88 protein-coding genes, 1 tRNA gene, 1 pseudogene and 1 riboswitch (1 of these 91 running past the window's edge) are annotated in these 115343 nt (G+C 65.1%); of the genes and pseudogenes, 38 read left to right on the top strand and 52 right to left on the bottom strand.

Features of this window, described 5'->3' with window-relative positions; genetic code table 11:
• The 4 genes from JKF87_RS07785 to JKF87_RS07770 all read right to left on the bottom strand — a co-directional run.
• Positions 1–154, bottom strand: the 5' portion of a protein-coding gene (locus JKF87_RS07785) for a segregation and condensation protein A (RefSeq protein WP_201099113.1). The gene continues 665 nt to the left of window position 1, outside the view; 154 of the gene's 819 nt are visible here — the first part of the coding sequence; the start codon lies at positions 152–154; its stop codon lies beyond the left edge, outside the window.
• Between the two features lie 6 nt (positions 155–160).
• Positions 161–1210: a beta-N-acetylhexosaminidase gene (gene nagZ, locus JKF87_RS07780; RefSeq protein WP_201099111.1), complete on the bottom strand. Its 1050-nt coding sequence runs from the start codon at positions 1208–1210 to the stop codon at positions 161–163.
• The gene (locus JKF87_RS07775; RefSeq protein ID WP_201099109.1) at positions 1207–2013 is read right to left on the bottom strand and encodes an SPOR domain-containing protein; all 807 of its coding nucleotides are present in this window, start codon (positions 2011–2013) and stop codon (positions 1207–1209) included. The genes nagZ and JKF87_RS07775 overlap by 4 nt, the downstream gene beginning before the upstream one ends.
• An 81-nt stretch (positions 2014–2094) precedes the next feature.
• A complete protein-coding gene (locus tag JKF87_RS07770; protein WP_201099100.1) occupies positions 2095–3285 on the bottom strand; it encodes a deoxyguanosinetriphosphate triphosphohydrolase in 1191 nt (396 codons plus the stop codon).
• Positions 3286–3347: 62 nt separating this feature from the next.
• On the opposite strand from JKF87_RS07770, the gene erpA reads away from it, so the two are divergent.
• The 4 genes from erpA (at position 3348) to JKF87_RS07750 (ending at position 5922) form a co-directional block, all read left to right on the top strand.
• A complete protein-coding gene (gene erpA / locus JKF87_RS07765) occupies positions 3348–3734 on the top strand; it encodes an iron-sulfur cluster insertion protein ErpA (RefSeq protein ID WP_201099098.1) in 387 nt (128 codons plus the stop codon).
• Positions 3735–3967: 233 nt separating this feature from the next.
• Positions 3968–4273, top strand: coding sequence for a metalloregulator ArsR/SmtB family transcription factor (locus JKF87_RS07760; protein ID WP_201099096.1), 306 nt, complete (start codon positions 3968–3970; stop codon positions 4271–4273).
• Positions 4270–4965: an SdpI family protein gene (locus JKF87_RS07755; protein WP_201099094.1), complete on the top strand. Its 696-nt coding sequence runs from the start codon at positions 4270–4272 to the stop codon at positions 4963–4965. The genes JKF87_RS07760 and JKF87_RS07755 overlap by 4 nt, the downstream gene beginning before the upstream one ends.
• A gap of 24 nt (positions 4966–4989) precedes the next feature.
• Positions 4990–5922 (top strand): alpha/beta hydrolase, encoded by a 933-nt coding sequence (locus tag JKF87_RS07750; RefSeq protein ID WP_201099092.1) that lies wholly within the window; start codon positions 4990–4992, stop codon positions 5920–5922.
• Here the strand turns inward: JKF87_RS07750 and JKF87_RS07745 are convergent.
• Complete coding sequence (locus JKF87_RS07745) at positions 5919–7085, bottom strand: MFS transporter (protein WP_201099090.1); 1167 nt, start codon at positions 7083–7085, stop codon at positions 5919–5921. The two genes, JKF87_RS07750 and JKF87_RS07745, sit on opposite strands and share 4 nt — an antisense overlap.
• Before the next feature lie 96 nt (positions 7086–7181).
• Between JKF87_RS07745 and JKF87_RS07740 the strand changes: the two genes are divergently transcribed.
• A complete protein-coding gene (locus JKF87_RS07740; RefSeq protein ID WP_236261208.1) occupies positions 7182–7955 on the top strand; it encodes an AraC family transcriptional regulator in 774 nt (257 codons plus the stop codon).
• On the opposite strand, the gene map is transcribed toward JKF87_RS07740, so the two are convergent.
• The 4 genes from map to JKF87_RS07720 form a co-directional block, all read right to left on the bottom strand.
• Positions 7952–8725: a type I methionyl aminopeptidase gene (gene map / locus JKF87_RS07735; protein ID WP_201099088.1), complete on the bottom strand. Its 774-nt coding sequence runs from the start codon at positions 8723–8725 to the stop codon at positions 7952–7954. The two genes, JKF87_RS07740 and map, sit on opposite strands and share 4 nt — an antisense overlap.
• Positions 8722–8934, bottom strand: a complete 213-nt coding sequence (locus JKF87_RS07730) for a ParD-like family protein (RefSeq protein ID WP_201099086.1) — start codon at positions 8932–8934, stop codon at positions 8722–8724. Before JKF87_RS07730 ends, map begins: the two co-directional genes overlap by 4 nt.
• Positions 8935–9007: 73 nt before the next feature.
• Positions 9008–10327 carry a hypothetical protein gene (locus JKF87_RS07725; RefSeq protein WP_201099084.1) on the bottom strand — a complete coding sequence of 440 codons (1320 nt, stop codon included), beginning with the start codon at positions 10325–10327 and terminating at the stop codon, positions 9008–9010.
• 140 nt (positions 10328–10467) lie between these two features.
• On the bottom strand, positions 10468–11343 hold the full coding sequence (locus JKF87_RS07720; protein WP_201099082.1) for a pepsin/retropepsin-like aspartic protease family protein: 876 nt from the start codon (positions 11341–11343) through the stop codon (positions 10468–10470).
• A 54-nt stretch (positions 11344–11397) separates the two neighbouring features.
• On the opposite strand from JKF87_RS07720, the gene JKF87_RS07715 reads away from it, so the two are divergent.
• Positions 11398–11919 carry a PadR family transcriptional regulator gene (locus JKF87_RS07715; RefSeq protein ID WP_201099080.1) on the top strand — a complete coding sequence of 174 codons (522 nt, stop codon included), beginning with the start codon at positions 11398–11400 and terminating at the stop codon, positions 11917–11919.
• 3 nt (positions 11920–11922) lie between these two features.
• On the opposite strand, the gene JKF87_RS07710 is transcribed toward JKF87_RS07715, so the two are convergent.
• From JKF87_RS07710 to JKF87_RS07700, 3 genes are all read right to left on the bottom strand, one after another.
• Positions 11923–12651, bottom strand: coding sequence for a prephenate dehydrogenase (locus JKF87_RS07710; RefSeq protein WP_307417705.1), 729 nt, complete (start codon positions 12649–12651; stop codon positions 11923–11925).
• A 151-nt stretch (positions 12652–12802) separates the two neighbouring features.
• Positions 12803–14134 (bottom strand): dihydroorotase, encoded by a 1332-nt coding sequence (locus tag JKF87_RS07705; protein ID WP_201099076.1) that lies wholly within the window; start codon positions 14132–14134, stop codon positions 12803–12805.
• 121 nt (positions 14135–14255) lie between these two features.
• A complete protein-coding gene (locus JKF87_RS07700; protein ID WP_201099075.1) occupies positions 14256–15218 on the bottom strand; it encodes a glycosyltransferase family 9 protein in 963 nt (320 codons plus the stop codon).
• Between the two features lie 85 nt (positions 15219–15303).
• Between JKF87_RS07700 and JKF87_RS07695 the strand changes: the two genes are divergently transcribed.
• Positions 15304–15522 carry a hypothetical protein gene (locus JKF87_RS07695; protein WP_201099073.1) on the top strand — a complete coding sequence of 73 codons (219 nt, stop codon included), beginning with the start codon at positions 15304–15306 and terminating at the stop codon, positions 15520–15522.
• A complete protein-coding gene (locus tag JKF87_RS07690) occupies positions 15519–16067 on the top strand; it encodes a hypothetical protein (protein WP_201099072.1) in 549 nt (182 codons plus the stop codon). The genes JKF87_RS07695 and JKF87_RS07690 overlap by 4 nt, the downstream gene beginning before the upstream one ends.
• Here the strand turns inward: JKF87_RS07690 and JKF87_RS07685 are convergent.
• A complete protein-coding gene (locus JKF87_RS07685) occupies positions 16064–16981 on the bottom strand; it encodes a DUF4189 domain-containing protein (RefSeq protein WP_201099070.1) in 918 nt (305 codons plus the stop codon). The genes JKF87_RS07690 and JKF87_RS07685 overlap by 4 nt on opposite strands.
• 204 nt (positions 16982–17185) lie before the next feature.
• Between JKF87_RS07685 and ygfZ the strand changes: the two genes are divergently transcribed.
• From ygfZ to JKF87_RS07665, 4 genes are all read left to right on the top strand, one after another.
• Positions 17186–17986 (top strand): CAF17-like 4Fe-4S cluster assembly/insertion protein YgfZ, encoded by an 801-nt coding sequence (ygfZ, locus tag JKF87_RS07680; RefSeq protein WP_201099068.1) that lies wholly within the window; start codon positions 17186–17188, stop codon positions 17984–17986.
• A gap of 10 nt (positions 17987–17996) precedes the next feature.
• Positions 17997–18755 (top strand): 3-oxoacyl-ACP reductase, encoded by a 759-nt coding sequence (locus tag JKF87_RS07675; RefSeq protein ID WP_201099066.1) that lies wholly within the window; start codon positions 17997–17999, stop codon positions 18753–18755.
• 182 nt (positions 18756–18937) lie between these two features.
• Positions 18938–19549, top strand: coding sequence for a DNA-3-methyladenine glycosylase I (locus JKF87_RS07670; RefSeq protein ID WP_201099064.1), 612 nt, complete (start codon positions 18938–18940; stop codon positions 19547–19549).
• Complete coding sequence (locus JKF87_RS07665) at positions 19530–20171, top strand: ribonuclease HII (RefSeq protein ID WP_201099062.1); 642 nt, start codon at positions 19530–19532, stop codon at positions 20169–20171. The genes JKF87_RS07670 and JKF87_RS07665 overlap by 20 nt, the downstream gene beginning before the upstream one ends.
• A gap of 5 nt (positions 20172–20176) precedes the next feature.
• Here JKF87_RS07665 and JKF87_RS07660 read toward each other — a convergent pair whose 3' ends face one another.
• The 12 genes from JKF87_RS07660 to JKF87_RS07605 all read right to left on the bottom strand — a co-directional run bounded on the left by JKF87_RS07660 (position 20177) and on the right by JKF87_RS07605 (position 34079).
• Positions 20177–20377, bottom strand: a complete 201-nt coding sequence (locus JKF87_RS07660; RefSeq protein WP_201099061.1) for a hypothetical protein — start codon at positions 20375–20377, stop codon at positions 20177–20179.
• A gap of 153 nt (positions 20378–20530) precedes the next feature.
• Complete coding sequence (locus JKF87_RS07655; protein WP_236261207.1) at positions 20531–21592, bottom strand: DNA adenine methylase; 1062 nt, start codon at positions 21590–21592, stop codon at positions 20531–20533.
• Positions 21593–21642: 50 nt separating this feature from the next.
• Positions 21643–23085 (bottom strand): pyruvate kinase, encoded by a 1443-nt coding sequence (pyk, locus tag JKF87_RS07650; RefSeq protein ID WP_201099059.1) that lies wholly within the window; start codon positions 23083–23085, stop codon positions 21643–21645.
• 137 nt (positions 23086–23222) lie between these two features.
• Positions 23223–24926 carry an alkaline phosphatase family protein gene (locus JKF87_RS07645; protein WP_201099057.1) on the bottom strand — a complete coding sequence of 568 codons (1704 nt, stop codon included), beginning with the start codon at positions 24924–24926 and terminating at the stop codon, positions 23223–23225.
• Between the two features lie 83 nt (positions 24927–25009).
• Complete coding sequence (locus tag JKF87_RS07640) at positions 25010–25957, bottom strand: DUF808 domain-containing protein (protein ID WP_201099055.1); 948 nt, start codon at positions 25955–25957, stop codon at positions 25010–25012.
• A gap of 81 nt (positions 25958–26038) precedes the next feature.
• Positions 26039–26398: a monovalent cation/H(+) antiporter subunit G gene (gene mnhG, locus JKF87_RS07635; RefSeq protein ID WP_201099053.1), complete on the bottom strand. Its 360-nt coding sequence runs from the start codon at positions 26396–26398 to the stop codon at positions 26039–26041.
• The gene (locus tag JKF87_RS07630) at positions 26395–26676 is read right to left on the bottom strand and encodes a K+/H+ antiporter subunit F (RefSeq protein ID WP_201099051.1); all 282 of its coding nucleotides are present in this window, start codon (positions 26674–26676) and stop codon (positions 26395–26397) included. Before JKF87_RS07630 ends, mnhG begins: the two co-directional genes overlap by 4 nt.
• Entirely contained in the window at positions 26673–27161 is a 489-nt protein-coding gene (locus JKF87_RS07625; protein ID WP_201099049.1) for a Na+/H+ antiporter subunit E, read from the bottom strand. Before JKF87_RS07625 ends, JKF87_RS07630 begins: the two co-directional genes overlap by 4 nt.
• Positions 27158–28750 carry a monovalent cation/H+ antiporter subunit D gene (locus JKF87_RS07620; RefSeq protein ID WP_201099047.1) on the bottom strand — a complete coding sequence of 531 codons (1593 nt, stop codon included), beginning with the start codon at positions 28748–28750 and terminating at the stop codon, positions 27158–27160. Before JKF87_RS07620 ends, JKF87_RS07625 begins: the two co-directional genes overlap by 4 nt.
• Complete coding sequence (locus JKF87_RS07615) at positions 28747–29091, bottom strand: Na+/H+ antiporter subunit C (protein WP_219353469.1); 345 nt, start codon at positions 29089–29091, stop codon at positions 28747–28749. The genes JKF87_RS07620 and JKF87_RS07615 overlap by 4 nt, the downstream gene beginning before the upstream one ends.
• Positions 29088–32000, bottom strand: coding sequence for a monovalent cation/H+ antiporter subunit A (locus tag JKF87_RS07610; RefSeq protein WP_201099045.1), 2913 nt, complete (start codon positions 31998–32000; stop codon positions 29088–29090). Before JKF87_RS07610 ends, JKF87_RS07615 begins: the two co-directional genes overlap by 4 nt.
• 219 nt (positions 32001–32219) lie before the next feature.
• Positions 32220–34079, bottom strand: a complete 1860-nt coding sequence (locus JKF87_RS07605; RefSeq protein ID WP_201099043.1) for a hypothetical protein — start codon at positions 34077–34079, stop codon at positions 32220–32222.
• A gap of 431 nt (positions 34080–34510) precedes the next feature.
• Here JKF87_RS07605 and JKF87_RS07600 point away from each other — a divergent pair, with 431 nt between their 5' ends.
• The 6 genes from JKF87_RS07600 to JKF87_RS07575 all read left to right on the top strand — a co-directional run bounded on the left by JKF87_RS07600 (position 34511) and on the right by JKF87_RS07575 (position 43238).
• A complete protein-coding gene (locus tag JKF87_RS07600) occupies positions 34511–37402 on the top strand; it encodes a TonB-dependent receptor (protein ID WP_201099041.1) in 2892 nt (963 codons plus the stop codon).
• Positions 37403–37456: 54 nt separating this feature from the next.
• Positions 37457–38722, top strand: coding sequence for an alginate lyase family protein (locus tag JKF87_RS07595; RefSeq protein ID WP_201099039.1), 1266 nt, complete (start codon positions 37457–37459; stop codon positions 38720–38722).
• A gap of 93 nt (positions 38723–38815) precedes the next feature.
• Positions 38816–39337: an RNA polymerase sigma factor gene (locus JKF87_RS07590; RefSeq protein ID WP_201099037.1), complete on the top strand. Its 522-nt coding sequence runs from the start codon at positions 38816–38818 to the stop codon at positions 39335–39337.
• A 37-nt stretch (positions 39338–39374) separates the two neighbouring features.
• On the top strand, positions 39375–40316 hold the full coding sequence (locus JKF87_RS07585) for a FecR family protein (RefSeq protein WP_201099036.1): 942 nt from the start codon (positions 39375–39377) through the stop codon (positions 40314–40316).
• Positions 40313–42625, top strand: a complete 2313-nt coding sequence (locus JKF87_RS07580; protein WP_201099034.1) for a TonB-dependent receptor domain-containing protein — start codon at positions 40313–40315, stop codon at positions 42623–42625. Before JKF87_RS07585 ends, JKF87_RS07580 begins: the two co-directional genes overlap by 4 nt.
• 82 nt (positions 42626–42707) lie before the next feature.
• Positions 42708–43238, top strand: a complete 531-nt coding sequence (locus JKF87_RS07575) for an Ada metal-binding domain-containing protein (protein ID WP_201099032.1) — start codon at positions 42708–42710, stop codon at positions 43236–43238.
• Here the strand turns inward: JKF87_RS07575 and JKF87_RS07570 are convergent.
• From JKF87_RS07570 to JKF87_RS07540, 7 genes are all read right to left on the bottom strand, one after another.
• Positions 43167–44216: an isopenicillin N synthase family dioxygenase gene (locus JKF87_RS07570; protein WP_201099030.1), complete on the bottom strand. Its 1050-nt coding sequence runs from the start codon at positions 44214–44216 to the stop codon at positions 43167–43169. The two genes, JKF87_RS07575 and JKF87_RS07570, sit on opposite strands and share 72 nt — an antisense overlap.
• Positions 44217–44331: 115 nt before the next feature.
• Positions 44332–44994 carry an epoxyqueuosine reductase QueH gene (locus JKF87_RS07565; RefSeq protein WP_201099028.1) on the bottom strand — a complete coding sequence of 221 codons (663 nt, stop codon included), beginning with the start codon at positions 44992–44994 and terminating at the stop codon, positions 44332–44334.
• 151 nt (positions 44995–45145) lie between these two features.
• Positions 45146–48118 carry a TonB-dependent receptor gene (locus tag JKF87_RS07560; protein ID WP_236261206.1) on the bottom strand — a complete coding sequence of 991 codons (2973 nt, stop codon included), beginning with the start codon at positions 48116–48118 and terminating at the stop codon, positions 45146–45148.
• Between the two features lie 84 nt (positions 48119–48202).
• On the bottom strand, positions 48203–49195 hold the full coding sequence (locus JKF87_RS07555) for a FecR family protein (RefSeq protein WP_201099026.1): 993 nt from the start codon (positions 49193–49195) through the stop codon (positions 48203–48205).
• Positions 49196–49282: 87 nt separating this feature from the next.
• Positions 49283–49888, bottom strand: coding sequence for an RNA polymerase sigma factor (locus JKF87_RS07550; protein WP_201099024.1), 606 nt, complete (start codon positions 49886–49888; stop codon positions 49283–49285).
• A 16-nt stretch (positions 49889–49904) separates the two neighbouring features.
• A complete protein-coding gene (locus JKF87_RS07545) occupies positions 49905–52652 on the bottom strand; it encodes a TonB-dependent receptor (RefSeq protein ID WP_201099022.1) in 2748 nt (915 codons plus the stop codon).
• A gap of 86 nt (positions 52653–52738) precedes the next feature.
• Entirely contained in the window at positions 52739–54565 is a 1827-nt protein-coding gene (locus JKF87_RS07540; RefSeq protein WP_201099020.1) for a Ca2+-dependent phosphoinositide-specific phospholipase C, read from the bottom strand.
• Between the two features lie 159 nt (positions 54566–54724).
• Between JKF87_RS07540 and JKF87_RS07535 the strand changes: the two genes are divergently transcribed.
• From JKF87_RS07535 to JKF87_RS07510, 6 genes and pseudogenes are all read left to right on the top strand, one after another.
• A complete protein-coding gene (locus tag JKF87_RS07535; protein ID WP_201099012.1) occupies positions 54725–55975 on the top strand; it encodes a TetR family transcriptional regulator in 1251 nt (416 codons plus the stop codon).
• Positions 55976–56280: 305 nt separating this feature from the next.
• On the top strand, positions 56281–58527 hold the full coding sequence (locus tag JKF87_RS07530) for a TonB-dependent receptor (RefSeq protein WP_201099010.1): 2247 nt from the start codon (positions 56281–56283) through the stop codon (positions 58525–58527).
• An 80-nt stretch (positions 58528–58607) separates the two neighbouring features.
• On the top strand, positions 58608–59918 hold the full coding sequence (locus JKF87_RS07525) for a metallophosphoesterase family protein (RefSeq protein ID WP_236261205.1): 1311 nt from the start codon (positions 58608–58610) through the stop codon (positions 59916–59918).
• Positions 59919–59927: 9 nt separating this feature from the next.
• Positions 59928–61517 carry an alkaline phosphatase D family protein gene (locus tag JKF87_RS07520; RefSeq protein WP_201099008.1) on the top strand — a complete coding sequence of 530 codons (1590 nt, stop codon included), beginning with the start codon at positions 59928–59930 and terminating at the stop codon, positions 61515–61517.
• Positions 61518–61543: 26 nt separating this feature from the next.
• Positions 61544–62320 carry an acid phosphatase gene (locus JKF87_RS07515; RefSeq protein WP_201099006.1) on the top strand — a complete coding sequence of 259 codons (777 nt, stop codon included), beginning with the start codon at positions 61544–61546 and terminating at the stop codon, positions 62318–62320.
• A gap of 87 nt (positions 62321–62407) precedes the next feature.
• Positions 62408–62682: pseudogene (locus JKF87_RS07510) on the top strand (transposase); the annotation flags it as partial.
• A gap of 71 nt (positions 62683–62753) precedes the next feature.
• Here JKF87_RS07510 and JKF87_RS07505 read toward each other — a convergent pair.
• From JKF87_RS07505 to JKF87_RS07495, 3 genes are all read right to left on the bottom strand, one after another.
• The gene (locus JKF87_RS07505) at positions 62754–64916 is read right to left on the bottom strand and encodes a TonB-dependent receptor (RefSeq protein WP_201099004.1); all 2163 of its coding nucleotides are present in this window, start codon (positions 64914–64916) and stop codon (positions 62754–62756) included.
• A 193-nt stretch (positions 64917–65109) separates the two neighbouring features.
• The gene (locus tag JKF87_RS07500) at positions 65110–65607 is read right to left on the bottom strand and encodes a hypothetical protein (RefSeq protein WP_201099002.1); all 498 of its coding nucleotides are present in this window, start codon (positions 65605–65607) and stop codon (positions 65110–65112) included.
• 83 nt (positions 65608–65690) lie between these two features.
• Positions 65691–68651, bottom strand: coding sequence for a TonB-dependent receptor (locus tag JKF87_RS07495; protein ID WP_201099000.1), 2961 nt, complete (start codon positions 68649–68651; stop codon positions 65691–65693).
• 225 nt (positions 68652–68876) lie between these two features.
• Between JKF87_RS07495 and JKF87_RS07490 the strand changes: the two genes are divergently transcribed.
• Positions 68877–70553, top strand: a complete 1677-nt coding sequence (locus tag JKF87_RS07490) for an FAD-binding dehydrogenase (RefSeq protein ID WP_201098998.1) — start codon at positions 68877–68879, stop codon at positions 70551–70553.
• A 21-nt stretch (positions 70554–70574) separates the two neighbouring features.
• Positions 70575–71444, top strand: coding sequence for a bile acid:sodium symporter family protein (locus JKF87_RS07485; protein ID WP_201098996.1), 870 nt, complete (start codon positions 70575–70577; stop codon positions 71442–71444).
• Between the two features lie 6 nt (positions 71445–71450).
• Here JKF87_RS07485 and JKF87_RS07480 read toward each other — a convergent pair whose 3' ends face one another.
• The 7 genes from JKF87_RS07480 to JKF87_RS07450 form a co-directional block, all read right to left on the bottom strand.
• Positions 71451–73178 carry an AMP-binding protein gene (locus tag JKF87_RS07480; RefSeq protein ID WP_201098994.1) on the bottom strand — a complete coding sequence of 576 codons (1728 nt, stop codon included), beginning with the start codon at positions 73176–73178 and terminating at the stop codon, positions 71451–71453.
• On the bottom strand, positions 73175–74461 hold the full coding sequence (locus tag JKF87_RS07475; protein ID WP_201098992.1) for an acetyl-CoA C-acetyltransferase: 1287 nt from the start codon (positions 74459–74461) through the stop codon (positions 73175–73177). Before JKF87_RS07475 ends, JKF87_RS07480 begins: the two co-directional genes overlap by 4 nt.
• Positions 74458–75366 (bottom strand): MaoC family dehydratase, encoded by a 909-nt coding sequence (locus JKF87_RS07470; protein WP_201098990.1) that lies wholly within the window; start codon positions 75364–75366, stop codon positions 74458–74460. The genes JKF87_RS07475 and JKF87_RS07470 overlap by 4 nt, the downstream gene beginning before the upstream one ends.
• Positions 75363–76691, bottom strand: a complete 1329-nt coding sequence (locus JKF87_RS07465) for a 3-oxoacyl-ACP reductase (protein WP_201098988.1) — start codon at positions 76689–76691, stop codon at positions 75363–75365. Before JKF87_RS07465 ends, JKF87_RS07470 begins: the two co-directional genes overlap by 4 nt.
• Positions 76691–79183, bottom strand: a complete 2493-nt coding sequence (locus tag JKF87_RS07460) for an acyl-CoA dehydrogenase (RefSeq protein ID WP_201098986.1) — start codon at positions 79181–79183, stop codon at positions 76691–76693. The genes JKF87_RS07465 and JKF87_RS07460 overlap by 1 nt, the downstream gene beginning before the upstream one ends.
• Positions 79184–79258: 75 nt before the next feature.
• A complete protein-coding gene (locus JKF87_RS07455) occupies positions 79259–79696 on the bottom strand; it encodes a DUF2147 domain-containing protein (RefSeq protein ID WP_201098983.1) in 438 nt (145 codons plus the stop codon).
• Positions 79696–80367: a Coq4 family protein gene (locus tag JKF87_RS07450; protein WP_307417722.1), complete on the bottom strand. Its 672-nt coding sequence runs from the start codon at positions 80365–80367 to the stop codon at positions 79696–79698. The genes JKF87_RS07455 and JKF87_RS07450 overlap by 1 nt, the downstream gene beginning before the upstream one ends.
• Positions 80368–80557: 190 nt before the next feature.
• On the opposite strand from JKF87_RS07450, the gene JKF87_RS07445 reads away from it, so the two are divergent.
• The 5 genes from JKF87_RS07445 to JKF87_RS07425 all read left to right on the top strand — a co-directional run bounded on the left by JKF87_RS07445 (position 80558) and on the right by JKF87_RS07425 (position 88584).
• Positions 80558–81172, top strand: coding sequence for a TetR/AcrR family transcriptional regulator (locus JKF87_RS07445; RefSeq protein WP_201098979.1), 615 nt, complete (start codon positions 80558–80560; stop codon positions 81170–81172).
• Positions 81173–81632: 460 nt separating this feature from the next.
• A complete protein-coding gene (locus tag JKF87_RS07440) occupies positions 81633–82181 on the top strand; it encodes a TetR/AcrR family transcriptional regulator (protein ID WP_201098977.1) in 549 nt (182 codons plus the stop codon).
• 133 nt (positions 82182–82314) lie between these two features.
• The gene (locus JKF87_RS07435) at positions 82315–84594 is read left to right on the top strand and encodes a TonB-dependent receptor (protein ID WP_201098975.1); all 2280 of its coding nucleotides are present in this window, start codon (positions 82315–82317) and stop codon (positions 84592–84594) included.
• 103 nt (positions 84595–84697) lie between these two features.
• Positions 84698–87250 carry an alpha-L-rhamnosidase-related protein gene (locus JKF87_RS18580; protein ID WP_201098973.1) on the top strand — a complete coding sequence of 851 codons (2553 nt, stop codon included), beginning with the start codon at positions 84698–84700 and terminating at the stop codon, positions 87248–87250.
• Entirely contained in the window at positions 87247–88584 is a 1338-nt protein-coding gene (locus JKF87_RS07425; protein WP_201098972.1) for an MFS transporter, read from the top strand. Before JKF87_RS18580 ends, JKF87_RS07425 begins: the two co-directional genes overlap by 4 nt.
• Positions 88585–88766: 182 nt before the next feature.
• On the opposite strand, the gene JKF87_RS07420 is transcribed toward JKF87_RS07425, so the two are convergent.
• From JKF87_RS07420 to JKF87_RS07405, 4 genes are all read right to left on the bottom strand, one after another.
• Positions 88767–89792, bottom strand: a complete 1026-nt coding sequence (locus JKF87_RS07420; protein ID WP_201098970.1) for an amidohydrolase family protein — start codon at positions 89790–89792, stop codon at positions 88767–88769.
• Between the two features lie 59 nt (positions 89793–89851).
• On the bottom strand, positions 89852–91807 hold the full coding sequence (locus JKF87_RS07415) for a S9 family peptidase (RefSeq protein ID WP_201098968.1): 1956 nt from the start codon (positions 91805–91807) through the stop codon (positions 89852–89854).
• Positions 91808–91895: 88 nt separating this feature from the next.
• Positions 91896–94607, bottom strand: coding sequence for a TonB-dependent receptor domain-containing protein (locus tag JKF87_RS07410; protein WP_236261204.1), 2712 nt, complete (start codon positions 94605–94607; stop codon positions 91896–91898).
• Positions 94608–94786: 179 nt separating this feature from the next.
• Positions 94787–94876: riboswitch (glycine riboswitch) on the bottom strand.
• Between the two features lie 207 nt (positions 94877–95083).
• A complete protein-coding gene (locus tag JKF87_RS07405) occupies positions 95084–96175 on the bottom strand; it encodes an ABC transporter substrate-binding protein (RefSeq protein ID WP_201098964.1) in 1092 nt (363 codons plus the stop codon).
• Positions 96176–96234: 59 nt separating this feature from the next.
• Between JKF87_RS07405 and JKF87_RS07400 the strand changes: the two genes are divergently transcribed.
• Together JKF87_RS07400 and JKF87_RS07395 are read left to right on the top strand one after the other, a co-directional pair.
• Complete coding sequence (locus JKF87_RS07400; RefSeq protein ID WP_201098962.1) at positions 96235–96897, top strand: response regulator; 663 nt, start codon at positions 96235–96237, stop codon at positions 96895–96897.
• Entirely contained in the window at positions 96894–98306 is a 1413-nt protein-coding gene (locus JKF87_RS07395; RefSeq protein WP_201098960.1) for a sensor histidine kinase, read from the top strand. Before JKF87_RS07400 ends, JKF87_RS07395 begins: the two co-directional genes overlap by 4 nt.
• Positions 98307–98366: 60 nt before the next feature.
• Here the strand turns inward: JKF87_RS07395 and JKF87_RS07390 are convergent, their stop codons facing one another.
• The 3 genes from JKF87_RS07390 to JKF87_RS07380 form a co-directional block, all read right to left on the bottom strand.
• On the bottom strand, positions 98367–99758 hold the full coding sequence (locus JKF87_RS07390) for an MFS transporter (protein WP_201098959.1): 1392 nt from the start codon (positions 99756–99758) through the stop codon (positions 98367–98369).
• Positions 99755–101674, bottom strand: coding sequence for a glycoside hydrolase family 5 protein (locus JKF87_RS07385; protein ID WP_201098956.1), 1920 nt, complete (start codon positions 101672–101674; stop codon positions 99755–99757). The genes JKF87_RS07390 and JKF87_RS07385 overlap by 4 nt, the downstream gene beginning before the upstream one ends.
• Before the next feature lie 159 nt (positions 101675–101833).
• Complete coding sequence (locus JKF87_RS07380) at positions 101834–102490, bottom strand: TetR/AcrR family transcriptional regulator (RefSeq protein WP_201098954.1); 657 nt, start codon at positions 102488–102490, stop codon at positions 101834–101836.
• A gap of 337 nt (positions 102491–102827) precedes the next feature.
• On the opposite strand from JKF87_RS07380, the gene JKF87_RS07375 reads away from it, so the two are divergent.
• Positions 102828–105008, top strand: coding sequence for a TonB-dependent receptor (locus JKF87_RS07375; RefSeq protein WP_201098952.1), 2181 nt, complete (start codon positions 102828–102830; stop codon positions 105006–105008).
• A gap of 188 nt (positions 105009–105196) precedes the next feature.
• On the opposite strand, the gene JKF87_RS07370 is transcribed toward JKF87_RS07375, so the two are convergent.
• Positions 105197–106996, bottom strand: a complete 1800-nt coding sequence (locus tag JKF87_RS07370; RefSeq protein ID WP_201098942.1) for a metallophosphoesterase — start codon at positions 106994–106996, stop codon at positions 105197–105199.
• Positions 106997–107148: 152 nt separating this feature from the next.
• On the opposite strand from JKF87_RS07370, the gene JKF87_RS07365 reads away from it, so the two are divergent.
• The 3 genes from JKF87_RS07365 (at position 107149) to JKF87_RS07355 (ending at position 111618) form a co-directional block, all read left to right on the top strand.
• Complete coding sequence (locus JKF87_RS07365) at positions 107149–107679, top strand: phosphonate degradation HD-domain oxygenase (RefSeq protein ID WP_201098940.1); 531 nt, start codon at positions 107149–107151, stop codon at positions 107677–107679.
• 202 nt (positions 107680–107881) lie between these two features.
• Positions 107882–110713 carry a TonB-dependent receptor gene (locus JKF87_RS07360; RefSeq protein WP_201098938.1) on the top strand — a complete coding sequence of 944 codons (2832 nt, stop codon included), beginning with the start codon at positions 107882–107884 and terminating at the stop codon, positions 110711–110713.
• Positions 110714–110850: 137 nt separating this feature from the next.
• Positions 110851–111618, top strand: a complete 768-nt coding sequence (locus tag JKF87_RS07355; protein WP_201098936.1) for a UTRA domain-containing protein — start codon at positions 110851–110853, stop codon at positions 111616–111618.
• Between the two features lie 10 nt (positions 111619–111628).
• Here JKF87_RS07355 and JKF87_RS07350 read toward each other — a convergent pair whose 3' ends face one another.
• The gene (locus JKF87_RS07350; protein ID WP_307417730.1) at positions 111629–112957 is read right to left on the bottom strand and encodes a DUF5690 family protein; all 1329 of its coding nucleotides are present in this window, start codon (positions 112955–112957) and stop codon (positions 111629–111631) included.
• A gap of 364 nt (positions 112958–113321) precedes the next feature.
• Between JKF87_RS07350 and JKF87_RS07345 the strand changes: the two genes are divergently transcribed.
• Complete coding sequence (locus tag JKF87_RS07345) at positions 113322–114983, top strand: alkaline phosphatase family protein (protein ID WP_236261201.1); 1662 nt, start codon at positions 113322–113324, stop codon at positions 114981–114983.
• 266 nt (positions 114984–115249) lie between these two features.
• Here JKF87_RS07345 and JKF87_RS07340 read toward each other — a convergent pair.
• Positions 115250–115326: transfer RNA gene (locus tag JKF87_RS07340), tRNA-Met, on the bottom strand.
• Positions 115327–115343: the final 17 nt, after the last annotated feature.

Genomic DNA, 115343 nt, shown 5'->3' with positions numbered 1-115343 from the left:
TCGACAGTTTCAGCAGATCGACCTTCTGCGTCCGCGCCAGGGCCAGAAGAACGTGCAGCGGCCCTTCATAGCCGTCCAGATCGACGACGAAGGCCTCGCGGTCCTCGACCTCCTCCGCGTTGAAATCCAGATTGGGCTGGAAGGACTCGGTCATGCGGGACTAGGCCTGCGCCTCCCCCACATCCGGCCCCTTCTTCGCCTCCAGCCTGCCGCCCAGCGACTGGAAGAAGCGCGCCTGCGCCGCCGGGGCGTCCAGCGGTTCGGGCGTGCGGACGATGCGGGCAAGCGCCGCCTCGGCGCGAGCCTTGGCCCTGCCCTTCAGCTTGCCGACCGCATCAGCGACCTCCTGCATCTCCGACAGGACGCCATTGCAGTGCAAGACTACGTCGCAGCCAGCAATCAATGATTGATTCGCCCGTTCACCCAGCGATCCTTTCAACGCCTGCATCGACAGGTCGTCGGTCAGGATCAGACCCGAAAAGCCCAGATGCTCACGCATCAGGCGCACGGCTTTTTTCGACTGGGTGGCGGGACGTTTTTTGTCAACGGCGGTGAAGACGATGTGCGCCGTCATGGCCAGGGGCATATCGGACAGCGACTTGAACGGGGCGAAGTCCCAGGCGTTCAAGGTCTCGAAATCGACCTGGACGGTGGGCAGATCCTTGTGGCTGTCGGCAAAGGCGCGGCCATGGCCCGGCATGTGCTTGATGCAGGGCAGCACTCCGCCCGCCAGCAGGCCTTCCGCCGCCGCCCGTCCCAGCAGGGCCACGGTCTGCGGGTCCTGGCCATAGGCGCGGTCGCCGACGATGTCGTGAGATCCCGGAACCGGCACGTCCAGCACCGGCGCCAGATCGACGTTGATCCCGACCTCGCGCAAGTCATGGGCGATCAACCGCGCGCCCAGACGCACCAGATCGCGCGCGTCCTGCGGGTCGTTGGTTGACTTAAGATAGGCGTCGCCGGGCGGGTATTTGGGCCAGTGCGGCGGCCCCATCCGCTGGACCCGTCCGCCCTCCTGGTCGATCAGGATTGGCGCATCCGGGTCGCCGATCGCGGCGCGCAGTTCATCCGTCAGCGCCCGCACCTGTTCCGGCGTGTCGATGTTGCGCCGGAACAGGATGAAGCCCCACGGCCGCGCCTTGGCGAAGAAGGCGCGTTCGTCCTCCGTCAGCCGATGACCGGCGCAGCCGTAGATCGCTGCCGATGTCACCGAACGATGCAGTCCCGACCGGCGGCCTTCAGCGCATTGCAGAAGGCGACCGCGCGTTCACGCGACAGGCCCGAGAAGGTGGTGCGGTACAGGGTCGAACCGTTGGACGAGGTCACCTCCGTCACGCGTTTCTGGGCGCCCGACGCGTACTGGCCGAAGCGACCGGCGACGGCGGCGTATTCGCGGTCCGCGATCTCGGTCGAGGAGAAGGCGCCGATCTGGACGCCGGACGACCCGGTCGCAGCCGCAGGCGCGGGTGTCGGAGCGGGCGCAGGCGTCGGTGCGGGCGCCGCCTTGGGCGCAGGGGCGGCGACGGGCGCGGGGGCCGGACGCGGAGCCGGTGCGGCGGGCGCAGGAGCGGCTGGCGTCAGGCCCTGGCCGGTCGGGGCGACGGGCGGCGGCGCGGCGGGACGCGGCGCGGGCGCCTCAGGCGGCGGGGTGAAGGTGACGGGCGCGTCGGTCGATTCCGTCTCGTCACGATAGACGCGGATGCCGGCGGCAGGGTCGATGGGCTGGGCGTCGATGGGCGCGGGCGTCTTCAGTTCGCCGACGGGCTGGCCGACAGCCGGCGGCGCGTCGTTGGAGGCGCGCATGCCCGACCGATAGAAGAAGATCACGGCGACGATCAGCAGCAGCAGAACCGCCGCGCTGACGATCAGGGTCACCGGCGGCGCCTTGCCCCCGCCCGAGCCGACGTTGCGGCCGCTGCGCGGATCATAGGAGTTGCGGCGGAACGGCAGGTCGTCGTCCGTCGGCGGCGTATAGGCGCCCCGGCCCGGTTTGTTGTCGTCGTCAAAAGACATGGTCGTGCTCCGCCGTATGTCCGGCGGTGCGAATCACACACGCCAGCCCTTAATCATAATCCCCCGCACGGCTCTTTCGAATCACAGATCAAGCGCAAGGTCGAGGCTGAACAATTTCTGGTGGACTTCTATCGCATAGCGGTCGGTCATCCCGGCGATATAGTCGCACACCGCACGCGCCCGCTGGGTCCGGTCGTCGGTCAGCGCGGGCACGCCCCATTCCGGCGGCATCACCTCCGGCTCGGCCATGAACAGCTCGAACAGTTGCGACAGGACGCGGCGCGCCTGGCTGCGGGTGCGGTTGACGCGGTAGTGGCGGTACATCCGCTCGAACAGGAACTTGCGCAGCACCGCCAGATCGCCGTGCATGGAGCGTGAGAAGTCCACCATGGTCCGGCGCGCCGTGCGCACATCCTCGGTCGAGGTGATGCGGTCCTCTTCCAGACGCCGCGCGGTTTCGGCCAGCACGTCCTCGACCATGACGCCGATCATGCGCCGAACGGCCTCGATCCGCAGCATCCGCTCGTCGATGCCGGGCCAGTCGCGCCGCACCGAGGCCAGCATCGGACCGATGATCGGGATCTGGTCCAGATCGGCCAGGGTGATCAGGCCCGCCTGCACCCCGTCGTCCACATCATGGTTGTTATAGGCGATGTCGTCGGCGATGGCTGCGCACTGAGCCTCCAAGGAGGCGAAGGTGCCCAGGCGCAGATCCCAGTTCGCCTCACCGTCCGTGCGGTAGGGCCGCACCACCGACCAGGCCGGTTCGTCCAGCCGGTGCGACACCGGACCATTGTGTTTGATGACGCCCTCGACCGTCTCCCAGCTGAGGTTCAGGCCGTCGAACTGCGGATAGCGGTTCTCAAGCTCCGTGATGACGCGGAAGCTCTGGACATTGTGGTCGAAACCGCCGTGGCCGGCCATCTGCACCACCAGTTCATCCTCGCCCGCGTGGGCGAAGGGCGGGTGGCCCAGGTCATGGGCCAGGGCGATGGTTTCGGCCAGATCGTCGTCCAGCCGCAGGGCGTGGGCCAGCGACCGGGCGATCTGGGCCACTTCCAGCGAATGGGTCAGGCGGGTGCGATAGTGATCACCCTCATGCGCGACAAAGACCTGGGTCTTCTCCTTCAGGCGCCGGAAAGCCGTCGCATGGATGATGCGGTCGCGGTCGCGGGCGAAGGGTGTTCGGGTGCGGCTGGGCGGCTCGAAGAAGCGGCGGCCCAGGGTCTGATCGGGGCGTTCTGAGTAGGTCGCGCGGTCTGAATGGCTCAACGGATCAACTTTGAAGCAGGCGGGCCTTTGCGAACGCCCGCACGCGCCTCATATAGACACCTGTGAGCACCGTCCAATCCACAGAACCATCCACACCCGCCTTCTCCGTCGCCACGCGCGCACCGGAGGGCATCACCCTGGCCGCCAGCGCCGCCAAGCGCCTGGCCAAGCTGGGCGCCGCCGAGGGCAAGACCCTGCTGCTGCGCGTCGCCGTCGATGGCGGGGGCTGTTCAGGCTTCCAGTACCGGTTCGAGCTGATCGAGACGGCCGAGGAGGACGACCTGCATATTCAGGCCGACGGCCAGACCGCCGTCATCGATCCGGTGTCCGTGCCCTTCCTGAAGAATTCCCAGATCGCCTATGTCGATGAACTGGCGGGCGCCCAGTTCGTGGTCAATAATCCGAACGCCTCGTCAAGCTGCGGCTGCGGCGTCAGCTTCGCGATCTGATCTGAACGAACGGGCCTGACCCGATCGCCCTTCGTCGTCATTCCGGGGCGTCCTCAGGACGAACCCGGAACCCAGAGAAGCATTTCCGACGTCAGATGCGGTCAGCGGCGCATATGTATCCCTGGGTTCCGGGTTCCGGGTTCCTCGCTCTGCTCAGCCCCGGAATGACGATGAAGGGTTGACCGCCGACTTGCGCCTTGCAATTAGGAATATTCCTAATTAGGGATACTCCTATGAACACCCTGTTCAAGGCCCTGTCCCATCCTGTGCGACGCCGCATCGTCGCCATGCTGCGCAGCGGGCCGTTGGCGTCCGGCGACATCGCCGCCGCCTTCGACATGAGCTGGCCCACCATCACCGGCCATCTCAACGCCCTGAAGGAAGCCGGTCTGGTCAGCCCCGAACGCGACGGCCAGACCATCCGCTACCGGCTGGAGATCTCGGCCGTCGAAGAGGCCATGGCCTTTCTGATGGACATCGCCGGCACGGGAAAGCCCTCCCCCATCCCAACGACCAAGACTGAAGGGAGCCGCGGATGAAGGACCGTCTGTCGCTGCTGGACTATCTGACTGTCGCGGTCTTCACGCTGCAAGGCGCCTTCGCCCTGCATGTCGGATTGAACGGCCCGACAACGCCGATCCCGGTGCATTTCGGCCCGGATCTTCGGCCGGATCGCTGGTCAGACCGCACCGAACTGGCCCTGACGCTGGGCGGCATAGCCCTGCTGGGACTGATCCTGTGCGTCGGACTGGGTCTTGGCGCCATGCGGGCCGAGGCGACAGACGATCAGTCGCAGAGGCGGTCGTTGAGGATCGGACAAGGCATCGGCCTGTTCACCCTGACCATAGTCGGCGTTCTCGTCGCCTGGGCCAGCCTGGAGCAAACAAGCCTGGGGCAGACAGGTCTGGAGGCGCGCGGCGGCATGCTGATGGGCGGTTTGTCGCTGGTCTTCGTGGGTGTCGGCGCATTTGTCGGACGGACGTCGCCCAATCCCTTCGTCGGCGTCCGCACGCCCTGGGCGTTCAAAAGCCGCCTGGCGTGGGATCGGTCCAATCGTCTGGCGGGAAGACTGTTCTTCCTGATCGGCCTGTGCGGTCTGATCGCCGCCCCTATCGCACCTCAGCCGCTCGGCGTCATCGCCCTGACTGTCAGCGTCATCGCCATCAGCCTGATCGCCGTCTTCGAAAGCTGGCGCGTCTGGCGTACCGATCCCGACCGCCAGCCCTTCTGATCCCTTTGCGAACGGAGAACGACCATGTTGAGCCTGATCCTCGCCGCCGCCCTGACCAGCGCGCCCGTCTCCACCGAAATCACCCTGCCCGCCCAGCCTGCGCCCCTGCACGGCACGCTCTTGGCGCCTGAGAACGCCAACGCGGTTGCGGTCATCCTGCCTGGGTCCGGTCCCACCGACCGGGATGGAAACAGCCCGATGGGCGTCCGGGGCGCGACCTACCGTCTGCTAGCCGAGGGGCTGGCGGAACAAGGCATCGCCACCGTCCGCATCGACAAGCGCGGCATCGCCCAGAGCGCGGCGGCGGGCGGCGAAGAGGCGGCCCTGCGCTTCACCGACTATTCCACCGACGCCCGCGCCTGGGCCGCAGAGGCCGCATCGCGCGCGGGCCAGTCCTGCGCCTGGCTGATCGGCCATAGCGAAGGGGCGCTGGTCGCGCTGAAGGCTGTCGAGGGCGGGGATGACAAGGTGTGCGGCCTGATCCTGCTGTCCGGCGCGGGCCGCCCAGCGGGCGTGGTGCTGCGCGAGCAGTTGGAGAGCGGCCTGCCGGAACCGCTGAAGACCCAGGCCTTCGCCGCTCTGAGCGAACTGGAGGCCGGGCGCACCGTCGCAGACACCCCGCCGGCCTTGGCCGCCCTGTTCCGTCCGTCGGTCCAGCCCTATCTGATCTCCTGGCTGCCGCTGGACCCCGCCGCCCTGATCGCCGCCTATGACGGGCCGGTCTTCATCGGCCAGGGGACCAACGACATTCAGGTCACCACCACCGACGCCAACGCCCTGGCCGCCGCCGATCCGAAGGCGACGCTGAAACTGTGGGACGGGGTCAACCACCTGCTGAAGATCGCCCCCGCCGACCGCGCCGCGAACATGGCCACCTACGCCAACCCCGACCTGCCCCTTGCGCCCGGGGTGGTCGAGGACGTGGCGGGCTTCATCAAGGCGCATCCGCGCCGCTAAACATGGCGCGCCCGGCCCGCGCCCAGCCCCAGCATCATGATCGCCACGCACAGGACGCCACAGGCGACGAAGGACGCCAGCCAGCTGTGCGTCACATCATGCAGGGCCCCGACCGCCACCGGGCCGGTCGCCGACATCAGATAGCCGACCGCCTGAACCATGCCGGACAGACGGGCCGTCTGGTGGGCGTTGCGCGCCCGGAGCGCGATGAAGGTCAGGGCCAGGATGAAGGCGCCGCCTATGCCTGCGCCGAACAGGGCGATCCACACCACCGCCAGGGTCGGCGCCAGATACAGGCCCAGAATGGCGGCCAGACCCATCACGCCCAGACCGGCGGCGATGACGCGCTGATCCTTCATCCGCCCGATCAGCGGCGGCAGCAGCAGTCCCGGCAGAGCGGTGGCCAGTTGCAGCACCCCATGCAGCGAGCCTGCGGCGATCGGCGAATAGCCCTGGTTGACCAGGATCGACGGCAGCCAGGCGGCGACGGCGTAATAGGTGAAGGAGGTGCAGCCGAAGAAGAGGGTGATCTGCCACGCCAGACCTGAACGCCAGATGCTGCCGGAATGCAGGGGCTCGGCGGTTCCGGCGGCGGGGGCGGAGTGGCGGCGCAGTTGCGGCAGCCAGGCGATGGCGCTGACCACCGGCAGGATGATGAAGACGCCCAGCGCGACCCGCCAGTCGTAGGCCGCCGCCAGAGGCGCGACCACCGCTGAGGCGACCGCCGAGCCGACGCCCATGGTGATGGCGTAAACCGCCGTCAGCCGCGCGATCTGGTTGGGAAAGTCCCGCTTCAGCAGGCTGGGCACCAGGGTGTTGCCGATGGCGATGCCCGCCCCCAGCACGGCGGTGCCGAAATAAAGGCTCCACAACGGCCCGATGGAGCGCACGCCAATGCCGACCATCATCACGATCAGGGCCAGGAACAGCACCCGTTCCAGCCCATATTCCTTGGCCAGCAGGGCCGCAAACGGCGACACCACGCAGAAGGTCAGCAGCGGCAGGGTGATCAGCAGGCCCGCCTGCCCGGCCCCGATGTGGAACGCCTGCTGGATCACCTCCAGCACCGGCCCGACCGCCGTGAACGGACCTCTCAAATTGGTGGCGAAAAGAAGAACGCCCAAAATGATCCAGGCGGGATGGAGGCGGTGACGCTGAGGCATGGCGGGGTCCAATCTGTGCGCCCTCCAGATAGCAATGGCGGCGGTTGCCGGATTTGGCTATTCAGTCAGATAATTTCTGAAATCGGCCAATCGCACTTGCCCCATCCGTTCGACCCCGACGAAACCAACCTGCCGGTGACGGCCATGCACCTGGAGGCGACGGCGCATGACCGCGAGGCGCCGATGCATGTCCATCGCAAGGGTCAGCTGGTCGTCACCCTGCGGGGCGGCGTGATCTGCCGCACCGAGGCGGGCCTGTGGATGGTGCCGGCGGGCAGCGGGGTCTGGGTGCCCGGCCATATCCGCCACAGCAATGAAATCACCGCCAATGGCCGCGTGGCCCTGTTGTTCATCGCCCCCCAGGTCGGGGGTCTGCCCGATCACTGCGCCAGCCTGACGCTGACGCCCCTGGTGGTGGAGCTGGTGCGGCATCTGGCCGAACGGCCCGCCGCGCCCTATCAGCCCGGCGACCACCTGCATCGCATGGTTCAGGTGCTTCTGGAGGAGTTGCGCGGCATGGCGGTCAGCGCCCTGCACCTGCCGATCCCCGACGATCCGGCCCTGCGCCACATCGCCAACGCCCTGATCCAGAACCCGCACGACCGCGCGCCAGTGGCCGAATGGGCGCGGCGGGTGGCGATGAGCGAACGGTCCCTGTCGCGTCTGGTGGCGCGCAAGACGGCCATGAGCTTTGGCCGCTGGCGTCAGCAGCTGCAGATCATCATCGCCCTGCAACGCCTGTCCGAAGGCGCCTCGGTCCAGACCGTCGCCTATGACCTGGGCTATGAGTCCGTCAGCGCCTTCATCACCATGTTCAAATCCGCGCTGGGCAAGCCCCCTGCCCGGTATGTGGCTGACGCAGCGCTCTAGGCCCGCCCGGCCTTGGCTTCGTCCGGCCGCAGGGTCAGGACGCGCACGCCGTCGCGGGTGACGGCGACGGTATGTTCGAACTGGGCGGACAGTTTTCCGTCTTCGGTCACCACGGTCCAGCCGTCGTCCTCCGTGTCGACCTTGCGCGTGCCCTGGTTCAGCATCGGCTCGATAGTGAAGACCATGCCTTCACGCAGAGTCATGCCGGTTCCCGCCTTGCCGAAATGCAGCACCTGAGGATCTTCGTGCATCTCGCGCCCGATGCCGTGGCCGCAGTAGTCGCGCACGACCGAATACCCGGCCTGTTTGGCGTGGCGTTCGATGGCCGCGCCGATGTCGCCCAGCCGCGCGCCGGGCCGCACGGTGCGGATGCCCTTCCACATGGCCTCATAGGTGGTGCGGACCAGACGCCGCGCCGCCGGGCCGACATTGCCGATCAGATAGGTCTTGCTGGAATCGGCGATGAAGCCGTCCTTCTCCAGGGTGATGTCCAGATTGACGATGTCGCCGTCCTTCAGCACCTCGTCCGCTGACGGCACGCCGTGGCAGACGACGTGGTTGCGCGAACTGTTCAGCACGAAGCCATAGCCGTACTGGCCCTTGGACGCGGGGCGCGACTCCAGCTCATCGACGATATAGGCCTCGACCAGATCATTGATCTGGAGCGTGGTCATCCCCTCCAGCGTCAGCCCGTCCAGATGGGTGAAGACCGAGGCCAGAAGCCGCCCCGACTCGGCCATCAGGGCCAGTTCTTCCGTCGTCTTGATCATGCCGCCGCGACCGGCGTGCTGGCGACGTCCACGCCCGCCGCCTTCAGTTCCCGCGCCACCAGCTCTTGGAACGTCAGTCCCGGATTGGTCTCGCACAACATGCCGATCCTGATCCAGAAAGCCGCCTGGGCGTTGATCGAGCGGTACGACGCCTTGCTGGCCCGCCGCAGCTGCTCGTGCAGCTCATCCTCGATATTGACGATCCCCACCGGGCGCTCCTGAATATATACGTTTCGTATGCGTCGTATATATTCCAACCCCAAGGTATTTCAACCCGACGACTCAGGGATTGGAGAGGGGACGTCGAATGATCGTCCAGTCTCCATCGCGACGACCCGGCGCCAGTTGCCAGTCTGGCTTAAGCGTCAGGGTCCAACCCTCCCCTTTCAAGCCGCTCTCGGTTGGGGCGACATCGACATAGCCGACCGAAAGCCGGGACCAGTCCGCCGACAACAGCCCATCTCGCTCAACCTCCAACACACCCCAGTCCGCCGCCACGCGGATCAGGCCATAGACAGAGCCCTCGGGCGGGAATGGCGTCACCCGGTTCGGGTCGAAGCTGAAGTTCGCGCCGGATGCGGGCGTGGCCAGCACGGGGCCATCCACCAGTTTTGCGCGCAAGGCGGCGATACGCACCGCCTGTGCCTGGGCACGCTCTGCCTCTTCGGTGCGGACGGTTGATCCGTCATAGCGCGCCGCACTTAACTCAAAAGCCGCATCATCAAAGGTGACAGACAATGCAAGCGCCTGGGACAGCAATTCCGGCAGGCCTGCATGTCGATCCCAAGTCTGCCGCCAGTCGGGCGCGACGCCGTCCAGCAGGACGCCGTAAGCCGGCCCTGAATAATAGGCGAAGGTGCGGGCGTATTCGCGCACAGCATCGCCTCGGCGCAGATGCTCGGCCAGATGCTGGCTCATGACGTCATCGCGCGACAGCCGCCGCCCGGTGTATTCAGCCAGCCCCTCATGCCGCTCCATAATGTTCTCGGCATCCTGCGCCTCGGGGAACTGCGCCTGACGCCACGCCCGGAATGTCAGGGCGTCCCGGACCGCCAGACGCCGGGCCTGCGCATCTGTCGCCGTCAACGCAGCGGACAGGGCCCGTAGCTCCAGCCGGAAGGACAGACGCCCCGCCTCCGTCGCCAATTGGGGTTGGTCGGCATTGCTCGCCGCCAGACCGATCTGGTCCTGGATGCGGTGCCAAGCCTCGTGCATCAACAGGACGGAAAGGGCCGTCTCATCGTCAGGCAAGGGCGCCATCAACATGGTCCAGGCGCGACCATTCCAACGCACAGCGGTGTTGGCAATGGGCACATTGTCCGGCAGCAGCCCCTCGAACACCGCGCCTGTTCGCTCCAACGGCGTCTCCAGACCATCCACATTGGCCATCACTCTGCGGGTCGCAGGATCGGCGATCAGTATCGGCCCGCACAAACTGACACCCCAGGTCCGCCCCTCGTCAGCTTCGCACAGAAGCCGGGCGCGCTCGAACACCGTATTGGCCGACGCCGCATCCAGTCGAGACTGCGCCGATGCCGCCCCCGAAGACGCCAATACAACCGCCAGCGCCAAGCCAAGACGTGAGCCGATATTCCGCACCATGAACACTCCCTCAAACACCGCACCGGCTGCGCGCGAACACGCGTTAAGCCAAGCTTGAGTTTGAGGGAGCGAATATGACCACACCGGGGCCTGAAAAGCGCAACAGGCTGAAGTCGCGGATCCTTACTCGGACTGCGCAATCATGCCGCAGGCGGTGCGATCACCCAGGTGCGGCGCTCCACCGGGTCGAACATCAGTTTCAGCTGGCGTAGGACCGGCATGCCGATGTTGGGGCGGCCGCCTTCGATGAAGCGGATCTTTGGGCGATGGAAAACGACGCCTGCAACGGTTATGTCTTCGCCCAGGCGCGCCTCATAGACATCCTGAACCCCGGCGGCGGAGGTGGCGTAGCCGATGACGGCCAGTTCGCCCTCCAGCGGCAGACCCTTGGCCAGGCTGAGCGGCAACAGGAAATCGCTGGTGTTGCCGGTGTCCAGAATGGCCGGGATCGCCCTGCCCTCCAGCTCTATGTTCAGCGACGGCAGGGCCGCGCCGCCTTCGCCCAGATAGGGAACGGCTTCGCCCGCCTGGGGCGCGTTTTCTGGCGTGAACAGGGTCAGGCGGCTCTTGCCCAGATCCATCACCACATACTGGCCGGGAAAGCTGTTGGGGCCGATGATGGCGACTTCATTGGCGTGGTTGAAGGCCATGGCCGTGGCCCGTGCATTCTGGATCGCCACCCCGCCCAGGCTGGCCTTGGTGATGAAGGTCTCGAACCCCGGCACGGGCCGCCCGGTGCTGCCATCGACCGAGCGCGACGCCCCCTTGTTCTCCAGCCCCAGCCTGGCGGCGATATCCATGTCGATGATGTTGCCGTTGGTGCCCGTGTCGAACACGGCGGGCATGGGCGGGTGGTCGGCGATGGTCAGCATGACCAGCACCCGGTCATTGGATTGAAACAGAGTGATGGTTTCTGGCGCAGGCGCCTGCGCCCGCACCGGATGGGTCAGGGACGCTGCGAGAGGCGCCGACAGGACGGCGGCCGCTAGGGCCAGTTTCAGAAATGAGCTACGCATGACAATCCTTCATCGAATTGGTACGATTAGTACTAATTCAGCCAAGAGCGTCAAATGACAAATCCTCCATCTGGCGTGACCGAGCTTGAAGGCGCCGTGCTGTCGGAGATTCACCACCGCCACAACCGAACGGCTTTCAAGGTGCGCCGCGCCTTCCAGACCTCCCCCTCCATCGAATGGAGCGGCAGCGCAGGTTCGGTCTATCCGGCGATCAAGCGCCTGACCGAGGCAGGACTGATCGTCAGCACGCCGATCACGACCGGCCATAAGGGCAGCCACCTGACGCTGAGTTCAGAGGGCGTTGCGGCGCTGGAGGCATGGATATGCGACCCCGTGCGGGCGACCAGCGTGGGGGTCGATCCGTTCCGCCTGCGCGCCAGTCTGTGGGCCACGCTGGATCCCGCCGTGCGCGCCGACGCCCTGCGCCGCCTCAAACAGACGGTGGGCGCGGACCTGCAACGGCTGAACGAGGCCATCGACGACATGGACCCCATCGAACAGGGCCGCAGCCAGTGGTCGATCCAGTTGCAGACAATGCGTCTGCGCTGGCTGAACGATCAAGACGAGGAGATTTAGGCTCTACAGCTCGTCCACGTCGTGCCGCGCCTGATCGGCCAGGGCGAAAAAGCGGTCGCGGACTTCGGCGGCGAAGGGGTTGTCGCGTTCGATGGCGCGGAAGACGGCGGGGCTGTCATGGCGGACCATATCCACGGCCTGCATCAGCCGCTCGAAACTGGCCGTCGTCATCCGCGTCGGCAGCGGCTCCATGTTCAAGAGGACGCGCGCGATCAGGTGGGTCAGGCCCTGGACCACGGCGGCCTCGCGGTCATGGTCTTCCGGGGTGACCTGAAACACCTTCAGCTTCAGCGCATGGCGGCAGAAGGCGGCGACGCGGCGGGCGTCCTTGGCGCCGCGCACTTCGCTGACCGCGATCCGAAGCCCCGCCACCCCGTCCTTGCCGCTCTGAGGGCCGAACAGGGGGTGGGTGCCGACGATCCGCACGCCTTCCGGCAGAGCCGCCTGCATGGCCAGTGCAGGCTTCACCTTCACCGAACCGACGTCGATCACCAGGGCGTCCGGCGCCAGATGCGGACGGATGGCGGACAGGGTGTCCTCCAAAGCCTCGACCGGCACGGCCAGAACCACCACCGGACAGGCGGCGGCGGTCGCCAGATCGGTCAGGACCGCATGGGCGTCGCCCTCTGACACCGCGGGATCATAGGCCGCGACCTCGAACCACGCCGACAGATGCCGCGCCGTCAGACGCCCGAAGGCCCCATAGCCGATGAGGCCGAGCTTTTCACTCACCTCCGTCACCCTCGGGCTTGTCCCGAGGGCCCATCTGTACGCGCCCGGATCAGATGACGATGATGCGCCGCCGCCTCCGCGTCGAGGGTCGCGGCGCCTCCGCCATGGGCCCTCGGGACAAGCCCGAGGGTGACGGGTTGTATGCGAACCTTCACAGGGTCTCCTGGAACCGCACGGGCTGACCGTGGGCTTTGCCGATCAGTTCGCCGTCCTGCATCACCACGCGGCCACGCACGATGGTCGCCATCGGCCAGCCGGTCGCCTCGAAGCCGTCGAACGGGGTCCAGCCGCAGCGCGAAGCCTGCTGGTCATGGGTGATGGTCTTCTGCGCCTTCAGGTCGACGATGGTCAGATCGGCGTCATAGCTGACGGCCATCCGCCCCTTGTTCGCCGTGCCGAACACCCGCTGGGCGCCCGCCGAGGTCAGGTCGATGAACCGTTCCAGCGACAAGCGGCCGTTGGCGACGTGGGTCAGCATCAGCGGCACCAGGGTCTGCACCCCCGGCATCCCGGACGGCGAGGCCGGATAAGGCTTTGATTTTTCTTCCCTGGTGTGCGGCGCGTGGTCCGAGCCCAGCACGTCGGCGACACCCTGCTGCATCCCCCACAGCCACAGAGCGTCCACATGATCCTGCGACCGGATCGGCGGGTTCATCTGGGCATAGGCGCCCAGCCTTTGATAGGCCTCGGGCGCGGCCAGGGTCAGGTGCTGGGGCGTGATCTCGACGGTGGCGACGTCCTTGTGGAAGCGCAGGAAGTCCATCTCGTCCTTGGTCGTGACGTGCAGGACGTGGATGCGCGCGCCCGTCTCCTTGGCCAGGCCGACCAGACGGCGGGTCGAGCGGATGGCGCTTTCAGCGTCGCGGACCTCGGGGTGGCTGGTCCAGTCGCCGGTGCGGGCCAGGCCGCGACGCTCGACCAGACGGTATTCGTCCTCGGAATGGAAGGTGGCGCGGCGGCTCACATTGGACAGAACCTTGCGCACCCCCTCGTCGTCGGCGATCAGCAGGTCGCCGGTCGAGGCGCCCATGAAGACCTTGACCCCGCAACAGCCGGGCAGCCGCTCCAGTTCGCCCAGATAGTCGGCGTTCTCATGCGTGCCGCCGACGTAGAAGGCGTGGTCCGTCCACATCCGGTTGTTCGCCCGCACCAGTTTGTCGGCCATGGTGTCGGGGTCGGTGGTGTTGGGGTTGGTGTTCGGCATTTCGAACACGGCGACCACCCCGCCCAGGGCCGCCGCGCGGCTGCCGGTCTCCAGGTCTTCTTTCCACTCCAGCCCCGGCTCGCGGAAATGGACCTGGGTGTCGATGACGCCGGGCAGGACCGTCAGGCCCGCGGCGTCGAACACCTCGCCCGCCGAGGCCTGGGACAGGTCGCCGATGAAGGCGATCTTGCCGTCGATCACGCCGACATCGGCCAGACCGCGTCCGGCATGATTGGCCACCTCGCCGCCACGGACGATCAGGTCATAGGTCTGGGTCATCATATTCACCGTCACCCTCGGGCTTGTCCCGAGGGCCCATTGCAGCCGTCGCACGGGCCGAAAGCACAAATCTGCTTATGCGGAACGATAGGCCCTCGGGACAAGCCCGAGGGTGACGAAACTAGGAGGCCTTCAGCAGCTTCACCGCCGCCTTCAGCGCCCGCTCCCACGGCAGGTCCATCATGTGTTGGATCGCCTGGTTCAGGCGCGGGTCCAGCGCCTTGAACTCCTGGAAGCTGCGCGGGCCGCGGACCGACGCGCCCTGCCAGGGGCCACGGACGGTTTCGTCCGAGGGACCGAACACCGCCACCGTCGGCACGCCCGAAGCCACGGCCAGATGGGTCCAGATCGAGTCGGCGCCGACGTACAGCACCGCCTGCGACAGGGCCGCCGCCGTCTGCAGACGCGTCAGCTTGCCCTGAAGTTCGATCACCCGCGCGCGCGGCACGGCGTAGCGGATGGTGTGGGCGGATTCGCGGTCGAACTCTTCGCCCACCAGCATCAGCCGACCGCCCGCCAGAGGCCCGTCATCGGCCAGAAGCTTGGTCGCCACCTTGGCGTAGCGTTCGGCGGGCCAGCGCTTGCCCATCCATTCGACGCCGGGTCCGATAGCCAGGATCGGTCCGTCGCCGCCCGTGGTCGGGAACAGGGCCCGCGCCTCGGCCAGCGTCTGTTCCGAGGTGAATATTTTCGGCGCCGGGGCCTCGTGCGGCTCCAGCTTCAACACGGCGGCGGCGGCGACGACGGCGTGGACGCCGGGTTCATCCTTGCCCCGCACGGCCCGCTTCTGGCGCCGCAGCTTGCCCGACAGGGCCGAGCCGCGCATGTCCACGACCAGCCCCCATTTGGTCGCCCGCACCTGGTTCCACAGGGCGATCCAGTCGAAATGCCCCTCGCGCTCGAGCACGATCAGCTTGGCCAGGCGCGGCGTGTCGGCGAACAGGGGCGCAGACGCCGCCGATCCGACGATGGTGAAGCTGGCATTGGGCAGGCTGTCGACCAGATGCGCGAGCACGCCCGAAGACAGCACAGCGTCTTCGGCGTCCGCCTCGACGATATAGAGGATGGGGAAACGCCCGATCATTCGTTGATTGTTACAGGGATTCTGCCCCGGCTTCATCGGCAAACGACTGTTTCCACAGGCTGGGCCTATGGTTTAGAGCCTGTCCATGACCAAAACGACCGATCCCGCCGCCTCCGCCGCCCTAGAACGCTTCAAGGCGCAGCGGGTCACGGCCATCTATCGGCTGGACCTGATCGCCAAGGGCGCGACCATTTCCTACGAAGACGGCACGCCGGTGGACATGGCGTCGGAGAAGAAGCGGCTGGAAGCCGTGGTCGCCGACATGGACCGCCGCATCGCCCAGATCGAACGCGCTTTAGGGTGAGCCTGCCCCTGCTGCCGGATCGGGACTGCGGCGGATGCGTCGAATGCTGCCGCGTCATTCCGCTGAACCTGCCTGAGTTGGCCAAGCCCACCGGCGAACTGTGCGCCTATTGCGTGGACGGGGCGGGGTGTTCGGTTCATGCGATCCGACCCCAGACCTGCCGCGTCTGGTTCTGCCTGTGGCGGGTGGTCGAACTGTCCGACGACTGGCGCCCCGACCGCAGCGGCGTCATCGTGCGTCCTGACGGCGTCGAGGACGGGATCATCACCCTGTATGTCGTACGCCCGACCGAGTTCCTGGGCGTCGAAGACTTCTTCGTCACCGTCGCCGGATGGATCGCCGAAGGAATCGATGTCGCCCTGTCCATCCCCGGCCCGATCGGAACCTATCCCGCCCGTGCGGTGGTGACCGACTGGCTGAGGCCAGCGGTGGAGGCAGGCGATCACCCCGCCTTCGTCGACCGCGTCCTGCGTTCGCTGGACAAGCTGACGGAACATGACTTCCAGCCCGACGGGGTGACCGCGCGGTATGCGGTCGCCTCTTAGCGCGCCCTCCACGTGCTGAAGTCATGAACGAACTGGCCGCGGACGCGGCTGTTGAAGACAGCCTGAATGCTGCATGAGGCGGTGCGGTCGTTCTGGCGGCACAGGCGTTCAGCAGCCAGATGGGCGCGGCGCTCATTGGTTTCGACTGTGGCGAAATCCCGTTCTCCATCCAGGGTCGCGGCCTGGATGAAGCCGCCGCCGGTCTGGGCCGTGACGACGCATTTGTGCTTGGGGTTGGCCGCGCTGCAGGCGGCCAGGGCCAGGTTCGAGGCCTCTTCGCCTGTGCGATAGCCGCTGGCGACATAGAGTTTGCGGTCATAACCATTGGTCCCGTCCACCCAGGCGGCCGCCGCATGGGCCACACGCGCCTCCGGTCCCGGCCAGTAGCGGTCGATGCGCGAGTTCACGGTCCGTACGACCTCGCATGGCAGGGGCTGTTTGGACGAACACTCATCCAGAACCCGCTGACGCTGACGCCCGCCCTCACCCAGCCAGGCGACGTAGAAGGCGCCGTTGCGGTCGCGGATCACCGCCATGGAGGAATTGTTCCATTCGCCCGCAGACGCACACCCGCCCCCCATGGCGCGGTTGCACGCCTCCAGCGCCACATCCACCGACTCCCCCGGCCCCAGATAGTTGCCGTCGATCCAGATGTCCGAGGCGTCCGGGTGCCAGGCGATGGAGGCGTAGCTGTCATTGGAACGCGTGGGCCCGGCGTCGCCGCCGCTGGAATCGCGCATGCACAGGGGCATGGCGGCCACGCCCGGCCCGGCCTGGGTCATGCCCACCATCCGCTCGCCCGGCGCGCCGGAACAGGGCGACTGCGCCTGGGCCGATCCCGACGGCCACAGCACCCCAAGCGCCAGCGCCCCGGCCAGTCCCAGCATCGACCTGATGACGACAGACAACCTCATGACCCACTCCCGACCGAAAGCATGACAAGGCCCGCGCTTGCCGGGCCAATATTAGACAACGCTAAATAACTCAGGACGGCTGAGGGCGACAAGATGCCGCAGGTTGAAATCGACGCCACGTCCGTCCGCGCCGGGCGCCATGCGGCCCGGCTATTTTCACAGCAACGCCTTCTGAAGGCGGATCGCGCGTCCTATCTTGGGCCCATGCCTGTCGCCCTTCTGTCCAGCCGCGCCCTAATCGCCGTCACCGGCCCTGACGCCCGTCCTTTCCTGCACAATCTGCTGACGCAGGATGTCGAGACGATTGCACCCGGAGAGCTGCGTTTCGGCGCCCTGCTGTCGCCGCCGGGGCGGCTGCTGTTCGACCTTTTCATCCTTGGGACCGAGGACGGGCTTCTGCTGGACGTCGCCGCAGACCGGCGCGACGCCCTGATTCAGCGCCTGTCGATGTACAGGCTGCGCGCCAAGGTCGAGATCGCCGCCGACGACCGGCCCGTCCATGCAGGCTGGCCCGTGCCCGAGGAGGGCTTCATCGACGACCCGCGCACCCCGGCGTTGGGCGGCCGCCTGTATGGCGAGGCGGCGGCGGATGCGAACGAGGACGACTACAACCGCCACCGGCTGGCGGTCGGCGTGCCCGACCCGACCAATGACGCGCCGCAGGACAAGACCTATCCGATCGAGGCGGACTTCGACCTGCTGAACGGCATCGACTTCAGGAAGGGCTGTTTCATCGGCCAGGAGACGACCTCGCGCATGAAGCGGCGGGGCACGATCAAGAACCGGATGATGCCCCTGAGCTTTGACGGCGCGCCCTTTGAGTTCGGGGCAGAGGTGCTGAACGGCGAACTGCGCGCGGGTCAGGTGCTGAGCGGGCAGGACGGCGTGGTCATGGCCCTGCTGCGCGTGGACCGGCTGGACGGTGATCTGACCGTCGATGGGCGGCCTGTGCGCTTGCATCGTCCCGCCTGGATGGGCGAGGAAGCCCCCTCCTCCAACGCGTGAGTCTGAACCCATGAAGATCGCCGACCAGATCGTCATCGTCACCGGCGGGGCGCGCGGCGTCGGCGCCGCATCCGTGCGGACCTTCGCCCGTGAAGGGGCCCGCGTGGTGATCAACTGGCGCAACAGCGGCGATGCGGCGAACGCCCTGGCCGCCGAGATCGGCGAACGCGCCATCGCCATTCAGGCCGACGTGGCCGACCGGGCCTCGGTCGACGCCCTGGTCGCCCAGACGCAGGCCCATTTCGGCGGCGCGATCACAACCGTGGTCAACAACGCCCTGGACTACAGCTTCAACGGCGACGCCCGCGCCCAGATGACCGACATCAGCTGGGATGATCTGGCCGCCCAGTTCTCGACCGTCGTGCGCGGCGCCCTGAACGTCATTCAGGCCACGGCGCCCGGCATGGCGGCAGGCCGGTTCGGGCGCGTCGTCAACATCGGGACGAATCTGTTCCAGAACCCGGTCGTGCCCTACCACGACTACACCGCCGCCAAGGCCGCCCTGCTGTCCCTGACCCGCACGGCGGCGGGCGATCTGGGGCCCGACGGGATCACGGTCAACATGGTCTCCGGCGGCCTTCTGCGCACCACCGACGCCAGCGCCGCCACGCCAGATGCCGTCTTCGACCTGATCGCCGGCATGACCCCGCTGCGCTCGGTCACGACGCCAGAGGAGTTCGCCGATGCGGTGCTGTTCTTCGCCTCGCCCTGGAGCCGCGCGGTGACGGGCCAGAACCTGGTGGTCGACGGCGGGTTGGTTCGGGACTGAGTTTCTACCCTTCTCCCTTTGGGAGAAGGTGGCCCGCAGGGCCGGATGAGGGCCGCCCTCAACCAACGGCCCCTCACCCTTTCACGCCAGACCGATCACTGCGCTCTCGGGCGTTCAAACCCTCTCCCGACGGAAGAGGGTTTGAGCTTCCTACGCCCTGAACAAACTGGCAACATCATCCCATGACCGATTCAAACGCCGAGGGCCGTTGCGGGTGGTGCGGGACCACGGACCCGCTCTACATCGCCTATCACGACACCGAATGGGGCGTGCCGGAGCGTGATGCGCGCGCCCTGTGGGAGAAGCTGATCCTGGACGGATTTCAGGCGGGTCTGGCCTGGATCACCATCCTGAGGAAACGCGAGGGCATCCGCGACGCCTTCGACAATTTCGATCCCGAGATCGTCGCCCGCTATGGAGAGGACGACATCCAGCGCCTGCTGGGCGACGCCCGCATCATCCGCTCACGCGCCAAGATCAACGCCGCCATCCGGGGCGCGCAGATCTGGCTGGAGATGCGCGACAACGGCGAGGACTTCTCTGAATGGCTGTGGTCCTTCGTCGGCGGCGAGCCGATCCAGACCAACTGGAGCGATTTCCGAGAGGCGCCGGTCAAGACCGCACAGTCCGAAGCCATGGCCAAGGCGCTGAAGAAGCGCGGCTTCAACTTCTGCGGCCCGGTGATCGTCTATGCCTTCATGCAGGCCGTCGGCATGGTCAACGATCACCAGAACACCTGCTTCCGTCATGCTCAGGTTCGTGCGATGGCGGGGCATGGCCAAGACCTCCGCTAATCCCAAGACCTTCCCGACGCTGCATCTGGAAACCGTGCTGATCCAGCGGGTCAACGGTCACGTCTGCGGGGTGGATGAGGCCGGGCGCGGGCCGTGGGCCGGGCCGGTGTCGGCGGCGGCGGTGATCCTGAACCCCGACGACCTGCCGCCCGGGATTGATGACTCCAAGGCCCTGACCGAGAAACGCCGCGCGGTGCTGGAGACTGAGATCAAGGCCCGCGCCATCGCCTGGGGCGTGGGTTTCGCCTCGGTGGAGGAGATCGACGACCTGAACATCCTGCACGCCACAGGCCTGGCCATGTGCCGCGCCATCGAGGCCCTGTCGGTGCAGCCGGTGGCGGCCCTGGTGGACGGCAACTACCGCTTCAAACTGCCGTGCGAAATCCAGACGGTGGTCAAGGGCGACAGCCTGTCGCTATCCATCGCGGCGGCCTCGATCCTGGCCAAGACGGCGCGGGATCGGCTGATGATCGAACTGGACGCCGAACACCCCGGCTACGGCTTCGCCAGCCACAAGGGGTATAATGCGCCGTCGCATACGGAGGGTCTGCGCACGCTGGGCCCCTGCCCCGCCCACCGCCGCAGCTGGGCGCCGATCAGGGCCCTGCTGGCGGACGCCTGAGGCGCCTAGAACTCCAGATAGAGACCACCGACCAGCACGCTCAACAGGGCCGCAATCGCCGCCCCGGCCAAAAGCAGCATCCAGGTCGGCGGCGGACGCAGCGCAGGCTCGGCCTCCTCCTCCACCGCAACCGTCGGCTCGGCGTCGCGTGGGATGAAGTGCCGGGTGTTATGGGTGTAGCAGCGCGCCGTCTTCGTCTTTTCCACCCGAGCCCAGGATTTGGATTCCGTCGTCAAGGATCGACCGTCGTCCTTTTCGCGATGGCGTAATCGGGGCGATGAGAGGGGCGGTTCCATAGGCGGAAAACGGCAAGCCCTGATTCGGGTTCCGCTACGGCAAGGTGAAAAACCGCTTTTAATTCAGGCCGCGACCGGCAGAGCTACCGGCCGGTCAGTCACCACGAACAGGTACTCGACATTTCGCAGGCGCCCAATTCGGCCCACCTTCTCGCCTTTGGGGTTATGGATGCCGATGCGCGCGCCGACGTAGCGCGGGTGGGCGATCTCGACGACCTGGACATGACCGCGTGAGGCCAGCATGGCCTCCAGGTCCGCGCGGCTCAGATAGCCTTCGTCGTTGAAACTGACGATCAGATTCGGCGTCCTGATCCGCTCAATCACCGACTGCAGCGCCGGGCCGATGCCGGGGCGGCTGTTGAAGGCGCTCTTTCGCGTCTTCACGTCGATGCGCTTGTTGGCCACGCCATAGGTTTCGGGCTTGTCCCACAGGACCAGACTTTCCCAGCAGTGATAGTTGGCCAGGTAGGAGTGCTGGTTATAAGGCGGGTCCAGATAGACGAGGTCCGCATCGACCTGCGCAGCCATTTCCAGCGCGTCGCCATGGGTGGCGCGGCAGGGTCCATCGACGGCGGGAACGATGTCGGGCGTGCGCAGCTCCAGCGTCTTCAGCGCACGCGGCGCCCACTGTTTCATATAGGCCATCTGGACGCCTGCCGTGGAATCCACCCGGTCGGCGGCCTCCATCAGACTGACCAGGATGATGGCCTTCAGTTCCGGCTCTAGGTCCAGCACCTCGATCCGCTGGCGGATGGCGTCGATCCGGGCGCCGTTGTCGGGGTGGAAGAAGCGGGCGTCGTGGCAGAAGGCCTGGGTGAACCAGCCCGCCTGCGGCTGCACCGTGCGCAGTTCCGCCAGCACCGCCTCGACCCGCTCGATCCAGACCTCGCGGTCGGCCTGCACATAGGCAGTGGCCAGCATGTGAGCATAGGCGTTGTAGTCGTTGGACCAGACGCGAAAGCCCTGCTTCTTCAACGCATGACCGACCCGCGCGGTGCCGGAAAACAGATCGCAGACCAGTCCGCCCTGCGGCAGGACGCTGGATACGGCGCCGGTCACGTGCCCCAGCAGGGCGCGCTTGGAGCCGATGTATTTGATCATGCGCGAACCCGAGTCATTCCGCATCTTAGCCCTCTCCCGTCGCAAGAGGGAGAGGGCTGAAGCGGCGTGACGGTTTACTTCTTGCGGGCGCCCGACTTGGCGGCCGGGGCATGGGCCAGACGCAGCAGGTTGGCCGCGCCCGGCGCGCCGAACGGCGTCCCGGCCAGGATCAGAATGCGTTGGCCCGGCTCGGCCAGGCCGTATTTGATGGCGCTGTTGACCGCATCGTCGGTGACGTTCTCCAGCGAGTCCGGCTGGTCGCCCAGCCGCGTCTCCAGACCCCAGACCAGGGCCAGACGGCGCGCCGTGTTCGCATTAGGCGTCAGCACCAGAATCGGCTTCAGCGGACGTTCGCGCGCCATGCGTCGCGCCGTGCCGCCCAGGGTGGTGAACACCACCAGACATCCGGTCGACGGGGCGCTGGCGGCCATGGCGGCCGCCCCGACCAGGGCGTCCACGTCCTGCTCATCCATGCCGGCGTGTTCGGCGCCCATCAGGCTGGGCCAGTTCGGGTCGCGCTCGACCCGCTCGATGATGCGGCTCATGATCCCGACGGATTCCAGCGGATAGTCGCCGGACGCGGTTTCCGCCGACAGCATCAGGGCGTCCGCGCCCTCGTACACGGCGTTGGCTACGTCGGTGGCTTCGGCGCGGGTCGGGGCCGGGGCGCTGGTCATGGATTCCAGCATCTGAGTGGCCACGATCACCGGGACGCCGCGATTGCGGGCGGCGCGAACGATCTGTTTCTGCGCTACCGGCACGTCCTCGGGGTCCAGTTCGACGCCCAGATCGCCGCGCGCGACCATGACGCCGTCGCAGTAGTCGAGGATGGCCTCCAGATCCGCCAGGGCCGCCGGCTTCTCGATCTTGGCCAGGCAGGCGGCCTGACCGTTCACGATCCGCTTCAGTTCGGCCATGTCCTCGGGCTTTTGCACGAAGCTGAGGGCCACCCAGTCGACGCCGAGGCGCAATGCAAAGGCCAGGTCTTCGCGGTCCTTGGGGGTCAGGGCCGACACCGGAATGACGGCTTCCGGCACGGCCACGCCCTTGCGGTCTGACAGTTTGGAGCCGCTTTCGACCGTCACATCGGCCCATTCGTCGGTGCGTTCGCCGACGCGCAGACGCACGCGGCCGTCGTCCAGCAGCAGCAGCATGCCCTTGCGCAGGGCCTTGAAGATTTCGGGGTGCGGCATCTGCACCCGCGTCTCGTCGCCCGGCTCGGGGTTCAGGTCGAACCGCATCTGATGGCCCGGCTTGACCGAGATCTCGACGTCCTTGAACCGGCCCAGGCGCAGTTTCGGCCCCTGCAGGTCAGCCAGGATGCCCAGCGGACGCTGCAACGCCATTTCGGCGCCGCGCACCGCCTTGAAGGCGGCGGCGTGGTCTTCGTGCGAGCCGTGGCTGAAGTTCAGGCGAAACACGTCCACCCCGGCCTGGGCCAGGGCTTTGACGGTGCCGGGCGCACGGCTTGCGGGCCCCAGTGTCGCGACGATGCGGGCGCGGCGGGCTCTGTTCATGGACGTTTCCTGTCAGCTCTCAAGTGTCACCCTTGCGGACGACATGGGCGATTTGCCCCCTTGTGCCTTTGAAACTTCCTTAGCGTAAGGCCGCCACCCCGCCGGGAAACACGAGTTTATGACCCCGAAACAGGAGTTTATCTGGCGGGCGTCAATTCCGTCGCTGGACAGTCCGAAACGGCGAAGCCGTTCAGGTCCATGCAGCGGCCTTCGACCTTGGGCGCGGGCACGCCCATGACATGGGCCAGGGTCGGGGCGATGTCGATGGTGCGGATCGGCAGGAACCGCTCCTCGCCGTGCGCGCCGGGCCACCAGAAGATGATCGGCACGCGGCGGTCGTACTCCCACGGGGTGCCGTGACCGGCCAGGGTGCCGCCGACCCGTCCCCCCAAATTGGCGGCCTGGGCGAAGGCGATCAGGATGTCAGGCGAACGCTCCGGCAGGGTCGACAGGCGCATCCGTTCGCGCACCGTCATCATCTCGGGCTGGCGGCTGTCGGGCAGCGGGTCGGTCAACAGGCGGTCGCGTGTTTCAACAAAGGCCACGTCCGGCACGGCCCGCAGCAGCTCCACGGCGGCCTCGGCCACCTGAGTGCGCAGCGGATCGGCCAGAGAGCGGCGCTCCTTGTCCGCCACCATCAGGCCGCTGCCGCCCATCTGCAGGGGATTGGCGTCCAGATTGAAGCGTTGGCGCAGGGTGGCGTTGATCGCGGCGATCGGCGCCAGGTCGACGCGGTGCGCCTCGGGATAGCCGTTCTGGTGCAGACGCTCGACAAAGTCCGAACCGCCATGGTCCGCCGTCAGCACCACCAGAGCCCCGCCCGGAACCTGAGACAGCTTGTCCAGGAAAGCGCCCAGAGCGGTGTCCAGACGATACATCTGCTCGCACATCTCCGGCCCCTGGGTGCCGTACATATGGCCGATGCGGTCGGTGCCGGACAGGCTGACCCCCAGCATGTCGGTAGTCGCGCCTTGGCCCAGTCGCTGGGTCTCCAGCAGGTATTCGGCGGCCTTCAGCGTCTGTTCGTCCAGCAGCGGCGAGGTGTCGAACTTCAGACCCGCGGGCGGCAGCACCGAATGGAAGGTCTGGCCGCGAATGGTCCAGTCGCCGGACCGAGCGCGGCACTCATCGCGCTGATAGTCCCAGGTCACCGGGTTTGCTTCCATCCAGGCCTTGAAGCCGGTGTTGAAGGCGGCGACGGGCGCCAGTTTGGCCTGCGCCGTCTGGCCCGGCTCGACAAAGGTGGTCAGTCCGAAGCCGTCGGTGAACCAGAAGGCCTGCCCCTGATGACCGGCCAGATTGATCGCGCCGCGATCCTTGCCTGACACGGCCATGACCTTGCTGTTGGGGCTGATGGCCTTCAGCCAGTCGCCGACAGTGGTGGCGCGCAGTTGGTCCGGGCCGACGGGGCCGTTGTCGGTATCGTCACGACCATGCGCCAGATGGTTCTGCGGCGCGGCCAGACAGTAGATCTCCTTGCCCGTCCTGGTGTCGATCCAGTCGTTGGCCGGAATGCCCGTTTCGGTCGGATGCATGCCCGTCAGGACGGTGGAGTGGCCCGGGCAGGTCTCGGTCAGGCCGTGGGTCTGATAGCCGTTGGTGGACACCAGCCCCTGATCGGCCATGCGGCGCAGGCCGCCCGTGTATTGGCTGCGGTACTGGTTGAACAGATTGGCGCTGAACTGATCGACGACGATGGTCACGATCAGCTTGGGCGGGGCAAGAGCCGCCGCCGAAACCTGGGGCGCTGCCTGCGGCGCGGGCGCTGTCTGGGCATTGGCCGCGCCCCCGAAGGCTACAGCGGCCAGAACCGCAAGGGCGGCGATACGCGGCAAGGACATCAGCAACTCCGACAAGGACCAGCGGGCTTTAGCGGGTCGGGATTGCAGTCGCGTGACAGCCCCCTCCCCCGTGACGATCCGTCCTAGTGCGATTCCTTGGGGCGCAAACGCCCAAGCTGACGGACAAGAAGCACGATGACCCCGCCCACGATCAGGCCGATGATCGCCGAACCCAGGGCGGTCACCAGCCAGCTGACGACGCCATGCAGGGGCCCGAATACCTGGCCGACGACATGTGCGATGTGTTCCAGCGGCTCTGCCGGCCAGTGCAGACCCAGCGTATGCGTGCCGTGCACCAGAATGCCGCCGCCGACCCACAGCATGGCCGCCGTGCCGATGCCGGACAGGGCGTCCAACACCACGGGCATGCCCTTGACCAGCCCGCGTCCGAACGCCCGCATTCCGCCGCCGCCTGCACGCTTGGCCAGGTGCAGGCCGATATCGTCCATCTTCACGATCAGGCCGACCACGCCATAGACGGCGACGGTCATCAGCACCCCGACAACCACCAGCACCGCCGCCTGGGTCAGGATCGGCTGGTGCGCCACATCGGCCAGGGAAATGGCCATGATCTCGGCGGACAGGATCAGGTCGGTCCGCACCGCCCCCGCCACGGTCGTCTTTTCGATCAGGGCGGCGTCGCCCTGGACCACCGCCGCCTCGGCATGGCCGCCATGGCCGAACGCCTCCAGCAGTTTCTCCGCACCTTCGAAACACAGATAGGTCCCGCCGCACATCAGGATCGGCGTGATGGCCCAGGGCGCGAACGCCGTCAGCAGCAGGGCGATCGGCAGGATGATGATCAGCTTGTTGCGGAACGACCCCATCGCGATCTTGGCGATGATCGGCAGTTCCCGGCTGGGCGCCAGACCGGTGACATAGCGGGGCGTCACCGCCGCATCATCGACCACCACGCCCGCCGCCTTGGTCGAGGCCTTGCCGGCCGCCGCCCCGACATCGTCGATCGACGCCGCCGCCAGTTTGGCGATGCCCGCCACGTCATCGAGCAAGGCGATCAATCCGGAGGGCATAGGGCGTCCTGATGAAAAAGAGGTCGTTTCCGACCTAGGCTGACCGACGGCGGCTGTCGATCATCTTTCATCGCAACGCTTTCAGGATTGCGCCGACTTCTCCTTGGTCGCCGGAACCTTCTTCTTGCCCTCGGTGCGGTCGCGGAAGATGGCGGCGCGGGCCAGAAGGGTCAGGGTCACCGGCGTCGTCACGGTCAGGAACAGCCCGATCAGGATCTCGCGCGGCATGAAGCGCCCGTCGATGATCGTGAAGAAGACGGTCGAGGCGATCAGCACCAGAACCATGCCCAGGGTCGCGCCCAGCGTCGGGGCGTGCACCCGCTCATAAAAGGTCCTGAAGGTCGTCAGGCCCACAGCGCCCAGCAGCGACAGCCCCGCCCCCAGGATCGCCAGCGTCACGATCAGAATGGCCGCCCACAGCGGCAGGTCTGCGCCCGTCATTCGATCACCTCGCCGCGCATCAGGAACTTCGCCAGGGCCACGGTCGCCGCAAAACCCAGCATGCCGATGATCAGGGCCGCCTCGAAATAGAGCGGGCTGCCGGTGCGGATGCCGAACACGACGATCAGCAGCATGGCGTTCAGATAAAGCGCGTCCATGCCCAGGATGCGGTCCTGCGCGCGTGGCCCGCGCGCGATCCGCCACGCCGTCAGTCCCATGGCCGCGACCAGCATCAACTGGGCCAGCCCCAGACCCCAGGCGAGCACCAGCGCGCTCATTCGAAAATCTCCATCAGGCGGCGCTCGTACCGGGTCTTGATCAGTTCGATCCATTCATCTTCGTCAACCAGATCAAGCACATGCAGCAGCAGTTGGCCGGTCGCCGCCTCATATTCGACCCACAGGGTGCCGGGCGTGCTGGTGATGATGATGGCCAGGACCGCCAGACCATGCCGGTCGCGCATCTGCAGCGGAATATGGATGAAGCCCGCCTTACGCTCATGGCGGCGACGGCCCAGGATCACCCACGCCACCTCCCAGTTCGAGCGGATAACATCGACGGCCACCACTGCGGCAAGCTGCAGGACAGCCTTGGGCGAGCGGATCCGCACCCGGTCCACGCTCAGCACCCGCATCACCTGCGGGGCCAGGACCGCCGCCAGGGCGGCCAGGGCCAGGGATGGCGGCGCCACCGAAGCGCTCATCAACAGCGAGGCCGCAAACAGACCCAGCGACAGGATGGGATGGGGGAACACGGCCCTCATTGTCCGTCTCCCAACACGGCCTGCACATAGGCCTGCGGCTGGGCCAGCCATTCCGCCGTATGCTGGGTGTAGAGCAGGCCCGAACCACCGAACACGGCCAGCAGGACGCAGGCGCCCAGAAGCCCGGTGATGGCGGTGAACTCGGCCGCGCCCACGACCGGCGGCGGCGCATCTTCTTCACGCACCCAGATGGCGCCCACGCCAAGCCGCGTCAGACCAATCATTGCGCCCAGGCTGGACAGGGACAGGAAGGCGATCACCACCCACGAGGCGGTCCCGCCCGCCCCGATCAGGGCGTCGATCATGGCCAGCTTGCCAATGAAGCCGGCCAGAGGCGGCAGGCCCGCCACCATCAGGGTGCAGATCAGGAACAGACCGCCCAGCGCCGCCACGGCGCCGGGGATGACCAGACCGGGCTCGTTGCGCTCCTCGTCATGGAAGGGGTCGCGGTATTCGTCATCGAACACCGCCCGCAGTTGCAGGCCATCCTCCTCCCTGCCCCGCTGCAGCACCTCGCCGAGCAGGAACAGCGCCCCGCAGGCCAGGGTCGAGCCGACCAGATAGAAGATGGCCCCGCCCAGCGCCTCGGTCCCGCCCAGGCCCACGATGGTCAGAACCGTGCCGGACGACACCATGACGCCGAAGCCCGCGCCCTTTGACAGGTCGTGCGAGCCGATCAGACCCGCCGTGCCGAAGGCGACCGTGGCCAGTCCCCCGACCATGATCCAGGTCTGGCCGAAGCCGTGCGACAGGCCCGCCCCCTCGCCGAACAGCAGCAGGCTGAGGCGGATGATCACATAGACCCCGACCTTGGACAGGATGGCGAAGACGGCGGCCGTGGGCGCGCTGGCCGCCGAATAGGCGGGCGTCAGCCAGAAGCCCAACGGCCACATGGCGCACTTGATCAGGAAGGCGACGCCCAGCACCGCCGCGCCGATGTGGAACAAGCCCCGGCTGTCGGCGGCGATCTGCGGGATGCGCACAGCCAGATCGGCCATGTTCAGCGTGCCGGTCACCCCATAGATCAGGCTGACCCCGATCAGGAACAGAGAGGATGCGGTGATGTTGACGGCGATATAGGTCAGCCCCGCCCGGATGCGCCGCTCGCCCGATCCATGCAGCACCAGGCCGTAGGAGGCCGCCAGCATGATCTCGAAGAAGACGAACAGGTTGAACAGGTCGCCGGTCAGGAAGGCGCCGTTCACCCCCATGATCAGCAGCAGGAACAGGGCGTGGAAACGCGGCCCCGCCCGGTCCCAGCGCGCCAGGGCGAAGATCAGCGAACAGGCGCCCAGCACGCTGGTCAGGGCCACCATCAGCGTCGACAGCCGGTCCGCGACCAGCACAATGCCGAAGGGCGCCATCCAGTCGGCCAGACGATAGACGCGCGCGGTGTCCCCGCCGCCCGTGGCGCCCGTCGCGCTTTCCTGCAGCAACACCAGCGCCATCACCAGAATGGCGGCCATGGCCCCCAGGCTGAGCGCGCCCTTGAGCACGCGGCGGCGCTCGTCAAACAGCAGCATGGCCGCCGCCACCGCCATGGGCAGGACGATGGGGCCGACGATCAGATGGGTCTGCCAGATGCTCATGCCTCAGGCTCCTTGCCGTCGACATGGTCGCTGCCGGTGATGCCGCGCGCCGCCAGGATCACCACCAGGAACAGGGCCGTCAGGGCGAACCCGATGACGATGGCGGTCAGGACCAGGGCCTGCGGCGTCGGGTCGGTATAGTGGCTTGGGTCGATATTATCGCCCTTGAGCACCGGCGGCGCGCCCGTGCGCAGCCGTCCCATCGCCACGATGAACAGGTTGACGGCATAGGACAGCAGCGCCAGCCCCATGATGACCTGGAAGGTGCGCGGGCGCAGCAGCAGCCACACGCCGGACGCCGCCAGCACGCCAATCGCCAGCGCGAGCACAAGCTCCATCATTGTGCGCCCTCCTCATCCTGCGGTCGTGATTTGCGCAGCGACTGGTGCGCCAGGGCGACCAGCATCAGCACCGTCGCGCCCACGACCAGGACAACCACGCCCAGATCGAACACCACCGCGCTGGCCAGAGGCACCCGGCCCAGGATCGGCAGGTCGGCGTACTCGAACCATGTGGTCAGGAACGGCTGGCCGAACACCCAGGCGCCCACGCCGCTGGCCACCGAGATCAACAAGCCCAGACCGATCCAGACGATGGGCCGGATGGTCAGCCGCTCTTCAACCCAGCGGGCGCCGGAGGCCATGTATTGCAGCACGAAGGCGATGGCGACGGCGATCCCCGCCGCGAACCCGCCGCCCGGCAGGTCATGCCCGCGCAGGAACAGATGCGCCGCCAGCAGCAGGATGAAGGGGAACATCCAGCGCATGACCACGCGCGGGATCAGCATGGTCTCCTTCAGGGTGTCGCCCTCGGTGCGATTGTCGCGGTCGCGATCCGACTTGTTCTGCACCCGCTTCTGGCTGGGTTCGGGCAGGCTGTCGCTGGCCGGACGGAACCGGCGCAGCAGGGCGAAGATGGTCAGGCCCACAATGCCCAGCACCGTGATCTCGCCGAAGGTGTCGAAGGCGCGGAAGTCGACCAGGATCACATTGACGATGTTGCGTCCGCCCGCATCCTTGTAGGCGTGCTCGACAAAGAAGCGCGAAATCCCCTCGACCGCCGGGCGGGTCATGATCGCATAGGCGACGACCGCCAGCGACAGACCGACTGCGCCGGCGATGATCAGGTCGACACGACGGCGCAGGCGCGACCGGCGCTCCAGACCGGCAGGCACCGGGATCGTCTCCAGACGCTTGGGCAGCCAGCGCAGACCCAGCAACAGCAGAACCGTCGTCACCACCTCGACCAGCAACTGGGTCAGGGCCAGATCGGGCGCCGAAAGCCAGACGAACGAGATGCAACTGGCCAGACCCGCACCGCCCATCAGGACCACCGCCGCCAGCCGGTGATATTTGGCCTGCCAGGCCGCAGCGACGGCGCAGCCCGCGCCTACCAGCCAGATGCCTGCAAAGGCCAGATCGGCCAGATCAGGCGCGGCGACCATCGGCAGGACGCCGATCCCCGCGCTGACGCCCGCGACCGCGCCCGCAAGCAGGGCGACCAGGACGATGCCGCGCAACTGCGGCTGCAGACGCTCGGTGCCGAACACCCGCACCAGCATGGCCGCGCCCTTGGCCAGGCCCGTCATGGCGCGCTCGAACATCCAGCCGCCGTTCAGCTTCTGCCAGCCCCACGGCGCACCGCGGGGGTTGTTGTTGATGCGCTTGCCGAAGATCACATACAGCAGCACCCCGCCCGCCAGCGCCGTCAAGCTGAGAAACAGCGGCAGGTTGAAGCCGTGCCACAGGGCCAGGCTGTAATAGGGCAGCTCGAAGCCCAACACCGACACGGCGGCGCTTCTCAGGAAAGGGCCGACGGTGATGGCGGGCAGAACCCCGACCAGCAGACACAGGCCGACCAGAATCTCGACCGGGCGCCGCATCCATGCGGGCGGCTCATGCGGGACGCGGTCCAGCTCGGTCGGCGGCGGACCGAAGAAGGTGTTGTGAATGAAGCGCAGCGAATAAAGAACGCTGAAGGCGCTGGCCAGGGTCGCCAGGAAGGGCAAGGCCGTGCTCAGGGCGTTGGCGTTCGAGTTGGCCACGGCCTCGGCCAGGAACATCTCCTTGGACAGGAAGCCGTTCAGCAGCGGCACCCCCGCCATCGCCGCCGCCGCCACCATGGCCAAGGTCGCGGTGAAGGGCATGAATTTGAACAGGCCGCTGAGTTTGCGCATGTCGCGCGTCCCGGCTTCATGGTCGATGATGCCGGCCGCCATGAACAGCGACGCCTTGAAGGTGGCGTGGTTGACCGTGTGGAAGATGGCCGCGATCAGGGCCAGCGGCGTGCCGAACCCGACCAGCAGCACGATCAGACCCAGATGGCTGATGGTCGAATAGGCCAGCAGGCCCTTCAGATCATGCTGGAAGATGGCGCACCAGGCCCCGATCAGCAGGGTCGCCAGACCGGCGCCCCCGACCAGCAGATACCAGATGTCCGTTCCCGCAAAGACCGGCCAGAAGCGGATCAACAGGAAGACGCCCGCCTTCACCATCGTCGCCGAGTGCAGATAGGCGCTGACCGGCGTGGGCGCGGCCATGGCGCGCGGCAGCCAGAAGTGGAACGGGAACTGCGCGCTCTTGGTGAAGGCCCCCAGCAGCAACAGCAGCAGGGCGGGCGTGTACATGGGGCTGGTCTGGATCAGGTCGCGTGAGGCCAGAACCACGTCCAGATCATAGCTGCCGACGATGTTTCCGATCAGGATCATCGACACCAGCAGGGCCAGACCGCCCGTCGCCGTCACCGTCAGAGCCATGCGCGAACCTTCGCGCGCCGACGGGTTCTGGTGCCAATATCCGATCAGCAGGAAGGAGAAGAGGCTGGTCAGCTCCCAGAACACCACCAGCTGGATGATGTTGCCCGCCAGCACGACCCCCTGCATCGCGCCCATGAAGGCCAGCAGGAAGGAGAAGAAGCGCGGCACCGGATCCTTCGGCGACATGTAATAGCGCGCATAAAGCACCACCAGCGCCCCGATCCCCAGGATCAGACAGCTGAACAGCCACGACAGCCCGTCCAGCCGCACCACCAGATTGATGCCCAGCGACGGCAGCCATTCGATCTCATGCCGCAGCGTCTCTCCGTCCTGGAAGCGGGGCCACAGCGCCGCCAGACAGACCAGGCTGACCAGGGCGATGACCCACGACAGGATCGCCGCAGATGTCCGCGCATGTCGGGGCAGACCGGACGCGATCAGGGCGCCGATGAACGGCAGGGCGAGGATGACAAACAGCAGAAGACTGACGGACATGTGGCGGGTCGTCTTCTCCGAAAAGGAAACATGGGAACGGCGAACGCGGGCGAAGCCGCACGTCCGACTCACCCAGACTTACGGTCTCATGTCCATCAGGTCAAAGCGACGCCTTGGCGCGGGCGGCAAATGTTCAATCCATATGGCGGTTATGAAAGGCATGATGAATCCAAGGCTTGGGCGACCTTCCCTGCTGAGAAGGCCGCCCTGCCCGCCGCCTCATCTATCGCGAAATTGAACGCTCCAGCCGCCAGTCCAGCTGCGGCCCGGATTGTCCGCCTGACACCGCACGACTGTCCGCAACGGCCCGACCGGCGTGCGATAGACGCCGCCGTTCACCGCAGCGGGCTCACAGCTCAACCCCTGCCCCTGGAACGCGGCGACATCCCCCAGCGCAAAAACGACGCCCTGATCCGCCGACTGGGCGCCGGACGAGAAGGTCCCCAGCTCCAGATCGACCTTTTGTATCGCCACGCCCCGACGCGCCGTGATCTCGTCGCGGCGTGTGATCCGGCCGGGCGACAACTCATAGACGGTTCTGGCGCTGACCCGGTCGTCGCGGACCGGCGCCGCCTGCCCCATCCTGTCCATGGCCGGCAGGCTGTAGGTCAGGCGTGTGGTCTGGCCGGCGACCTCGACCTTCACATTCGTGAACCACGACAGGGGCTGAAGCACGCTTCCGTCCGACAGGGTCACGCGCGGCAGAAGCTGCGGATAGGTCTCGTCCGCCGCCCCGGCCAGAACGCCCGGCGAATAGGGAACGGGGAAGTACGGATTGTTCATATGCTGACCGGGGCCGCCGTTGATCAACGGCAGGCCGATCACCCGGTCGCCATCGCGATAGGTGATCAGCAGCCGGTCCTCAGCCCCCTTGGAGAACCATGTCGTCGTCGAACGCGGCAGGGTTTTCAGCCAGTCCGCATAGCCCGCATCCGGCGCCCGGTCGCGATAGCCACGCTGGTTCCACAGGGTGTTGGTGTAAAACAACTGGTGCGACAGGCTGATGTTCTCACCCAGAATCCGGTGCTTGCCGCGATAGTCGTCAGTCTTCCGCCCGTGATCCCACAGGTTCACTGAGCCCGTTCCGCTGTCCTGCCAGAAATCGACATAGCGGGCGGCGATGCGAGACGAGAAGGCATAGGCCATCCGCTCTTCTTCGTCGGTCAGCAGGTCCAGTGAGGCGGCGGCGGTCAGCACCTCAAGGAAGGCAGTCTCGCCATAGGCGCCGATGCTGCGGCCATATTCAAATCCCTCGCCACGCAGGTTGAAGCGGGGCAGCAGCAGGTCGACCGAACGCCGCAGCCAATCCTTGACCTCCTGCGGCGGGGCGACACCGGTTTCGATGAAACGCTGGGCGATTTCTCCGATCAGAAGCACGCTGTAGCGGTCGAAACGCCCCTCTCCCGTGGTTTCGTCGGCGAAGCCGAACTCACCAGAGTACTGACGGAAATGCTCCAGCGTCTTGGCCAGCAGGGCTTCGCTGGCGGACGTGTCCTCCCAACCCATCAGATAGCGCAGGCGCGCGATGCTGTAGGCTACGCCGTAATAGTTGTTGGGCAGGTTGATCAGGGTCAGATCGTCCTGACGCACGAACCGCCGCCAATCCAAGTTCTGACGCAATTGCGCCAGCGTCTGGGGCGACACGGCCTGACCCAGCAGCCCGGCTTCGTTCAGCTGATGCAGGGCGGACATGTAGTAATAGATGCCCCAGCTGTCGTTCGCATCCTCCAGCGTCAGTTCCGACAGGCGTCGGAATCCGTCCAGAAAGCGGGCGCGGCGCGGGTCGCCTTCCGGCGCCTCGATCACCGCATGGGCCAGACCGATGGCGATCTTGCCCGGCAGGAACTTGTCGTTCGCCTCAAACACCCGAACCCCGTCCAGCGTCATGCTGCGGCCCTCGGTCATCAGTTGATCCAGCAGGGCGTCCATCTGCGGCGAGACGCGGTTGACGATGGTGGCGTTCATGGCCGGAGCGGTCTGATACAGGACGCCGCGCTCGACCTGGGCGCTGGCGGCCCCCGCGAGAACAGCCCCCATCGCCAGACCGAACACGCAACCCATCAATGGCGAACGAGACATAGGAAGTCCTTGGAACAGAGGAAAAGAGACTGATCGGTTGAAAGCAGCGGAGCGACGGATCTGAGCGTTCAGGCCGGTGGCGGGGGATGCGAAAGGACTGCGACGCGACGTGAAGAAACTCGAAAGAGAAAAGCGGTGTTCGAAGGTCTGAATCGTATTGCCCGACGCCCATCTGATAGCGTTCACACTCGACCACGCAGGCCCGAATGCCTCACCTCCCAAGATGCTTGGCGACGCCGCAGCTGATCGTGGCGGACACTGAATAATTCTCCTAACCACTCGTTTCGCCTCACTTTTTTGTCGCACCGAAAGCCCTGAAAGATTCTGGCTCGACCAATCTTGCCACCGGTGTCATTTCCGGTCTAGCCTACGCGACGATACGACGCTCGATCCACGAGCGCGGACCGGAAACGCTCAAGATTGGGGATCCCATGTTCAACCACACGAGACGCCTGCGCACTGTGTTGCTGGCCTCCGCGGCGCTCGCGGTCGTCGCAGCGCCTGCACTGGCGCAGGAAGCCGCAGCCACCGCTCAACCCGCGCCGCAGGAGGATCAGACCGATGTTGGGGACGTCGTCGTCACCGGCCTGCGCGCCACGCAACGCAGCTCTATCGAGTTCAAACGCAGCTCGGCGGTCATCGTCGACGCCATCATCAATGACGAGATCGGCTCCCTGCCCGACAACTCGGTCGGCGACACGCTTGAGCGCGTGACAGGGGTCACCGCCGACCGTTTCAAGGGCAACGCCAACGAACTGTCTGTGCGCGGCCTTGGCCCGACCCTCAGCTTCTCCACCTTCAACGGGCGTGAGGTCTCCACCGCTGGTCCCGACCGTTCGGTGGCGTTCCAGCAGTTCCCGTCCGAACTGGTCAACGGCGTGCTGGTGTACAAGACCCAGCAGGCCGACTTCGTCGACGGCGGCATCGCCGGCGTGATCGAGCTGCGCTCCATCCGCCCGCTGGAAGCCAAACCCCGCCTGCAGTTCGAATATCGCGGCGTTTATCAGGAAAAGGATGACGCCATCCACGGCCGCGACGGCATGGGCTACCGCGCCAACCTGTCCTGGACCAACCGCTGGCTGAACACCCGCGCGGGCGACTTCGGCCTGAGCGTCGGCTATCAGCACCAGGACCAGGCGTCGCCGGAAGACTACTACACCACAAACTCGGCCTTCATCCCGTGCAACACGGATGCGGTGAACCCGACGGTGATCACCGGCACCTCGGCTGTCCAGACCGCGGCTGGGACCAGCTTCAACTGCGGCCTGCGCGACAAACTGACGGCGGCCCAACGTGCGGGCACGACGGAATCGCCGCTGTATTTCGCCACCACCTCGCGCACCTTCCGCCAGATCGCGACCAAGGAGACGCGCGACGGCTTCATGGGTTCGCTGCAATGGCGTCCGTCCGAGCGCCTCGACTTCCTGTTCGACAGTCAATACTCCAAGCGCTCCAGCCTCGAAAACCGCAACCAGCTGGCCATCACCGAAGCGGCGCGCGGCATTGATCCGATCATCATCGGCGACGGCGGTCGATACAGCGAAGGCGCCCTGATTTCGTATCGCGGCAACTCAAACGTGGAGGTCCAGAACGAGGACCGCCTGCGCGACGAAGAGTACAAGGCGGCGGGTCTTTCGGCCCGCTGGAACGGTGACCGGCTGCGCCTGTCGGGCGATGTCTCCTATTCGGAATCGCACCGTGTCGAGACGCAGAAGTCGACCAACATGCGGTCGCCGACGCGTGTGGTCTATACGCTGGACGCGTCTGACGACGTGGTCCCGACCTTTGATTTCGGCAACTTCGACATCACCGATCCGTCGTCCTTCCTGACGACGACTGTAGCAGCCAACACCAACTACGCCCGTTACCGCCGCGCGACCGACCGCAAGGACGAGTTGGCGGCGGTCCGTTTCGACGGCGTCTATGACCTGTCGCAGACCGGCTTCTTCCGCAGCCTGAACGCGGGCGTCCGTTATTCGGAACACACCCGCAAGACCGACCTGGCCAACAACGGCGACGTCAACATCCCGATCGCCCGTGACGGCATGACCGCCGCCCAGATCGTGGCCCAGGCCAACCAGAACTGCCGCCTGGCCTTCCCGGCTTCGGAGTTCATGACCCAGTCCTCGACGAACATCCGCAAATGGGCGACGTTCGATAACGACTGCCTGTTCCGCGCCTATACGGGGCGCGACACCAACCCGCTGATGGAGGACTCGCGCGGTCCTGAGGACATCAACGTCAAGGAGACGATCAGCGCCGTCTATCTGATGACCACCTTCGGCGGCGAGCTGCGCAACACGCCCTTCACCGGCAACTTCGGCGTCCGCTATGTGAAGACCGAAGTGGACTCGCGCGGTTACCGTTCCGAGGTTCTGGTCACCCCGTCCGTCGGCGGCTCTGCGGCGACCATCGTCACCGTTCCGGGCACGCTGAGCGAAATCCGCGGCACGGGCGACTATGACTACTGGCTGCCCAGCGCCAACGTGAACTTCGACCTCAACGACAGGACCCGGCTGCGGTTCGGCGCATCGCGCTCCATCGCCCGCGCAGGCATCGAAGACTTCAATGTCGGCATCAACCCGCAGCCGGACACGACCGCGACCACGGTGCAGGGCGTTCTGGCCAACTCCCAGACCGGCAACCCCAATCTGAAGCCGCTGGACAGCTGGAACCTGGATGCGTCGCTGGAATACTATCTGAACCGCGACACGGCCTTCTCGTTCGCGGTCTATCACAAGTGGATCAAGAACGCCTCGTTCGACGCGGTCCAGCCCTTCACCACCTCGATCATCGCCAATGGCGTGGAGACGACCTTCAACGCCGTCGCCCCCGCCAACGATCCGACGCAGCGCCAGCTGACCGGGTTCGAGATCACCGGCAGCACCGTCTTCAGCCAGCTGCCCGGTCTGTGGTCAGGCCTGGGCGTCAGCGGCGGCTACAACTATGCCGACGCCGACTTCGAGTTCCCAGACCCGTCCACCGTCGGCCCCTATGTGGATACAGCCGGTCTGCGCGGCCTGTCACGTCACAACGCCAACGCCTCAGTGTTCTGGGAAGGCGCGGGCCTGCAACTGCGCGCCGCCTACCGCTATCGGTCGGAGTATTCCAAGCCGAACAGCAACACCAACCGCAGCGTTCGCGGCTCCGGCATCCTGAACCTGTCGGCCAACTACAACATCAACCGCAATGTGCAGCTGAAGCTGCAGGCGCTGAACGTCACCAACGCCCGCGACATCATGTACAAGCCCGGCTACGACGCCGTCACCGAGGTGAGCGAGGGCAACACCCAGTATTACTTCGGCGTACGCTTCCGTTACTGACCCTAACGCCCGGCCGTCGTGCAGTCAGCGCGACGGCCGGCCAGGATTGCCAGCATGAACCGTCTGATCTCCTCGCTTGCGGCCATCGGCGTCGCCTGCACCGCCCTGCCCGCCGTCGCCCAGAGCCCTGTTGCGCCCGTCTGCGACGGATCGGCCGGATATTCGGCCGCGTTCGACGGCCGCCGCACCTTTCTGTGGCGTCCGGACTGGCTGACCACCATCAAGTCGCGCCTTTCCGACGACGCCTCGCTTCAGCCCGCGTGGACAGCATTGAAGGCCCGCGCCGACGCTGCCCTGACGCGCGAACCCTATACGGTCGTCACCAAGACCATGACGCCCGCCAGCGGCGACAAGCACGACTATATGAGCATGGGCCCCTACTGGTGGCCAGATCGCTCCAAGCCGCACGGCCTGCCCTATGTGCGCCGCGACGGCCAGTTCAACCCCGAGAAGGACACCAAGGCCTTCGACGTCTCCAGCCTGGAGGGCATGAGCCAGGATGTTCAAGCCCTGGCCCTGGCCCACTATTTCACCGGCGATCCCCGCTACGCCGCCAAGGCGGGCGAGATGATCCGCGTGTGGTTCCTTGATCCCGCCACCAAGATGAACCCCAACTTCAACCACGGCCAGGCCGTGCCGGGCCGCGTGTCTGGCCGCGCCGAGGGCGTCATCGACGCCCACCGCCTGGTCCGCGTGGTCGAGGCGGCGGGCCTTTTGCTGCCCACCGACGCCCTGACGCGGGAAGAGAACGAGGCGCTTCAGGACTGGTTCGGCGAACTGGTGCAGTGGATGGCGACCAGCACCATCGGCCGTCAGGAGCGGGCCGCAGAGAACAACCACGGCCTCTACTACGACACCCTGATCACCCACTTCGCCCTGTTCGCGGGCATGGATGATGCGGCCCAGGCCGTGGCCGAACGCGCCAAGACCCGGCGTCTGGCGGCCCAGATCGACCCGGACGGCAGCCTGCCCAAGGAACTGACCCGGACCCGGTCGCTTCACTATACGACCTGGACCCTGACGGCCGCCTTCGATCTGGCGGACGAGGCCCGCTGCGTCGGCGTGGACCTGTGGAACTATCGCTCCGAGGACGGGCGGTCGCTGCACGGCGCCGCCGACTTTGTCGCGGCTTACGCCGGTCGCGAACAGGAGTGGCTCTGGCCCGAGCTGAACAAGGCCGAAACTGACGGCATGTATGAAGTGCTGCAACGCGCCGCCTGGGCGTGGGACGATCCGTCCTATGCGGCGAAGGCCGCCCTGTACGCCGAACGCAACGCCGACATCAGTCTGAACCTGCGCGTGCCGCCCTACGCGCAATGAGGCGGTGAAACACCGTCCGCCGCCAGCCTGGGCGGCGGACGGACGGATCGCTACGGTTGCCACCCGATACGGGCCAGGGCTATGGCGGGGGTGATGAGCGGGTCGCCTGACATTCCGGCTGCTGGGTTAAAGGCTGTCTTCAACGAGATGCGCCCGGCCCTGATCCGTCGCGCCCAGGCGATGGGCGTGGGCGGCGACGCAGAGGATGTGGTTCAGGACGTCTGGCTGAAGCTGCAAACAACCAACGGTCCGGTCGCCAGTCCCCACGCCTATCTGCTGCGCATGGTCTATACGGCGGTGCTGGACCGTAAGCGCGGCGCCAGACGGGCCGCGGCGCGCGACGCAGAATGGGCGACGCCCGCCAACCTGCCGCAGGACAGCATCGCATCCGCCGAGGCCGAACGCCGTCTGATGGCCGTGCAGCTTCTGGCCAAGGTCGAGGCGCGGCTGTCGGATCTGGGTGATCCGGCGGCGGCCATCTTTCGTCGTCACCGCATCGACGGCCTGACCCAGCGCCGCATCGCCGAGGAGTTCGGCATGGGTCTGAGCACCGTCGAAAAGCATCTTCGCCGAGCCTATGCGGCAATTCTGGACCTTGAGGGGGACAGACCGTGAGGCAAATCGCAAGGCGCGGCGTCCTAGGGGCATGGGGATGACCATTTCAGAAAGAAATGTCGACCGGGAGGCTCTGGACTGGCTGGTTCAGGTCAATGATCCCGGCTTCGATCAATGGGACGCGTGGGACGCCTGGATGGCGGCCGATGGTCGAAACGCCGAGGCCTATTGGCGGCTGGCGGGGGCCGAGGCCGACGCCGTCGAGGCGTTGAAGAGCGCGCCCGTGCGTATCGTCGCCCCGCGCCCGGGCGGGATCGGCCGCCTGCCGCGTCGATCGCTGGCGGCGGTCGCGGCGGCACTGGCCGCTGTGGCCATCGGCGGCGTCTGGTTCGCAAACAGCCAGCGCGCCCAGCCGTGGACGGTCGAGACGGCGCCGGGCGAACAGCACACCCTGACCCTGGCCGACGGCTCCGTCGTCTCGCTGGACGGCGACACGCGATTGGCGATGGACCGGCGCAAGCCGCGCGACGTGCGGCTGGAAGGCGGACGCGCCCTGTTCACCGTCGTGCATGATGACGCCCATCCGTTCGTGGTGGTCGTAGGCCAGACCACCCTGACCGACCTGGGCACCGTCTTCGACGTGACCCAGTTGCAGGACGGGGTGCGGGTGTCCGTGTCCGAAGGCAGCGTGCGCGTGGACGCCCCCGCCGACACCGCGACCCTGAACCCCGGCGACAGCGTGATCGCGACCCCGCGCGGTCTGGATCGGCGCACCCTGTCGCCCGATGACGTCGCCGCTTGGCGCGAGGGACGGCTGACCTATGCCGACGAGGCCCTGGGCGTCGTGGCCCAAGATCTGGCGCGAGCGCTGAACCGGCCCATCACCGTCTCCCCCGCCCTGTCGGGCCGCCGGTTCAGCGGCAGCCTGACCACCCGCGCCGCGCCTGAAGATCAGAGGGGGCGTCTGTCGCGTCTGCTCGACGTCTCTGTCGTCGATGAAGGCGCGGGCTGGAGGCTGGAGCCGAGACCGGCCTCGTGAGCGTCGCGGCTGTCGTGGTTGCAGGGATGCTGGCCGCACAGGCCGGCGCGCCGCAGACCTTTTCGGTCGGCGCAGGCCCGGCTACGCAGTCGATCAACAGGCTGTCGGCGCAGGCGGGCGTCGATGTGGCCATCGCCATCGACCTGAGCGAACGCAGGACGCCGGAGCTGCGGGGCCGCATGACCCTCGATGCGGCGTTCGAACGCCTGCTGCAGCCGCTGGGCGCGCGCGCTGTGCTGATCGGCGAGAACGCCTACCGCATCGAGGCCGCGCTCCGCCGGACGCCGCCGCCCACGCCCCCGACGCCGACGCCGGTCACGACCCAGCTCAGCGAAATCGTCGTCACCGCCGCGCCTCCGGTCGGCCTGTCCCAGGCGTCGGGACGCACCCCGGTCGACAATGGCGCGCTGGAAAGGTTCGAGGGCGCCGCAACCAGCGATGCGGTCGCGGACCTGACCGCCACCGTCGATTCCACGCGCCAGGGCACAGGCCGCAACAAGCTGTTCGTTCGCGGCCTGGCGGACTCGGCCATGAATGGTCCGCTGCAGGCGACGGTGGGACAGTATCTGGGTGATCTGCGCCTCAGCTTCGGCTCGCCCGACCCGGATCTGGCCCTGGTCGACATCCGCCGCATCGAGGTGTTTGAAGGCCCGCAAGGCACCCGTTTCGGCGTCGGCGCCATCGGCGGCGTGCTGCGCATCGAACCGGCGGCGCCGGATCTGGAAGAGGCGTCCGGTCGTCTGATCCTGGGGGGCGGCGCGACATCAGGCGGCGCCGACAGCAGTGATGTCGCGGTCGTTCTCAATCAACCCCTGGGAGAACAGGCGGCGGGACGTCTGGTGGCCTATGCCCGTCGCGACGGCGGTTTTCTGGACAATCCGACCCTAGGCCTGCGCAACGCCGATTACGTGGATACGACGGGCGCGCGCGGGACCCTGCGGTGGACCAATGGCGACTGGACCATCGATGTGGTCGGCGTGGCACAGAAGGTTCAGGCCGGAGACGCCCAGACGATCGCCGTCGACAGCGCGCGCCTGCTCAAGACAGGCCGGGTGCGCGAACCCTATTCCAGCACCATCGCCCTAGCCGGCGTCACCGCCCGCCGGTGGCTGGGCTCGGCGCGGCTGACCTCGGCGACCAGCGTGTCGCGGCACAGGCTGGATGAAAGGTTCGACGCCACCCTAACCGGCGACATCTATCCCGCCGCCGTTGATCGCACCCAGACCGCCTCCAGCGCCTCATCCGAACTGCGGATCGACATGGCGCCGTCGCGGGGCCTGACCTGGTCTGGCGGGGCCGCCATCGCCTTTGGAGAAACCACGGTCGAACGTCGCCGTCAGACCGTCATGACGACGCTGACCCCGGCCTATGGCGCGGACCTGAAACGCACCTTCGCCGAAGTCACGGCCTTTGGAGAAGCCTCGGTCGCGCCGGCCCCGAACTGGCGATTTGCGGTCGGCGCACGCCTGTCCGGCACCCGCATCGACAACGACATTCTGGTGGTCGCAGCCGATTTCCGGGGCAAGGAGCGCGACCACCACGGCATCAACTATCGCCTCAGCCCCAGCCTGTCTGCACGCTGGGACGTAACGCCGGAAACCACCGTCTTCGCCCGGCTGGAGCAGGCGGTGCGGCCCGCCGGGGTCAATGAGGCGAACGGCGCCTTCGAACGCTATCAGGGCGACCGGGTCACCCTGCTGGAGCTGGGGGCGCGGACCTATGAGGCCTGGCATGGGCTGACGGGCGAAGTCTCCGCCGGGTGGATGGACTGGCGCGATGTTCAGGCCGACATCATCACGCCGGGCGGCGACATGGTCACCGACAACGTCGGCGACGGCGTGATCAAGTTCGTGTCGGTGAAGGCCGCCTGGCGGCCCACGGACGGACTGGACATCTCCGGCGGCCTGTTCCTGAACGACAGCCAGCTGACGCCGACGCGCATCGGCGTCATCGGCGCGGGCAAGGGCGATATTCCCAACGTCGCGCCGATCGGCGGACAGGTCAGTTTCGACTATCAGCCCGGACAGGTTGCGGGTCTGCCGCTGCGGCTGGGCGCCGACTTCCGCTATGTGGGCCGGTCGCGGCTGGGCGTCGGCGTGGGGCTGGACGTGCCGCAGGGTGGTTATCTGCTGTCGGCCCTGACGGCGCGGCTGGGCGACGACCGCCGCGCCTTCACCCTGCGCGTCTCCAATCCCATGGATGTGACGGGCATTCGTTACGGCATCGGCTCGCCGTATCAGCTGTCCCAGCCCCAGGCCGTGCCGTTGCGCCCGCTGACCGTGCGGTTGGGTTTCGAGGCCACGTTCTGAAGAAAAAATGGTCCGGCCGTAAGGCTGTCCGCGCCCGTCGGCGTCCTTGGTTCATGTAACCGCGCCCATAGGGATTTTCGCCATGGACCAAGTCACCCGCCGTTTCGACGCCGTATCCGACAAGAGCCTGCGAGGCCGCCGTCTGGCCCAGTTGATGCGCCGCGACCCGAGCGCCGAAGGCCAGTTCTGGTATTCGGTCATCACCACCGGGGTCTATTGCCGCCCGACCTGCCCGGCCCGCCACGCCCTGCCCGACAACATCCGGCTGCATGAGACGCTGACCGAAGCCCGCGCCACGGGCTTTCGACCCTGCCGCCGCTGCAATCCCGAAGGCGCGTCTCTAGCGCAGAAGCACGACGTCCTGATCCAGACCGCCTGCGAGATGCTGAGCGTCGAGGGACGCGCGCCTTCATCGCAGAAGGTGGCCAGCGCGGTCGGGCTGAGCCGCTCGCATTTCCACAAGCTGTTCCGCCAGACCACCGGAACCACGCCGTCCGCCTATGCGAAATCATTGCGTGCGACGGCGGCCCGCAGCCGCCCCCTAACCGCCCGCAGGTCGTTCGATCAGGTCCAGGACATCCGCATAATGGGCGGCGGCGACGTCCGGGTGTGAGCGCAGACGGCTTTTCAACTGGTTCTGGCCGACCTCGCGGAAGATGGGGTTCAGCGGATCGACCGACAGGCCACGCTCGGCCCGCTTCAGGTCATCCGACAGGGGAATGACCGGCACCACGGCGTCAGGCCGCGAGCCCAGGAAGAAGGCGACCGAGAACCGCTCATCCCCCGCAGGCGGCGCCACCACGTCGTGGATGGCGGCGCGGACCAGACCGTTGGTCGCCAACTCCAGCAGTTCGCCCGCATTGATGACGAAGGTTCCCGGCACGGGCGGCGCCGCGATCCATGATCCATCATCCGCTTGGACCCGCAGGCCCGGCGTCGTGTCCTGCAACAGGACGGTGACGAAACCGCCGTCGCGATGGGCGCCGACGCCCTGGTCGGTTTCAGCCACATCCCGCCCCGGATAGCGGATGATCTTCGTCAGTTGCGACGGACCGGGTTCATAGATTTCGGCGAAGGCGTTTTCCGGCTGCCCCAGAGCGACGGCGATGGCGTTCAGCAGTTCGATGCCCACCCGCGTCACCTCGGCCTGATAGGCCAGCAGGACCGGCTTCAGCTCCGGCATGGCGTCCGGCCACAGGTTCGGCCCTTGCAGACGCCGCCATGCAGGCGTGTCTGGCCCGACCGGATAGGGCGCGGCCTCGGTGTTGATGTCCAGTTGCTCGCGCCAGTCCTGCTGGCCCCGCGTCAGCTCCAGCCCTGCACGGTTGTACCCTCGAAAATGCGGCGACCTGACCATCTCGATCTGCAGCTTGTCATCCAGCGGCAGGGCGAAGAACCGTTTCGACGCCGCCAGAACCCGATCAATCAAGACCTGATCAACGCCGTGCCCGGTCAGATACAGGAAGCCCTGCTGATACAGCACCTCCAGCAGGTCAGTCAGAAACGCATCGCGCCGTTGCGGCCCGGCATGGAAGTCCGACAGGTCCAGCGTCGTCAGCGACGGCGCATCGGCGGGCAAGGCTTCACTCATGACGCACGCAGGTTGGTTGAGGTTTCAGCACAGCCTGTCGGCGACTATGGCGCCCGCCGCAAATCATCATCCGTGGCGGGACTGGCAGGAAAAATCGCCAGTGTCCCGGCCTGCGTCACTCGCCCTTGTCGATGACCCGATAGAACTGGGTGCCCAGTTCGATGGATTTCCGCCCCGTCTCGCGGCGGTGAAGATTGGTGTCGCGCAGGGAATAGACGCAGCCGCAGTATTCCTGCTGATAGAACTCTTCGCGCTTGGAGATTTCGACCATCCGCGCCGCGCCGCCGCCCTTGCGCCAGTTGTAGTCCCAGTAGGACAGGCCCTCATAAGGCGCGACGGCCCGTTCGCCGCAGCCATTGATCTGGTTCATGTCCTTCCAGCGGCTGATGCCCAGGCTGGAGGTCATCACCGGAAAACCGTGCTCATGCGCATACAGGGCCGTACGTTCGAACCGCATGTCGAAACACATGGTGCAGCGGATGCCGCGCTCGGGCTCCCACTCCATGCCCTTGGCGCGCGCGAACCAGTTGTCCTTGTCATAGTCGGCGTCGATGAAGGGCACGCCGTGTTTCTCGGCGAAGCGCACGTTCTCGTCCTTGCGGAGCAGGTATTCCTTCTCCGGGTGGATGTTCGGATTGTAGAAGAAGATCGTGTAGTCGACGCCAGAGGCCAGCATGGCCTCCATCACCTCGCCCGAGCACGGCGCGCAGCACGAATGCAGCAGCACCTTCTTCTCACCACCGGGTGGCGTCAGGACGGGACGTTCAAAATCGCTCATGGCGCGGGGCTGTAGCATACCGCTAAGGCAGGTTCAGCCCCAAGCCGAGATTGACTGGTTCAATCGATATGCAACCTAAATCGTCATTCCGGGGCGTCCGAAGGACGAACCCGGAAGCCAGCCCCGGAATGACGAGTCGATTGGACCTGACTTACATTGACCAGCGCAGGCTGACGGTCAGGCTGCGGCCGACCCGGCCCAATTGCAGCAGGCGCGACTTGTCGCCCTCATTGGCCAGGTCGGTCGTGTCGGTCAGGTTCGAGGCTGCCACCACGATCTGGGCGCCGGGCGTAAGGTCATAGCTGGCCTGAGCGTCCAGATAGCCGGCTGAGGCGATGATGAAGTTCGACACGCCGCCGCCCTGCATGTCGGCCTCTGACTTGAAGGCCGACCGCCACGACCACGACAGGCCCGCGGACACCGGTCCGCGCTCGAAAAACGGATTGATCGAATAGGCCAGGTCGGACACGCCGGTCAGGCGCGTCTCGCCATTCGGGCCTCGACTGTCGGTCCAGGTCGCGCTGGCCCACAGGCCGAAGCCGGACGCCAGTTTCTTGTGCAGCCCCAGTTCAAGCCCGCGGCTCTCGGCCCGGCCCAGATTGCGCGGACGCAGCATCGACACCTGCGCCTGAACCAGAGGCCCGGCGCGTGTTTCAAAGATCAAAACCTCGGGCGCGGCGACCAGGGCGATGAAATCGTCGATCCGCTTGTGGAACACCGCAACGCTGAGCGCGCCGTCCGTGAAGCTCCACTCATAGGACAGGTCCAGATTGGTCGAAATGTAGGGTTTAAGCGCCGGATTGCCGCCGATGCCGCTGAAGATGGTCCCCGGCGACGGATCGTCGATCTCGGCCTGCCCGCGCTCATAGATGCTGGAGACCAGCATGCTGGCAGGCGCGGTCGCCAGCCGCAGGTCGGCCAGCGACGGCCGTGTCATGGTGCGCGAGGCGGCCAGACGCAGGCGTCTATGCGGGTCCAGATCAAAGGCGATATTGGCGCTGGGCAGCAACAGGGTCGCCTCCCCCGCATGGGACACAGGACGGATGGCCAGCGCCCCTTGGGGGCCAGCCTCCAGCAACGCGCCGTCCACGCCGGTGCGGGTGCTCACTGCGCGCAGACCGAAGTTGCCGAAAAAGGGCGCGGCGCCTGCCGACCCGTCGAAATCCAGCCTTACATAGGCCGCCCCGACGCGTTCAGACACGGCGTAGGAGTTCTGCAGATCGGCGCCCGTCGGGGTCAGATCGCGCGGCAGAACCATGATCCCGTCATGCTCGTTCGGAATGATGAAGGCGTCGCGGAACCGGGCGAAATCCGCCGTCGCCCAGCCGCCCGGATGTTGACCGATCAGGCCGTCGAACACGCCCTTGGGCGTCCGCATTCCCATGAAGTCGGCGGTGAAGACCGCGCCCGGCCGCAGGATCGCCTCGCGGTCGCGACGCTGATAATCGCGGCTGCGGTCGCTGAACTGCAGGCCCAGCCGCAACTCCGACAGGCGGATCAGCCCCGCGTCGATGTTCAGCCCCCGCCGTGCATCGGCCATCAGGGTCAGATCGTCATCGACGGACTCGATGGCGCGAACGCCCATCTTCTGGCTTCGCAGAGCGGCGGGATCCAGCAGGTCCAGGCTCGTGGTGATGCTGGGCGCCCGGCGGCTGTCCACCGCGCCGTCCAGATCGACGGCGTAGGCGACCTTCTGGGCGGACTGGGCGTAAATTCGCTCCAGCGGCGTATCCAGCCGCGACCGGGCGCTGGAGGCCGATACGCGCGGCGTCACCAGCCAGCCGCCCAAGGCGAACTCGACGCTGGCCGAGACGATCAGGTTCAGGTGCGACTGCTGCGAAAACTCGGTGTTGTTGTCGATGCGGGCCGCAGGGATGACGCCCCCTACCACGACGCCGTCGCGCACCGTCGCCGTGGCGCCCGGCTCCATCAGACGCTCGCCCAGACCATAGACAAGCCGATCCTCGCGGATGACGTTGTCGAAGGCGGAAATCAGGCTGTTGAAACTGAACCGGGTTGTCGGCGAAGCGGCCCAGTCGCCGCCAAGAAACAGGCTGCGTCGGCGGCGATCCTCCTGCTCGACCGTGGTGCGGACATCGCTGGGCGCGGCGACCTTGCGCCCGTCCAGCATCAGGTCGCCATACCTCTGGATCTGGAAACGGTCATAGACGACCGAACGTTCTTCCTGCGCCAGCCCGCCGACCAGACCCCAGTCGCCATTCTTCGACACCATCCGACCGGCGACCGAGACATCGGGGCGGACGGCGCGCGCCCGGTCCTCGACCGCCCCGCCCGCGCGCAGGCTGAGGAAGGGATCGCCGCCCAGGCCGCTGATGGTCTCGATATTGATGTTGGAGCCGATGCCGCCCTCGATCAGGTCAGGCGTGGCGGACTTGGTGACCTGGGCGCCCGCCAGCAGTTCGGCGGACAGGGCGCGGAAACGGAACTGGCGTCCGCTCTGGGTCGAGTTGCGGATGTTCTCGTTGAAGGCGACCGGCGCCCCGTTCAGGGTCACCGACTGGAACAGCGGCCCCAGACCGCGCACGCTGACGAACTGGCCCTCGCCCACCTCGCGTTCGATGGCGACGCCGGGGACGCGTTGCAGGGCCTCGGCCAGATTGGCGGCGGGCAGTTCGCCGATCCGCGCGGCTGAGGCGCTGTCGGAGATCACATCGGCCTGACGCTTGCGTCGTAGGGATTCCTCGACCTGACCCGCAAACCGCCCGACCACCTCGACCGGCGCCAGTTCGGACGGTTCGACGACCACCAGGGCGACAGGCGCTGTCCTTGCCGGTTCGACCCAGACCCGCAATCCGCGCGCGCCCACGAACCGATAGCGCAGCGGCGTGTCGCGCAACATTTCGGCGACAGCAGCGCGCCAACCCATCCGCCCCCGCACCGCATGGCTTGGCAGCGTGCGGCCCGGCGGGGCGACAAAGGCCAGTTCGCATCCGGCGGAAAGGCACAGATCGACAAGAGCGCGGCGCGCGTCCTGAGCCGGAATGTCAAAGGCCTGGACCACGCCGTCCTGCGCCCACACCACAGTCGGCGCGCCAGCCGCAGCGATGGCGACAAACAGGCCGCACAGAAAACCGGTCGGCCGCGACTGTGCGAACGGTTTCAAGCGCGGCAGGCCCTGTGACTGGAGAGAGATAAGGTTCGTGAGGCCGCCTTACCGCGCTGGCGTGACAGCTCTGCGATACGCCCTCTATTCCGCGCGGATCAGGATGCGACCATCGGCCTGTTTCTCGGCCCTGACGGGCAGAAGCTGGCCCATGCGGTCGATCAGGGCGCCGTCGCCCTCCAGCGGCAGGACGGCCGTAACCCGCAGACGCGCAAGACGTGGATCGGCGATGACCAACGGCTGGCCGACATAACGTTCGACCTCGCCCGCCACCGTCGACAGCGGCGCGTCATGGAAGACCAGGCGCCGTTCGCGCCAGGCGCTCATCACCTCCACATCCGCCTCAGCCAGTTTGACCGTCGGCTGACCGACCGAGAAATCGGCGCTCTGCCCCGCGGTCATCCGCACGGCGTCATCCAACGCATGGGGCTGGCGCACGTCGCGGCGACCGATGGCGACATGGCCTTCCAGCAGCGAGACCTCGGCCCGGTCATGACGCAGGGCGGTGGTGAAACGGGTGCCGGTGACGATGACGTTGCGATCCCCCACCGCGACCTGGAACGGATGGGCGCTGTCATGCACCACGTCGAAATAGGCCGCGCCGCGCGTCAGGGTCACGCGCCGCGCATCCCCCGCCATCGCCACCTCGATGGCCGATCCGGCGTCCAGCGTGGCCCTTGATCCATCGGTTAGAACCACATCCAGAATCTGTCCCGGCGCGCTTTCATAGCGGCGAACCTCGACCGGCGCGGTCGTGAGAAAGGGCGCAGCAAAGACCACCGCCGTCAGACCTGCAGCAACCAGTCCCCCCGCCATCACCCAGCGCCCGCCCGCCCGACGCGACGGCCCGCGACGCAACTGCGCCAGATCAACCGCAAAGGCGCCGCGCAGGCTCTCCAGCGCCGCCAGATCGGCCTTGGCCGCCTGATACTGCTCCAGATGGGCCGCATCTCGCTCCAGCCATTTCAGGAAGGCCGCCTGATCGCGCGCGCCGATGCGCGGCCTGCTCATGCGCGCGAGCCAGGCTTCAGCCGTCCTGGGCTGTCGGTCGAACAGGGCGGTCAGTCGCTCCATCATGGGCGGGTCAATCTCTCCGTGCAGGTCGGCTGCGAACCATCGCGCGCCCGGCCTTCACTCTTCACAACGATCCAGGCGTGCGACACCTCAGTCATCGCGTGATTTCTTCAGTTGGCGGAGGGCTTCCGCGATGTGTTTTTCGACCATGCTGACCGATACGCCCAGCCGTGCGGCGATCTGGCGATAAGTCAGGTCTTCGAACCGATGCAGCAGGAAGGCGTCACGCGTGCGCGGCGGCAGGGCGCGGATCACCCCGGCGGCGGCGGCCAGATTCTGGCGGGTGATGATCCGTTCGTCCGCCGGACGTTCATCGCCCGCGACGGCGCGCGGACCGGCGTCCATGTCGTGAATATCCTCCGGCGCACGGCGGCGGGTTTCGCGCCCCGCAGCCTTCCAGCGGTCGTTCTGGATGTTGCGGGCGATGACGAACAACAGAGGCCGCGCGTCCGGCGTCGCCAGATCGTGACCCGCCCGGTGAAAGCGCACGAAAGCCTCCTGGATCACGTCCTCTGCGTCCTCCAGCGGCTGCCCCTTGCGCTGAAGATAGGCGATCAGGTCCAGGCGCAGCCGTGCGAAGTCCGCCTCGGCCCGAGGCGGCCGACGTAGGGCGTCTGAACGGACGAAACCGCCCCCTCCGATGGAGGGGGCGGCCGCGTCGAGCGTGCTCTCGGGGATTAAGGGCGCGCGTCGCATGGCGTCCACGGCGGGATCAGAACTCCATCCGCAGGCCAAGGTTGATGCGCCGTCCCGACAGTTCGTAGGTCGTCGGGAATGACGGATCCATCGTGTAGCCCGTCGTCGCTTCATCCGTGATGTTGATGCCTTCCAGGCTGACCTGGAAGCGGTCGTTCAGCTTGTAGCTGGCCGAGAAATCGACCTGGCCGTAGCCGTCACGCCAGATCGGGTACATCTCATAGCCGATGCCTTCGACGTACTTGTCCTTGTAGTTATAGGAGACGCGCGCCTGGAAGCTGTCCTTCTCGTAGAACAGGGTGAAGTTGTAGGTGCTGTCGGCCAGACCGATCGGCGGGGTCGGCACGCCGATCTTCGACTGACCGGCCAGGGAACTGTCCAGCGCCGTATAGTTGGCGTTGATCCCGAAGCCTTCTAGCGGGCTGTAGATCAGGCCTAGCGGCACGATGGCCACCAGCTCCACGCCGCTGACGTCATAGGATCCGGGCTGGTTGATCGGCTGATAGACGTCGAAGTCATAGACGCCGTCGACGGTGCCGTTGGCGTTGTATTTGGTCACGCCCTTGACCACGCCTGTCAGGGCCTGACGCACCACGCCCTCGATCTGTTTCGAGAAATAGGAGACGGACAGCAGACCGCCCTGCGGCAGGTATTTCTCCAGACCGACTTCCCATTGTTTGGCGTAGGTTGGACGCAGGTTCGGGTTGCCGTCGGTGAAGCGGTACGAGTTCCAGCTGGCCGTGCGCTTATAGGCCAGATCGGTCAGGGCCGGACGGATCAGCGTCTCTGACGCAGCGGCGCGGAACAGGATGCTGTCGGTCAGTTCGGCGGTGATGTTGAGGCTGGGCAGCAGCTTGTCATAGCCGCCGTCGCTGGACACCGGCTCAGGCGTATAGCCAGTCGAGCCGTTGGGGTTCTGGATCTGGTGATAGCCCGACGAGGTGATGGAGGTGTCGACGTAACGGGCGCCGCCGTTGATCGAAACAGGCACCGAACCGATGTCGAAGTTGAAGTCCGCCATGGCGTAGGCGGCCGTCACCTGCTCCGACACTTCGTAATAATCACCCACGTTGAACGGGGTGTAGAAGCCGTCATAGCGGAAGGTGCGGCGCGCATAGTCGTTCGACACCTGGCTCCAGTTCAGGTCGCGCACGTTGAAGGCGCCGCCCGGAACCAGATCGCCGATCGAGGTCAGTTGGCTCTGTGACATCGGACGACCGACATAGTCGACCTTGCCTGCGCCAGAGCCCTGGATGTTCAGGGCGCCATAGTCACGCTGCTTGGTCTTGTCGGTGTAGCGGGCGCCGAACTGGACGCTGGTCAGGGCCGGGAAGAAGTCCAGGCTCAGGTATTTGGTGAAGTCGACCTGGGCTGCGTACTTGTCGTCGGTGATGTGTTCGAGCGTCGTCTCATAGGCCTCGAACAGGTATTTGTCGGGCGAGTTGTACATGTCGAACCCGCCAGTCGTGGTGCTGGGGATCGTCTCGCCGCCGCGATTGGTCCAGCGCGTCCGCGACGGCGCATAGGCGACGTGTTTCAGGTTCGAGCTGTCCAGCGTCTTGTCCGCACCGGAATAGCCGGCCAGGGCGTGCAGGCGCCAGCTGTCGCCGCTCCAGTTCAACTCGGTTCCGAACTGGCGATAGTCGGTCTTGTTGATCCGCTCCTTGCTCAGCATCTCGTGCTGGGTCGCGGTGTAGGAGACGTCGCGCAGCACCACCATGCCGTACTCGCCCAGGGTGGTCTTGTCGTATTCGTGGATGGTTTCCAGCGTCGAACGGCTGGAGGCCGAATAGGCGGCGGCGTCGTATTCGTCCTCGGTGGTGTCATAGGCGCCGACCATGGCGTCGAAGGCCAGGCTGAAGTTCGACGACGGGCGGTACTGCAGCGAGATCGTGCCCCCCCACTGGTCCTGGGTGTTCAGATAGGCGCGGTCGCCGACCTTGTCCTGGAAGATGATCAGGTCGGTTTCCTTGGCGTTCATCCGGTCCTTGACGACGACCCCAGCGTCGCGCGCCAGCACGTCCACGGCCTGGGTTCCCCGACCGCTGCCCTGGTTCAGGAAGCGGGTCAGGGGGCGGAAGTTGATGCCCGATTCCGAGTCCGTGCGATTGGTGCGGCGCGCGGTCGAGAAGGACACCAGCGCACCCCAGTCGCCCCAGGTGTCGCTGGCCAGGAAGGAGACCTTCGGATCGACCTTTTCCGAGATCGAGTTGTAGGCGCCCTCGACGGCGGCGACGACGCGGCGGCCCTCATAGTCGAACGGGCGGGCGGTCGAGATGTTGACGCTGCCGGCGATGCCGCCTTCCTCGTGCGCCGCCGTGGGCGATTTCTGGACGGTGACCTGCTGGATGATTTCCGAGGCGAAGATGTCGAACTCGACATCGCGGCCGCCGCTGCCCGAGGCCGTGGCCAGTCCGTTGATGCTGACGAAGGTGAACTCGCTGGGCAGGCCGCGCACCATGACGCGCTGCCCCAGACCCTTGTTGCGTTCGATGGTCACGCCCGGCATGCGCTGCAGCGCCTCGGCCAGGTTCTGCTCTGGGAAGTTGGCGACGTCGGTGGCGACGATGGAGTCCGAGAAGCCCACGTTCTTGCGCTTCAGGTCGACCGCCTGTTCCAGGCTGCGGCGATAGCTGCCCGTGACGATGATCTCATCGACATTGGACACGCCTGCATCGGCGGACGCCGCCGTTTGAGCAAAGGCTGCAAAGGGCGACGCCGCCACCAGGGCGAAGGCCGTCGTGCCAAGAATTCTGTTCTTCATTTTGGATAGTCCCCAACCGGTTCTAGGCGCTTCAACGACGCCCGGAAGGGACCCCTCAATGTGTGACAGCGATCTTCATTCAAACTTCACGGCGCTGTCGCGTTCGCGGCTGAACGGGCCGGAATTGCGCGCTTGGCCAGCGCCGCCTGCACCTCGGCGCGGGCCGCCTGCATGTCGCGTTGGAAGACGTCGGAGCGCTGTTCCGCCCCATAGATGACCATGCCCGACAGGATGCCCGCCTTGACTGCGCTGTAGGAGTGCGAACCGCAGACGAAGCGGCTTTCGGCATATTCCCGCCCCCGTTCATACAGGGCGTCGGCCCGCTGGGGCGCCAGTTCCGCCAGCAGCATAGCGACATGAACCCCGTGCGCCGAATGGCCTGATGGATAGTCCGGGTTGCCCGCCAGATGGTCGGTCTTGGCCTCGCAGATCGGCAGGTCCGTGCCGATGTAGGGGCGCTTGGTCGCCCAATAGGTCTTGGCGTCGCCGACGACCCAGCGGTCATAGCCCGCACGACGCAGGATGGCGGTCAGGACCGGCGCCTCGGCCTCGGTCAGACGCACGCCCAGAGCCTCGGCGAAATGGTCGTACATGTCGCCGGTCACGTCGCGCGTCGCCAGCGCCCAGCGCGGCGTGTCCTGCAGGGCGCGCGTCTCGCGGAAGATTTCAGCATTGGCCCGGTCGCGCGCCGAACCCGGCTCAGGCGGCGGGGCCAGCACCTTGGTCAGGTCGGGGCGGTCGCTGGCGGCCAGATAGCCGCGCGGCGTCGCCTCCTCCGTCAACTCCACCGCCAGATCATCACAGCGGTTGGCCGTCCGCACCGGGTTGCAGATGCTGGCCGCCGCACCCACCAGACGCACCTGATAGATCGGGAAACGCGGGTCGGCCCACAGATAGTCGGTCGAGACATATTGCGCGCCGCTGGCGAAGGCGGCGCTGCGGCGGGTCACATCCTCTGCCCTCGCCTCTTTCGTATCGGCGTCGGCGCGGGTGCGGACGATGAAGCCCTGGGCCACGGCGGCGCGGATGCGCGCCTGATCCGCCACAGGGTCGTTCAGGGTCAGATAGGCGGCGGCGGGACTGGCCTCATCCGTGTTGACGAAGACGGCGCGGCCCTGCAGCGATGGTCGGCCTGCGGCATAGGCGGCGACCTTGTCCGGCCCTTCGTCCAGCGCAAAGAAGACCTTGCCCCGCGCTTGGCCCAGCGTCGGCCAGCCGCCCGCCAGCACGCCTTCGCGCAGGGTGGCGTGGCGCCCTCGCACCTGATCGGGCGTGATCAGATGTCCGGCATCGAAGACCGAACGAATCTCCGCATCCAGCGCGTCCCAGGCCGCCGCATCGAAATCCAGCATCGCCACCCCGCCCGGCAGGGAGGCGGCGCCCGTCTTGGCGTTCAGCAGGATCAGGATCGGCGCGTGGTCGGGATGGGCCTGCGACCAGTCGCGGATCTGCTGCAGGCAGGCGACGAAGGTCAGGCAACGGCTGCGGTAGTCCACGTCCGGCATGTGCAAGGTCTTCAGGCCGGGCTGCGACATGGTCTGGACGTAGGCCGGGCTAACCGGCGCCGCCCCGCCGAAGACCGAGCGCGGATGGGCGTAACGTCCGCCCTGCGGGTCGTTCAGCACGTCGATCTCCAGCTGCCGCGCGCCCGCATTCAGCTGGTCCGCCAGCGAAGGGTGCGCGTAATCCAGACCGGCCGCCGCCGGATCGGCCGCGACCATCGCCTGAAGCTCCACCTCTGGAATGGCCAGCTTGTAGGAGTTGTGCGTCCCCACCGTCGTCAGGTCGTTCAGGCGCAGGCTCTGGTCCATCCAGGGCCGTGCACAGGCGTCGCCGCCCGCCGCAATCAGATCGGCTGCGTTGGGATCACAGGCCAGGGCGCTGAACACCAGCGCGGCGACAAGACTGGACATGAGGGGCTCCGTTTGGGGACTGCGCCGCGCGTGGGGAAAGGCCCCTTACGACTCCTCCGTAACAACGACGCTACAGCCCGCCCCCTCACCGCCTGCGACGCGATGACCTCGGCGGAACGCCCTCGACACGCCGCTCCAACCCGGCCATTCAGAGGCCGCATGACCAGCCCCGTTTCATCGCGATCGCTTGAGGCTGACCGTATTGTCGCGGCGGCCATGGCCTTGGTCGCCGATGCGGGGCTGGATGGTCTGACGCTGCGTGATCTGGCGCAGTCAGTTGGCAAGAGCACCACCGTCATCGTCAATCTGTTCGGGGCGCGGGCGGGCCTGATCGAGGCCATCGCGGCGGCGGCGTTCGAGCAGGACAGCGCCTATCACGAGACCTTCTTCGCGGATGTGCAGGGACTGGCCCTCAGCCGCGACGGCCTGATCGCCCTGATCCAGCGCTATCTGCGCGAACGGGCGGGCGCATCGGCCAGCTTCGTCCGCGTCTGGGAAGACCTGTTGATCGCACACGAGCCGGGCGGTTTCGTCGCCCCCCTGCTGGCGCGGTGGGAGGCGATGCGGCGCGACGCCTGGAGCGCCTATCTGCACCGAACACTTGATCTTGCCGCCTATGGCGAGGGGCTGGCGACCTATCTGGTCATCGAGCAGTTCTACATCGGCGCCTTGGGCGGGCGGGCGGACTACGAGATGATCGCCGCCGAGGGGCTGGGCGGTCTGGTCGATCATGTCTTCGGCTGCGGCGACGACGAGGCCCGCGTCACCGAAAGCTATGTCGCCGCCATGGTGATCCCCAAGGCGCCGACGGACGGGCTGGAGCCCGAATCCTCAAAACTGCGGCTGCTGGAGGCGGCGGCGGACCAGATCCTGATCGGCGGGGTGGCCAGCGTGACCAATCGGTCGGTCAGCACGGCGGTCGGCACCTCGACCTCGACCATCGCCTATCACTGGGCCGACATGCGCCGCTTCATCATTGATGCGGTGTGGCACGCGGTGTTTCGCGAAATCCCCGGCTATCTCGATTTCCGCCATCCGACGCGAAAGGGGCCGCCTGACCTGCCGGGCTGGGGCGATCTGATGGCGCGCACCCTTCAGATCGGCGACGGCGAGCGGGACGGCTTCTATGTCATCTACGCCCGCCTGATCGCCCAGGTCTGCCGTCAGGCGCGGCGCGATCCGGCCTATCAGGATCTGGCCATGATCCTGCGCGGACCAGAGGGCGGCGGCACCCACGTCAACCGCGCCGAACTCTGGCCCGCCCAGTTCGACCTGACGCGCCTGGCCGCAACCCGCTTCGCCCTGTGGATCAAGGGAAGCGCCATCGTCGGGGCCGCCATCGGTCGTCCGGCCAGCGCCGCACAACTTCAGGACGTCGCCGAAATCCTGGTCGCACACCGTCAAGGTTGAACAGAACGATTGTTCTTTTCCACTTAACGCCAGTGGACAGGAACACTTCAAATAAGCGTCATCAAAGCATCATGGCAGAAGCCTAGAGCGGCAATGCTGTCGAACAGATGTTTTTCTTGTGACGCGGAAGCGCGGCGAATGTCGCTCTCCCCGCCTCCCTAGCCGTCCTTCCGCCGTCCCGGACCGACGCCTGTTCGACAGCCCCCGCTATGACGCGGGGCGCGGTCCTGATCCGCGAACGCCCTTCAACATTTCGGCCCGCGCGAGAGGGGGAATCTCGTCGGCGCCGCCCGATGGATCGACACATGAAACGTCTGCTTCTCGGCGCGTCCAGCGCCGTACTCGCCCTGGCCGCCACCCTGCCCGCCGCCGCCCAATCCAACACCGGCGCCCCGTCCGGCAGCCAGTCCGGCGCTCAGGCCGTGGACGACATCGTCGTCACCGCCCAACGTCGTCAGGAATCCTCGCAGAAGGTTGGTCTGGCCCTGACCGTCATCTCCGGCGACGACCTGGACAACCGCAACATCGGCAACGTCAACGACCTCGAGAACTCGGTCCCCAGCCTGGAGGTCGACAGCCAGCTGGGCGGCGGCCAGCCGCAGTTCCGCGTGCGCGGCGTCGGCCTGACCGACTACGCCGCCAACAACACCTCCACCGTCGGCATCTATGTCGATGAGGTCGCCTATCCTTACGGCGTGATGACCCAGGGCCTGTTGTACGACATCGCCCGCATCGAGGTGCTGCGCGGACCGCAAGGCACCCTCTATGGCCGCAACACCACGGGCGGCGCCGTCAGCGTCATCACCAACGCCCCGACCGACACGGTCCAGGCCGGTTTCTCGGCCAGCTACGGCAGCTATGACGCCGCCAAGTTCGAGGGCTTCCTGTCCGGTCCGGTGGCCGAAAACCTGACCGCCCGCCTGTCGCTGGCGGCGGAATCGGGCGGCGCCTGGCAGTACCACCGCGACACCGGCGAGAGCCTGGGCGACAAGGACACCAAGGCCGCCCGCCTGCGCGTCAACTGGCGCCCGACCGCCCAGACCGACATCGACCTGAACCTGCACTACAGCCGCGACGAGTCCGATGGCCGCGGCCTGCGCCTGATCACCACGCCCTTCACCGCAGGCGGCGGCCGGGTCTATCCGATCGACACCGCGCACCGGATCACGGGCTGGGGCATCAGCCCGTACTTCGCCCAGTTGATCGGCGTGTCACCGAACGCCAAACCCTTCCGCGACAACGAAGGCAAGGGCCTGAGCCTGCGCCTGAACCAGGACCTGGGCTGGGCCACGCTGACGGCCATCGCCAGCTACGAATCCTTCGACCGCCGCGAGTTCAACGACTGGGACGCGACCGCCTCGAACGAAGCCGGCACCTACTTCTTCAACGACATCGAGACGACTTCGCAGGAGGTGCGTCTGTCCTCGCCGACGGGCGGGCGGTTCCAGTGGCTGGCCGGTTTCTATCACGCCAATGAAACCGTCGACGGCGGCTTCCACTCGGACTTCTCGGAAGCCAAGGGCCTGGGCTTCTTCATGAGCACCACCTACGGCCAGAAGGTTCAGACCACCGGCGTCTTCGGCAATATCGACTACAAGCTGACCGACCGCCTGACCCTGATCGGCGGCCTGCGCTATGAGGACGAAAGCCGCGACCTGAACGACTTCAAGACCCAGGTTCTGGCCCCCGTCCCGCGCGTCAACGCCACCACCTCCAAGTCCCAGAGCATGGGCGAATGGAGCGGCAAGGTCGGTCTGGAATACACCGTCAGTGACGACATCCTGACCTACGCCAACGTCTCGCGCGGCGTGAAGTCGGGCGGGTTCACCACCTACAACAGCGGCCTGCCGGAGCAGTTGGACCCGTTCAAGTTCGAAGAACTGATCGCCTATGAGGCAGGCGTGAAGTCCAGCTTCTTCGACCGCAAGCTGCAGCTGAACGCCGCCGCCTTCTATTATGACTATCGCGACCAGCAGCTTCAGGGCGTGCTCTACACCCAGACGGGCCGCGTCGGTCGGATGATCAATGTGCCCAAGTCGCACATCCAGGGCGCGGAACTGGAACTGCGCTGGCGTCCGCTGAACAACCTGACCATCACCCAGTCGATCGGCTACAAATACGGCGAATATGACGAGTTCTTCTTCGTCAACGCCACCGCGACCGAAGCCGCCAAGGACCCGGTGACCGGCGAGTACAACACCATCGTCTACAGCGACCGCGCGGGCGAACGCCTGCCCTTCCCCAAGTGGGACTACAAGGGTTCGGTGGCCTATGACTGGCAGATCGGCGGCTGGGGCGTCGAGGCGGAGAGCAACTACGCCTATCGCGACGAGAAGTTCAGCACTTCGTCCAACTCGATCATCGCCTCCTACTGGCTGGTCAACGCCAACCTGACGCTGCGTCCGGCGAATGCGAACTATGCGGTGGGCCTGTACGTCAACAACCTGACGGACTCCTATTCCGAAGAGTCGCGCAACCGCTTCATCTCGGCCTCGACCGGCTCGCCCAACCCGCCCCGCACCTGGGGCGTGCGGGTCAGCTATCGCTACTGAGACCTGACGAACGGGGCTTTGGTCCGCGGATCAAAGCCCCGCCTTCCGCTTCAAGGATTACGGGCCAAAGGACGAACGGCATGACGATGATTGCAAAGACCGCCAGAACCCTGGCCCTGGGCTTCAGCCTGCTGCTGGGCGCGGCCCATGCGCCGGTGCTGGCGGCGGACGGCCGGTTCTCCATCGCCGTGATCCCGGACACCCAGAACTACGTCGATTTCACCCATCAGCGCGCAGAGGGTTTCGCCTTCGACGCGCGCGACATGATGGTCGAGCAGATGCGCTACATCGCCGACAACGCCGCCTCACGCGGGGGCGAGATCGTCTTCGCCACGGGCCTGGGCGACGTTTGGCAGCACCCGACCATCGCCATTGATCCCGAACACGCCGCGCGCGGCTTTTCCGCCCGCCCCCTGCCCGCCGGAATGAACCCCGACCGCTGGACGCGCGGCGTGCGCGAGGTCGAGATTCCGGCCTCCATCGCCGCCTACCGTCTGCTGGACGGCGCCCTGCCCTTTTCGGTCGTGTCGGGCAATCACGACTATGACGCCCAGTGGTGGGAGGAATCCTGGCCGCGCGACCTGACCGCGCCCCAGGGCGACCTGCGCCGCCTGGGCATGATCCACGTCGGCGGCCTGACCGAATGGACCCGCGCCTTCGGCGTCGACAGCGCCTTCTTCAAGGACCGCCCCTGGTACGTCGCCGCGCACCAGAACGGCGCCGACAGCGCCCAGATCTTCGAGGCGGGCGGCTATCGTTTCCTGCACATCGGGCTGCAGTTCTCGCCCACCGACGCCAGCCTGAAATGGGCCGAGACGGTGATCCACGCCCATCCCGGTCTGCCGACCATCATCACCACCCACGACTTCCTGAACAAGGACGGCGAGCGCCTGCCGCATCCGGTCGTCAACCAGACCGTGGTCGATCCCTTCGACAACAGCCCGCAGGCCATCTGGGACAAGCTGGTCGCGCGCAATCCGCAGGTCTTCATGGTGCTGAGCGGCCATCACAACGGCCAGTCGTTCCGCGTTGACCAGAACCGCCAGGGCGGCGCCGTCTATCAGGTCCTGTCCGACTATCAGGACCGCAATCAGGCCGCGCTGGACGCAGGCGTCGCCGCCGACAAGGCGCCCGCCCTGGGCGACGGCTGGATGCGGTTGATGCAGTTCGACATGGACGCCGCCACCCCGACGGTGCGGGTGCGGACATATTCCACCCACTATCGCCGCTTCGCCTCGGACGAGCCGAACTACGCCCGTTGGTACAAGCCCAACGAACAGCCGCACCTGAGCGACGAAGACTTCCTGAACCGCGACGAATTCACCATCCCCCTGACCGATTTCCGCGCCCGGTTCGGTGCCCCCACCCAAGCCGCCGCCGTTTCCAAGTAAGCCCGCCTCATGACCGACGCCGCCTTCCGCCTTCATCGCCGCGCCCTGCTGGGCGGTCTGGTCGCCGCCCCCGCCGTGCTCCAGTTCGGACGCGCCCATGCAGGCATGGGGTCCGGCGGCGCCTATGTCTTCCCGCTGGGCGTCGCCAGCGGCGATCCGGCGCCGGACGGCTTCGTCATTTGGACGCGCCTGGCCGTCGATCCGGTGGCGCCGGATGGTCTGGGCCGCATGGGCGGGCCGGTGGCGGTCCACTGGGACATCGCCGCCGATGAGGGCTTCCGTCACATCGTCGCCAGCGGGACCGAAACCGCCGACCAGTCCGCCGCCCACAGCATCCATGTCGAGGTCGCAGGCCTGCGCCCCGGCCGCCCCTACTGGTATCGCTTCACCGCCGGAGGCCAGCAAAGCCCCATCGGCCGCGCCCACACCACGCCCGCCGCCAATGCCGATGTGGCGGCGCTGAAACTGGCCGTCGCCTCCTGCTCCAACTGGGAGTCCGGCTATTTCGCCGCCTATGGCCACATGGCCGACGAGACCCCGGACCTGACCCTGTTCCTGGGCGACTACATCTACGAATATACGCGCGGCCCCGAACGCGCCGCCGAGGTGGTTCGCCCCTATGGGTTCGAGGAGGCGACGACCCTGGCGGGCTATCGCAACCGCTACGCCCTGCACCGCACCGACGCCGACCTGCAACGCCTGCACGCCGTCGCCCCCTGCCTGGCCATCTGGGACGATCATGAGGTTCAGGACGACTATTCCGGCGTCTGGTCCAAAACGGCAGGCGTTTCGCCGAACGACTTCCTTCGCCGCCGCGCCGCCGGATATCAGGCCTTCTACGAAGCCATGCCGATCCGACGCACCCGTCTGGATGCGCGGCTGCAGATGCCGATCTATCGCCGCGTCCGCTATGGCAAGCTGGCCGAGTTCTTCATGCTGGACGGACGCCAGTACCGCTCACGCCAGCCCTGCAGCGACGGACCGAACGGCGGCAAGGGCCAGATCGTCACCGACGCCGTCTGCACCGACCGGCTGGACCCGTCACGCACCTTCCTGGGCTTTGATCAGGAACGCTGGCTGTACGACGGGCTGAAGACCGCCGACGCCCGCTGGACCATTCTGGGCCAGGACCTGCTGATGGCCGGGATGCGGTTCGGAGACGGCGGACCCGACACCAGATACTGGACCGACACCTGGGACGGCTTCCCCGCCGCCCGCGATCGCCTGACCCAGACGCTGAACACACTTAAGCCGCGCAACCCGGTGGTGCTCAGCGGCGACTACCACTCGTTCTGGACGGCGGATGTGAAACTGGACAGCAACGACCCGACCTCGCCCACCGTGGCGACCGAGTTCGTCGGCACCTCCATCACCTCGACAGGCCCCAGCTATGACGGGCTGATGTCGGCCATGCCCAGCAACCCGCACATCAAATTCTTCGACAGCCGGGTGCGCGGCTATATGTCGATGGAGATCACCCCGCGCCGGACCACCACCCGCTATCAGGCGATCAGCGACGTGCGCGACCCACGGGCCGCCCTGTCCACCCTGAACACCTGGGTCGTCGAAGACGGCCGCCCCGGCGCCCAGTTCGCCTGAGCCGACGCCCGAACGGAAACAACACCATGAAATTTAAGACCGTTTGCGCGGTCGCCGTCCTGCTGACGGCGGCCGGTTGCGCCTCTGCGCCCGCCGGGACCACCAGCGTCCCGACCTCGTGGGAGGGATTCCGCGACCACCCCCACGGCTATCTGGCCAAGGACGACGCCCCCGACGCCTCGGCCTTCCTGCCGCCGCCGCCAGAGGCCGGATCGCTGCGGCAACAGGATGATGTCGCCATCTATCACGCCACCCGCGCGCTGGAGGGTTCGGACCGTTGGCGTCAGGCCGCCGCCGACAACGAGATCGAGACCCCGTCGGCACCCCGCATCTTCAGCGCGGCCCTGGGCGTCGATTTCGACCCCGTCCGCATGCCAACCCTGGCCCTGTTGCTGGGACGGATGCTGGGCGATCTGGAGACAATCCAGACTCCGGCCAAACAGGGCTATTTCCGCCCTCGCCCCTTCGTCGCCGAGCCGCTCAAGACCTGTATCGCGCCCGAGCCGTGGTTGAGCCGCAGCGGCTCCTATCCGTCCGGCCATTCGGCGCTGGGCTGGGCCTGGGCGCTGGTGCTGGCCGAACTGGCCCCCGACCGCGCCGACGCCATACTGACGCGCGGCCTGGCCTATGGCGAAAGCCGCATCATCTGCGGCGTCCACTACGCCAGCGACGTCGAAGCCGGCCGCCTGGTCGGCGCCGCCATCGTCGCCCGCCTGCAGGCCGACCCAACGTTCAAACGTGACCTGGAGGTCGCAAGAGCAGAACTCAATGCGGCAAGAGTCGTGCAACCAACATCGAAATAATTCCCGGAAGGAAATCACAGCGATTAGGCTCAGGCCCCATTGATGTGGGGTGCTGGATCTGATTCTGGCGCCCGAGGAGTCTGGATCATGAGCGACCTGTATTGGCTGACGGATAATCAGATGGCTCGGCTGGCGCCCTTCTTCCCCAAGAGCCACGGCAAGCCAGAGCGGATGACCGCCGGGTCTTGAGCGGGCTCATCTTCATCAACCGCAACAGCCTGCGCTGGCGGGATGCGCCGACGGCCTATGGGCCGCACACGACGCTTTAAAATCGCTAGAAGCGATGGAGCGAGGCGGGTGTCTTCGTCCGCATGATGGAGGGCTTGTCCGGCGCCCAGACTGAGCGTCGCACCGTCATTATCGCTGTCCGACCGTCTTCCTGTCCGACGTAACCCTCGCCGCGACCGTCCTCTCCTGGCTATGAGTCCCGAGCCTAAAACCGTCGCTGCAGCGACAGACGCACCACCCTTCCAATCGGGTCCTGAACATCGCGCCCATACCCAGGAGCGGCAGATCCGTCACCCAGCCTTGCCTCAGGGCGCGCGTCAAACAGGTTCTCGACTTCAAGGTTCACCTGCAGGCCGGAACTGCGTCGACGGGGCCCGCCTTCTTCGTTACTGCTGGATGCACGTATTGACGACGACATCATCTGGAATGTTAGTTTCAAATCCACAGCGGCGAACGGCTTCACTACCAGATCCGCCGGATCATCCCGCCCCCCGTTTCGCCGGGTGCGATAGCCGTCCTGCCACCGTGCGGAAGCATTCAGCCCCCAGCGCCCACGCTTTGCATCCAGCATCGCCCTGGCGCTTTGCCTTGAGACACCGCCGCCATCGCCTTTCAAGCGATCCAAATCCGGGAGCCCCGCCAACAACGCGACCGTGTTCCGAAGCTGCAGATTGTAGTTCAGCGAAAACCGCGCAACCATAGCCTCGTTGGCGGCAGCCCCCTGTGGGCGCGGCAGGCTGAAATTGATTGTTGTGGTCAGTCCTTCGGTCAGACTAGTGCTCAGATTCATCGGTCGATAGTCAATACTGACAAGACGTCCATTGGCGTCTCTTTGAAAACGATCAGGAAAGGCCGCCTCAACGTCCTCAGTCAGTTCAGGCAATGATCCAATGCCGTCTTTCGTTTCCGCCTTCTGGTATCCGACGCTCCCCGACACGCCCCACGACCCATAAGGCCCCGCTGCAGCATTCAGGGAAAACTGTTCCGACCGCGGCGATCGCAGATCCGGATTTCCGCCCAACAATGGCGCAATCATCACTGCCTGTCCGGAGCGAAAATCAAACACAAGGCGCGGCGCTTCATAATATAGAGGCTCAAATCGCAATGTGTCCGAAACACTGTCTGAAGCGACAGACCAGACGCCGCCCAAGCGTAGCTTACGACGCGGTGCCCAATCCAACGCAAGGTTGCCCCCGTCACCGCCGCCAGCGCTGCTTGCACGCACACTGCCGCCAATCGTCGCCTGTAGACCTCCGATTATACGGCCCAGCGAGGTCTCAGAATTTCCCTTAGACAATGGGACCGCCAGGGATCCACGGGCCTCCGACGTCTGGAAACGGTTCGTCGTGCGCACCTGCCGGCCAACTGTGACCGAACGAACTTCCGTCCAGTTGCCGGTCATGGTCAAAGCGACTGGTCCCGTCGCCAGATTAAAAACCGTGCGCCCAGCGGACCCCGTAAATCCAACCGACTGATTTTCATTTTGCGTAACGAGAAACCCATCTTCTCTTGAACGCGAAGCCTGTCCGTTCAGATTGGCTTGGAGACTCCACCCTGCAGCCAAACCGCTGAAACCGACCGAGCCGTTCAGGCTGTCGTTTCGCCGACGGCTCTCGACAAACGAACCTCCCAGGTAAGACGTAGAGAGACTGTCACGAACCTGTCCATTCATGCTGAAAACACTCGCCCAGCGACCAATCGACCCTGTAGCAATAGCATTTGCAGCCATATTGCGAACCCGCGGGCGTAGCGAAATCACTCCGTTTTCTGGATGCATATCTGGCAGATCGCGATCATTGCTCAGAAGAGCCGCGTCATAGACAGTCCTCACACCCAAGCGATACGTTTTCTCTTCGTTGATCACGGATCGGCGCAATTCGCCCGAAAAAGAATACGTCCCCCCCTGTGTCGGCCGCGCGTCCGCCGCACGCCCGTCGTAACTGCCAAAACGTGGCTGAAGGACTAGATTGATCACCCTTTGACCGGGCGCGCCGCCATAGATGATGGCGGCTTCTGGAGGCAGAATTTCCGCCCTCACCAGGGCGTCAGGCGGAAAGCCGTTAAAGACACTCGCATTCGCTACGCGCTTACCGTTAACGATCACGACAGGCTGTTCACCAACCCCAAGGATCTCAATCAAACGCGACAGTACTTCGCCAATATCCCACGCAGCCAACGCGTCAATATCGGCTCCATTCAGTTCAATTTCAGGAGCCACGGCCGCAGCCCCACGACGCCCCCACACCTCAACGTCAGCAACGACCACGGGCTCGGAATATTGCTCAGTTACTGTCTGGTCTATACCGGAAAAGGTCGTGCTTTCCCCCACCTCCAGAGCAATTAAACTGGTCAACGTCAGCCACAACATTCGAAACTCTGTCGACCAGGCAAACCGAAACCAACACACTGAACTTAGTGCCTATCCGGCTTCAAGAAAAGCCGAGGGAACCATACAAACAGAAAACGTTAATGCGTGCATGCGCAACGCACGTCATTCAATACAATAAATTATACGCTCGATTATAATGACCCGGGGGATCCCCCCCGGGTCATCAAAAAAATCAGATATCCAGATCGATATTTGTCTCAAAATCGACTGCAAACGTGCAGGGGGTCGAAATGCCAAACAGGCCCTTGCCAGAAACCTTGCCTTCAGCAGATCCCGTGCGCGGCTCGCTAAACAGGCCAGACGGCGCCGTGTCGCTCGCAACTTGCTCGCAGGTTCCTGCAACGGAACTCGTCTTGAGGTCGGTAATCGTGATCGGCGCTGTAGGAGAACCAGCCCCCACATTGACGACAAGATTCTTCTGGAACGTCACATTTCCACACGGGAAACCTGTACCCAACGTATAACCGGTCGACTGAACGGTAATGGTTCGACCAGATACGGTAGCTGGGATCCAGGCCGATACGCAGCCATTAGCTGCCACCGTCTGATATGCATCGGTGTAAAGCTTAACCTGGATTGCCCCTTGCGGAGCAATGTTCTGAGCAACTGCAGCCGACCCAAAAGCAACAGAAAACACTAGAGCAGACATCACGGCAAATGGTTTACGCATAACAAACCTCCCTATGTTTTGGCCGAAACCGGCAAATAACAAGTCACTTATTTGAAACATCAAGTCAACACAAATATAATTTATTAGAACTTTTTAACTACAGAAAATCCATAAACCCTAGGATCCAGGGTAAACACGTTTGTAGTTAACATAGAGTCATCACTGTTTGTGAATGCGTCAACTATGGGAGCATCATTAAATACGTTCTTTACGTAAGCTTGAATAGAAAAGTCACCATTCAAGCTAACCAGATTTGCGCTTATGTTAGCATTGTCCCAGGATTTAATTCGATCATATTCAGTGTTGTATATTCTAAAATAACTACTGCCCTGCCTATAGTAATCACCTCTAACGGTGAGATCAAATCCAGCCATATTCCATGTGTATTGGACACCGATGTTAGCTGTGAAATTTGGTGCATTGGGAAGTTCATTTCCGCTCAAGTCAGCGTCAAATCCACGACCACCATTTGGCGCGTCTTTAATCGGGTTATACTCAAACCCAAATATTTGCCAGAAAGGGATCTGTCCCGGGAATTCCGGATCAAAACTGCCTTGTCGCTGAGAGCCGCCACACAATGCAGCCAATGCATTCACCCCATACGTCGAGAACATGGGAGAGTTCAGTATGGTCTCAATATGTTTGACGGGCGCCACGCAGTTTGAAGGCACCTGGATCCAAGGCCTTATAACAGCCCAATCAGGATTGCCCTGGGTGCGATTCATAACATCAATCGACTTTTCTCCGGAGCCGATCTTTGTTTTTAGGTAACCAAAGTTTCCATCAATACGGAGGTTACGTGTTGGAGAGTATATAAATTCCAACTCGAGCCCCATAGATTCAGTGTCGAAGTTCTCATTTAAGGAAATTCGGTCAACAATCTGAGAAACCTGATAATCTTTATAATCATAATAGAACGCATTTGCGTTCAAACGCAGAGTTCCATTTAGATTAACCGACTTAACGCCGACCTCAAAGGCATTGACATATTCGGGTTTGAACAACTCTTCAAGCGGTTGATACTGAATAACGTTTGTATTGATATTTGCGCGCGGAGGATTCGCTCCACCACCTTTATAGCCACGCGCGTAGGAGGCATAATACATTATATTATCTGAAGGCTTCCAATCCAAAACCACCCGTCCTGTCAAAGCCTGCCAGCTTTGTCTAATATCTGGCAGCGCAGGATACCCCCGCGCATCAGATCCGCCAGACAACGGCCCAAAGCCATAAACATCTGATGAGCCAAGCAGAAGCTGACTAGGGTAAGGTGTCGTGGTTTTTTGATCGTCCGTATACCTGAGCCCAGCCGTCAAACGCAAATCCGGGCTCAGAGACCAATAACCTTCACCGAAAACTGCCCATGACTGAGTTGTTACAGCATTCTTACTTCTAAAGTAGTTATGACCATCCCCCTCTAAGTCGGACAACTTTGAATAGTCAACATATACACATTCCCCTGCAGAACCATCTTTACAATAATTTGTCATCTTCGGAATACGAAGACCATTCACGACGTTGTAAAAGTACTCAGCAATCATGCTGAAAACGTTGTTGAAAACGTAATAGTCGTCCTGGGTTTTGAAATTCAAATAATTCGCCCCAACATTGAAGTCAAATGCGGAACCAGACTTACTTTGAATTCTGAATTCTTGATAGTACTGCCTATTTCTCGATTTGCTTAAGTCTATTGACTCCATTTTTTTAGACGGACCAAGCTGAGGATCCGTATAAATACCCCCGGGTGAAGCTATTGAATCTGGAAGCTTCGCGCTGGCCGAAGTCGAAGTCGCCCACAGATTTGTGCTGTCATTAAAAATGTCATTCGAGACATATCGAGCATAGTCTTGAGAAGATTCAAATCTATCTCTCGTATACATCGTGTTAGAATACAGCGATATGTTACTAGAGAAGTCGTAACTTAAATTTAATTGAAATATGTCGTTCGTAGCCTTGTAGTACGGATCAAATTTCGTAGCCACTTCTCTCAGATTACGGCTCTGCACAACCCCCTTATACGGGTCTGCTCCATAGCTTATCGCAGTGACAGCTTGCCGTCTGGGCAGGGTCGCGTCATAGCCGTAGCCAATTCCAGAGGCCACATAGATTTGGGACAGACCAGTTCCATTCGGAGTTCCGTAGGCTTCATCTGTATAAAGAGAGGCCGCCTGGCAACCTTGAGAGAGACGCCCTTGGATCAGGGAATCCGGCACAGTCGTTGAACCAATACGTGTCGGCCCATCATCCCGTGTACACAGTTGTTTGCCTGTTCGCGATCGGTCGTCATCTTCATTGAAGTGCTCCCAAATCAGGTTGGCATTGAAACGGTCATTCGGCGCCCATGCGGCCGACAGGCGCGTGGAATGCAGGTCACGACCGTTCACACGAACATCGTTATAGCTATTGTAATCAAAGCCATCACGCTTGGTCATGGAGGCTGCCGCTCTGACCCAGAAGGTCTCAGACAATGGAATATTGACCATCATCTGCCCGCGGATCGAGCCATAGTTGCCGAGTTCCGCCTTCATCATCGCATCGAAATCGGGCTTCGGCAGATTGGGGATCATATTGACGACGCCCGCCGTAGCGTTACGGCCATACAAGGTGCCCTGCGGCCCCCGCAGAACCTCCACCCGGCTGACATCCATATATTCAGACTCGAACAGGCGGTTACGGATCATCGGCGAATTATTGAAACTGACCGCCACCGCCGGATCCGACGACGCCGAAATCGCCTTGGTCCCGATCCCCCGGATCGAGAAGTTGTACATGCTGAAATTGTTCTTGGAGAAACTGACGTTCGGGATGGCCCGCAACAACTCAGAGCCGCCTTCGATCTTCATCGCGTCAAGCGTCTCGGCCGAGAAGGCCGAAACGGCGATCGGCACGTCCTGGATGGCTTGCTCGCGCTTCTGGGCGGTGACGATGATCTCGTCCACCGTGGCCACGGCTGGCGCGGTCTGGGCCAAGGCGGGCGCAGCTGCGCACATGGCCATGATTGATGCAGTTGCAGCCAAGCGTGCGCGAACGACGGATGTCGCCATCTGAATCCCTCCCCAGGGTGCGGCCCGTCTCCCAACGGGTCCGCTGAACGTTTCCATGCCGCCAATTTGAGTTCGCAAACTGGGGCGGCGCCAGTAGCGATTGTGGCTAGACCATCACAGTACTCACCTCTATGTCAATACCTACTGACATAGATGTACGCGAAATGAGCACCCATTCTCCAACCCGGAGTTGTGCCCAATGCCGTATGAAACCCAGGGGGAAACATGGACGCCGATGTCATCATCGTAGGCGGGGAATTAGCGGGTCTGGTGGCCGCCAATGAGCTGGTTCAGACTGGAAAGCGCGTGGCGCTGGTGGATCAGGAGAACCCCGGAAATCTGGGCGGACAGGCCTTCTGGTCGTTTGGCGGATTGTTCCTGGTCAACTCGCCTGAGCAGCGGCGGCTGGGCGTGCGCGACAGCTTCGAACTGGCCTGGCGGGACTGGCAGGGCAGCGCCGGTTGGGACAGGCTGGACGGGCCGAAAGCCGAGGATGAATGGGCCGCACGATGGGGCCGGGCCTATGTCGAGTTCGCTGCTGGAGAGAAACGGAGTTGGCTGCGCCAACATGGCGTGAAACTCACGCCGATGGTCGGGTGGGCTGAACGGGGCGGCGGCAAGGCGTTCGGCCATGGCAATTCCGTACCGCGCTTTCACGTCGCCTGGGGAACCGGGACGGGAGTGTCGGAACCCTTCGCCGACCGGGCCAGGGACGCCGCCAAACAAGGGCGGTTGAGGTTTCACCACCGCCACCGCGTCGATCAGTTGCTGGTTGAGGCTGGCCGCGTCGTCGGTGTGACCGGAAGCGTGCTGGCGCCTGACGATGCGCCGCGGGGCGCGCCGACGAACCGCACGGTCGTCGACGATTTCACCCTGAAGGCGCCCGCCGTCATCCTGGCGACAGGCGGCATCGGCGGCAATCATGGTCTGGTGCGCAGGTACTGGCCGGAGCGGCTGGGTGCGCCGCCGCGTGAGATGATCACCGGGGTTCCCGCCTATGTCGATGGGCGGATGCTGGACATCGCAGCCCAGGCAGGCGCACGCCTCGTGAACCGGGATCGCATGTGGCACTATGTCGAGGGGGTGCGGAACTGGGCGCCGATCTGGCCCAAACACGCCATCCGCATTCTGCCGGGACCGTCGCCGCTGTGGTTCGATGCCCTGGGGCGACGGCTGCCCTTCCCGGCCCTGCCCGGATACGACACCGTGGCGACGCTGAAATATCTGCGCACCACGCCCGATCTGACCGCACATGACCACTCCTGGTTCATCGTCACCGAGACGATGCTGGCCAAGGAGTTCGCCCTGTCGGGGTCGGAGCAGAACGCCGACATCACCAATCGCAATCTGTTGGGCGTGCTGCGCTCACGCCTGGGCAAGGGCGCGCCCAGAGAGGTCGCAGCCTTCCGCGACAGGGGCGCCGACTTCGTCGTCGCCGATGACCTGGAGACCCTGGTCGACAAGATGAACGGCCTGACCGACCAGCCCCTGCTGGATGCCGCCCTGATCCGACGTCAGGTCGAGGATCGCGACGCCCAGATGGACAATCCCTACGCCAAGGATGTTCAGGTCCAGGGCATCCACAACAGTCGCCGATATAAGGGCGACCGCTGGGCGCGCACGTCAGCGCCGCACAAGGTGCTGGATCCGCAGGCGGGGCCGCTGATCGGGGTCAAGCTGCATGTCCTGACGCGGAAGTCGCTGGGCGGACTGCAGACCGATCTGTCGGGGCGCGTCCTGACGCCCGAAGGCGCGGTGCTGGAAGGTCTATATGCCGCAGGTGAAGCCGCTGGTTTCGGCGGCGGCGGCCTGCATGGTTACAATGCGCTGGAGGGCACCTTCCTGGGCGGATGCATCTTCTCGGGACGGGCGGCGGGACGGGCGCTGACCGGCAGCAACTGACGACAACAGGGAGATAGATCTATGGGCTCGCCTTTGACCCTGATCGGGCTGCCGATCGCGCTGGGCATCATCATGTTCGGCCTGGGCCTAAGCCTGACGCCGTCCGACTTCGTGCGGGTGGGACGACAGCCCAAGGCGGCGGCGGTGGCGCTGGCGTGTCAGCTGCTCTTGCTGCCCGCCGTCTGTTTCGCACTGGTGCTGATCTTCCAGCTGCCGCCGATTCTGGCGGTTGGCATGATGCTGCTGGCGGCCTCGCCCGGCGGGACCACGGCCAATCTGTACAGCCATCTGTTCCGCGGCGACGTGGCCCTGAACATCAGCCTGACGGCGATCAACTCGGTCATTGCGGTCGTGACCCTGCCGGTCATCGTCAATCTGGCGGTGGCCTATTTCCAGCCCGGCGAGATGAAGGTCGGCCTGCAACTGACCAAGACCATCGAGGTCTTCATGATCGTGCTGGTCCCGGTGGCCATGGGAATGCTGGTGCGCGGGCTGAAGCCCGGCTTCGCCAGCGCCATGGACAAGCCGGTGCGGATCGCCTCGATCCTGATCCTGACGCTGGTGATCCTTGGCGCGGCGGCGTCCAGTCTGGATGTGCTGCTTGTCAACTTCCAGGCGCTGGCGGGGATCACCATCCTGTTCTGCCTGTTCAGTCTGGGCATCGGCTTCATCGTGCCGCGACTGCTGAAGATCGAGCGCCCGCAGGCCATCGCCAGCGCCTTCGAGGTCGGGCTGCACAACGCCACCCTGGCCATCGTCATCGCCCAGTCGGTGCTGCACAGCCCGGAGATGACCCTGCCCGGCGCGGTCTATGGGGTGTTGATGTTCCCGCTGGCGGCGGCGTTCGGCCTGCTGATCACGCGCAGGCGCACAGCGGCCGCAACCGTCTGATCGGCATCAGCCGCGCAGTTCGCGACGCAGCACCTTGCCCACCGCCGTCTTGGGCAGGGGTTCGCTGCGGAACTCCACGATGCGCGGCACCTTGTAGCCGGTCAGTTGCGCGCGGCAGTGGGCGATCAGCATCTCTTTCGTCAGGTCCGGCGAACGCGGCACGACGACAATCTTGATCCGCTCGCCCTGGGCTGCATCCGGCACGCCGACGGCGGCCACCTCCTCGACCAGAGGATGGCTGGCGACCACATCCTCGATCTCGCCCGGATAGACGTTGAAGCCGGACACAAGGATCATGTCCTTGATCCGGTCCACCAGACGCACCCGACCATCCGCCTGCATCACTCCGACATCGCCGGTCGCCAGCCAGCCGTCATCGGACAGGACCTTGGCGGTTTCGTCGGGCCGTTTCCAGTAACCCAGCATGACCTGCGGGCCGCGCACGCACAGTTCGCCCTCTTCATCGACCCCGGCCCAGCTTCCGTCTTCGCGGCGCATCCGCACCTCGGTCGAGGGGACCGGCAGGCCGACTGTTCCGTCGAAGCCCATCCCTTCCGGATGTTCCAGATCGACGCGGCCGATGCAGACCACCGGCGAGGTCTCCGTCAGGCCATAGCCGTCGATCAGGGGCGCGCCTGTCACAGCCTGCCATTCCTCAGCCACCACCCTCTGGGTCGCCATGCCCCCGGCGATGGTCAGATTCAGATCAGAGAAGTCACGATCGCGGAACGCCTTGCTCTTCATCAGACTGACGAACAGGGTGTTCAACCCCGTCATGCCGACGAAACGCTCCTTGCGCAGGATCCATTCCACCCGTTTCGCATCGCGCGGATTGGCGATCAGGATGTTGCGGCCGCCCGCCCCGATGAACATCATCAGGTTCGCCGTCAGTGAGAAGATATGGTACAGCGGCAGCATGGTGACATTGCCCAGCGGCCTTGTCTGATCGATCTGATCCAGCAGCCAGACCCGCCCCTGAATCGTATTGGCCAGGATGTTGCGATGGGTCAGCATCGCCCCCTTCGCCACGCCTGACGTGCCGCCCGTATATTGCAGGAAGGCGATGTCTTCGGGCCGCGTCTCTACGGCCTGCAGCCTCAGCCGGCGCGCACCGGCCATGACGCGCTTCCACCCATGGCTGCCCGGCAGGCGATAGGCGGGAACCAGCTTCTGAACGTGGCGCATCATGGCGCTGACGGCGGCGCCTTTCAGCCCGCCCATCATGTCGCCCATGGCGGTGACGACGACGTGGCGCAGGTCGGTTCCTTCGCGCGCCTGCTCCACCGTGGCGGCGAACATGTCCATGACCACGATGGCGACCGCACCGCTGTCCTTCAGCTGGTGGTTCAGTTCGCGCGGCGTGTAGAGCGGATTGACGTTGACCACCACCGCACCCGCGAACAGCACCCCGAACAGGGCCGCCGGATACTGCAGGCAGTTTGGCATCATCAGCGCCACCCGTTCGCCCGGCTGCACCCCGGCCGACTGAAGCCAGGCGCCGAACGCCTTGGCCGCCGTCAGCATGTCGCCATAGGTCACGGCGGAACCCAGACTGACGAAGCCGGGACGGTCGGCGAACTTCAGCGCATCCGCCTCGAACATCTGCTGCACCGAGGTCCAGCGCGCCAGTTCATCGTCGATGAAGACCGGCACGCCCGCGCGGTAGGATTTCGTCCAGAAACGCTCGGCCCACAGGCGGTCCATGTCTGCTGCGAGGTCGGGCGCAGGGCTCATTTCTCGACCACCGCGACCACGCCCTGCCCGCCTGCCGCGCAGATGGAGATCAGGCCCCGCCCGCCCCCATTGCGGTCGATCATGGCCGCCAGATTGGCCAGGATGCGCCCGCCCGTCGCCGCGAACGGATGCCCCGCCGCCAGGGAGCCGCCGTGGATGTTCAGTTTGGCGCGGTCGATCGCGCCCGGCGCTGCGCTCAGGCCCAGACGGGTGCGGGCGTAATCGTCATCCTCCCACGCCTTGAGGGTGCACAGCACCTGAGCGGCGAAGGCCTCGTGTATTTCGTAGAAGTCGAAATCCTGAAGCTTCAGATCCAGCCGCACCAACATGCGCGGAACCGCATAGGCGGGCGCCATCAGCAGCCCTTCATCTCCGCCGACGAAATCGACCGCCGCCGCCTCGCCCGTCCGCAGATAGGCCTGGATCGGCAGGCCTCGCGCCCTGGCCCAGTCCTCGCTGGCCAGAAGCACGGTCGAGGCGCCGTCGGTCAGCGGCGTGGAGTTGGCGGCTGTCAGGGTGCCATTCTCGCGGTCGAACACCGGCTTCATCGTCGCCAGTTTGACCGGATCAATATCGGGCCGAAGATTATTGTCCCGCTTCAGCCCGCGATAGGGAATGACCATGTCGTCGAACAGACCGGCCTCCCAGGCGGCGGCGGCGTTGCGGTGACTGGCGACGGCCAGGGCGTCCTGATCCTCACGCGCGATGTTCCAGCGCTTGGCCATCAGTTCGCAGTGCTCGCCCATCGACAGGCCGGTGCGCGGTTCGGCGTTGCGCGGCGGCTCCGGTTTGAACGGGGCAGTCAGACCGGCGCCCAGCAGGGCCTTGATCCGCCCGCCGGTCGTCTTCTCCCGGTTGGCGGCCAGCAGGGCCTTTCGGAACTTCTCATTCAGGCCGATGGGCGCATCCGAGGTTGTGTCCACCCCGCCCGCGATCCCGACCTCGATCTGGCCCAGGGCGATCTTGTTGCCGACCAGAATGGCGGCCTCAAGGCCCGTGCCGCAGGCCTGAGACACGTCATAGGCCGGGGTGTCCGCGCCGATGGTCGTGCCCAGCACGCTCTCGCGGGTCAGGGCGATGTCGCGCGACAGCTTCAGCACGGCCCCCGCCGCCACCTCGCCCAGTCGCTGGCCGTGCAGGTCGAAACGGTCCGCCAGCCCCTGCAGGGCGGCGGTCAGCATGTCCTGATTGGACGCCTCGGCATAGGCGGTGTTGGACCGGGCGAAGGGAATGCGGACGCCGCCGATGATGGCCACGCGGCGCGGTGCGGACACGGTCGTCATGATGAAGGGCCCTCTGGCGGCTGTGATGACAGGCTGGGTGACAGGTTCAGCCGCCCACGCAGATGGGTGCGCGTCCCGCCCATGTCCCGCACTTCAAAAAGATTGTTGGTTCTGACCGGCGGCGCGGCCTGAAGAACGATCGTGTCGCCCAGAAACACGGGCGACCGGAAAACGGCTTCGACCTCCGCCGTCTCCAGCGGCGCCTGGGGCGTCAGGGCGGCGATGGCGCGGGCCTTGGTCCACATGCCGTGGGCGATGGGACGTCGAAATCCGAACAGCCGCGCGCCGAGGCCTGAAGTATGGATCGGATTGGCGTCGCCGGACACCGCCGCATAGCGCCGCCCCAGATCGGGCGCCGGGCTCCAGGTCGCCAGCACCGATGCGCCGGACGGTGCGTCCAGCTCCGGAACCGTCGCGCCCCGTCCCTTCGGCCCGAGTTTCAGATAGATGCTCTGGCCTTCCCACACCGTCTGGCCGTCTCGTGTCGCTTCGGTCGTCAACGCGAAGGCCTGACCCTTGTCGTGCGCCAGCAAGGAGCCGACGCGCGTGGTCAGGTTCAGACGCTGACCGGCCTCAATCCGCGCCGTCTGTCGGATGCGATTATGGACGTGCACCAGCCCCACCGCCGGATAGGGGAAGTCCGCCCCCAGCATGATCCGCATCTGCAGCGGAAAGGACAGGATATGCGGCCAGGTGATCGGCACGCCCTGCTCGGGCGAGAAGCCACACAGCCGGGCGTAGGCGTCGATGGCCTGGGCCTCCAGAACCGCCTCACGCTGCAGTATTCGACGCGGCAGCACCGGCTGCGCAGGCGTCTTGCGCAACAGCCCGCGCACCGCGCCGCCGACCACCGCCAGACTGGACAGAGGCGCGTCGAACTGTTCGACCACGTCGTCCCCGATCATGCGCCCAGCAGGCTCTGGCCGCAGACGCGCACCACCTGCCCATTGACGCCGCCCGACTGGGGTTCGGCCAGCCAGGCGATGGTCTCGGCGACGTCCACGGGCTGACCGCCCTGGCCCATGCTGTTCATCCGCCGCCCGGCCTCGCGGATGGCGAAGGGAATGGCGGCGGTCATCTGGGTTTCGATAAAGCCCGGCGCCACCGCATTGATGGTGATCCCCTGCGCCGCCAGTTGCGGGGCCAGGCGACGAACCGCGCCGATCCAGCCCGCCTTGGACAGGGCGTAGTTGGTCTGCCCCGCATTTCCGGCGATCCCGCTGAGCGACGACACAGCGACGACCCGCCCGTTCGCGCGTAGGCCCCCGCCCGCGCCCAACGCCTGTGTAATCGTCAGGGGCGCCGTCAGATTGACCGCCATGACGCTGTCCCATTCGCGCGGCTCCATCCGGGCCAGGGTGCGGTCGCGGGTGACGCCCGCATTATGGACGACCACATCATAACCGCCCCGTGCTTGGGCATCCGCCAACAGGGTCTCAGCGGCGTTCGGCGCCGTGATGTCCAGCAACAGGGGTTCGACCCCGATCTCCGCCGCCAGATAGGTCAGGCGCACCTGCGCCCCCGGCAGGTCCAGCGCCGTGACCTGCGCCCCCTCTGCTGCGAACAGGCGGATGATGGCCTCGCCAATGCCCTGCGACGCGCCGGTGACCAGCACGCGCCGCCCGACATGGCCCAGAGCCTCAGGCGCAGCCGCAACGGGCGCAGACACGCGGATCGGCTGGCCCGTGACATAGGCTGAACGCGGCGACAGCAGGAAGGCCAGAGTGGTTTGCGCCGCATCCTCGGCGCCCGCATCGACATAGACCATATGCACGCCGATGCTGCGCCGCGCCTCCTTGGCCAGTGAGCGGACGAAACCCTCCAGCCCCCGCTGGATCGCCTCGCCCTCGGCGTCGGCCATGGCGTCCGGCGGGGTTCCGATGACGACGATGCGGCCATGCTCAACCACCGAACGCACGGCCTGATGGAAGAAGCGATACAGGGGTTGAACGGATGCAGCGTCGCGGCAGGCGGAGGCGTCGAACACCAGACCCCCGTAACGCACATCCGGCGACCAATCGGCATCGACCACTTGCGCATTGGCGGCGGCAAGACGAGCCAGAACAGCCGCCATCCGCCCCTCTTCATAGCCGCCCAGCAACAGCGGCCCGACGACGCCCGCCCCTGCATCCGCCCGCCGTTGCAATGGCGCGGGGCGCGGCAGACCCAGGCTTCCCGTCAGCCAGCCGCCAAGGCCGGAGTTGGCGAAATCCAGATAACGATCGCTCATCAGGCCGCCTTCTTCTTCGTCTTGACCGGGGCCAGGGCCGCCTCACGGCGCGCCAGACCCGCGGCCATGTCGAAGTCAGTCGGGAAGTCGTCGACCTGGATCGCCTGATCGGCATAGGCGGCGAAACGACCGATCAGGTCGCGTTCCTGCGCGTCGATCAGGCCCTTGCTCTCAACCTCTGCGGCCCAGTCGGCCAGCAGGGTCAGGTTCTGGGGCGCGCGAGTGATCCGGCCGCTGCGGATGGCGTCTTTCAGCCGCCGCTCGACCGCCTCGACCTGAGGATAGAGATCAAAGGCGGCCATGGTCGCGGCGATGGGATCAACCTCGACACGCGCCGTCCATGACCCGGCGACCAAACGGTCACGCGCCGAGCCATGGACCTGAATCAGACCGGCGACAGCGGCGGCGCAGCGATCATTCGGCTCCGGCGTGTTCAAGCCGAACGGCGCGCCGATCAGCTTCAGAAACAGGGCCGCGCCCCGGCTGGGATGATTGGCCAGAAGGCTACGCCATGCCGCACCCGCCCGCGCCAGTGCATCCTGCGTCGCCCAATGAACAAAGGGCAGATCCTCCGCCGGACGGCCTTCATCCTCGAACCGCTTCAACACGCTGGTCAGGATGAAAAGCTGGGACAGGATGTCGCCCAGCCGCCCCGTCAGCGCGCCCTTGCGCTTCAGCGCCCCGCCGACGGTCGCCATCGACAGGTCCGACGCCAGCGCCAGCAAGGTCGATAGGCGGGTCGTCGCACGGTAATAGCGTCGCAACTGCGGCGCCGCTCCGTGCGGCGCACCGATGAAGGCGCCGCCCGTCAGACCGAAGGTCAAAGCCCGCGCCATGTTGCGGAACAGGAAGCCGACATAGCCGAACAGGGCCGCATCAAACGGCTTGAGTTCACCCGCGCCTGCCGTCCGCATCAGGGTCAGGACATAGGGGTGGCAGCGGATCGCCCCCTGACCATAGATGATCAGGGTGCGGGTCATGATGTTGGCGCCCTCGACCGTGATGGCGACCGGAATCTGCTGATAGGCGCGGGCCAGGAAGTTGCCGGGGCCCATGCAGACGCCCTTGCCGCCGATCACGTCCATGCCGTCGTTGATGACGATGCGGGCGCGTTCGGTGACGTGGTATTTGGCGATGGCCGAGACGACCGAGGGCTTTTCACCCTGATCCAGCGCCGCCGCCGCCAGACGCCGCACGGCGTCGGTCGCGTACAGATGCCCCGCCATACGGGCGAGCGCTTCCTGCACCCCTTCGAAGGCGCCGATCGGTTGATTGAACTGACGGCGGATGGCGACATAGGCCCCGACCATGCCAACGGCCAGCTTGGACATGCCGACATTGGATGACGGCAGCGAAATCGCCCGCCCCGCCGCCAGACATTCCATCAGCATCCGCCAGCCTGCGCCGACCTGTTCGCGTCCGCCGATCACCATCTCCATCGGCACGAAGACGTCGTCACCGTTGGTCGGGCCGTTCTGGAAGACGGCGTTCAGGGGCCAGTGGCGCCGCCCGATGTTCACGCCCGGATGATCACGCGGGATGAGCACGCAGGTGATGCCCGGTTCAGTCTCGCCGCCCAGCAGACCGTCCGGGTCGATGGCGCGGAAGGCCAGACCCAGCACGGTCGCGACCGGCGCCAGGGTGATGTAGCGCTTGCGCCAGCTGATGCGGAAACCCAACGTCTCCTCGCCGTTCCACATCCCCTTGCAGACCACGCCCGTGTCGGTGATCGAGGCGGCGTCCGACCCGGCATAGGGATTGGTCAGGGCGAAACAGGGAATCTCCTGCCCTCGCGCCAGACGCGGCAGATAGTGGTTCTTCTGATCCTCCGTGCCGTAGTGCAGCAGCAGTTCCGCCGGCCCCAGAGAGTTCGGCACCATCACCGACACCGCCGCCGCAGAACACCGGGTCGACAGCTTCTGGATCACCTGACTGTGGGCGTAGGCCGAAAAGCCCAGGCCGCCATAGGCCTTGGGCACGATCATGCCCAGGAAGCCCTTGTCCTTGGCGTAGGCCCAGGCCTCGGGCGACAGGTCCTGCCAGACCGAGGTCGTCTCCCAGTCGTTGGCCAAATCACAGAGATGCTCAGTCTCGACGTCCAGGAACCGCTGCTCCTCGGCCGTCAGGCTGGGCGCGGGCGTGGACAGCAGCCGCCGCCAATCGGGCTTGCCGGCGAACAGTTCAGCATCCCACCAGACGTTGCCCGCCTCGACCGCCGCCTGTTCTGTGGCGCTCATGCGCGGCATGATCTGACGGAATCCCGCCATGGCCGGACGGGACAGAATGGCCCGCCGCAGCGGCCTGAACGTCAGCAGCAACAGCACCGGCGCGACGACGGCCGCCAAGACGCCCGCCGTCAGCGGCGAGACGATCTCCAAACCCCAGCCCGCCAAAACCCAGGCCGCGACGCCCAGCGCCCACCACGCCATCCGCGCCTGGTGAAACGTCAGGATGAAGCCGACGCCCAACGCGGCGCAAATCCAGATCAGCATAGTCCGCCCCCAACACCGCCGACCCCGTCAGCGGCACAGCCATTCAAAATTCGATCAAATGCCCCGCAACACCTGTCAGCGCAGGCGGGTCCAGGTCTGCGTCCGGCACAGCAGCGGCGCGATGCAGCCCCGCACGGCCAAACGATCTGCGCTGACCAGCTTCAACGTGCCGGTCGGCGCGCCCTGACCGGTTTCCGGGTCATACAGCGGCCCGCCGCTCCACTCCTGCGGTCCGCCGGAAAAGCCCTGCAGAACCAGCACGCCCTGCAGCGGGCGATCACGCAGAGCCGTGTTGCGGTTCCTGACGTCGCGCTGATCCGGATTGGCGCGCAGGGCGGCGGCGTCGGCCAGTCGCCCGCACAACTGGACGCCGCAGCGTTCGATCACGACCACGCCGTTCTGCGCCGAGGTGCGCCAGCGGCCCAAAATGGCGTCCCCGTCCTGAGCCGCCGCTGGAACAGGCGTCAACACGGCGCAGACGGCCGCAGCCAGCACCATAAACCCGCGCCGCATCAGCCTTTCCCGCCCTGATAGGCGTTGCGGACGGACGGCGGCACCTGATCGTACAGCGTCGGCGCCGAAATCTTCAGACGACGACGCGCCTGATCCAGCGGTTCGGCCAGCAGCTTTTCGTAATCCTCGCCCGGCAGCCAGGCGGCCCGGCGCCCGTTCCGCCACGCTTGCAGCACCGCCCGCGCGCACGGGTAGCCCGTGCGGGCGCGCATGAACTGCACCGCTATGCCGCCCGCGATCAGGCCGAAACCGGCGCTGCGGGTCTGAGGCAGGGAAAAGGCCACCACGCAGGCCTCGCCCAGCGCGTCGGAATGATAGCCGGTCAGCACGTGCCAGATGTCATGAACATCCCGCAGCCGCCGCGCGTACCAGGCGCGCGGATGCGCCGCCTCGATCTCGGTGTCCGCGACCTTGCGGCTGTCTTCCGCCAGCCCATAGGCGGTGAAATTCTGCGGATCGATGAAGGCGCAATAGGCGGCGCCGACCGTGCCTGGTTTGAACTGCGCCAGCCATTGGCGGTCCTGCAGCAGGTCCGACAGCTCCAGCCGCTCATAGGCCTGTTTGCCGCCTGCCGGGGTGTCCATCATGCGGCGATAGCCCCAGTCCGGCGAACGTCCCGACAGGGCGTTCATGATCTCGAACACCTGACGGGTGTCGTCCTTGTCCGCCACCAGACCTCGAAACGCCCGGAGCGCCCGTACAGGCTGCACCCGGCGCAGCGTGGCCGCAGATGGCTGCCGCGACACCGACGCCGCCCCCGAGCCCCCCTCCAAAGAGGGCGAAATTGCTGAAATCGCTTGCACTTGCCCACACCTCCCAAGAAGGTTAAACATACTATCTACATTATTGTCATTTACAGCCATGTCAATTGCAAAAATAGCCGCCCCGCGCCGACGTCGACGCACGCCCGACGAGGCCCGCCGCGAGGCGGTGGCCTCAGCCCGCCGTCTGCTGCTCGCGGGCGGACCTGACGCCATGACCCTGTCTGCCGTGGCGGCGGACATCGGCGTGACCCACGCCAACCTGATCCACCATTTCGGTTCTGCCGCAGGGCTCCAGTCGGCCCTGATGGGATCAATGGTCGCCGATCTGAACCAGGCGCTGACGACCGCCGTGGCCCGCCTGCGCACCGATGAGGGCGCGCCGCTGGAGCTGGTCAACGCCGTATTCGACGCCTTCCTCGAAGGCGGCGCGGGGCGGCTGGCGGCCTGGATCGCCATGTCGGGCGACCTGTCGCATCTGGAGCCTGTGCGCGAAGCCGTCCAGGACCTTGTCCACGCCATCGGCGAGAAGATGGGGGAAGGCGGTCATGCGCGCGAACGGATCGGCTCCGCCGTCCTCTTCATCGCCCTCACAGCCTTCGGCGAATCCCTGATCGGCGATCCGCTGCGCAACATGCTGGACCAGCCCGAGAACGCCACCCGGTCCGTGGTGGCCAGCCTGCTTCCCTATTTTGTCGGCAAAGCCGAGGTCTGAACCGGCCACCAGACAATGCATCAATACGACCTCAAGGCGAATTCGTATTGACATTTACGTTCATAGAGTGATCTTGAACGGGCATGGACGGGCCTGCGCAGACCTCAAGCGCGCGCCGTCCAGGCGAGGTTCCTGCTAAGAATCCCATGACCTTCCCGTCCAGGCTCGTTCTGGACGGGCTTTCTCATACAGCCGCGACTACATCCTCAATCGAATGTCCGATCCAACCACTTAGCGAACAGGTCCGGCCAAGTGATTGACGGCGGATACGAGACACCCAGACCGAAGCGTGGCCGACTTCATGAAAGAAGCGGGCCTCGAGGAAACAGAAGGCGCTGACTGAGAAGCTGGCCGTACAGCAAAGAACTGACTACGAAAGGCTATGATTCAAGCTGCGCCGACCTCTAAAAAGCCCGTTCGACGGAGTCAGGCGGAGCGCCGAGCCGATACACGACGCCGCGTGATCGACGCGACGACCATGTGCCTCTATCGCGTTGGATACAGCGCGGTTTCCTTTGCAATGGTGGCTGAAGAGGCAGGCGTCAGCCGGGGGATCATCACCTATCATTTCGCGACAAAGGCCGACCTGATGGTGGCGGTTCGCGACACGATCCAGCAGGACGAATTGCGGGCGCTGGAGGCGACACAAAGCCAGATAGGCGCGGCGGAATACCTGCGGCAGTTGCCGACGCTTGTGTTGAATGGAATGCGACGCGAACCAGCCATCGCCGTCAACGAAATCCTGCTGGCGGCGCGGGGCGATCCTGAACTGATCGGCAAGTTGCGCTCCATCGAAGAAGACATCGACAAGCGGACGCTGACGCGTCTTGAAGGCCTGTATCGTGAGGCAGGCATGGAGCCGCCGCACAATCTTCCAGCCGTAATCCGCCTGGCGATTTCGACGTTCCGAGGATTGGCCATTGCAGACCTGGCGCTGGGCGAGAGGGCGGACATAGACGCCAGCCTGGCCCTGTTCCGGAGCATGATGGCGCCCGTCCTCCCCCGCTAGGTCGCGCCTCAAATCACGATTTCTCGTGTCTGCAAAATACTGGCTGTTCGTCCAGCAAGTTTATGTTAGCGTTCGATCAAGGCCCGTGAACAGGGCCGCATCGGCGCCGACGAGCGCATCGGAGAGGATGACCATGAAGACCCAATTGATGTGCATGAGTTCGACCCTGGCCCTGGGTCTGGCGGCGCTGTCGGCGCCTGCACTTGCACAGACTACGCCGGACGCCGCCGCGCCCGAGGCCGCCGTTGTCGGCGACATCATCGTTACGGCCCAGCGTCGTAGCGAAACCCTGCAACGCGTTCCCGCCTCCGTCGAAGTATTGACCGGCGAGGCTCTGCAAGCTGCCCGCGTCAGCAACCTGGGCAATCTGCAGGAAGTATCGCCCAGCCTGGTGGTGACCCAGACCAACAACCCCAACGCTGCTGTCTTCACTGTTCGCGGCGTCGGCACCGCCGTCACAGACCGCGGCTTCGAGCAATCGGTCGGCGTCTATATCGACGGCGTGTTCCGCGGCCGTCCGGGCTCGGCCCTGCAGGATCTGCTGGACATCGAGCGCGTTGAGGTGCTGCGTGGACCGCAAAGCACCCTGTTCGGCCGCAACAACTCGGCCGGCGCCATCAACATCTCGACCAAGGCGCCGGACACGCACAACTTCGGCGCCTATGCCGAGGCGACCTACGGCAACTACAACACCGTCGAGGCGCGCCTGTCCGCCAATGTGCCGCTGATCGAGGACAAGCTGGCGCTGCGGGTGTCGCTGGGCACGGCCAGCCGCGACGGATTCAACAAGGCGCCGAACCTGCCCAAGGGCGACGTCAATGCTCAAGATCGTCAGAGCGCCCGCGCCCAACTGTACTGGACGCCGAACGACAACACCCGCGTTCGCGTGATCGCCGACTATTCGGAAGCGGACAACCGCTGCTGCGCGCCCGGTTTGTTGTTCATGTCCGACGCGGCGGTCAACGCACCTTTCGCCTTCCTGTCACGCGGCAACATGATCGGCTTTACGCCGCCGTCGGCTGGAACCGTGGGCGCATCGCCTTCCAACCCGGCCAACCCCGGCACAATCTACAATCCGTTCGATCGGATCACCTATCAGGACACCGAGGCCCGTGACACGACCACGGACAAAGGGCTGTCGGCCCAGATCGACCACGACTTCGGCAATCTGACGGTCACCGCCATCGGCGCGACGCGCCGGTTCAAATCCGCGCTTCAGGCCGATCTGGACGGCGTGGATTCCAAAATGATCTCGGCTGTGTCGCGTCCCGAGACCGACATCCGCGAGAACTCGGCCGAACTGCGCCTGCAGAACAACGACGGCGGCCCGCTGCAATATGTCGTCGGCGCCTACTACTTCGATCAGAAGATCGTGGACGACAACAATGTCAGCATCCTGATCCGCGCGAACAACGGCGTATTCAACTATTACAACTCGCACGCCATCGGCACGGCCAAGAGCGTCGCCGTGTTCGGTCAGGCCAGCTACGATCTGACCGAGACGCTGAAGGTGACCGGCGGCCTGCGCTACCTGGATGAGACCAAGAAGGCGGTCATCACCACCAACGGCGGCCTGTCCTTCCCCGGCACGGCGGAAATCTCGGGCGATGCGGTGATGGGGACGGCGGTTCTGGCCTATCAGCCGAACTCAGCGTCCAACTTCTATCTGCGGTTTGCGCGCGGTTACAAGTCGGCGGCGATCAACCTGCTGTTCACGTCGCCGCCTGCTTCGATCAGTCCGATTGCAGAGCCGGAGACGACGGACGCCTATGAACTCGGCGCCAAGCTGCGCATGTTCGAGGGCCGCGTCAGCACCAATGTGGCCCTCTACACCCAGACGGTGAAGGACCAGCAGGTCCAGGTGTTCAACGCCCAGACCAACGCCTTCGTCACCCTGAACGCTGCCGAAGTTCGCTCACGCGGTGTTGAGGCTGACGTGCGTTACCGCGCAACGTCCGACGTGACCTTCAACCTCAGCGCCAGCTATCTGGACGCCGAATACATGAGCTTCGCCGGCGCACCGCCGCAGGCAGGCAGTGCGTCGGCCAGTCAGGACCTGTCGGGCCGCACACCCGCCAAGGCCCCGCGCTGGACCCTTGTCGGCGGCGTCAATCTGGATCGCGACCTGTCGCGGGGCATGAGACTGCTGGGCAATATCAGCGTGCGTCACGCCAGCAGCCAGTACAACGACCTGGGGCTGACCGAGGCCTTCCGCAACGGCGACACCAATCTGGTCAGCGCCAGCGCCGAACTGGTTCTGGAAAACGGCGTCGGCATCCAGGTCTGGGGCCGCAACCTGACGGGTGAAGACTTCTACACCAGCGGCAACGCCCTGCCCGTCTCGAACGGCAGTCTTGCAGCCTATGTGAACGACCCGCGCACCTACGGGATCACCGTTCGCTACCGCTACTGATCCGGGCGACGGCTGCTGGTGCGAACCGGCAGCCGTTCTCGTCTGCGCCTTTGGCTGGCCGCGAAGGCCGCCCCTACCCTACGACACAGGGATACGACCTCTCGTGAAATCCGCCCGCGCCCCGTTCATCTGGACCCCTCGTCAGCCGATCGCTGAGGACCACCTGAAGGCCATCAAGGAAATACCGAGCCGCGATGATGGCGTGAACCGCTGGTTCCTGTTCCGCACTTCGGTTGATCTGGACGCGGTTCCGGCAGGGGCGATGACCGACATCACGGTTGATGGCCGTTATCTGCTGTATGTGAACGGGGTCGAGATTGGACGCGGCCCGGTGCGGTGCAGTCCGTTGGCGCAACGCTACGACACCTATGACCTGGCGCCGCACCTGAAGCCGGGGCGCAATGTGATTGCGGTGCTGGTCCATGCCTATGGCGTCGACACCGCCTTCCATGAGGGCGTTCGCGGCCTGTGGGCGCCGGTGTTTGGCGAGGGTGGTCTGTGGGTCGATGGACCTGTCGTCAACACACATGCTGTCTGGCGTTGCGTGCAGTCGACAGCGTGGGTGCAGGATGTCCCCCAGTCGAACGCCAGCCTGGGCTTCATCGAATGTCTGGACGCCAATCAGATCGACTCTGAGTGGACCTCGCTCGATTTCGACGATTCCAGTTGGGATCAGGCGCGTCCGCTGATCGCGGGCGGCGGCGGTCCTGAGTCTCTGTATCAAGGTCAGATGGTGCGACCGTTCCCGATCCTGGTTCCACGCGCCATGCCTGCACTGCGCGAACTGCCGGTGACAGCGACGGCGGTGCGGTGGGTGAAGGGGCAAATCCCGCAACCCGAACTGCCGATCTATACGCGCCTGTATGACGAGGTGCTGACGCCTGCCGCGCCCGATGCGGCGACGGATATAGAGGCCCTGCTGAACCCCGATGACGGGGTGACCATCATCCGCACGACAGACGGCGTGGACACAGCCTTCACACTCGACTTCGGGCGCATCTTCTCTGGCTATCCCTGTTTCGAAATCGAGGCTCAGGGCGGCGAGATCATCGAAGTCGGCTGCACCGAGCGGCTGCCCGGTGAATGGGGCGAAGGTGTTGATCCCGACGCCCGGATCGAGCGCCGTCCCTATCTGGGCACTGACGCCCATCTGGCCTGCTATGTGGCGCGGCCCGGCGTGCAGCGTTTCCAGAAGTTCGAATGGTGCGCCATCCGCTATATGCATGTGGTGGTGCGCAACGCCCCCGCTGGCCTGACTATCCGCAGCCTGGGCGCCGTCGAGACCCACTATCCGGTCGAGGAGCGTGGGGCCTTCTCCTGTTCTGATGAGATGCTGACGCGGCTGTGGGCGGCGGGCTCTTATACGCTGAAACAGTGCATGCATGACGCCTGGGAGGATTGCCCCAGCCGCGAGCAGCGTCAGTGGCTGGGCGACGTCACGGTGGAGAACCTGGCGGCGTCTGCGGCGTTCGGCGCGTCGGCCAATCCGTTGACGGCGAAATATCTGATCCAGGTGGCGGAGAGCCAGCGCTCGGACGGCCTGACCCAGATGTTCGCACCAGGCGACCACGGCCATAATGCGCGGCTGATCCCGGACTGGACCCTGCAATGGATACTATGCGCGCGGGACCACTGGGACCTGACCGGTGATCTGACGACCGTTGAGGAGATCTGGCCGTCGATCCAGAAGGCGCTGGGCTGGTTCGAGCGGATCGCCGGGCCGCATGGGCTGGTGGTGGACATGCCGTATTGGCACTTCATGGACTGGGCCGGTTTCGGGCGCGAGGCGCAGGCCCTGGCGCTGAATGCGCAACTGGCAGGCGCCTGTTCTTCGGCGGCGGTCATGGCGCGGGCGCTGGGCTTCGAGCGCGCGGCGAAAACCTATGACCAGCGCGCGTCAGACATCGTGGCCCGGCTGGATGCCGAGCATTGGGACGAGCAGCGCGGCGTCTGGGTCGACATGGTCGATCCGGCGACAGGCGAGCAGAACAGACGCACGTCGCAGCATGGCGTTGCGGCGCTGGCCCTGTGGGGCGCGGCGTCGGATGACCGCCTGAGCCGCGCCTTCGACTGGGCGACAGACCCCGCCCGCATCACCGCCACCCCCGCCCCGCCCGTGGTGCCGCACGGCACGGCGCTGGACGAAGAGAACGGCGTCGTCATGGCCAACACCTTCTACAGTCATTTCGTGTCCGAAGCCCTGGCCCGCCACGGTCGCCGCGATATCGCCCTGGCCAATATCCGTCAGCGGTTCGGCGGCATGATCGAGGCCGGATCGACGACCCTGTGGGAAGCCACGACATCGTGGGCCAGCCTGTGCCACGGCTTCTCGGCGTCGCCGACCTGGTTCCTGTCGCGCTATGTGCTGGGGATCGCACCCGCCACACCAGGCTTTGGCCGCATCGTCTTCAGCCCCGACCTGATTGATCTGGAGCACGCCCAGGGCGTGGTTCCCGCAGGTGCGCGCGACGTCCATGTCAGCCTGATCCGTACGGCCGACGGTTTCGACGCGACCGTGACCGGCGCGGGCGAGGACTGTGAAGTCGTCCCGGCCAGCGGCTTCCACATCCTCAGCATTCAACGTAACGGCGACCGTCTCGACGTCAGCTTTGCAAACGCGAACGCCGCCAGCCTTCCGGTTCTGGAAATCCAATGACCCACACCGCTTCACCTGCGGCCGAAAAACGCCTCGGCTCCGGTCGTCTCTGGATGTTCGCCAGTGCGGTCCTGCCGACCGCTCTGCTGGCCATTCCTTTGTCCGCCTATCTGCCGCCCCTCTATGCGACGCAGGTGGGGCTTAGCCTGACGACCATCGGACTGATCTTCATGGGCGCGCGGATTTTCGATGTGGTCATCGATCCGTTCATGGGAATGTTGACCGACAATACGCGCAGTCGTTTTGGCCGCCGTCGTCCATGGATCGTGCTGTCTGCGCCCCTGCTGATGCTGTCGGGGTGGGCGCTGTTCTTCCCGCCAGAGACGGCGACGGCCCTGTGGCTGATTGCGGCCCTGTTCGCCGTGACCCTGGCCAACACGATCCTGAGCATCACCCATATCGCCTGGAGCGCGGATGTGGCGGTCGGATACGACGACCGGTCGCGGGTGCAGGGCATTCTGCTGATGGCGACCATCGGGGGAACGCTGGCGGCCATGCTGTTGCCCGCCTTGCTGGAAGGCGGCGCCGCCGACCCCATCGCCCTGCGCGCGCATATCATCGGCTGGCTGATCATTGGGACGACGCCCCTCGTCATCGCCGCCGCTGCATGGGCGGGACGTGACAAGCCAGTGGCGGCGACTGCAGGCGAGGTCCGTATTCGCGAGAACCCGTTCCATGTCGTCGTCAACGCCATTCGCCGCCAGCCCTTCCTGGGCCGATTGCTGGCCGCAGACCTGTTGCAGGGTCTGGCGGGCGGCGTGCTGGGCGGCATGTCGATCTTCTACGCCGCCGCGAAGGGCATCAGCGAGCGCACCAGTCTGCTGATCCTGTGCTTCTATCTGTCGGGCGTCATCTTCGTGCCGTTGTGGATCCGTCTGAGCCGCAAGTTCGGCAAGGCCCGGACCATTGGCTGGTCCTCCATTCTGTCGATCGGCCTGATCCTGATCGTGGCCTTTACGCCGCCGGGACGCGTCGATCTGGCCTGCGCCGCATTTGCCGCCTTCGGCTCGACCATGGGGGTGTGGATCTTCCTGATGAAGTCCATCGTCTCCGATCTGGTGCATGACGAAGAGGTCGAAACGGGTCGCCCGCGCGCCGGAACCATGTTCGCCCTGTTCATCCTGACCCAGAAACTGGGCGCGGCCCTGGCCATTGGCGTGACCTATGTGGTGCTGGACCGCTGGGGCATCACCGGCGCTGGCACGATGAGCGCGGAGGCTGCACCCGGCGTTGTCGCCCTGATGACCGCCCCTGTGATCCTGGGTCATCTGGTCATGGCCGTCGTCACTCTGACCTGGAAGGGCGACAAACGCGGCACGCCTGCCATGGCCTGACGCCAGACACGAGATCGTTCAGGGGGTGAAGGCTCATGGCAGGTAGCCAAGCACTACGTTCAGAACGCATTGGCTGCACCGATTACAAACTGCCCCGCCCAACCGGGCGGCGAGCACCAATCATGGTCGGATGCTTGGCAGTGTCAGCATATTCATTGTCTAGTCGTTGAAATCGGATGCACTTAATACCGGCCGCCCGACAAAGTAGCGCAATACTTAATTCCAACACATGCACTGCGCACCATTGCCGCCTCGGTCGGGGTCAGGGGCAGACGGGCCAGGGCTCCGTTCAGATAGCCGTCCAACGGGCCTGAGAAGGGCCAGTCGGAGCCGGGGACGAAGCGGTCCACCCCGATGCGGCGCATCATGGCGACAAGGCGCGTCAGGTCGGCCTGGGACGTATCCGCCTTGAAGGTCTGGGCCAGGTCGAAATAGAGGTTCTGCTTCAACTCGGGTCGTTCGGCCAGGACGTCGGCGAACCCCTGCATCGCGCTCCAGGTGTTGTCGTCCAGACCGCCCCAGCCGCCGGAATGGGCGATGATGACGGGGACGCCTGCGGCCTGCGGCAGGACCTGATCCAGAAAGATGCGGACATCCTGCGCGCCGTAATCCGCGGCCCGGGTGCGCATGTGGATCAGGATCGGCATGTGCGCCTGACCGGCTGCGCGGAACACCGCCGCCAGATGGGCGACATCGGCCGGGTCGCGCAGATCGACGCCGGAATTGGTCAGGTGGATCTTCACCCCCGTCGCGAACGGATCATCCTTCCAGCGTGCGATCTCCGACAGGGCTGTGGGGGTCAGCGGATTGACGCCGATGAAGGCGACCAGTCGGTCCGGATGGGTCCGCGCCTGCATCACCGTGAAGGCGTTGGCGGTATGGACCAGCTGCGCCGCGTCCGGTCGCGGCGGGACCATCATCGGGCTTTCGGCCAGATAGGCCGTGGACATCATCCACGCCTTGCGCACCCCCGCCGCATCCATGTCCGCCAGCAGATCGTCGACGGTCAGCGGCTTGAGGAAGACCCCGGGACAGGCCCCTGCCCGCCCCAGGCTGCTGCAATAGCCCGGCAGGAAGGCGAGGATTTCGGGCGAATGGACGTGGACGTGGTGATCGACCGCCACCGGCGCTGCGGCAGGCTGGATCGTCGCGCAGGCGGCGAGCGCGATCGCGACCGCACCCGTCAGGGCGGCGAGTTTGAATGTCATGGGGGGATGGTCCGAAAAGCATGACGGGGCCGGCCGCAGCCAGCCCCGTTTGCGGGTCTTCAGCGGGCGGCTTCGCCCAGCAGGGTCTGTTTCCAGAACAGCAGGCTGGTCCAGAAGTAGTAGTCTTCGTTTTCCTTCTTGTGGAAACCGTGACCTTCGTTTTCGGCCAGCAGATGCCAGGCCGTGCCGCCATTCGCCCGCACCGCGCGGATGATCTGGTCGGCTTCGGACGCCGGCACGCGGGGGTCGTTGCCGCCGGTCGCCACCAGCAGAGGAATGCTGATCCGGTCCACGCTGTTCAGGGGCGAGATTTCCTGCAGCTTCGCGCGCTGGACGGGATCGCGCTCGTCGCCATATTCCACCCGACGCAGGTCGCGACGGTAGGACTGGGTGTTCTCAAGGAAGGTGACGAAGTTCGAGATGCCGACGTAGCAGCTGGCCCCCTTCAGCTGGTCGCTGTAGTGCACCGCCGTGGCGTAGCACATGTAGCCGCCATACGAGATGCCGGTCACGGCGAAGCGCGAGGCGTCCAGATCGGGGTTCTGCTTAAGCGCGTCCAGGAAGGCGCCGATGTCCTTGACCGTGTCCTCACGCTTGAACGGGCCGTTGTCCAGATTGACGAACCGGGCGCCATAACCCGACGAACCGCGCACATTCGGGAAGAACAGGGCCACGCCCAGCTCGTTCAGCAGATAGTTCTGCGGCCCCAGGAAGTCCGGGCGGGTCTGGCCTTCCGGCCCGCCGTGAATGTCGATGATCAGCGGACGCTTGCCGGGGAATTTCGCCGCGTCGGGGCGATAGAGGAAGCCCGAGATCACTTCGCCGTCGAAGCTGGGGATCTGCACCAGCTCCGGCTCGACATTGACGGCCGGGTCCAGACCGCCCGTCTCGCTGTGGGTCCACTGGGTCACGGCCAGGGTGCGGGGATCGACCGAGAAGGCGTCGCCCGGCGTACGGGCCGACGACATCGACAGGCCGATGGCGCCCCAGGGTGCGATCTCGATCGCATGGCCGATGCTGTAGGGGATCACGCCTGACGGCAGACCACTGACGGTGCGAACCGCCCCCGAAGACGTGTCCAGGATCTTCAGGCGCGATACGCCCGCCTCATTGACCGCATAGGCGATGAACGAGCCGTCAGGCGCGATGGCGTAGTCGCTGACATCCCAGCGCGGCTCAGTGCTGACCGGGGTGAAGCGACGATTGGAGATGCGGCCCAGCCGCAGGAAGTCAGAGTCCGCATTGGAGGTCGCCCAGATGGCGCCGTCCGGCCCGTATTGCGGATCGACGTAAGAGAATTCAGCACGCGGATTCGTCAGCTGCGTCATCCGCCCGCTGGCCAGGTCCAGTTCATAGACCTGCGCGTGATTGATCGACATCCGGTTCAGGACCAGGGCCTTGGCCCCGTCAGCCGAGAAGTCGGTGATGTTCCAGCCGCCGCCCGAGACCTGGGCCACCAGTCGGTCGCTGGAGGGATCGCGCGGATCAACGACATACAGGTCCATGTCTGCACCGTTGCGACGCGACGAGGCATAGCCGACCCGCTTGCCGTCGCGGCTCCAGGCGCCGAACCAGTTGCGGCTCTTGCCGTCGGTCACCAGCGTCAGGCGGCCCGAGGCCAGGGTGTAGAGTTGGTAGAATTCGTCGCCGCCATTGTCCTTCTGGACCACCAGCACGTCGCCGGAAGGCGACAGGGAGCCCGCCATCACTGGCTCATTCTCAAAACTGATCTGACGACGGGCGCCGTCAGGGCCTGCCACCGAATGGATCTGGTCGGTGGCGCCGAAGCGCGTCTTGATCAGCATTGAACGATCCGAGGCGTTCCATCCCAGGAAGGCGGCGCGACGCGACTGCAGATAGGGACGGGTCTCGTTGGCCAGCGCATCCGGCACGGACGGCAGGCCGTCGGCGACGATGGCGGCGGGCTTGGGAACCTCGGCCAGAGCCACAGGGGCCAGGGCGAGCGGCGCCGCCGACATGGCCAGAGCCAGGGCGAGCGAAAGGCGGGAGATCATGAGCGGCCTCTTCAGGCGGGAAGAAAAGGAGCCGCCGACTCCCGGGGTGGAGACCCGGGAGCCGACGACATGAGGTTCGGAACCAGAACTAGAAGCGGTACCGAGCCCCAACCGTGACGTACCGGCCGATTACATCGTAATACGGCGAGAACGACGCCCCCACGGGGGGTTCTTTGTCGAACAGGTTCGTGGCCTTGGCGTACAGTTCGACGCCGTCTGCGCCGTACTTCGCCAGGTCAGCCGTCACCCCCAGATCAACGTAGGTGAAGGCGTTGATGTGGTTGTTCGAAATAGGGACAGTGGAGTTGTAGTTGCCGGCCGAGATGTACCGGGCGCGCAGATCAACGCCGAACACTTCGCCCTTCCAGCCCAGGCTGGCGTTCAGGCGCAGCTTGGGCACGCCCAGACCGAACGCGTAGCCCTGCGACTTCACATATTCGATCTCATAGACGCCGTCGTCGGTGGTCAGGCTGTTCACCCAGGTGCCCACCAGACGCATCTTCAGACGACCCGTGGCGCCAGGCACCCACAGATCAGCCGCCGACGAATAGGACACCTCGGCGTCCACGCCGTCCGTCTGATAATTGGTCAGATTCACATAGGTGGACATGGTGCGGACCAGGTTGCCGCCCGCGTCACGCTCGATCTTGGCGCAGAGCTCGGCATTTCCCTTACTGCACCGGGTCACCAAATCCTGCGGCGCAATCGTGGTGATCACGTCGTCGATTGAGATATTGTAGTAGTCGAGCGACAGATTCAGACCGGGGATCGACGGAGGCGCATAGGTGAATCCGGCGGTGAAGGTGTCAGCCGTCTCGGGGCGCAGGTTGGGATTTCCGCCGCCGTTGTTCAGGGCGTAAACAAGAGGAACTTTATCCGGGTCATTTGGATCACGCGGCCCGTCGGGATCGCTGATCCAGTTCCAGCCCGTCGTCGTCGTGGTGAACAGTTCCGTCAGGTTGGCCGAACGGATGTCGCGCGACTGGGTGATCCGCCCGCGGAAGCCGGGGAAGAACTCGTTCGTGGCGCCGACCTTCCACGACCAGATCGAACCGGTGGTGTCGTAGTCGGAGATGCGAGCCGCCGCGTTGAACTGCAGATTATTCAGGACGGGCAAGTCACGAACGATCGGCACCAGAACTTCGGCGAAGGCCTCCTTGACGGTGAAATCACCCGACATGGCCGAGAAGCTGAAGGTCTTGAACGCCTTGGCGGCGTCCAGTTCGCCGACCGTCTGTTTGGTGGCTTCCTTGCGGGCTTCGAAGCCGAAGGCCACCGAGACATCGCCCGCCGGCAGGGTGACGGGTTCGCCGCGCAGGCTGAAGCCGACTGAGTCCAGCTTGGTCGTGGCGCGCTGCTGCGGCGTGCCGGTGACATAGTCGATGGCTTCCTGCGACGGCGAACCCAGGCCGAACAGATTGATCGGCACGCAGCCCGAGTTGGCGTTGGTCAGGGTGACGCGGCAGACCGGCTTGCCCGACACCGGGTCGATGACACTGTCCACAGCGTTGGCGAACTGGGTCTTCAGCAGGAAGCCTGGAGTGTCGATGTTGTTCTCGAACTCGCCGTGGCTGTAGTAGGCGCCCCAGCGCCAGTTACGGCCGAACTCGCCGTCCACCGCCAGGGTGGCCTGGGTCGTCAGACGCTCGAAGTCGATGGTCGAATACGACAGGTCCGAGTTGAAGCGGCCGAACTTGAAGCTGGTCTCGCCTGCGGCCGCCATGGCGCTGCGGATGGCGGGCGACAGGAAGGCGTTGTCGATGCCGATGGTCAGGTCGCCACGGTCGTGGTCGCCGAACCAGATGTAGTTGTTCCACATCCGCGAGTGGCGGATGTCGGCGGTGACGCGCAGGGTATCGCTGACCTCATAGGTCGCGCTGGCCATGGCGGTGTAGCGCTGCTGCGGCGTGACCAGCGGGCTCAGGTCATCGTTGGAAGGGCCTTCGCCGCCGACGGTGTTGGAGCCGCTCTTCGTACCGAAGTTGAACGGACGCAGCGTGCCGTCCGGGTTGAAGACCTTGCCGTTGTTGACGCCCGACAGGATCAGGCCGCCGTAGGCCGCATCGGCCATGCCGACGTTCGGCGTCAGGGCGCCGTTGACGGTCGCCCAGCGGCCGATGTTGGGGCGCGAGTTCTTCGGGATCACGCCGTCGTTGTTCAGATATTCGCCGCCGATGACGAAGTGGCCGCGCCCATTGGCGAAGCCACGTCCCCAGGCGCCCTCGTAACGCACCTGCTCGGCGTCGTCATAGGACGAGATTCCGTATTCGGCGCCCAGCTTGCCGCCGGTGAAGTTGCGGTCGATGCCGACATTGACCACGCCTGCCACAGCGCCCGAGCCCCAGGCCGCCGAGGCGCCGCCGGTCACGACGTCGACGCTCTTCACCAGAACCGACGGGATGCTGTTCAGGTCGTTTTCGCTGGAGACGCGGCGACCGTCGATCAGCACCAGGGTGCGGCTGATGCCCAGGCCGCGCAGGTCCACGGGCGCATTGCCTGCGCCGGTGTTGGTGCCGGTCGTCTGGGGCGAGGTGGTGGCGCGGAACTGGGGCATGTCGTTCAGCGCGGCAGCGATGTTGGGACGGGCGCCGACCGACAGGTCTTCGGCCGTCAGGCGCACGGTCGGGGTCGGGGCTTCAAAACCGGCGCGGTCGATGCGCGAGCCGGTGACGACGATGTCGCTGACGGATGCGGTCTGTTCCGGGGCGGGTTCTGCGGTCTGGGCCAGTGCGGCTCCGGCGCAGGACAGCAGGGCGATGGCGCTGCTGCAGCTGATCAGGCGGGTGTTCAAGCGAGACAAGACGAGATTCCTCATGGACGGCGGCGACGTCCCCTCCCAGGGAAGTCCGATGCGGTTCGGCGCTCTGACGGCGCCATTTCACCCCCGCTGTCTTCGTGCCTGAGAGTTTCAGGCCATCGGCCCTTGCTCCTTCGGCGAAGGCCGCACCCCCCTCGGGTCGCCCTGCTCTCCAGCGTTCATCGTGCAGCTCGGTCCGTTTGCCTGAGCGTTTCCGGGGCGGTTGCGCCTTCGGCGTCGGGGAAGTGTCCGAACTCTCCCGAGCTGCGATCGCCAGTAAGATATCGCAGAGACCTGCTGTCAAACGTCGCGTTTTTGCGTTTTAAAGCCCACAAAACATCGATATATAGAATATTATTCCACATTCGGTCGCAGCACAGGCTTCAGCATAAGGCCCAAAACCGTCCAGCGCCCGGACGTGACGGCATCGTGACAGAAATGCGGCCTTTGCATGATCAGAAGTTATCCACAGGAAACCCTCAGGGCGCGTGCGGATCCAGCGGCGCGCGCGGCGCCCCCTCCATGGCCGCACGCCAGCGGCCCAGCAGCTTCTCGCGCCGCTCATGATCCAGATTGGCCAACAGGCCCGGCCCCACCCGAATGGGACGCGCGCCGGGTGGCGATGGACGCAGCGCCGGATCAACGTCATCCCGCGCCGGTCTCATGCCCGCCTTGGCGACCGCCGCCTGACCTTCGCGCGACAGCAGGAAATCCAGGAAAAGCCGCGCCGCGTTCGGATGGGCCGCATTGCGTGGAATGAAGGCGACCCGCGAAATCAGCAGGTGGTAGTCCGTGGGCGTGACCAGGGCGATGTCGGGGTGGTCCCTGACCCAGATCCGCCCATAGGACTGGTTCATGTTGAATACGAACAGGGTCTGTCCCGTCGCCAGCCGCCACATCATCCGCTGTCCCGAGGTGTCGAGACGGGGCTTGCGGCGGCCCAGGGCCTCCATCATCCGCCAGGCGTCGGGATAGATCTGGGTGTCCGACGACAACTGCATCAGGGCCACGCCGCTCTGCTCGGCATCATAGACCGCCAGGCGACCGTCGAAGATTTCAGGCCGGGCTTCCAGAAGCCGGATCAGGTCCGCATGGCTGTTCGGCGTCAGCGCAGGCGGCAGCAGGCGACGGTTGTAGGCGAAGACCACCGGCTCGGCCGTGATGCCGAACCCCTGATCGCGCCAGACCATGCCGTCGGGCATGGCGCGCCGGTGGGGCGACCTGTAGGTCTGGGCGTAGCCGTCGTTGATCAGCTTGATCTGCACGTCCATCGCCGAGCTCCAGACCAGGTCCGCGCCCGGCCGTCCGGCCAGCACATCCGACACCACATTGCTGGCCAGCATGGTGGAGTTCATGTCCTCCAGGCGGATCTCCACCTTGGGATACCGCGCCCGAAAGGCGTCGATCACCGGCCCCAGCATGCTGGTGTTGGTGCGGATCAACAGGGCGCCTTCCTGCTCGGCCCGCCAGCGGATGTGCGGCGCGGTGCCTGCCCCCTCAGGCTCGCGCCCGCAGGCGGTCAGGGCGAAGGCGGCGGCGAAGATCAGGGCGAACAGACGCCACGCCTTCACCACTTCGGCTTTCTCGCTATTGTGGCGCCCATGTCCCCGCTCCCCGCATCTGTGACCCCATGAGAATACTCGTCGTCGAGGATGACAAGGCGCTTCAACATTCTCTGGACGCCAGCCTGCGCAGTGCGGGGTTTGAGCCACGCTGCACCGACCAGGGCGCTGAAGCCCTGAGGCTTGAGCAGACCGAGGATTTCGACGCCGCCATCCTCGACATCGGCCTGCCCGACATCGACGGGTTCGAGATTCTGGCCGCCCTGCGCCGTCGCGGCTCGACCACGCCGATCCTGATGCTGACGGCCCGCGACGCCCTGGGCGACCGGGTGGCGGGGCTGGATCTTGGGGCCGACGACTATCTGGTCAAGCCCTTCGCCCCCGTCGAACTGATCGCGCGCCTGCGCGCCATCGTGCGGCGCCGTCAGGGACAGGCGGCGGGCTCCGTCGTCATCGGCTCGCTGGTCTGCGACTGGCAGGCGGGCCGCGCACAGGTCGGCGACCGCGAACTGGCGCTGCGCCCGCGCGAATGGGCGGCGCTCAAGGTGCTGGCGTCACGCGTCGGACAGGTGGTGGATCGCGACATGCTGGCCGCAGAGGTCTTCACCCAGGACGAGGCGCCTTCGCTGAATGCGCTGGAGATCCACGTCGGCCGCCTGCGCCGCAAGCTGCAGCCTGACGGCCCCGCCATCACCAACATCCGCGGACGCGGCTATCGCCTCGACCCATGACGCGGGCGCCGAGCAAAACCTCGCACAGCCTGGTCAACCGCCTGCTGATCGCCCAGGTCGTGCCCCTGACGGTGTTCGCCATCGTGCTGCTGGGCGTGGGTGCCTGGACCGCGCACCGGGTGGTGGAGCGTACGTCCGACCGCCTGCTGGCCGGCGCCATGCAGACCATTCTGCAAAGCGTCTCTCTGGACGATCAGGGCGTGACCGTGGACGTGGCGCCCTGGTCCCTTGCCCTGCTGGACACGCCGGAACGCGACGCCGTCTTCTACGGCATCCGCGAGGGCGACCGCATGGTCACCGGCTATCACGAACTGCCGACGCTGAAGACCGCCAACACCGAACGGCCGGTCTTCGCCAACCTGACGGTGCGCGGCGTGCCGGTCCGCATGGCCCAGCAAACCGTCATGATACCGGGCCGCACCGCCCCGGTGGTCGTTTCGGTGGCCCAGAGCCTGGATTCCCGCCGGGCCAGCCTTCACGAACTGTACGGCAGCCTGCTTCTGCTGCCCGGCCTGCTGGTGGTGCTGGCGGCCTTGCTGATCTGGCCCGCCCTGCAATGGGGCCTGAACTCGCTCAGGCGGCTGGTCGATGAACTGGCCGCGCGGTCGTCGTCCAGCACCACGGATTTCGCGCCCGCCGCCGTGACCCTGGCCCCGCGTGAGCTGACGCCGGTTCTGACCGCGTTCAACGCCCTGCTGGCGGGGCTGGAACGCTCCACTTCAGGGATGCAGCGGTTCGCCGCCGACGCCTCCCACCAGCTGCGGACGCCACTGGCGGTGATGGCGGCCAACCTGGATCTGCTGGCGGCGTCCAAACGCCCCTGGACCCGCACGGAGCAGAGGCTGCTGACGGACTCGCAATCGGCCGCCGCCAGCATGACCCATCTGATCAACCAGCTGCTGTCCACCGCCCGCGCGGACACCGCCCATTCGGACGCGACCGCCGACCTGGGCCGCGCCGTCAGAAAGGCCTATCAGGTCTTTGCCGACCGACACCCGCTGACGCCCGGCGCGCTGCGGCTCAGACTGCCGCTCGAAACCGTCGAGGTTCGGGGCTCGGAAGACCTGATCGTCGAGCAGTTGCTGAACCTGATCGACAACGGCTTTCGCCACGGCGCCGCGCCGGTCATCGTCCATGTCTCGAACAGCCCCGAGGGCGCCGCCGTCACGGTCTGGGACCACGGCGAAGGCGTCGACGACGCGGTGCTGCCCAGCCTGACCGAGCGCTTCTTCCGCAGCAATCCCAACCGCTCCACCGGCTCCGGCCTGGGCCTCGCCATCGTCGAAGCCCTGAGCACCGCCCAGTCCGGCCAACTGCGCCTGGCCAGTCGCGGACCGGGCAAAGGACTCGTAGCCCAGATCATCTTTGGTAGTATCCATCCCCCGATCTATGATGGCGATCCGAGATGAGCTACGGGCGAGATTTCGAGCACATCCAGTTCGTCCTGAATGCTGCTCTGAATAGTTCCGTCACCGGTCATGACCATTCGAAAACTTGGACCTTCGACGATCCAGTGCGCGAACCATGCGGCCATGCTGGCGATGGTCAATGCCGTAGAAAGCAATGGTGGCGGCGGCCGCCAGGCTGAGAACCGCCGGGCTCGCGATCATGACAACACGCATTGCTGAAAGCGTCTCGGGCGTCTGGGCGAGATTGGGCTGATATCCGATCACGGTCAGAAGCTCCCCAAGACCAGCGGCGGCCAGCCCCAATCCGCCCTTCTGCAGCAGTGACACCAGGCCGAAGATTGCGCCCTCCGCCCGTACGCCAGAGCGCCACTCGCCATACTCGACCGTGTCCGGCATCATGGACCAGAAGCCGAGATAACCAGCACCCGCGCCAACGCCGAGCAGAGGCAGAACCGACAGCACCGCCAGCGGCTCGGCTGGAGCAAACCAGAGCAGACCGAAGCCGAGCGTGCTGATCCCCGCTCCGGTGATCCACATGATGCGCTTGGACGTGCGTTTCATCAGCCAGGTCCACAGCGGAATGGACAGCATCACGCATCCTGCAAGCAGGCCGAGCGCTGGCCCGATCAGGTCTTCACGGTGAAGTTGGTATTTGAAGAAATACGGCACCGTCTTCTGGAAAAAAGTGCTTCCAACCGCGCTGAGCAGCATGGCGGCGCTGACCACCCAGAAGGCGTAGTTGCCGCGCAGCATCCGCACCATGTCTCCTAGCGAGACCTTCTGCTCGACTGTTTCTGAAATCTGTTCCCGCGTGGAAGCGAAGACCAGCATAAGCACGGCTGCGGCCAAGGCTCCATAAACCAGCGCCATGCCGAAAAAGCCGACCTGACCACCGCCGAAGGCCTTGACCAGCGTCAGGGTCAGCAGGGCGGACAAGAGGCCGCAACTGGCGCCCGCAATCATGCGCACAGCCGCGATCACGCCACGCTCCTTGCTGTCCTGCGTCAGGACTGCGGACAGGGCCAGATAGGGCATGCCTACAATGGCGTAAAAGGTTCGGAACAGAATGTGCGTTCCTGCGGCGAACAGGATGAGAGCCGGACCTGTCAGCCCTGTCGGCAGGAACATCAAGGCCCAGGCCGCCGCCAGTGGTATGGCGCCGAACAGCAGATAGGGGCGATATCGCCCCCACCGTGACCGGGTGCGGTTGGCGAGGTAGCCCATCAAGGGATCAAACACCGCATCCCAAATGAGGGCGCCAGCGAAGACCCAGCCCGCCGTCGACGGCGAAAGGCCCAGCACATCCGTATAGTAGAACAGCAGGAAAAGACCGGCTGTCGTGAAAAAGAGGTTCAGGCCGAAATCACCGACGCCGTATCCGACGCTTCGACCAAAACCCAGCCGTGTGGTTGATGCGGATCGTACTTCTGGTCCGGGGGCTGGCCGGCTCACTGTGCAATCACGCGGATGGTCTGACGACCGGCTTTTTCGGCCCTTATGCGCAGGATCTGCGCCTCAAGCACGCCAGTTCCTGCGTCGCCCTCGACACGCGGCGCATCCGAGAAGCGCCGCTGGGGAAGATAGATTTCGGTCGGGGCGCGGAGGGCGGGATCCATGTCGATCTCGGCTTCAAACACGCCGGTTTCGCGACAGAAAGATTGCCGCAACAACCTCCCTTGCGCCGCGCGCACATAGGGTCTGCAAAACCCGTCGATGGCGCGACCGCCTGCGTCCAGAACGTCCACGCCATCAACCTGATCCAAGGACCAGATCGACAGGTCTTCCTGGTTCCAGCCATCGCCGACCATTGGGTCATTGCGATTGCTGACCGTGTAGTTCCACTGGGTCGATGACAGCAGCAGGCGGTCTATGGCGTTGTACATCCGGCCAAGCGCTTCGGCCTGTGCGGCCCAGATGTCGTTTCCGCGCTCACCCTGTGACCAGCGTCGATAGGCTTCGGCGTCATTCATGTCGAACTGGACGCCGCATTCGCCGAGCAGGGTCGGCGCGCCGCCGTCCAGGGTGTTCCCGGCGGCGATCAGCATCGACATTTCCTCGACATAGCCGTCTTCGATGGCCTTGCCGCCGCAGCGGACCTGGCCGGTCAGGACGTGGGTCATCTGGTCAGGTGTGAAGCGTTTGGTCACCAGAGCGGTCAGGTCGTACCAGTGACTGGCGTTGACCATCCGCTCGGGCGCGCCTTTGGGGAAGCCATGGCCCATTACGGCCTCGAACGGATCGACTTCGCCGAAGATCAGCCAATCCGGGCGTATCTCGCGCACAGTCGCGGCCATGCGCCTGAAGAAGGGGGCCATGTAGTCACGCCCCAACTCGACCGTTCGCCCGCCGACCGATTGGAAATAGTCCTCCTTGAGCACCACAGGGTCGCCGTCCTGAATGTCCCATACGCCTGCGGCCCTGAAAGGATCTTCACGCCCCTCAAGCCAGATGGATACGCCTTCGGTGTTCAGGGTCTGGTTGCCGACAACACCCTGACCGGGAGAGACAACCGGCAAGCGGCGTTCAACGCCGGACGCCAGAGCCAGACCATCTAGCGCCGTCCAGATCGGCCCCTTGTAACGAATGATCGGCGCGGTCAGGGCCTTGCCGATGTAACCCGTTCCCGGCTCATTCAGGGTGTCGAAGCCGATGACATTGTCGAGGTGCGCGACCCGTTCGGCGACAGCTTTTACAGCGCCGAAATAGTGATCCTGCAGATAGGTCTGAATGTTGCGGCCATCCACGATCATGTTCGGGGCGAAGTCCGCGCCCGCGAAGAAGAGTGTCCACATCACGCCATTGGCGGGGCGTGAGTAATTGCCGCTCCAGCTCATCACCGGATAGGCGTCCTGGCGCCCACCCTTGGCTGCGTCATATTGGTGCTGCATCAGATGGGCGGCGCCGGAAGGAGGAAACTTCGAGAAATCCATGCCGATGGCTTCCCAGGTCCAGCCTGGCGCGCCGTCGCCGCCTGACATGCGGCTCCAGGCATCCTGGTGGAAGTCCACAAAGACGTGCAGGCCGTGCACTCCAGCCCGGCGGCAGACTTCGGCGTAATAATCGAGGAAGGCCTCATCATACCGGCCGGGACCGGCATGTTCGACAGCTTCCCATGTCAGAAGCAGGCGTAGGCAGTTGAAACCCCAGTGTCGCAACCGCGCCAGATGCTCATCCAGTTGCGCCAAGTCTGCAGGTCGGCCGACGAAGCTCACCGTGCGATGGTCGTCAAAGGTGCTGGGTCGATAGGTATGGCCGTCAGGACTGGTCGGCACCTTGGAGTCGCCGCCGAAGTTCACCCCCCTGAGGATCACATGCCGTCCATGCACGTCTGTGAAGGTCGTGCCTTTGATATCGATCTTTCCGGCCAACGGCTTGATCCTAAAATGCTGAATGGAATGAAAGGAGTTGGCGCGCAGACATGCGTCCGCAGCGCCCGGTCAGGTGTGCCGACCTTCGCTGCACAGCGTGCGGAGCGCGGTGTCGTGTTGTGAGAAATTCTGCGGCCAGCTGCTGAACGCAGCCGTCAATCAGGCTTTTGGCGCAGGGCTCGAAGACGTTTTGACCGTCAGCACCAGGCCGGATTCGACGGCGGCTTCCACGATGCGGCGGAAGAAGAGAACCGACGATTCGATCGAACGCGGTTCGGGCGCCAGAACCTGCGCGATGGACAGGCCACGTACAGCCCAAACGAACAGACGCATTGCGGACAGGCTCTCGGCTTTGTCCACATTTGGAAACCGTTCCAGCATTCCAGCTGTCGCGATTTCCTCGATACGGCTCTGCGCCGGGGCGACCAGAGTGGCCAGTTCCTGATCGCTGCGGGCCGCCTGCAGGATTTCCAGAACCGCTACGCCCGAAGGTTTGCGCAAGACCTGCCACAGCATTTCCGGCCAGTCCCACACACGCATTCCATCGTAGCCTTGCGCCTCCAGCAACTGATAGTCCCGATGCTCCTGCGCATAGACCTCGGTTATCACGTCCGCCATCAGCTGCGCGCGCGTGCCGAAGTGATGCAGGATGGCGCCGCGGCTGACGCCTGCCTCTTCTGCGATCACCGCCGTGCTCGCCCCGCCATAGCCGTCGCGATAGATGACGCGGATGGCCGCCTCGATCAGCGCGCTGCGTGTCTCCGCTGTACGGTCGACCTGCCTGCGGCGAGTTTTCGGTGGGGTGGCTGCAGTCAAGGGATGCTCTGTTTTCTGGTTTGAGGAAGTCGCCGCATCGGGCGTTCCGCCCCGTCAGACTAAGGCGATCAGTCGAACCGTGGAAGTCGACTTTCAACTTCACCCGCGCCTCCCCAAAGCAATAACTTTCGTTCTTGACTGAATGTTAGTTTGACGGAAGGGTGCCTGGCAAGAGCGACAGGGCGAACAAGCCCCGCCATGGGAGGGAAACCAAATGCGTCATTGGACGACTTGCACAAGCACGAGCGTCATCGCGCTCATCATCGCCGGTGCGGCTAACGCCCAGGCCGTGTCGCCAGACAGCGCAACACAGGTGTCAACGGTCGACGAAGTGGTTGTGACCGCCCAGCGTCGCAGCGAAAACCTAAGGGATGTGCCGATCGCCATTACAGTCGTCAGCGGCCAATCCCTGCGTGAAACCGGCGCGTCCAGCCTGTCTGACATCACTCAACGCGCGCCCAGCGTACAGTTCACACCTGTCCCGCAGACACCGTCTTTTTCGGTTCGCGGCGTGGCCAGCAACAGCTTCGATTATTCCGTGGAGTCTGCGGTCGGTCTGGCGGTCGATGACGTCAACCTGACCCTGCCGCGCTATACCCCGTTGAACAGTTTGGCGGACGTCGAACGGGTCGAGGTGCTGCGCGGTCCGCAGGGGCTGCTCTTCGGCAAAAACACCACCGCAGGCCTGATCTCGGTCACCACGCGCCGTCCTATACTGGGCGAGTACAGCACCGAAGGTCGTGTGCAATACGGCCAGCGCGACCAACTTCAGGCTCATGCAATCGTCAATCTGCCCGTAGGTGAGAGCGCGGCGCTGCGTTTGCGCGCCGGGCGCCAATCCAGCGACACGCCGCTGCAGGTTCGCGGTCCTGGCTCGATCGAAGATCAACGAAGCTACAACCTCAACGCCAAGCTGCTATGGAACGTGACGGACCACCTGTCGGTCTATGCCATCGCAGATTATCAGGACACGCAGGGTGATCCCGGCGTCTGGACGATCCGGTCATTCGGCGGCGGGGCGAACGCGCCTGCGGCTGGAAACGGGTTTGTGCGTGATCAGTTGACGGCGCTGGGCATAAGGCCCGGCCCTGAGAACCGTGCAACCGGCATAGGCGCGCACAACTACAGCCGGACCGACAGTTTTGGCGGTCAGGTCACTATCGACTATGAGCTGGGCGGCGCAACGATCACCTCCGTGACCGCCTATCGCGACGTGCGGCAGAACAGCAATCTGGAAGTCGACAGCACGCCTCTGCGTGTCTACGACAACAACCTCGCCACTCTCGACGCGCATCAATTCACTCAAGAACTACGCATCGCATCTAACGGCGAACGCAGGTTCGATTATGTTGCGGGCCTCTATTATTATCAGCAGGAAATCAGCGCAGGGAACGCCCAATACGGAACTCTGGGGTATCTGCCCAACGCTTCGCCCATCCTGATCGGCACGGTTGGCGGACTGGTCACCTATGAGGTGAACAGCAAGAGCATCGCCGCCTTCGCACAAGGCACGTTGCACCTCACCGACCGGTTCGACCTGATCGTCGGCGGACGATACACTCGTGACGAGATCGACAATACGGCCAGCGTGTCAGCGATTCCGGGCGTCTGTAATGTCAGCTACGCCTTGACCGGCGGGCGTGTCTGCCAGCCCCGCCCGCTGCCTTACTCTGAAGGTGCTTCACGCTCCGAAGAGGGATGGTCCGGACGTGCGGTGCTCCAGCACCGGCTTACGGATCGCGCCAATGTCTATATTTCCGCCTCGCGCGGCTACAAGGGACCCGCGATCAGCGCAATCAACGCCAATGTCTTCCCGGTCGATCCGGAGACAGTCGAAGCCTATGAGGCCGGCGTGAAAGGCGACTTCCTGGGGCGTCGCCTCAGCGTCAACGCGGCTGTCTTCTACAACGACTTCACCAACTTCCAGGCTCAGGTCTTCGATCCGACCATCCCGCCCATCGGCGCCTTCCGCACCGGCAACGCCGGAGGACTACGCACCCAGGGCGTGGAGCTTGAGGGCGTCATTCGCCCGACCAGCGGATGGAGCATATCCGCTGGCGCCACCTACCTCGACGCCGAATACACGAACTATTTCCCCTCCTGCTACGCAGGCCAGACAGCCGCGCAAGGCTGCACCTTCCCTGGGCCGACCTTCGACGCCAAAGGCCATCGCCTGATCGCTGCGCCCGAATGGTCGACCAGCCTCGCAACATCTTACGAGCGCTCATTGTCCGGCGCGCGCCTGTTCGTGAACGCCGACTGGTCATACCGGTCCAGCGTTTATTATGGTGTTGGCAATCCAGACACCCTGCAGAAGGGCTATTCCCTTGTGAACGGAACCGTCGGCATCAGTGACCCCGACGACCGCATCCGCCTCAGCCTGTTTGTGCGCAACCTGTTTGATCAGCGCTTCGCCGCCGTCATCTTCCCCAGCTACTTCGACACGGGCGGCACATCCCAAATCCTGCCCGACGCCGCCTTCCGCCGCATCGGCGCCGCCGTGGAATGGCGGTTCTAAGGAATCGTCTACAGCGTGTAGCGAGGCCCTGCGCAAAGAGGCCTCGCTACGTGGCGCACTCTTCGGCGTTTTGACTGTAGCTCAGCCCACGACATGTCGCTGTGAGGTTCAGGCGCCGCCCGCCGCTTGCGGACATCGCGCTCAACTTTCGATTGCGGCGCTTACAAGCGTCAGGAGACTGCTCCCGATCACTTCGTCAGGGCAAAACGGTCGCGTGTGCGGCCTTCGATATCGACCATCTCGATATCGATCCGGTCGCCGGCGCTGCGCAGCATGACATAGTGGTGGGTGCGGGCGGTCTTGGCGCTGAAGGCGGGCTTGTTGGGGGCGAAGTCTTCGGGATTGCCGCCCATGCCGCCGACCTGCAGATAGGTGACGCCGCGCTCCAGATCGACCGCGCCCTGGCGCATGGGCCACGTCCGCTCATAGGCGTGCAGGTGGCCATAGATCACCAGATCGACTCCATGCCGTTCATAGATCGAGGCGAACTCGCCCCGCATCGTCTCGTCGCCGTTGGTCGAGCGGTCGCGCCAGCTGTCGCCGTAGTCGTCATCATCGCTAGTGAACAGGTCGTGGTGATGCATGGCGATCTTCCAGCGGGCGGTGGAACGGGCCAGCGCCTGATCCAGCCAGGCGGCCTGGCGCGCGCGGAAGCCGGGGCTGCGACGTTCGCGGTCCTCCAGATTGCTGTCCAGGATGAAGAACTCCACGTCGCCGTAGCGGTGGCTGAAATAGCCTTCCTCGCCGGGCTGGCGGTGATAGTGGCGGAACCAGTGCTGCTCGCCCTCGCCGTTGCCGGGGGCGGCGATCACCGGCACCCGCCCGAACAGGCCGCCCATGCCGACGAAATACTCGTGCGTCCATTGATAGCGGCGGTCGATGGAGCCCTCGTCGGTCAGGTCTCCGGCCAGCAGCAGAAGGTTCGGGCGCTCCTCCCAGATCAGCTGGCTCATGCGGTTGTTGACGAAGGGGCGGGCCTCGGTGTCCGCCGAGACGGCGATGACGAAGGGCGCGCCCGGCAGGGGCGCCGAGCCGAAAGACAACAGGCCGGAATCCAGCACCTTCCCATCTTCGGTCGACGCCGTGACGCGGTAGAAATAGGGGGTGTCGGCCTTCAGTCCGTCCAGGGTCGCCCCGCCCAGACGGCCGTCCTCAGCGGCGGGCACGTCGATGCGGCGCATCTGAGCCTCGGTCTCGCCCCAGGCCACGGTGAAATGCGCCGGGCGGTCCGTCTCCCACGACAGTTGAATGTCCTGCGTCGTCGGCGCGTTCAGGTAGGGCGGCTGTGTGAAGTGCAGCGTCTCTGCGTTCAGGCGTCCTTCGTCCACCATTGTGGTGCGTGCAGTGAAGGCGGCCTGAACCTCTGCGGCGCTGAGCGCGCGGTTGTACAGGGCGGCGCCCCGCACCAGGTCCGGCAGGCTCATATAGGGTTCGGCTTCAAGGAAGGTCGTCAGCTCCAGCGGGGCGGCCGACGAACGGCTCAGGCGCGCGGTGGTCGTGGCGACCAGGGCGCCGTTGGAATAGAGCCGCCAGGCGTCGCCCTGACGCACGCCGACCACGTGACGCCATTCGTCCTTGTAGTCGGCGACCTTGGACATGGCCGTGCCCGCCGGGCCGAACGCCGCCTGGCCGTCGGTGTAGCCCAACAGCCAGGACGAGCGGCCTGATGATCCCGCTGGCGACACGACGGCGCCGACCGGCCGGTTCATATGGTCCAGCATCCACAGTTCAACGGTGAAATCACGCGCAGGGTCGAAGGTCGCCTGCAGGGTGCGGCTGTCGGTCGAGGTCATGCCGTTGAACCGCAGCGGCGTCGGCGCGGGCGCCAGGGTGGAGACGGACGCCGTCGTCTTCTCTCGCGCCGGTCCCGCGTTGCGCGGCAGATCATAACGGGGGGTGAAGTCCCACGACTGAGCCTGCGCCGTCTGGGTCAGGCTGGGGATCAGGCAGGCCGAGGCCAGCAGGACGGCGACGAGGGTGCGGTTCATGACAATCTGTCCGTGGTCTTGCTGAAGGCGACTTTGTGGTCTAGACCAATATTGGTTCATCATGACTGTTTGATGACTAGACGAACGCCGAAACACCTCACAACAACTGATTAGCCGTTTGCGACCTCTGTTCAACGGCGAGGGCTATGCCTGTGAAGCAGATCACCGACCTTTTCGACCGCCACGGCGACAACCGCTATGGCGAGCATGTCAATCAGCGCGAACACATGCTGCAATGCGCAAAGCTGGCGGAGGACGCCGGCGAGGCTCCGGCCATGATTGCGGCGGCGCTGCTGCATGACGTAGGGCAGTTTCTGGAGGGGGCGGGAGACGCCGCCGAGGCGCACGGTCTTGACGCCGCCCATGAACGGCTGGGTGAAGTATTTCTTTCTCAATGGTTTTCAGAAGACGTGACCGCGCCCATCTTTCTGCACGTCGCGGCCAAACGTTATCTGTGCGCGGTCGAGCCAGGCTATCTCGAGGATCTGAGCGGCGCCTCTGCGCTGAGCCTGGGCCTGCAGGGCGGGCCGTTCGATGCGGCGGAATGCCAGGCTTTCGAGGCTCACCCCTTTTTCAAGGAGGCGATCCGGCTGAGGCGCTATGACGATGCGGGCAAGCAGCCGGGCATGGTGACGCCCGATATCCATCACTACGTTGAAATACTGCATGCGGCAGCCAGGTAAATTGGCAAATCGTTCCGGCACCTGACGACAATACAGATATATGCCATATCCTATACTGTGAATGTTTTGTGTAGCGCCATCCAACTGGTTTACACCAGATTAGCTTAAGGCTACCCCGCCTTCGTCCGCTGCTGCGGACGGGGCGGCGCGAGCAGCGCACGCCCCACGGACAAGATTTCTGGAATCCGGGTGGGGATCACCAATGTCGTTACATTCCGACGCCGTCGCACTGCGCACGGCGAAACTGATCGCGGGCGTCAGCGTCCTGGCCCTGATCTGGGGCGTTTCAGGCGCGACCTTCGCCGCCGTCGCTGACGACGACCAGGCCCAGACGGTCGATGAAGTTCTGGTCACGGGCCAGCGCCTGGGCACCGCCAACGCCATCTCGGCCCAGCGCCGCGCCGATGGGGTGGTCAATGTCCTGTCGGCGGACGACATGGGCAAGCTGCCTGACGCCAATGTCGCCGACGCCCTGGCGCGCCTGCCGGGCATCAATGTCATCGTCAATCAGGACACGGGCGAGGGCGAATATGTCACCGTCCGCGGCTTCGCGGGCACCTTCAACGCCTATTCGATCAACGGCGTGCGCGTCGCCCTGACCGACACCGACAGCCGCCAGATGTCCATGACGGTTCTGCCGCCCAACGGCCTGCAGGCGATCACGGTGTCCAAGACCCTGACGCCGGATATGGACGGCGACGCCATCGGCGGCTCCGTTGACTTCCGCACCCCCAACGCCTTCGACTTCAAGGGTCCGGTGGCGCGGATGTTCGCCAGCTACGGCGCCAACGACCGCGCCCGTGATCAAGGCGAGGCTTCCGACAATTATCTGGTTCAGGCCGACTTCGGTCGTCGCCTGAAGGACGACCGGTTCGGCGTCTTCGCCTCGGTCAACTACGGCCGTTCGCACGGGGTCACCGAGGAGACCGAAAACGACGGCGAATGGGAGCCTTACATCTGGCGCAAGAACGGCGAGGAAGCAGTCGACGAACGCTCGATGTACCTGCCGGGGATCGACCTGGACTATCGCCGCAACGAACAGAAACGCTATGGCGGCAACCTGTCGCTCGACTATCGCGGCGTCGATCACGACCTCTATCTGCGCGGCCAGTACAACCGGTTCGAACGCGTCTCGACCAATGACTGGACCGACTACCGCAGCCGTCCGTCCCTGCGCCTGGTGCAGGTGAATGACGAGGACCGCAGCCTGTCCGCGCCGGAAAAGATGATCATCGGCTACGACCCGGTCCTGGGCGCCATCTATGGCTATACGCCCGGCCAGATCGTCGACGCCGACGGCGACGGCCGCATTACGGACGCCGACCGCACCCGCAACTCCTACTGGTCGCTGCACGGCCGTTCGGGCGTGTGGGATCCACAGCGGTTCCAGTTCTCGCGCAACATGGACATCTCGGACCAGAACCAGACCCTGGCCACCGTCAATCTGGGCGGCGTCAGCCGGTTCAACGCGCTCGAACTGAGCTATGACCTCAGCTACAGTTTCGGCGAGCGTGAGAACCCCGACGACTATTCGGTCGGTTACAACTGCGACGCCTGCGCCTGGCCGCTGAACGCCACAGGCCTGCTGTGGTCCTCCTACGACGGCCGTTTCCCCACGCCGCAGCTTCCGGCCTTCGCCGCCCATGTGGAGCGCGATCCGTCCCTGCTGCCTCTGGACGGGGCTGGCCACAGCCGCTCGCGCCAGAAGGACGAGCGCGTGGCCTTGAAGATCGACGCCCGCTATCAGGTCGCCCAAGGTCCGCTGGAGTTGATCCGCGTTGGGGCCAAATACCTGCAGTCCAAGCGGGAGTACGACAGCACCCCCATCTGGGACGGCGACTTCGCCGGCACGCCGCTGGACGGCAAGTCCCTGGCCGGGTCCGGCCTGATCGAGCGCGAGGTCGATCGCATCCTGGGCGGCCGCTACTATTACGGCGCCGTGTTCAGCCGTGAACGGGTGATCGCCGCCATCCGCGCCGCCGAGGCCGCCAACCCGGTCACCATGCCCTATGAACGTCTGAGCCAGGACGACAAGCAGGGCCAGGAGAGCATCTATGCCGCCTATGCCCTGGCCCAGTTGCGCTGGGGCGATTTGCAGGTGATCGCGGGTGGTCGCTACGAGCAGACCGACGTCAAGAACACCTTCTGGTCCGACGACGGCGACGCCAGCGGCTTTGACGCCAGCAACGCCGACTACGGCGTGTTCCTGCCCAGTGTGACGGCGACCTACCGCCCTAACGACCAGTGGGTTTACCGCGCCGCCGCCTGGACCAGCTTCTCGCGCCCCGAGTACGGCTATATCTCGGGCGGACAGTCGGTGACGCGCAATCCGGTGACCAAGGAGATCATCGCCATCAGCCGCGGCAACCCGGACCTGAAGCCTGCGGAAGCCCTGAACCTGGACATGTCGGCCGAGTTTTATCCCGACCGCAGCAGCGTCCTGTCGGCAGGCCTGTTCTACAAGAAGATCGACAACTTCATCTTCACCAACGGCAGCCAGGTGGACGCCACCACGTCCAACGGCTTCATCGAAATCACCCAGCCCAAGAACGGCGACACCGCCAATATCACCGGGGTCGAGTTCAACTTCATCAAGAGCTTCGACGGCATGGCGGCGCCGTTCGACGGCTTCGGCTTCGAGGGTAATCTGACGCTGCAGACCAGCGAGGGCGAGACGGGCCTGGACTATCGCAAGGGTCGCAAGATCTCTTTCGTCGGGGCGCCAGACCTGATGTACAACGCCTCGCTGACCTATCAGAAATACGGTTTCGAGGCCCGCCTGTCCTACAACTATCAAGGCCAGTACGTCGAAGACCTGCGTGACAACGCCATCGACAAATGGGTGCAGCCGACCAAGACGCTGGACTTCCACTCGCGCTACAACGTCAACGACAGGCTGGCCGTCGATTTCGACGTGCAGAACATCCTGGACGGTCACCGCTACTATACGACAAAGGGCGAAAGCCCCAGCTACATGAAGGATTACATGGAGCCGGGCCGGACCTTCTTGTTCCGCATGAGCTACAGCTACTGAGACTATAGCTTAGGCCTGTTCACCAGCGGCGGCGGTCCGAAAGGGCCGCCGCCGTTTTCTTTGCGGGCAGCGCAGAGGATCGACGCAGGCGCGCGAACCCGCGATAAGGCTTCATCGACTTCTGACGACGAGCCTTCATGTCCGACGCCTCTGCGCCTGCCTGGTGGACCGCACCATCTGAAACCCCCGTCGGCGACCGCGGGCGCTATCTGGTGGCGCGCGACCAGATCGCCCGCCAAATCCACAGCGGAGTGCTGAAACCCGGCGGCAAACTGCCGTCAGAGCGCCAGTTGCAGGACGGACTGGGCGTGGCGCGCGGCACGATCCGCGAAGCCCTGTTCCAACTGGAATCCGAGGGGATGATCTATCGCCGCGACCGCAGCGGCTGGTACGTCTCGCCGGAACCTGTGACCTATGATCCGACCCGCTGGGCCGGGTTCATGACCTATGTCGCCGAACAGGGCCGCCAGCCCGGCACCGAGACCCTGTCCACCACATCGGTCGAGGCGCAGGACGGCGTGGCCAAGGCCATGGGTCTGCCGTTGGGGGCGGCGGTGCACCTGATCCGGCGCCGGCGTCTGATCGACGGGCGCCCGGTGCTGGTCGAGCGCATCTATGTCGAGGCCAAGCGGGCGCCGGACCTGCTGACGCATGACTTGAACGGCTCCCTGACGCAGATACTCAAGAGCCGCTATCGGCTGGCGGTGACGCGCAACCGGGTCGAGATGCAGCCCTGCGCCCTGATCCAGGAAGAGGCCGAGGCCCTGGGCGTCAAGTCGGGCACGCCGGGCCTGCTGGTCGTGCGCGCCAGTTTCGACGCTGGCGGACGCATTGTCGAATACGACCACGAATACTGGCGCCACGACGCCCTGCGCGTGAAGGTCGATCTGGACGTCGCGCCCTGACGGCGAAGGTTCAGGGCGCCGCAGTATCGGCTGCCGTTTGTGAAATCTGGATCTTGGCCCGATCCCGCCGATCGCCCGCCAGCTTGCGCGCGAAATAGAAGCCTGACGCCAACGTCAGCAGCAGGCTGGCCGCCGCCGCCGCATAGGCTGATCCGATGAAGAACTGCAGCCAATTCAACTGCGGGGCCGCAAAGGTTCGATACAGCAGCAGGGCGACGCTACCGACATAGCCCGAGGCGTCCGCTACATAGATCAAAAAGCCCGCCGTCCCGACCCGCTGCGTCGCCGCCAACATCCGGTCGAACAGCATGGCGTTGAAGGGGGTGTAGGCCATGTACAGCCCTGCCCCGCTCAGGATCATCCACACCAGAGCCGACACCAGCCCCGCCTGAAACGCCAGGGTCGACAGGCCGATCAGAGCAGCGCCCGCAATCACTACTCCATGCATGACCATAAGGGCGCGCCGGTTGTCGCGGATCAGGATCAGACTGCCCAACACGACCAGGACGATGACCGCCACCGGCAGTTCGCTGGCCGCGAAGACGCCCGCCGCATCGCCATAGCCGACCGCCTCCCAGACCTCGGCCGAGAAGTTGTCGCGGAAATCGCGAAAGGCGGTGAACAGGACATAGGCGGCGATCAACGCCCCCAGCCCCAGACCGTAATCGGCCAGAAACCGCCTGCGCTCGTCGCGGTTCATCGGCGCACGGCGCACCCGCTCGCGCTCATCCTCGGCGCTGGGGCCGGGCAACAGCGACAGCCCCCAGACTGAAACCAACAGCAACGGCATGAATACCGCCCCCGCCGCTGCAGGCATCCACAGATCGCTGACCCCTGCCTGCAGCAACAGCTTGCCGACCGCCTTCACCACGCCTGACGACAGGATGAAGCTGGCGCACAGCACAGCGCCCAGCACGTCGGATGCGCGCCGTCCCTCCATATAGGCGAAGACCAGACCCCAGATCAGGCCCAGCGGCAGGCCGTTAAGGAACAAGGCCGCCACATTCCACGGCGCGGGGATCAGCGCGAAGGCGACCAGCGCCAGCCAGGACGCGCCGATCAGCATCAGTATGGCCCGGCCGCGTCCGCGTCCGTCCGCCTCTGCGATCACCTTGACGCCGATCCACTTGGACAGGGCGTAGCCGATGACCTGGGCGATGACCAAGGCGACCTTGTAGTCGAGCACGAAGTCCCAACCCTGAACCCCGTCGAATGTCGCCGCCGAGAACGGCTTGCGAAAGGCGTACATCGAGAAATAGGCGCAGAACCCCGCCAGGCCTGCGAACACCGCAAAGGCGACCGTGTTCGGGTCACGTATTTTCTGCACCAAGGATCGCACTGTCAGGCTCGTCAGGGTTTAGCGACAAGACTGGACTAGACCAATTTTGCTTCAACTTGGTGACAGATCGTGAGCAGGAGCAGTCGGTGAAACTCTGAAGATCGCGATGCCAAACTGATGGGGGTGAGGAAATTCGGGAATGCGCGCTCCACAGGGGGGCTCGCCCGACGGCTGACGCAGTCCCAATATCTGACAACGCCGTGCAAGCCAGCGGATCGCGATGTCACGCAATCGCCAAGGCCTATTCATGAAAGCTTCGCCGATCTGGACCGTTTATATTGGTACATACCAACTCTTGTGGCAAATTCGATAGACCAGACCGAAACAGGATTCTGGATCGATCCGCCGTTTCATGGAGCGCGTCTTGACCAAACTGATCCGAAACTTCGCCCTGCTGGCCACCTTCTTCGCCGTTCTGACCAACGTCGCCACGCCCAACGCGGTCTCAGCCCAAGAGGTCCGCCACGTCATCATCATCGGCGTCGACGGCCTCAGCACGGACGGCGTGCTGAAAGCCCAAGCTCCCACCCTGCACGACATGATGGCGAACGGCAGTTGGAGCATGCATGCCCGTGGCGTCATGCCGACATCCAGCGCCGCCAACTGGGCCTCCATCATCAATGGCGTCGGCCCCGAACAACATGGCGTGAACAACAATGACTGGTGGGTCGGAGCGGCCAGCATCACCACCTCGGTCACCGGTTCAGGCGGCTTTTTCCCGTCTATTTTCCAGATCATCCACGACCAGCATCCGGAATGGGAAGTCGGCTCCATCTACCATTGGGAAGGCTTCTCAAGCCTCTATGATCGCCGCTTCGTCGACTATGACATCCACGGTCAGGACGAAGGTGAAACGGCCAGATTGGCCATTGACTACATCAAGGCGAAACGCCCCCAATTCCTGTTCATCCATCTGGACAATGTCGATCACGCCGGACACGTCGATGGTCACGGCACGCAGTCCTATTATGACGCCGTCGCCAAGGCCGACGTGTTGATAGGGCAAATCCGTCAGACCCTGATCGAGGCCGGGATGATGGACGACAGCGTCATTCTGGTGACCGCAGACCACGGCGGCGTCGGCAAGGGCCATGGCGGCGAAACCATGCCCGAACTGGAAATCCCTTGGATCGTCTATGGAAAGAACATCAACCCCGGCGAAGTCGATCTGCCCATCAACACGTTCGACACCACAGCCACGGCAGCATGGCTGCTCGGCCTGAAGACGCCCTATGCGTGGCTGGGACGCCCGATCCGACAGATCCTCAAAGGTGAAGCAGCCCCCGAACAGACTTATCGAGTCAGCAGTTTCTACGCCGCTCCAGTGATCGAGCCGGTCGGCCACGGCAATTCTCCTGCAGGCGGCCTGTTCGTCGGCCAGCGCGCCCAGATGAGCCTGCGCAATCCGAACCCTTTAGGGGAGCTTCGCTATACGCTCGACGGTTCGATCCCTACGATCGCATCCACGCTCTACATCCGGCCCGTAGACATCGAGCGCAGCACAATCGTCCGCGTCGTCCTGTTCGTCGACGGACAGCCCGCCAGCGTTCCGAGCACAGGCCTGTTCAGGGTTCTCGACCGAGCCGCCGAAACGACGCATGGCCTGAACTACAATGTCTATCTTCTGCCTGACGGCCCTGTGCGCCTGCCCGATTTTTCCCGACTTCAACCCGCAGACTCAGGCAAGGCCTACGAGTTCAGCATTGATGGCCTGAAGGTCCCGCGTGGCGACAACATCGCCGTTGCGTTTGAAGGCTTCATCCACATCCCAGCTGACGGAACCTACAAATTCTCGCTGGCTTCCGACGACGGCAGCAAGCTTTACATCGACGGCGCAACTGTCGTCGACAATGACGGAGACCATGGCGTGGTGACAGTCAGCGGCGAAATCGAACTGGCCGCCGGGAAACACCCCATCCGCGTGGAGTGGTACAATGGCGGCGGCGGCTCATGGCTTGGCGCTTACCTCGAAGGTCCAGGCATGCTGCGTCAGTTCATCGACCCAAACCTGCTGACGCTTCGCTGACCCACGACTTCATAGGCAAGCTGCGGAACCGGCGGAGATGGGCATTCGCTCATCTCTAATGCCTCGCTTTCCATCATGGGCCCGTCGGTGACAAGACATAACCCGGCGGCACATACTGCGTCATCCGCAGCTCAAATCGGATTGCACCACTCTTCCGCGGTGGCGCCGCCTGCCTCGCCGCTCGCTGTCACGCGGATAGACGCACGAGTCTGCATACGTCAGACAGCAAAACGCCTTCGCATTTCTGCGAGGGCGTTTTGGTTGTTTGGGTGCGGGAGTAGGATTTGAACCTACGACCTTCAGGTTATGAGCCTGACGAGCTACCGGGCTGCTCCATCCCGCGGCAAACGGTAGTGTCGT

The organism is Brevundimonas nasdae (assembly GCF_016654005.1).
Lineage (GTDB): Bacteria > Pseudomonadota > Alphaproteobacteria > Caulobacterales > Caulobacteraceae > Brevundimonas > Brevundimonas nasdae.
The sequence above is the reverse complement of the archived record's forward strand: the minus strand, read 5'-3'. Positions and strand labels throughout refer to the sequence as shown.

Coding starts and splice junctions, on each gene's coding strand:
- JKF87_RS07775 (WP_201099109.1), bottom strand. CDS start 2,013: ATGTCTTTTGACGACGACAACAAACCGGGCCGGGGCGCCTATACGCCG.
- JKF87_RS07760 (WP_201099096.1), top strand. CDS start 3,968: ATGAACACCCTGTTCAAGGCCCTGTCCCATCCTGTGCGACGCCGCATC.
- JKF87_RS07755 (WP_201099094.1), top strand. CDS start 4,270: ATGAAGGACCGTCTGTCGCTGCTGGACTATCTGACTGTCGCGGTCTTC.
- JKF87_RS07750 (WP_201099092.1), top strand. CDS start 4,990: ATGTTGAGCCTGATCCTCGCCGCCGCCCTGACCAGCGCGCCCGTCTCC.
- JKF87_RS07745 (WP_201099090.1), bottom strand. CDS start 7,085: ATGCCTCAGCGTCACCGCCTCCATCCCGCCTGGATCATTTTGGGCGTT.
- map (WP_201099088.1), bottom strand. CDS start 8,725: ATGATCAAGACGACGGAAGAACTGGCCCTGATGGCCGAGTCGGGGCGG.
- JKF87_RS07725 (WP_201099084.1), bottom strand. CDS start 10,327: ATGGTGCGGAATATCGGCTCACGTCTTGGCTTGGCGCTGGCGGTTGTA.
- JKF87_RS07720 (WP_201099082.1), bottom strand. CDS start 11,343: ATGCGTAGCTCATTTCTGAAACTGGCCCTAGCGGCCGCCGTCCTGTCG.
- JKF87_RS07715 (WP_201099080.1), top strand. CDS start 11,398: ATGACAAATCCTCCATCTGGCGTGACCGAGCTTGAAGGCGCCGTGCTG.
- JKF87_RS07705 (WP_201099076.1), bottom strand. CDS start 14,134: ATGACCCAGACCTATGACCTGATCGTCCGTGGCGGCGAGGTGGCCAAT.
- JKF87_RS07700 (WP_201099075.1), bottom strand. CDS start 15,218: ATGATCGGGCGTTTCCCCATCCTCTATATCGTCGAGGCGGACGCCGAA.
- JKF87_RS07695 (WP_201099073.1), top strand. CDS start 15,304: ATGACCAAAACGACCGATCCCGCCGCCTCCGCCGCCCTAGAACGCTTC.
- JKF87_RS07685 (WP_201099070.1), bottom strand. CDS start 16,981: ATGAGGTTGTCTGTCGTCATCAGGTCGATGCTGGGACTGGCCGGGGCG.
- ygfZ (WP_201099068.1), top strand. CDS start 17,186: ATGCCTGTCGCCCTTCTGTCCAGCCGCGCCCTAATCGCCGTCACCGGC.
- JKF87_RS07675 (WP_201099066.1), top strand. CDS start 17,997: ATGAAGATCGCCGACCAGATCGTCATCGTCACCGGCGGGGCGCGCGGC.
- JKF87_RS07670 (WP_201099064.1), top strand. CDS start 18,938: ATGACCGATTCAAACGCCGAGGGCCGTTGCGGGTGGTGCGGGACCACG.
- JKF87_RS07665 (WP_201099062.1), top strand. CDS start 19,530: ATGGCCAAGACCTCCGCTAATCCCAAGACCTTCCCGACGCTGCATCTG.
- JKF87_RS07655 (WP_236261207.1), bottom strand. CDS start 21,592: ATGCGGAATGACTCGGGTTCGCGCATGATCAAATACATCGGCTCCAAG.
- pyk (WP_201099059.1), bottom strand. CDS start 23,085: ATGAACAGAGCCCGCCGCGCCCGCATCGTCGCGACACTGGGGCCCGCA.
- JKF87_RS07645 (WP_201099057.1), bottom strand. CDS start 24,926: ATGTCCTTGCCGCGTATCGCCGCCCTTGCGGTTCTGGCCGCTGTAGCC.
- JKF87_RS07640 (WP_201099055.1), bottom strand. CDS start 25,957: ATGCCCTCCGGATTGATCGCCTTGCTCGATGACGTGGCGGGCATCGCC.
- mnhG (WP_201099053.1), bottom strand. CDS start 26,398: ATGACGGGCGCAGACCTGCCGCTGTGGGCGGCCATTCTGATCGTGACG.
- JKF87_RS07630 (WP_201099051.1), bottom strand. CDS start 26,676: ATGAGCGCGCTGGTGCTCGCCTGGGGTCTGGGGCTGGCCCAGTTGATG.
- JKF87_RS07625 (WP_201099049.1), bottom strand. CDS start 27,161: ATGAGGGCCGTGTTCCCCCATCCCATCCTGTCGCTGGGTCTGTTTGCG.
- JKF87_RS07620 (WP_201099047.1), bottom strand. CDS start 28,750: ATGAGCATCTGGCAGACCCATCTGATCGTCGGCCCCATCGTCCTGCCC.
- JKF87_RS07615 (WP_219353469.1), bottom strand. CDS start 29,091: ATGATGGAGCTTGTGCTCGCGCTGGCGATTGGCGTGCTGGCGGCGTCC.
- JKF87_RS07610 (WP_201099045.1), bottom strand. CDS start 32,000: ATGTCCGTCAGTCTTCTGCTGTTTGTCATCCTCGCCCTGCCGTTCATC.
- JKF87_RS07605 (WP_201099043.1), bottom strand. CDS start 34,079: ATGTCTCGTTCGCCATTGATGGGTTGCGTGTTCGGTCTGGCGATGGGG.
- JKF87_RS07600 (WP_201099041.1), top strand. CDS start 34,511: ATGTTCAACCACACGAGACGCCTGCGCACTGTGTTGCTGGCCTCCGCG.
- JKF87_RS07595 (WP_201099039.1), top strand. CDS start 37,457: ATGAACCGTCTGATCTCCTCGCTTGCGGCCATCGGCGTCGCCTGCACC.
- JKF87_RS07590 (WP_201099037.1), top strand. CDS start 38,816: ATGAGCGGGTCGCCTGACATTCCGGCTGCTGGGTTAAAGGCTGTCTTC.
- JKF87_RS07585 (WP_201099036.1), top strand. CDS start 39,375: ATGACCATTTCAGAAAGAAATGTCGACCGGGAGGCTCTGGACTGGCTG.
- JKF87_RS07575 (WP_201099032.1), top strand. CDS start 42,708: ATGGACCAAGTCACCCGCCGTTTCGACGCCGTATCCGACAAGAGCCTG.
- JKF87_RS07570 (WP_201099030.1), bottom strand. CDS start 44,216: ATGAGTGAAGCCTTGCCCGCCGATGCGCCGTCGCTGACGACGCTGGAC.
- JKF87_RS07565 (WP_201099028.1), bottom strand. CDS start 44,994: ATGAGCGATTTTGAACGTCCCGTCCTGACGCCACCCGGTGGTGAGAAG.
- JKF87_RS07555 (WP_201099026.1), bottom strand. CDS start 49,195: ATGATGGAGCGACTGACCGCCCTGTTCGACCGACAGCCCAGGACGGCT.
- JKF87_RS07550 (WP_201099024.1), bottom strand. CDS start 49,888: ATGCGACGCGCGCCCTTAATCCCCGAGAGCACGCTCGACGCGGCCGCC.
- JKF87_RS07545 (WP_201099022.1), bottom strand. CDS start 52,652: ATGAAGAACAGAATTCTTGGCACGACGGCCTTCGCCCTGGTGGCGGCG.
- JKF87_RS07540 (WP_201099020.1), bottom strand. CDS start 54,565: ATGTCCAGTCTTGTCGCCGCGCTGGTGTTCAGCGCCCTGGCCTGTGAT.
- JKF87_RS07535 (WP_201099012.1), top strand. CDS start 54,725: ATGACCAGCCCCGTTTCATCGCGATCGCTTGAGGCTGACCGTATTGTC.
- JKF87_RS07530 (WP_201099010.1), top strand. CDS start 56,281: ATGAAACGTCTGCTTCTCGGCGCGTCCAGCGCCGTACTCGCCCTGGCC.
- JKF87_RS07525 (WP_236261205.1), top strand. CDS start 58,608: ATGACGATGATTGCAAAGACCGCCAGAACCCTGGCCCTGGGCTTCAGC.
- JKF87_RS07520 (WP_201099008.1), top strand. CDS start 59,928: ATGACCGACGCCGCCTTCCGCCTTCATCGCCGCGCCCTGCTGGGCGGT.
- JKF87_RS07515 (WP_201099006.1), top strand. CDS start 61,544: ATGAAATTTAAGACCGTTTGCGCGGTCGCCGTCCTGCTGACGGCGGCC.
- JKF87_RS07505 (WP_201099004.1), bottom strand. CDS start 64,916: ATGTTGTGGCTGACGTTGACCAGTTTAATTGCTCTGGAGGTGGGGGAA.
- JKF87_RS07500 (WP_201099002.1), bottom strand. CDS start 65,607: ATGCGTAAACCATTTGCCGTGATGTCTGCTCTAGTGTTTTCTGTTGCT.
- JKF87_RS07495 (WP_201099000.1), bottom strand. CDS start 68,651: ATGGCGACATCCGTCGTTCGCGCACGCTTGGCTGCAACTGCATCAATC.
- JKF87_RS07490 (WP_201098998.1), top strand. CDS start 68,877: ATGGACGCCGATGTCATCATCGTAGGCGGGGAATTAGCGGGTCTGGTG.
- JKF87_RS07485 (WP_201098996.1), top strand. CDS start 70,575: ATGGGCTCGCCTTTGACCCTGATCGGGCTGCCGATCGCGCTGGGCATC.
- JKF87_RS07480 (WP_201098994.1), bottom strand. CDS start 73,178: ATGAGCCCTGCGCCCGACCTCGCAGCAGACATGGACCGCCTGTGGGCC.
- JKF87_RS07475 (WP_201098992.1), bottom strand. CDS start 74,461: ATGACGACCGTGTCCGCACCGCGCCGCGTGGCCATCATCGGCGGCGTC.
- JKF87_RS07470 (WP_201098990.1), bottom strand. CDS start 75,366: ATGATCGGGGACGACGTGGTCGAACAGTTCGACGCGCCTCTGTCCAGT.
- JKF87_RS07465 (WP_201098988.1), bottom strand. CDS start 76,691: ATGAGCGATCGTTATCTGGATTTCGCCAACTCCGGCCTTGGCGGCTGG.
- JKF87_RS07460 (WP_201098986.1), bottom strand. CDS start 79,183: ATGCTGATCTGGATTTGCGCCGCGTTGGGCGTCGGCTTCATCCTGACG.
- JKF87_RS07455 (WP_201098983.1), bottom strand. CDS start 79,696: ATGCGGCGCGGGTTTATGGTGCTGGCTGCGGCCGTCTGCGCCGTGTTG.
- JKF87_RS07445 (WP_201098979.1), top strand. CDS start 80,558: ATGTCAATTGCAAAAATAGCCGCCCCGCGCCGACGTCGACGCACGCCC.
- JKF87_RS07435 (WP_201098975.1), top strand. CDS start 82,315: ATGAAGACCCAATTGATGTGCATGAGTTCGACCCTGGCCCTGGGTCTG.
- JKF87_RS07425 (WP_201098972.1), top strand. CDS start 87,247: ATGACCCACACCGCTTCACCTGCGGCCGAAAAACGCCTCGGCTCCGGT.
- JKF87_RS07420 (WP_201098970.1), bottom strand. CDS start 89,792: ATGACATTCAAACTCGCCGCCCTGACGGGTGCGGTCGCGATCGCGCTC.
- JKF87_RS07415 (WP_201098968.1), bottom strand. CDS start 91,807: ATGATCTCCCGCCTTTCGCTCGCCCTGGCTCTGGCCATGTCGGCGGCG.
- JKF87_RS07400 (WP_201098962.1), top strand. CDS start 96,235: ATGAGAATACTCGTCGTCGAGGATGACAAGGCGCTTCAACATTCTCTG.
- JKF87_RS07395 (WP_201098960.1), top strand. CDS start 96,894: ATGACGCGGGCGCCGAGCAAAACCTCGCACAGCCTGGTCAACCGCCTG.
- JKF87_RS07370 (WP_201098942.1), bottom strand. CDS start 106,996: ATGAACCGCACCCTCGTCGCCGTCCTGCTGGCCTCGGCCTGCCTGATC.
- JKF87_RS07360 (WP_201098938.1), top strand. CDS start 107,882: ATGTCGTTACATTCCGACGCCGTCGCACTGCGCACGGCGAAACTGATC.
- JKF87_RS07355 (WP_201098936.1), top strand. CDS start 110,851: ATGTCCGACGCCTCTGCGCCTGCCTGGTGGACCGCACCATCTGAAACC.